Here is a 115,343-nt window from a genome sequence, read left to right on the forward strand (position 1 = left end):
CGAAGTCACGATCGTCGACCGAAACGGACTGCCGGCGCAGGAAACCAGTTTCGCCAATGGCGGTCAGCTCAGCTATTCCTACGTCGCGCCGCTTGCCGCACCCTCCATCTTTCCAAGCCTTTCGAAATATCTTCTGGACCGGCAGTCGCCGCTCGGCTTCCGGCTTCGCGCCGATCCGGCCCAATGGCGTTGGCTCCTGAATTTCCTTCTGGCCTGCAGCCCCGGCACCTTCCAGAAGCATACGGCCGAACTAGCCATGCTTGCAGGTTTCAGCCGCACGGCCATGCACGATCTCATGCAGGCCGAAGCGCTGGACTTCGATTTCAACCGCTTCGGGAAACTGGTCATCCATCGGGATCGGCAAAGTTTCGAAAATGCGGTTGCCCTCGCGGCCTATCAGAAGGAACTCGGGGCGGAGCAGGATGTCCTCGACGACGAAGCCTGCATCGCCCTCGAGCCGTCGCTTACGGGGCTCAAGGGGCAATTCAGCGGCGGGGTCTTTACCCCCTCCGAGGAAGCAGGAGACTGCCGTAAGTTCTGCGAAGCGCTGGATACCTTGCTACAGGAGAAGTATGGGGTAACGAGGCTTTACCACCACAAGATCGGTGCTCTTCGTGCCGAGCAGGGGAGGGTGCGCGCCGTCTCCACCGATCGAGGCAATGTAGAGGCCGACCATTTCGTCATGACGGCTGGACTGGCGAGCCGGGAACTGTTGCGCCCGCTCGGCATATCGCTGCCACTCTGCGCGCTCAAGGGCTACAGTCTGACGGTCTCGGTTCCGGACGGCGCGGAAACGGCCGCACCGAAGATCAGCGTCACCGACAGCCAGAACAAGATCGTCTATGCAAGACTGGGCGGCACTGTCCGCATTGCCGCCATGGTCGACATCGGCGCGTCTGACGCCGCCGTCAATCCGCGCCGGCTTGACACACTGAAAAAGCAGGTTCGCTCAACGTTTCCGAGGCTGGCAGACCTTGACCACGCCCAATCCTGGGCAGGCCTTCGCCCTGCCACGGCGCAGGGAAAGCCGATCATCGGCAAGACGCCCTATCGCAACCTGTCTCTCAATGTCGGCCATGGCGCACTTGGTTTCACGCTGGCCTGCGGCAGCGCCAGACTGATCCGCGATTTCATCGATGAAAGGCCGGCCGCGCTGGATGCGACGCCTTTCGCTCTCGGGACTGTTCACTGAAGACATTTCGGGACATCTCTCCCGACGTGCAATCATTTGACAAAGGTCAACGACGACCCCAACTTTTGAGATAGAGTGCTTCACAGGATGTCGTAGGCGACCCATGGAACTGATGCGCTACATCATGCTGGTCATTCGGACCTTTCTTGCCACGGCAGTCATTGCCGGGGTAATGGGTTCGTCTGCGGCTATGGCGACGGAGCATCCCTGCCAGTCGCAGCAAGTGCAGACTTCCGTGCACACTGACACCGGCTCCCACAGCCACCCCGGCAAGGCCCCCACAAGCGACAAGATGCTCTGCTGCAGTTCCGTCTGCATGCTTTGCAGCGTCGTGGGAGCCTCAGACAAGTTCGAAACGATGCTGGCAAGCTTCGTCGATATCCGTTTTATTGACATAACCACCTTTCCCACGGGACGCAGCACGCCTCCCGTTCTCGGTCCTCCCCGCAACGCTGCCTGATGCTACTGCGCCGCCAGTCCGGCTGCGCCTCAATACACATCATTTGCAGCAGCCGTCGGCATTGCCGACCTATGGATCGAGAGAAAGATCATGAATCGCCGTCAATTCCTCCAGAATCTCGCGCTTAGCGCAGCAGCCATCGGATCGGGCGCAAGCCTGCCATGGAGCGTCAGGGCCGCAACGACATCCTCTCCGCTCAACCTTACCGTCACCAGCAGGACCATCGAAGTGAACGGCAGGGCGGCCAAAGTCTTCGGTCTTGTTGGGCCTGATGGAAAGCCGGGACTGACACTGGACGCCGGAACGCAATTCGATGTCCAACTCACCAACCGGGCCGGGGAAAGCACACTCATTCACTGGCATGGCCTGACACCACCATGGAACATGGATGGCGTACCGGACAATCCGGCCGCCCTTTTGCAGCCGGGTGAAGAGCGCCGCTACAATTTTCCGGTCGGCGCCGGCGGGACCCATTGGATGCACGCCCACACCCTGCAGGAACAGAACCTGTTGGCCGCACCACTCATCGTCCGCACGGCGGAGGAACGGAACAGTGACACGCAGGAAGTGGTCGTGCTGCTCCACGACTTTTCCTTCAGGACGCCGGAAGAACTCCTTGCCGAGCTCAAGGGTGCCGGCGGTCACGGAATGTCGATGGGCATGAACCACGGCAGCATGACGCATGACAGGTCCGGCAAGATGGGCGGAAACGGCATGGCCATGCCGGGGATGAACATGCCCGGTATGGCGGGGATGCCGGCCATGGACCTGAACGACATCGAATACGATGCCTATCTGGCAAACGACCGCGCCCTTGATGATCCGGAAACCTTTACCGTCGAGAAGGGTGGCCGTGTCAGACTCAGGATCATCAACGGCGCCACGGCGACCGCTTTCACCATCGACACCGGCGCGCTGAAAGGCAGCCTCGTCGCGGTCGATGGCATTCCCGTCCAGCCGCTTGCCGTTCAACGCGTTCCCGTCTCGATGGGTCAGCGCGTCGATATACTGCTCGAAATACCCGGCGAGGGCGGAGCCTTCCCTGTATTCGCGCTGCGCGAGGGTTCCCCACATCGCACCGGGATCGTTCTTGCGACGGCCGGGGCAAGCATTCGGAAGTTCGCCACCGAAGGGACCGAACCCGGCCCGGTTCTCGACCTCGAACTGGAACAGCGCCTTCGTGCGCTCAAGCCACTCACCGCTGCCGAACCCACCAAAACATTCGAAATGGTCCTGAGCGGCAACATGTCCGGCTACACCTGGCAGATCGAGGGCGGCGAACATCTCGACGTCAGGACCGGCGACCGGATCCGGTTCGTCATCCGCAACATGTCGATGATGGCGCATCCCATGCATCTGCATGGTCATCATTTCCAGATCGCCGGGCTGAACCGCCGGAATTTCGCCGGCGCGGTCCGGGACACCGTTCTCTTGCCGCCGATGGCAGAGGCCGTGATAGAGTTCGATGCCAGCAATCCCGGTCGCTGGCCGTTCCATTGCCACCACCTGTATCACATGGCCAGCGGCATGATGTCCTTCGTATCTTACGACAAGGCCGGCTGAGCAAAGGTCATATTGCAGCAATTTTCGCGTTCAGGGAGACCCCAATGACGCATGAACATCATACTGAAAACAACGACCATGTCGGCCATAAGCACGGTCAAGGGAAAGGTCAGGGGCAGGAGCACCACGATCACTCCCATCACGATCATGCGCATCACCACGACCACCATGCCGACCAGAAACCGAAGGCCGCAACTCCTGCACTGGAAGGGACTATCTACACCTGCCCGATGCATCCCCAGATCCGGCAGCCACAGCCCGGCAATTGCCCCATATGCGGCATGACACTCGAACCGGAAGTGACGACTGCCGATACCGGTCCCAGTCTCGAACTTATCGACATGACACGTCGCTTCTGGATCGGCCTCGTACTGGCCATACCGGTCGTGATCCTCGAAATGGGCGGACACCTCATTGATTTGCACATGCTGATCGGTGCTCAGGCGTCCAACTGGATCCAGTTGATCCTCGCCACGCCTGTCGTGCTCTGGGCCGGATGGCCCTTCTTCGAGCGCGGCTGGAAGTCCATCGTCACCCGACACCTGAACATGTTCACGCTGATCGCCATCGGCACCGGGGCATCATGGCTCTACAGCATCGTCGCCACGATCGCGCCGGGCCTTTTCCCGCCAAGCCTGCGCGAGGCCGAAGGAACGGTCGCCGTCTATTTCGAGGCGGCAGCGGTAATCACGGTTCTGGTCCTGCTCGGTCAGGTTCTCGAACTGCGCGCGAGGGAACAGACCGGAGGCGCTATCCGTGCGCTTCTAGATCTCGCCCCGAAGATGGCGCGACGCGTCCGCGAAGACGGTACGGACGAGGACATCGCGCTGGAAGCGGTCGTTGTCGGAGACAAGCTTCGGGTCCGTCCCGGCGAGAAGGTGCCGGTCGATGGCATTCTCGTCGAAGGCCGAAGCTCGGTCGATGAATCGATGATCACTGGCGAATCCATGCCCGTCACCAAGGAGACGGGTTCCAAGCTCATCGGCGGCACCATGAACCAGACTGGCGGCTTCGTCATGGCGGCCGCCAAGGTCGGCCGCGATACCATGCTGTCGCGCATCGTCCATATGGTGGCGGAGGCGCAGCGCTCCCGCGCGCCGATCCAGCGCCTTGCCGACGAAGTGTCGGGATGGTTCGTGCCCATCGTCCTTGCGGTCGCGGCCATTGCCTTCGCCATCTGGATGACGGTCGGGCCTGAACCGCGTTTCGCGCACGGACTGGTCGCAGCCGTCGCCGTGCTGATTATCGCCTGCCCTTGCGCACTCGGCCTTGCCACCCCGATGTCGATCATGGTGGGGGTAGGGCGAGGTGCCCATCTCGGCGTCCTCATCAAGAACGCCGAAGCGCTTGAACGGTTCGAAAAGGTCGATACGCTGGTGGTCGACAAGACCGGTACGCTGACGGAGGGCAAGCCCAAGGTCACGGCTATCGTTCCCGTACAAGGCCTGGATGAACAGGAATTGCTACGCCTCGCCGCTACGCTTGAACGCTCCAGCGAACATCCGCTCGCCATCGCCATCGTGGCGGCGGCAGAGGAACGCGGACTGACGCTCGCGGACGCAACCGAATTCGACAGCCCTGTCGGCAAGGGAGTGACAGGCGTGGTCGACGGAAAGCGCCTCGTCATCGGCAGCCATCGCATCATGGAGGAAACGGGCATCGACCTCTCCGTCACGACAGCGCAAGCCGAGGAGTTGCGCAACGACGGCGCTACCGTCATATTCCTGGCCGCTGACGGTATAGTGGCCGGCCTCTTCGCCATCGCCGATCCGATCAAGGTGACGACACCGGCGGCATTGAAGAGCCTTGTCGATGCCGGGGTCCGAGTAGTCATGCTGACCGGCGACAACCGCACGACCGCGGAGTCCGTCGGCAGGCGGCTCGGCATCTCCGAAGTCGAAGCGGAGGTTCTGCCCGAGGACAAGAGCGAGATCGTCAACCGACTGCGAGGCGAAGGCCGTATCGTCGGCATGGCCGGCGACGGCGTCAACGATGCACCGGCGCTTGCGGCAGCGGATGTGGGCATCGCCATGGGAACGGGAACCGATGTCGCCATCGAAAGCGCCGGGGTCACACTGCTCAAGGGTGACCTGCAGGGCATCGTGCGGGCGAGGCAACTCAGCCACGCGACAATGCAGAACGTTCGCCAGAACCTGTTCTTCGCCTTCATCTACAATGCGGCGGGTGTACCGGTGGCAGCTGGCCTGCTCTATCCGAGCTTCGGCATCCTGCTTTCGCCGATCATCGCGGCAGCGGCGATGGCGCTTTCATCCGTCAGCGTAATCGGTAATTCGCTACGCTTGAGGCAAGTCAGGATCTGACCGCGGCAAGTTCGACCGTCTTCGCCCTGCCGGTGCGGGCGGCCGGATCGCGTGTGATCCCCTGAAGTTGCTTTGCCAGCCAGTCCACGAATACGCGCACCCTGTTGCTCAGGTGCCGCGTCTGGGGATAGACCACGTAGAGGGGAATGGGATCACGGTTCCATTCCGGAAGCACCGGCACCAGTTCACCCTTCTCCACCGCTTCCTGGACGACGAAAAACGGAGACATGACGATCCCGAGACCGGAAACAGCAGCCCGAAGATAGGACCGGCTGTCATTCACCGACAATATGAAGCGTGGCTACACTTCAATGAACTCGTCGCCTCTTCGGAACTCCATCGGCAGCACTCGACCGGCCTGAGCCTTCATGTAACCCACGCAGAAATGGTCGCCTTCCAGATCTGAAGGATGCTCTGGCATACCGAAGTTCTCGATATAGATCGGCGCCGCATAGGTCTGCATGTGCAGTTCGCCGATCTTGCGCGCGACGAGTGACTGGTCAGACAATGTTCCGGCTCTGAGCGCACAGTCGACGTTTTCAGCGATATAATCGACCAGCCGGTCGCCAACGCCGATATCAAGCTGAATCTGCGGATAGCGCATGTAGAAATCGCAAAGCGCCGGGATCACGACGGAATCGGCAAAAATGCTCGCCATTTCAACGCGCAGGCGGCCGGAGGGCAGCGCCTGGGAATTTGAAAAGCTCCCGTCAAGCTCATCCAGTTCCGAGAGAATTTCCGTCGCCCGCTCGTAATAGAGAGCACCGTCGGTGGTAACCATGACCCGGCGGGTGGTGCGATTGAGAAGCGTCGTGCTAAGATGGGCCTCCAATGCCTGCACCAGATTGGTGACCGATGTCTTCGGCATGTTGAGGCTCTTGGCGGCGCGGGTGAAGTTCCCGGTCTCCACCACCCGCACGAAAACGCGCATTGCGGAAATCTGATCCATACATCAGCCTTTGTTGCGTTGCGCCATTATCCCGAAATTTGGAATAGTGTAGTCGAATTCAGCAAGCTTGCGCAATTCGGCAAGAACAATAATATCTACTGCGTGTCCGGCAGCGGATATAGATCCCTGAATTGGGATCGATCGAGGATTTTTCAATGACAGCGCAGTGGGGAAATATACCTTTCGACAGGTCGGCCAAGCCACCGGTTCCCATGCGTCTCTACGAAGGGAAGGGCAAGTGCAAGACGCCGCCCCTGGTGCTTTATCTTCGCGGTGGAGCCTTTCTGGCCGATGACCGCGAAGAAGGGGAGCGACCGGTTGCACGAGCGCTTGCGGATGCAGGCGCCGTGGTTCTGGAAGCAGACTACAGCAGCGTTTCGAAGAACCTGTTTCCACAGGCGATGGAATGCGCATTCGCTGCCTTGCAGTGTCTGAACAGTCGCCGGAAACAATTCGGCACTGCGAAGTCGCTGCTGCTGGTGGCCGGAGATGAAGCCGGCGGCAACGTTGCCGCGGGGGTGGCATTGAAGGCTCGCGACCAGATGCAGGGTGAACTGGATGGACAGATTTTGCTGTCGCCCATGATCGATCCGATGATGGCATCGGCGTCCTTCCGGGAGGCTGACAAGATTGGCATGAGGGAACGCTGGTCGGATGGCTGGAGCCACTATCTCGGCTCGCAATGCGGCTCGCAGCATCCCTACGCAGCACCTTGTCTATGCTCGCGGCTAAACGGTCTCGCACCGGCGCTGATTGTTACGGCGGAAGACGACCCGCTGCGTGACGAGGTTCGTGGCTACGGTGATAGATTGCGAAGTTCAGGCGTGAGTGTGCGCCAACATGTTTTCCCGGCTGGCAGCGGCTGGACCGGGATCTACAGGGACGATGGCGGTGAATGGATGAAGGCGCTCGGTGCCGAATTCACCGGTTTTGTTCAGGAATTAAGTGCTTAGCAGGACAGTATTTCAGAACTGAAAGCGGCCGGTTTCGGGCCGCAAGGAGACTATCATGACAGCGAAAGACAAGCGCTGGGCCCTGTGGGGCGCCGGCATAGGAACTGCTGCGTCCATCGCAGGCGCAGCCATGTATCTGGACCTGCCCAGGGGAGCCAACGCAGCCTCTGAAACCGCTGCCGCCGCACCCGCCCCGGCGATCCCTGTGACTGTCGCGACCGTCGAGCCGCGCAGCGTCAGCACATGGCAGGAATTTTCCGGCCGGCTGGAAGCAGTCGACCGGGTGCAGGTTCGTCCACGCGTCGCAGGCATGGTCCAGTCGGTCCATTTCCGCGAAGGCGGCCTGGTAAAGGCCGGCGACCTGCTGGTCACGATCGATCCCGAACCCTATCAGGCGGCCGTCGCCCAGGCCGAAGGCCAAGTCGCCTCGGCGCAGGCGCGTGTCGAACTGGCTTCGACGGAGTTCGAACGCGGCAAGAACCTTGCTTCGAAGAACACCATCTCCCAGAGCGATCTCACCCAGCGTCAGAGCGCCCGTAACGAGGCCCTGGCGAACCTCCAGTCCGCCAAGGCGGCCCTGAAATCGGCACAGCTCGATCTGGATTACACCCAAATCCGCGCGCCGATCGCCGGCCGGGTCGGCAGGATCGAGGTCACCGTCGGTAACCTCGTTGCCGCCGGCTCCTCCTCGACGCCGCTGACGACGCTGGTTTCCACCGATCCGATCTATGCAAGTTTCGACGCCAGCGAAGAGCTGGTGGCCCGCACGCTTGCCGAACTGCCCGCCGCAAACGGTCTTCCGGCAATCGAGCAGGTCCCCGTCGAGGTCGGTACGCTCTCCGATAACGGCACCCCGATCCGCGGAAAGCTTCAGCTCATCGATAACGAGGTGAACGCATCGAGCGGCACCATCCGCGTCCGGGCAATCTTCGACAATCCGGAAGGACGGCTGATCCCCGGCCAGTTCGTGCGGGTCCGCATGGGCCAGCCCAAGGCCGAAGAGCATCTTCTCGTCAGCGAACGGGCCATCGGTACGGATCAGGACAAGAAGTTCGTCTTCGTGGTGGATGCCTCCAACACGGTCGCCACCCGCCAGGTCCGTCTTGGCACGAGCGTCGATGGTCAGCGGATCGTGGAAGAAGGCCTGAATGCCGGCGACAGGATCGTCGTCAATGGCCTGCAGCGTATCCGGCCCGGCGCCGTGGTCGATCCGCAGGCGGAAGCCAAGGTCGCCCAGCAGTAACACGGCCGGCGGTATTCGCCGACCACCCATTCCAACCCGCTTTGAGGCTTGTGATCACCCGATCGCAGGCAGCGGGGTCGTTTTGCCTATGTTCAACCCGGAGAGGGCTTTGACATGAACATCTCCAGATTTTTCGTCGACAGGCCCGTCTTTGCGGCCGTGCTGTCGATCCTCATCGTGGTGGCGGGCCTGATCGGCATGCGCTCGCTGCCGATTTCCGAATATCCCGAAGTGGTGCCGCCGTCGGTCGTCGTGCGCGCCAGCTATCCGGGTGCAAACCCGACCGTTATCGCCGAGACGGTGGCGACACCGCTCGAAGAACAAATCAACGGTGTCGAGGACATGCTCTACATGTCCAGCCAGGCGACCTCCGACGGCGTTCTGACCCTGACCGTGACCTTCAAGCTCGGCACAGATCCCGACAAGGCGCAGCAGCTGGTGCAGAATCGCGTTTCACAGGCCGAGCCCCGGCTTCCGTCCGAGGTGCGCGCGCTCGGCATCACCACGGTCAAGAGCTCGCCCGACTTCATCATGGTGGTTAATCTGGTTTCGACGGTCGATGACTACGACATCACCTATCTGCGCAACTATGCGACGCTCAACATCAAGGATCGCCTGGCCCGTATCGAGGGCGTCGGGCAGGTTCAGGTCTTCGGCGCCGGTGACTATTCCATGCGCATCTGGATCGACCCGCAGAAAGCCGCCGAGCATTCGCTGGCGGCAAGCGATGTCACCAATGCCATCCGCTCGCAGAACGTTCAGGCCGCGGCCGGCATCATTGGTGCATCGCCCAGCCTGCCGGGCGTCAACCTGCAGCTCAACGTCAACGCCCAGGGCCGTCTCCAGACTCCGGAAGAATTCGGAAACATCATCGTCAAGACCGGCGAAGACGGCGCGATCACGCGACTGCGTGATGTCGCCCGCATCGAGCTCGGCGCGTCCGATTATACGCTTCGGTCGCTGCTTGACGGCAAGCCGGCCGTCGCCGTTGCCGTCCTTCAGGCTCCGGGTTCTAACGCCATCGAGATTTCCGACAATGTCCGCGCGACCATGGCCGAGCTACAGCTCGCCATGCCGACCGGCGTGAAGTTCGAAATCGCTTACGACACCACCAAGTTCGTGCGTTCGTCGATCGAGAAGGTCGTCGATACCCTGCTCGAAGCCATCGCGCTCGTCGTGCTCGTCGTCATCCTGTTCCTGCAGACATGGCGCGCCTCGATCATCCCGCTGATCGCGGTTCCTGTATCGATCATCGGCACGTTTGCGGTGATGTATGCGTTCGGCTTCTCTATCAACGCGCTGACGCTATTCGGGCTCGTGCTCGCCATCGGCATCGTGGTCGATGACGCGATCGTCGTGGTGGAAAACGTCGAGCGCAATATCGAGAACGGCCTAAGTCCCCGCGACGCGACCTACCGCGCCATGCGGGAAGTGTCGGGCCCGATCATCGCCATCGCGCTTGTTCTGGTCGCGGTTTTCGTGCCGCTTGCCTTCATAACCGGCCTTTCCGGCCAGTTCTATCGTCAGTTCGCGCTGACGATTGCTATCTCGACCGTCATTTCGGCGATCAACTCACTGACGCTTTCACCAGCGCTTGCAGCCCTCCTGCTGAAGGATCACCATGCGCCGAAGGACTGGCTAACGCGCTTCATGGATGCCATCTTCGGCTGGTTCTTCCGCGGCTTCAACCGCGTCTTCGGGGCCGCCTCCAACGGCTATGGCCGCACGGTCGGCGGTCTCCTGTCGCGCAAGAGCCTCGTAATGGTCATCTACCTCGCGCTGGTCGGGGCCACCTACAGCATGTTCAGCACCGTGCCGGGCGGTTTCGTGCCGGCGCAGGACAAGCAATACCTGATCGGCTTTGCCCAGCTTCCTGACGGCGCGACCCTCGACCGCACGGAAAGCGTCATCAAGCAGATGAGCGACATAGCCATGGCGCAGCCGGGCGTCAGCCATGCCATCGCCTTCCCGGGCCTGTCGATCAACGGCTTTACCATCGGCTCCAACGCTGGCATCGTCTTCGCCGTGCTCGACGACTTCGAGAACCGCAAGTCGCCAGAGCTTTCCGGCGGGGCCATCGCAATGGCATTGAACCAGAAATATGCCGGCATTCAGGATGCCTTCATCGCCATGTTCCCGCCGCCACCGGTCAACGGTCTCGGCTCGACCGGCGGCTTCAAGCTGCAGATCGAGGACCGCGCCGGCCTGGGCAATCAGGCTCTTGACGAGGCCACCAAGGCGGTGATCGCCAAGGCCTATCAGACCCCGGAACTTGCCGGCATCTTCTCGAGCTTCCAGATCAACGTGCCGCAGCTTTATGCCGATCTCGACCGCGCCAAGGCCGAACAGCTCGGCGTCTCGCTCACGGACGTCTTCGAAACGCTGCAGATCTATCTCGGCTCGCTCTATGTAAACGACTTCAACGCCTTCGGCCGCACCTACAGCGTCCGGGTTCAGGCCGACGCGCAGTTCCGCGCCAAGTCGGAAGACATCGGCCAGCTGAAGGTTCGCTCGCAATCCGGCCAGATGATTCCGCTTTCTGCTTTGCTCAAGGTGGACGGCACAACAGGACCGGAACGCACCACGCGTTACAACGGCTTCCTTGCGGCGGACATCAACGGCGGACCAGCCCCGGGCTTCTCTTCCGGTCAGGCACAGGCGGCAATCGAGAAGATCCTGAACGAGACACTGCCGGCCGGCATCGACTTCGAGTGGACGGACCTGACCTACCAGCAGATCCTCGCCGGCAATTCCAGCATCGTCGTCTTCCCGCTGGCCCTGCTGCTCGTCTATCTCGTACTGGCCGCGCAGTATGAAAGCCTTACGCTGCCGATCGCGATCATCATGATCGTGCCGATGGGCGTGTTGGCCGCCTTGACCGGGGTTTGGCTCACCGGTGGAGACAACAACATCTTCACCCAGATCGGTTTGGTGGTTCTCGTGGGACTATCGGCGAAGAACGCGATCCTGATCGTCGAATTCGCGCGGGAGCTAGAATTCGAAGGGCGAACGCCGGTACAGGCCGCAATCGAGGCAAGCCGCCTTCGCCTGCGCCCGATCCTGATGACCTCCATGGCCTTCATCATGGGTGTCGTGCCGCTGGTCGTCTCCACCGGCGCCGGTGCGGAAATGCGCGCCGCCATGGGTGTCGCGGTGTTCTCCGGCATGATCGGGGTAACATTCTTCGGCATCTTCATGACACCGGTCTTCTACGTGTTGGTGCGCCTGCTGACGGGCAACAGGCCGCTCATTCACCACGAACGGCAGGAGGCCGCAAACAGCCAGGCCACCGGCGGCGATACCCACCAGATCGCAGCCGAATAATCCGAAAGCAAAAAGGGCGGGATACAAACATTCCGCCCTTTCTCCTTGAATTTCAGGCTATCAGGAACGCCCTGAGATCATTCACATTGGTCCCGGTCGGGCCGGGAACGAACAGGTCTCCGGCAAGATCGAAGGCAGACCAGGCGTCGTGACCGGCAAGATAGGATCGCGCATCCCCGCCGCCGGCCCTGATCCTCGCAACCGTCTCCCCGTCGCAGAACGCACCCGCATTGTCTTCCGAACCATCGATCCCGTCGGTATCGGCCGCAATCGCCGTAATTCCATCGGCGCCCTGAAGATCGATGGCAGCCGACAGCAGCAGCTCCGAATTGCGCCCACCCTTGCCGTACCTTCCGCCGATAATCGTCACCGTCGTCTCGCCGCCGGAGAGAAGAACCAAGGGCTTCGACAGACCTTGCCCATTGGCCGAAAATTCCCGCGCCAGCGCGGCATGCATGCGTCCGATGTCCTTCGCCTCACCTTCAATGCTGTCTGACAGGATCAACGGCTGAACACCGAGCTTGCGAGCGTGAGCGGCGGCAGCCTCCAGCGAAACACGCGCGGAAGCGATGACATGCACATCATTGCCAGCGAATACTTCATCGTATGGCAAGGGCGCGCGCTCCCTGCCGATGAACTCGATGACGGATGCGGGAAGATCGATGCGGTAATCGCGGATGATGCGAAGCGCCTCTTCGGCATTGCCCGCTCCGGCAACTGTCGGACCCGATGCGACCAACGCTGGGCTGTCTCCGGGAACGTCGGAAACGACCAGACTGACCACCCTTGCCGGATAGGCCCTTGCTGCAAGCCGGCCGCCTTTGATGCGCGAAAAATGTTTCCTGACGACATTCATCGCCGAGATCGGCGCTCCCGAGGCGAGAAGCGCTTCATTCAGCGCCTTTTCATCTGCCAGAGCAAAGCCCTGTGGCGGCGCGGGGAGAAGCGCCGAACCGCCTCCCGAAATCAGCGCAACGACCAGATCGTCGGAGGTCAGCCCCTCGACATGCCGCAGCAGAGCCTCGGCCCCGGCAATCCCGGCTTCGTCGGGCACGGGATGGGCCGCCATCAGCACGCGCGTGTGGCGGCAGGTCTCGACAGGTCCATGACGGGCAACCACCAGTCCCTCGACCGGCTCTCCCCAGGCGCGCTCGAAGGCTGCCGCCATCTGGCTGGCGGCCTTTCCGGCACCCACAACGATGGTGCGGCCCTTCGGCCTTGCGGGCAGGTGCCGGACGATCGCCTCATAAGGGTCGGCGGCAGCAACCGCTGCATGAAAAAGGTCGGCTAGGAAAGCACGCGGTTCGAACGTCAACTCAGTCTCCGGCAATCTCGATATCATAAACAAAAATACCGTCGATGCCGCCAATGGCAGCCGCCACGATCTTTCCGCCGGTCTGGCGATGCTCGGGATCCTCAAGGTAAAGATCGCGGGCAGCAGCATCCCTGAAGTCGACTATAAAGCCTTCCGAGTATCCTTTGTCCATGCCGTGTTCGGGACTCACGTTGTCTCCGACATGAACCGCTAGCAACCCATCGAGCCGCGGCATCAGACTGCGGATTTCCGAATAGATCTCAAGCTTTGTCTCGGTCAAAACCTCCGGCAGGAAGCGGATGAAGACACAATGGCGGATCATCTCAGCAGACCTCCGCCCGGGCCCGGGGCCGCGTGTCGTTCCGCTCGTTGGCAAAAATCGCCGGGGGAAGGGGAGGGAGCTCCCGGATGATATCCGCACCCTTTTCGCCCACCATGATCGTCGGGGCATTGGTATTGCAGGAAGGAACCCGCGGCATCACCGAGCTGTCGCAGACCCGCAGTCCATCGAGGCCATGAACCCTGAGATCCAACCCCACGACAGCGTCCGGACCAGTGCCCATACGGCAGGTCCCGACCGGATGATGATCCGTCTTGGCGTTGGCGCAGCCGTAGTCGAACAATTCCTCGTCGGTCATGACCTTCGGCCCCGGCAGACGCTCGGCCTGCACGAAGGGCTTCAGTGCCGCCTGCTGCATGATCTCGCGTGCAAGCTTGAGGCCCTCGATGGACATCTTCCTGTCATGCGGATCTTCCCAGTAGTTCGGATCGATCAGCGGAGCCGCCGCCGGATCGGAGGAAGAGAGACGCACAGTTCCACGCGAGCGCGGGTGCAGATAGGCCGAATTCAACGTGACGCCGGCATTCCTGAGCTTCTCCACGCCCGCTTCGATGCCGGAACCCAAGCCAAGGTGGAACTGGATATCCGGCGAGCGGGCATCCGGGTCGGCATACCAGAAGCCGCCCGTTTCGAAGAGTGAGGAGGCAACCGGTCCCGTCTGGAACAGGACATACTGAATGCCAGCCCATAGTGTGCGATGGAGTTTGGCCACCCCGTCATAGGTGTGATCGCCGGTGCATTCGGAAATCACGAACAGGTCGAGATGGTCCTGCATGTTGCCGCCGACGCCGGGCAAGTCATGCTTCACCTCGACGCCGACCGAGCGAAGATGATCGGCAGGCCCGATGCCGGATTGCAGGAGAAGCTTCGGCGAGCCGATTGCCCCCGAAGACACCAGCACTTCGCGCTCTCCCCGGATAATCTCGCGGCCATTGTCGCCGGCGATCTCGACGCCGACGGCGCGCCTGCCCTCGACCACGATCCTCGCCACCCGGGCATTCATCTTTACCGTCAGGTTTTTTCGGTCCCTGATCGGAGAAAGATAGGCAAGCGACGCCGAGGAGCGACGGCGATTGCGCTGGGTGAGCTGGTAGAAGCCGACACCGGCCTGCTGCCTGCCATTGAAATCGTGATTGTAGGGAATGCCGAGTTCCTGGCCGGCGCGGATATAGGCATCGCAGATCGGCAGCGGCGAGACCGGCATGGAGACACCGAGCGGGCCGCCATATGAATGATAGTCGTCGGCGAAGCGCTGGTTGTCCTCGGCACGCTTGAAATAGGGCAGGACCGAGCGATAGTCCCAGCCCTCGCAGCCTTCCTCCCGCGCCCAGAGATCGTAATCCCGTGCGTTACCCCGGGTATAGAGTTGGGCATTGATCGAGGAGCCGCCGCCGATCACCTTGGCCTGGGTATAGCGCAGTACACGACCTTTCATGTGCTTCTGCGGCACGGTTTCCCAGCCCCAGCTCGCAACGCCTTTGGTCATCTTGGCAAAACCAGCCGGCATATGAAACAGCGGGTTCCAGTCGCCGCCACCAGCCTCGATCAGCAGCACGCGGACATCAGGATCTTCGCTCAGCCGGTTGGCGAGCACGCATCCGGCTGGTCCGGCACCGGTGATGATGTAATCATAGGTCATAACGTCTTCCTCAAGTCGTTCGTCCACTCTTCCCTCAAGGAGGAGGAGAAATCACAATCGTCCGATCGACAGCCCGCCATCGAGGTCGATCACCGAGCCGGTCGCGAAGGCAAATCGCCCGGAGGCGAGCGCGGAAACCACGCCGCCTATGTCATCCGGCTCGCCCCAGCGCCGCATCGGGACCAGTCCGCCTGCGATCAGGGCGTCGTATTTCCCGGTCACACCGGCCGTCATGTCGGTTCGGATAATGCCCGGACGAATCTCGAAAACGGCGATGTCCTTCTCCGCCAGATAGAGCGCCAGCCCCTTGCTGAAGGAGGAAAGCCCTGCCTTGCTCATGCAGTAATCAAGTCTTTCAGGTGAGCTCAGCTCCGCCGAAACGGAGGTAATGTTAACGATGCTCCGCTTGCCCACCGATGACGGCAATGCCAGCATCGCCCGCAGTACGGCCTGCGTGAAAAACACCGTGCCGCGCAGGTTGGTGGCGATGATCCGGTCGAAATTTTCCGGCGTCAGGCCAAGGAAATCGCCCCGCACCACCGAGCCCATACCGGCATTGTTGACGAGACAATCGATCCGCCCGAAGCGGGTCATGATCTTTCCGATGGTCGCATCATGATTGCTGACATCGGCAAGATCGGCTTCGAAATAGGCGGCAGTCACGCCCCGTGCTTCAAGATCGGCCAGCGCGCTTTCTTCTTTGCCATAAGGCCCGAGGCCGGTGAGGGCAATGTCAAAGCCATCGGCGGCGAGCGCCCGGGCAATGCCAAGGCCTATGCCGCGCCGGCCGCCGGTGACGATTGCAAGCGGACGGGAACCGGTCATGATCTCAGATCCTCCGATGCGATGTGATCGGCAACGCGTAGTGCCTGGGCCGCCACCGTCAGCGCCGGATTGACCGCCGCCGAGGTGGGCAGGAAACCGGCATCGACCACGAACAGGTTCGGATGGTCATGGGCGCGGCAATAGACATCGAGCGGCGATGTCGCCGGGTCATGCCCGATCCTGATGGTGCCGCATTGATGCGATGGCGTGCGTTTGTCAAACGGGCGCGACAGCACGATCGGGAAACCCGCCTTCTTCAGCACGCCCTTCAGCCTTCGCACCAGATCCAGATGGGCATCCCAGTTGGTGCGGTGCCATTTGAGAACGATCCGGCCGCCATCCACCATGATGCGGCTTTCGGGATGCGGGATATCCTCGCTCATCGCGTAGAAATCGATGGCATGGGCAGAAATCTGGCCCAGCAGCCATTCCGGCACCTTCGGCATGTTCGCCTTCAGGATTGCCGCCGAAACTCGACCCAGAAGCTGAACATTGCCGAGCGGCGGGCCACCCTCGCCATCCGATAGATAGAAATCGTTGAAGCCGAAAGTCTTCTGGTAGACGCTATCATTGCGATAGGTAGGCGAGATCGCCAGCACAGCGCTCGAATTGTGGTTCATGAAATTGCGGCCGACCTGATCGGACCTGTTGGCCAGTCCTCCGGGATGGCGTTCATCGGCCGAACGCAGCAGCAACACCGCCGACTGGACCGCTCCGGCGGACAGGATCACCAGTTTCGGCGACACTTTGCGATGTTCACCGTCCTTCACGTAATGAACGCTTTCGATCCGCTTGCCATCCGGCCCAACTTCGAGACGGGTAACACGCGATCCCGTCTGCAGCGTGATCTGTTCATGCTTCAGGGCGTAGGCAAGTGCCGCCGTTTCCGCGTCCATTTTCCCGTCATTGGCATTCGGATGGGCGTCCCATGGTGTCTTCGCTTTCGCAAGCCAGCGTTCGATATCGATGCCGAGCGGCAGCGAATACGGATGCATGCCGATGGATCTCAGCTGCTTGCGAACCCTGGCGATTGCCGGTTCGTCCGGGACTGGCGGAAAGGGGTAGGGAAGGGAGTGTTGCGGCTCCGTCGGATCCTCGCCGAGAGTTCCTCGCACCATGAAAAGCTGCTCGGCCCGGGAATACCAGGGTTCTAGCTGCTCATAGCGAAATGGCCATGCAGGCGAGACACCCTCGCGATGGGCCATCTCTTCGAAATCCTCGCGACGGTAACGCACCAGCACCGCGCCGTAGAGTTTCGAATTGCCCCCGACATAATAGTAATTGCCGGGATTGAAGGCTTGCCCGCCGTGTTCGTACCACATCTCCTTCGGCCGGAAGTATCCGCGCTGGAAGATGGCTCGCTGGTCCCGGTTTTCCGGCCGGTCGGCGATATGATCGCCCGCTTCGAGGATCAGGATCGAGGCGCCGGTCGCCGCCAGTCCGGCAGCGGTGGTTGATCCACCGATGCCGGAGCCGATGATGACGATATCCGGATTGCTGGTCATCTTGTTGTCTCCCGCATCCGTATCAGGCAATCCGCGCCTGCGTCTGCGGGTCGAAATAGACGGCCTTGTCGAGATTGAAGGCGAGGCGAGCCGTCTGGCCGGCATGAATGTGGGCGTCCGCTCTCAGGCGTGCGACGATCTCCTTGCCGCCGAGATGGGTGACCGCGAAGGTATCGGCGCCGGCAGGTTCCACCACTTCGATCAGGCAATCGCCCTCGGCGAGCAGCTTGGCGTTGCGATCGGCTCCGTCCGGATCGGTCAGCGCCTCTGGCCGGATGCCGAACATCACTTGCCGCCCGGCATGAGCGGCAAGTGCCTGCTTATCAGCCGACACGGGAAGTCGAAGCGGCTCCCCACCGCCTCGTGAGAGAAGTACCGACAACCCGGCATCATTCTTCTCGACGGTCGCCTCCAACAGGTTCATTGCCGGAGAACCCATGAAATCAGCTACGAACATGTTGGCCGGATTGTTGTAAATCTCCGCCGGAGAGCCGAACTGCTGCAGAACGCCGTCCTTCAGCACCGCGATCTTGGTGGCAAGCGTCATCGCCTCGATCTGGTCGTGGGTAACGTAGACGATCGTGGTCTTCATCCGGTGATGAAGGCGCTTGATTTCGGTGCGCATGTCGACGCGCAGCTTGGCATCGAGGTTCGACAGCGGCTCGTCGAACAGGAAGACCTGCGGATTGCGCACCAGCGCACGGCCCATCGCGACACGCTGGCGCTGTCCACCGGAAAGCTGGCTCGGCTTTCGATCGAGCAGGTGACCGATCTGCAGCATGTCGGCAACCTGATGGATGGCCTTTTCACGCTCTTCCTTCGGCACACCACGGATTTCCATGCCGAAGGCAATGTTCCCCGCAACCGTCATGTTCGGATAGAGCGCATACGACTGGAACACCATGGCGATATCCCGCTTGGAAGGGTGAAGGCCCGACACCGAGCGTCCGTTGATCTCGATGTCACCCGATGTGATCGGCTCCAACCCGGCAATGGTGTTGAGAAGCGTGGACTTGCCGCAGCCCGAAGGGCCGACGAGCACGAGGAAGCCGCCTTCCTCGATCTCGATATTGATGTCCTTCAGGATTTCCAGAGCGCCATAGGACTTGCGCAGATGGCTGATCTTGAGAAACGACATGGGTCTTATCCTTTCACGGCGCCGGACATCAGGCCGCGTACGAAGTAGCGGCCGGAGACGATGTAGACGATAAGGGTTGGCAGGGCGGCGAGGATCGCGCCGGCAAAGTGGACGTTGTATTCCTTCACGCCCGTCGAGGAGGACACGAGGTTGTTGAGCGCGACCGTCATCGGGGTCGTTGCAGCGCCCGAGAACGATGCGCCGAACAGGAAGTCGTTCCAGATATTGGTGAACTGCCAGATGACGGAAACGACGATGATCGGGCCGGAGGAGGGCAGCAGGATGCGCCAGAAGATCTGGAAGAAGCTTGCGCCGTCGATCTGTGCGGCCCGGACGAGCTCGGTCGGGAACGCCTCATAGTAGTTGCGGAAATAGAGCGTGGTGAAGCCCAGGCCATAGACCACATGCACGAGGATCAGGCCCCAGATCGATCCGGCGAGGCCGATCAGGCCCAGCACCCGGGCCATCGGGATCAGCACGATCTGGAACGGGATGAAACACGAGAGCAGCAGCATTCCGAAGAAGATGTTGGAGCCGCGGAACTGCCACTTGGTCAGCACATAACCGTTGAGCGCGCCGACAAAGGTGGAGATGACGACAGCCGGCACCACCATCAGGATCGAGTTGATGAAGAAGGGCTTGAGGCCGGTCGGCTGAACCCCGATTTGGGCCGTAGACCAGGCAGAGATCCAGGGCTCAAACGTCCATGTCTGCGGAAGGTTCAGCATGCCGCCCTGCCGGATTTCGTCCAGGGGTTTCAGCGAATTCACCACCATGACGTAGAGCGGCAGCAGATAGTAGACCGCAAAGAGGATCAACGCGGCATAGATCAGGGCACGTGTCAGATGTCCGTGCGAGATGGCATTCTGGGGATTGGCGGCGCCGCTCATCAGCGTTTTCCTCCGCGAACTTCCGAGTAGAGATAGGGGATGATGATCGAGAAGATCATGATCAGCATGATGATCGCCGACGATGCGCCGATGCCCATCTGGTTGCGGGTAAAGGTGTAGGAATACATGAAGGTCGCCGGCAGCTGCGTCGCCTGGCCGGGGCCGCCGCCCGTCAGTGCGATGATCAGGTCGTAGGCCTTGATCGCAAGATGGGCGAGCACCACGAAGGCGGACAGGAAGACGGGGCGCATCAGCGGAATGATAATGCGGCGGTAGATGGTGATGTTGGACGCGCCGTCGACCTGCGCGGCCTTGATCATCTCGTTGTCGACCCCGCGAAGGCCCGCAAGGAACATCGCCATGACGAAGCCCGAGGACTGCCACACGGCGGCGATGACGACGCAGTAGATGGCGAGCTTGTTGTCCTTGATCCAGGTGAAGGTGAAACTCTCCCAGCCCCAGAGGTGCATGGTGTTTTCAAGCCCGATGCCCGGATCGAGGAACCATTTCCAGGCCGTTCCGGTCACGATGAAGGAAAGCGCCATCGGATAGAGATAGATCGGCCGCAGGAAGCCTTCGCCGCGGATCTTCTGGTCGAGCAGGATCGCGAGAAACAGTCCGAGCACGGAGCAGATCAGGATATAGAGCGAGGCGAAGATCGCGAGGTTCGAAATCGAGCGCCACCAATGGGGCAGGGCCCAGAGCTTGGAGTAGTTCTCCAGCCCAACGAAATTGTATGACGGCAGCATCTTGCTGTCTGTCAGCGACAGATAGCCGGTATAGGCGATGAAGCCATAGACGAAGAGAAGAATGACGACGAAGCTGGGCGCCAGCACAAGCTTGGGCAATAGCTCCTGAAGTCGGCTGCGGCTATCCATGATCGCGACACCGTTCGATAGTGGGTTCTAGTTTCTCTCGAGGCCCAGCCCCTAGGGGCTCTCGTACCTCTCAGGCGAGGAGCGGGGCAGGGCCGGAGCCCTTGGCAAACTCTCTCCCCGGAGACCGGGGAGAGAGGCCGGGAGATATCCCGGCTTACTTTGCGCCTTCGACGGCGGAGACGAGTTCCTTCACGGCATCTTCTGAAGAAAGCTCACCGTTGAACTGCCGCGTCACCACGTCATAGATCGCGTTCTTGACGGCGGCCGGGTTGGCATGGCCATGGGCCATGGAACCATAGAGGCGACCGTTCTTGTCTGCGTCGGCAAGGTCGGCGATCGCCTTCTTGCCGCAAGCGTCGAATGCCGTATCCGGAACATCCGTACGGGCCGGGGCTGAGCCTTTGACCACGTTGAAGGCCGACTGGAAGGTCGGGCTCTCGATTGCCGAGGCCATAGCGAGCTGGGCCGGAACCTTGTCGGCGGCAACCTTGAACATGGCGAACTGGTCGGAGTTGAAGGTCACGGCGCCCTGGGTTCCCGGGAAGCGCATGCAGACGAAATCTTCGCCGGGCTTCTTGCCGGCCTTGATGAATTCGCCCTTCGCCCAGTCGCCCATGAACTGAACGCCGGCCTTGCCTTCGATGACCATGGAGGACGCAAGGTTCCAGTCACGGCCGGAGAAGTTGTCGTCCACATAGGAGCGCAGCTTCGTCATGCGGTCGAATGCTTCCTTCATCTTGTCGGAACCCAGCGTTTCCGGGTCGAGATCGATGAAGGCCTTCTTGTAGAAGTCGTCGCCGAGAGACAGCACCACGCCATCGAAGATGGTCGCATCCTGCCAGGGCTGGCCGCCATGCGCGACGGGCGTGATGCCCTGTTCCTTGAACTTGCCGAGCAGCGCGATCAGTTCGTCCCAGTTTGCCGGTTCCTTGCCGCCAGCCTTGTCGAGAGCGGCCTTGTTGATCCACAGCCAGTTGGTCGAATGAACGTTGACCGGCGCAGCGATCCAGTGACCGTCATACTTCGAGAACTTCTGCAGCGCAGCCGGGATCACCTTGTCCCAGCCTTCCTTGGAAGCGGTCTCGTCAAGATTGCCGAGCGCGCCTTCCTTGGCCCAGTCGAGAATGTCGAAGCCGAGCATCTGCACGGCGGTCGGCGCATTGCCGGCCGTAACACGGGCACGCAGCACGGTCATCGCCTCGGTGCCGCCACCGCCGGCAACCGGCATGTCGGTCCAGGTGATGCCCTTGGATTCCAGATCCTTCTTGAGAACGTCGAGGGCGGCAGCCTCGCCGCCCGAAGTCCACCAATGCAGCACTTCAACGTTTTCGGCGGCCTGGGCAATCCCGGCCATCATCGTCAATGCCACTGCAGTCGTCGTCAGAAACTTGCGCATCGTAATCCTCCCGTTTGCAAGTTCAAATGCGGATGTTCCGCCGGTACCCGCCTTGCTCCTCGCCTGCGGGCTATCCCATGGACGTCCTTCTCGCCCACCAATTTGAAACGTTATAAATTCTTGTGAGTCAATAGTCCTTTCAGCAACTCCACCACTCCCGATGATTATTTGCGCGATGCAACAAAACAAGGGAAATCAAGGCCAACATGCCGCACACGACTTTTCGCCATCGGAAATTTGTAACGTTTCACTTTCCGATTGAACGGAACAGCTCCGCGGAGTAGGCTCCAACCTCCGAATATAGAGATACCAGCGCCAAGATCGTGCCGAAGACCGATACCCAGACGAGCCAGGAAGGGCGAAGACGCAAGTCCGCAAAGCCGACGCTGCGAACCATTGCAGAGCTGACCGGACTCGCCGTAACCACCGTCTCCCGAGCGCTCGCCGATGACCCTCTGATCAACATTGATACGCGCCGCCGCATCCATCAGGCCGCTGCGGATGTCGGCTATATGCCTGACCGTGCGGCCCAGAGGCTGAAGACCGGCCGGACGAATGTCGTAGGCGTCCTGCTCGATCCCCATGAGGAGATCCTCGGCTTCGGCACCTCGCTGATGCTGGGCCTGACGCAGGCCCTTGCCGGCACACCCTATCATCTGATCGTCATGCCGAGCTTCGTGAAGTCGTCGAATGTTGAAGCCGTCGACTACATCATCCGTAACAATCTGGCGGACGGGCTGATCTTCACCCGCACAGAGCCGCTCGACCCTCGCGTCCGGCTGTTGATCGAAAAGGACTTCCCCTTCGTCACCCATGGGCGCAGCGAATTCTCGACACCCCATCCCTATGTTGATTTCGATAGTTTCGCCTTTGCCTACGAAGCCGCCCGTCGGCTTCTGGCCAAGGGAAGGTCGCGGCTTACCATCATCCTGCCGCCGCGCAACCTGACCTTCAGCCAGCACATGCGCCACGGCTTCATGACCGCCATTCGCGAGGCCGGCGCATCCTTCGAGATCTCCGAGGATCTCGACCTCGATTCTCCGGCCGGAGCGATCCGCAACCACTTCCGCGAAAGGGCGGGGCTCAACGATCCGCCGGACGGGCTGATCTGTCCCGGCGAAGTCTCCGCCCTTGCAGCCCTTGCCGGTCTCGGCGAGGCCGGCCTGACGCTCGGCCGGGAGTTCGACATGGTGGCGAAGCAGACCTCCCGCCTGCTCAGCGACATCCAGCCCGGCATAGAGACCATCTACGAAGACCTGACCGCAGCCGGTGAACAACTCGGCAAGCTGCTGTTGCGACGCATCGGAGGCGAGGCGGCCAACACGCTGCAAATCCTGCAGCCGCCGCAGCCGAGCTTCGGAACCACCGCAGACTGAGCTGCCGCCATCCCGTCGCATTCTCCGATGTTGGGGCCAGGGCTTCATCATCACGGCCTCAGCGCGGCATCCACCAGCCGGTGCGAGCACCGACATGCATGTTGAGCGTCTTGCTTTCGGTATAATCTTCCACCGCATGACGGCCGAGCTCGCGGCCAAGCCCGGACTGCTTGTAGCCTCCGAAGGGCAGCTCCGACGCTCCGTCCATGAAGGTATTCATCCAGATGGTGCCCGCCCGCACTTTGCGGCCGATCGTCAGGCAGGTGTCGAAATCGCGGCTCCAGACGCCGGCTGACAGGCCGTAGTCGACAGCATTGGCAATCTCGATCGCCTCCTCGACGGTTTCGAATGTCAGAACGGAAAGGACCGGCCCGAAGACTTCCTCGCGAGCGACGGCCATGGACGGCGTTACCTCGGAGAGGATGGTCGGCGACATGAACTGGCCAACGCCAAAGTCAAGCGCTTCGCCACCATGAGCGACCTTCGCACCACCGCTTTTCGCGCCCGAAACATATCCGGCGATTTTTTCCATGTGCTGCGGCGTGATGATCGCGCCGACCTGTGTCGTCGGATCGAGTGGGTCGCCCACACGCACTTTCTTCGCCAGTTCGGCGATACGGTCAATCGCATCGCTGGCTATGCTCTTATGCAGAATGAGGCGCGAGCCGGCATTGCAGCATTCGCCGGCGTTGAAATAGGCGCCGAACACAGCGGCATCGATAAAGGCGTCGAGATCGGCGTCCGGGAAGACGATCTGCGGGTTCTTGCCACCGAGTTCCAGCGATACTTTCTTCAGGGTCTGGGCGGCATTGGCCATGGTCAGCTTGCCGACACCGGTGGAGCCGGTGAAAGACACCATGTCCACTTCGGGATGGGTCGTCAGGACCGCGCCGACTTCAGGGCCTGTTCCCGTGATGATGTTGACCACACCGGCCGGAACACCGGCTTCAGCCAGAATTTCACCCAGCACCAGCGTCGAGCCCGAAGTCAGTTCCGACGGCTTGACCACCGTCGTGCAGCCGGCAGCCAGTGCGAAGGGGAGCTTCTGGCCGACGATCAGGAAGGGGAAATTCCACGGCGTGATAATGGAGACGACGCCGATGGCTTCCCGCAGCACGACGCCAAGCGTCCCGTCGCCAAGCGTGTTGTAACTTTCGCCATGCAGATCGCGCGCAAGCGCTGCGGCATAGCGCCAGATATCGACGGCGCCGGCGATTTCACCACGCACCTGCGTGATCGGCTTGCCGGCCTCAATGGCATCCAGATAGGCGATCTCTTCCAGCCGGGCGGCGATCAGACCGGCAGCCTTCAGAAGAATGGCGGAACGCTCGGATGCCGTCATGCGCGGCCAGGGACCCTTGTCGAAGGCACGACGGGCGGCGGCAATGGCCTTCTCCGCATCGGCCTTGGTGCCAGACTGAAAACGGCTGACGACAACGCCATGGCTCGGCGCGGTGCGTTCGATTGTGCCGCCATCGGCGGAAGACACCCACGCACCATCGACCAGCATCCTGAAATCACGGACATTGAGGTCGGGAAGCGCCTTCGGGCTCACCAGAATTGTCATCACCACTCTCCCTTGAATACGGCGGGGCGCTTTTCGCCGAATGCGGCGACGCCCTCTTTCAGATCTGCAGTCTTGGCAATGAGGATCGAGCCAAGAGCCTCCACGGCAGAACCGTCGTCTTCTCCATTGGCGACGGCGATCATCAACTTCGCCACCTCCAGCGCGGCCGGCCCGCGCTGCGCGACACGCTCGGCATAGCTCTTCGCAGCATCGAGCACGGTGCCCGTGTCCACCACGGCATCGACAACGCCGAGCGACTGCGCCTCTTCCGCGCTGAACATCTCGCCGCCCAGCACCATTCGCCTGACGACCTGAGCGCCAAACCGATGCACCAGCCGCTGCGTGCCGGACCATCCCGGCACCATGCCAAGGCTCGTTTCCGGCAGGCCGATCTTCACCTGCCGTTCGGCAATCCTGATATCTGCAACGCCGGCAAGCTCGAGCCCGCCACCCAGCGCATGACCGTTGATGGCAGCAATCAGCGGCACTCTAAGTGTTGCCAGACGCTCGAAAACACGGTGGCCGAAGCGAACCCAGGCATGGCCGAATTCATTGGCCGTCATGCCGCTCCATGCCTTGATGTCTCCGCCGGCGGAAAAGGCCTTGCCGTCGCCGGTGAGGATAGCCACCCGGATGCGGGCATCCGCCTCCACCGTGTCGCAAACCGCCGACAACGCTTTCAGCATGTCGATATCCAGCGCGTTTAGCTTTTCGGGGCGGGAAACGGTGAGGATCGCGACAGCACCTTCAACGTCGATACGAACCTCAGCCATGAAAAACGCCCTCCAGAACCCGCTCCGGCTTTGTTGGCAGTGAGAGGCCGATCGGCGCTTCGGCGAAGAGAGCCGCGTCCATCACCTTCAGATCATCCGCAACGATCAACGGGAATTCCGACTGGTCGAGAATGTGGGCCTGAAGATCGACACCCGGCGCAATCTCCGTCACCACGATACCGGCGAGCGTCAATTTCATCACGCAACGCTCGGTGACATAGGTGATGTCTTGCCCCTGCTCGATGGCTCGCTTGCCGGAGAAGGTCACATGCTCCACCTCATTGACGAGCTTGCGGAGCTTGCCTTCCTTCTCAATAATCAGCCGGCCGCCTTCCATGCCAAGCCTGGCGCCGGCATTGAACATGCCGGAGAAGACGATCTTCCGCGCCCGAGCCGTGATATCGACAAAACCGCCGGCCCCCGCCGTCACATGCGGCCGGAACGCGAGCTTCGACACATTGACCGAACCGTCGCGACCGATTTCCAGGAAGGACAGCAACGAAGCATCGAAGCCAGCCCCCTGAAAATAGGTGAACTGATAGGGAGACGGCATGAAGGCGTCGGCATTCGAGGCGCAGCCGAAAGCAAAGTCGAGAAGCGGTACGCCACCGACGGCACCCTGTTCTATAGCCCAGGTAACGGAGCCGTGCAGACCTTCTTCCAGCAGGACGCGCGGCACGTTTGCCGAGATACCAAAGCCGAGATTGACCACGCTGCCCGCCTGTAGTTCCTGCGCCACACGGCGGGCAATCACCTTCTGGATATTGAATTCCGGCACCCGGAAACTGTCCAGCGGGCGGAAGATCTCGCCCGAGATCGCAGGATCGTAAAGCGTCTGGGTCGTCTGCTTCTGGTCGGGATCGACCACGACATAATCGACCAGCATGCCCGGCACCCGGACATCATGGGGCTTCAGGGAACCTTCCTTGGTGATCCGCTTGACCTGCGCGATGACGATGCCGCCATTGTTGCGAGCGGCGAGCGCCTGATCGAGACCACCGAGATAGGCGCCCTCGTGTTCATAGGTAAGATTGCCGCGCTCGTCGGCGGTCGTTGCCCTGATGATTGCGACCTTCGGCACGATGGCCGGAAAATAAAGCCATTCCTCGCCTTCGAACGGCAGCTTTTTCACCACCGGCTCGCGGCTTGCGGCCTCGTTCATGGCGCAGCCCTGACGCGCGGGATCGACGAAGGTTTCGAGGCCCACCTTGGTCAGGACGCCGGGCCGTTTCGCAGCGGCTTCGCGATGCATGTCGAACAAAATGCCCGAGGGAATGTTGTAGGCCGGAATTTCGTTGTTGGTGATCATTTGCCAGATCAACGGCGGCTCTGCCGTCGACGGACCGGAGGGATAGGATCCACCGATGATCCGGGCGAGCAGGCCCTTGCGGGCAATATGATCGACACCCTTGATGCCGCTCATGTCGCCCGCCGCTATCGGATGCAAAGTGGTGACCTCACGCGGGTGGCCGGTCGCCTCGAAACGCTCGCCGATGGCCTTCAGCATGAGATCAGGACACCCGAGACCGCTCGACGAGGAAACGGTGACGATGGCGCCATCGGGGATCAGGGCAGCGGCTTCCGCCGGAGTAATATGCTTGCTCATGGACGTGAACTCAAAATCCCGTTTCGACCTTGACCGCGTGGCCGGCCTTCGCCGCCTCGACGACAGCGAGCCCCGTAGCCAGCGACCAGATGCCATCCTCGGCCGTCGCCGACGGCTTGCCTCCACCGGCTACTGCGGCATGGAAAGCCTCGAGCGCCGTCTCATAGAGATTGCGCTGATCGAGAGGCAGCTCGTGCTCTCCGGCCGCGTCGCGCAAAACGACGGTACCCACCGGCTTCTGGGTCATCACATTGCGGGCGATCAGCGAGCCCTCGGTGCCATGCACCTCGAAACCGGTTTCCGCGAACTTCGTAGTGAACCCGTCATGGAACTGGGCAATGAGCCCGGACTCGAAACGCATGACGCCCATCACGGCGTCCTCCAGACCTGCCTTGCCCATGCCGCCGGCCTGCGAAAAGGCGATCACCTCGACCGGATTTTCACCGAGCACGAAACGAAGTGTATCGGCATCGTGCACGGTGATATCGAGGATCACCCCGCCGCCGGCTTGCGGCTTGTCCAGTCGCCAACCCTGCAGGTGCGGCGGCAGATAGACCGCATGAAAAACGCGTGCGGAAAGCGGCTTGCCGATCCGGCCATCGGCAATCGCCTGATGCATGGCCTTGTGGCTGGCTGCATTGCGCAGATGATGATTGGTAGCGAGGATCACGCCTGCATCGTCTGCGGCCTTTGCCATGGCGTGCGCATCCTCCAGCGAAAGAGCCAGCGGCTTTTCGCAGAGAACATGCTTGCCGGCTCTGGCGGCCGCGATCGCCTGTGGCGCATGAAGCTCGTTGGTGGTGGAGATATAGACGGCATCGACCGAGGCATCGACCAGAAGTTCATCGACGCTGGTAACGGCCTTGGGAATACCGTTTTCCGCCGCGTAAGCCTGCCCACGCTCGGTATTCGTACTCATGACCGAGACGACTTCACCTCCGGCCGCGCGGACCGCCCCGATCACCCACTCACGGGCGATCGTGCTTGCGCCGATCAATCCCCATCGCACTGTCATGCCATCTTCCTCCCGAATATTCCCTGTCCGGCACCGCAGCTCTCCCTGACCACCAGGCGCACGGCGCCCGTGATCGCTTCGGCATCCGCCTTGTCCGCATTGATCTGCTTCAGCAAAAGCTGGGCGGCGCGCCGGCCCATGCCCTGCGGATCGACCGCAATCGTCGTCAGCGCCGGCACTGCCGTCTGCGCCTCGATCACATCGTCGAAACCGACGACGGCGAAGTCGCGGCCGGGCTCCAGCCCCCGCGCCCGAAGGCCGTCGCAGACACCGAAGGCAGCCGCATCATTGAAGCAGACCGCACCCGTCGGCTTTTCCGCAAGCAGCATCGCCCGGCCGATCGCCTCCACGCCGCCGGCCCGCGACGGCGCGGAAGGCACGACCAGATCCTCGCTGAATTCCAGACCAGCAGCAGCCATGGCCGCACGATAGCCTTCAAGGCGTTCGGCAAAGACGACGGTATCGGCAAAGCCCCCGATAAAGGCGATGCGACGGTGTCCGAGCGAAACCAGATGCTCGACCGCGGCCACCGTTCCCGCCCGGTTGTCGGACACGAGAGACGACACCTTGGCGCCCGGCACATTGCGCACCACGAGCACAACCGGAATGCCGGCGGACACCAGCGGCTTGAGATCCTTCGCCGTCGTTCCGCGCGCCGGCGAGACGATCAGACCCGACACCCCATGCTCGCGCATCGAGGCAATCACCTCGCTCTGCCGGTCGATGCTTTCTCCGGTATTGGCAAGAAACTGCACGAAGCCGGCCGACTGCACGACCATGTCGACCCCCACCGCAAGCTCGGCAAAGAAGCTGTTGGTCAGATCATTGACGACAACGCCGATGATCTTCGACTTGGCGTTCGACTGGCGCAGGTTGGCCGCACCGCGGTTATAGACGTATCCAAGGTCCCGCATTGCGGCGTTGACCCTGGCTCGGGTCGCCTCACCGACAAGGGGAGAGCCCTGCAGGACAAGCGATACCGTCGACTTCGACACGCCGGCCGCTTCCGCGATATCGACGACGGTGACCCGTCCTTTGCTCATCCGATTTCCTCCCGGGACTTTCGTCCGCTGTTGCTGCCAGATAATTGGAACGTTCCAAATTTGTCAAGCACCGGCCAACAGAATCTCCACAGACGGTCCTTTCACCTCTGAAAACAAAGAAATCTTTCTAATTTTCCCGTGAAACACGCGCCTCAGAGCCATTCAAACAATAGCAAGTGCCCGAAAAATCTTCTTGAATTTTGGAACGTTCCAAACTATTCAGCAAAAACTTCAGAGGAGGATGGAGATGACTGAGAGCCTGAAACTGCCCGATGAAGGCGGAACCGTTCGCGAGTATCAGCTGGTCGGGACACCGATTACCCGCCCTTCCTCGCCGCCGGTTTTCAATCGCATTGCCTATGCGGCGGCTCATGTCGTATCCGATCCGTTCCGTGACGCAGATCCCTGGAACCGGCCTCAGGTCGACTGGGAAACCACAATGGCTTTCCGCCACCACCTGTGGAGCCTCGGCTTCAGGATAGCGGAGGCGATGGATACCTCGCAGCGCGGCATGGGCCTCGACTGGGTCGGAGCGCAGGAACTCATCCGCCGCTCGCTCGCCGAGGCACGGTCGGTGAAGGGTGCCGATCTCGCTTGCGGCGCTGGCACTGACCAGCTCACAGCCGCCGACACCCGCTCACTCGACGATGTCATCGCCGCCTATGAGGAACAGATCGGCTTCATCGAAAAGCACGGTGGCCACGCCATCATGATGGCGAGCCGCGCATTGGCACGCGTTACCAGATCGCCGGAAGATTATGCTCACGTCTACGGACGTATCCTGTCCCAGACCAGGGACAAGGTCGTTCTCCACTGGCTGGGCGAGATGTTCGATCCGCAGCTTGCCGGCTACTGGGGCTCACAGAGCTTCGAGGCCGCACTCGATTGCGTAATCGATATCATCGAGGCCAACAGGGACAAGGTCGAGGGCATCAAGATCTCGCTGCTGGACAACGCCAAGGAAATAGAGTTGCGCCGCCGCCTGCCGGAAGGCGTGCTGTGCTTCACCGGCGACGACTTCAACTATGCCGAACTGATCGAGGGAGACGGCACGCGCTACAGCCATGCGCTGCTCGGCATCTTCGACGCCGTCGCACCCTCCGCCTCAAAGGCGCTTGCGGCTCTCGCAGGCGGCGATACGGCAACCTTCCGTGCGGTGATCGAGCCAACCGTTCCCCTCTCCCGCAAGATCTTCGAAAGCCCGACCCAATATTACAAGGCAGGCGTGGTTTTCCTTGCCTGGCTGAACGGCCACCAATCGCATTTCAGCTTGCCGGCCGGCATGCAGTCGGCACGCGGCATCCTGCACTATGCCGATATCTTCCGGCTGGCCGACCGCGCGAATGTGCTCGACAAGCCGGAGCTTGCGGCAAGACGCATGAAGAGCCTGCTCGGCGTTTACGGCATCGAGTGAGGCCCGACGGGCCTCTCTCACCGTTTTCGATCATGCCTGAACGGAAAAAAGCTCAGTCGTATTCCGGAAAGCGCGGCGTGCTGGCCAGCAGTTTCCGCGTATAGGCGTTCTGCGGATTCGCGAGGATTTCCCGCATCGGGCCGCTTTCCACGATCCGGCCCCGCTCGAGAATGACCAGTTCCTCGCAGAGCAGTGCGACGAGGCTGATATCGTGAGACACCAGCACCAGCGTCACGGTATTCGACAGCTCCTTCAGGAGCTCGACAATCCGCACGCGGGTTGAAAGATCGAGTGCGCTGACGACCTCGTCCGCAAGGATGATTTCCGGCCGGGAAACGATCGCCCGGGCGATCGCGATGCGCTGGCGCTGTCCGCCGGAAAATTCATGCGGATAACGAGATGCCGCATCGGCGGGCAATCCGACGGAGGCCAGCGCCTCGGCAACCGCCTGCTTCGGATCGAGACCCGTTTTCAGCGACCAGATCGGCTCGGCGATGATATCGAAAACCGACTGACGCGGATCGAGCGAGGAGTAAGGGTCCTGAAAAACCGCCTGCATCGAACGCCGGAAATCCCGCATGAACCCGCGGTTTGCAAGATCGACCGCCCTGCCCTTCAGTGCGATCTCGCCGGCGACAGGGCTCGCCAGCCCCAGCAGCAGGCGCAGCATGGTCGTCTTGCCGGAACCGGATTCACCGACAATGCCGAGATTGCGGCCAGCCTCGAGCTTGAGGCTCACATCGTCAAGCACGCGCTGTCCGCGCCCATAGCCGAAAGTGACGTTCTTCATTTCAAGCAAGGTCATAGCGCATTCCTGAGAGCCTGGTCGAAGGAGCGCGCGGCAGCGAGAAGGCCTTGCGTATAGGCATGCCGCGGACGACGGAAGACTTCCCCAACCGGTCCCTGCTCGACGAGCCTGCCCTGCTGCAGCACCACGACACGCTCGGCCGCCATTGCGACGACCGGCAGGTCATGGCTGATGAAAAGCAGCGCCATGCCGCTTTCCTGGACAAGGCCTTCCAGCAGCTTCAGGATTTCCGCCTGTGTCGTCACGTCGAGCGCGGTCGTCGGCTCGTCGGCGATCAGGAGCGCCGGCCGGCAGGCAAGCGCCATGGCGATGGCCGCGCGCTGGCGCTGACCGCCGGAAATCTCATGCGGCCAGGAGTTTGCGATGCGCGCCGGATCCGGCAGAAGCACACGTTCCAAGAGCCCGATCACCTCGCCGTCGATAAAAGAGCGGTCCAAGCTCAAACCATCGCGGCGACGGCGGCGGCGCACCACTTCCGTCACCTGCCGCCCGATTTTCATCAGAGGATCGAGCGCGGTTAACGGCTCCTGAAAGACAGTTGCGGCGACATTTCCCCGAAGCGGAACGAGTTCGCGGTCAGACGCGCCGACAATCTGTCTGTCACCGAGGCGAACCGAACCGTCAGCAGACATGCCGTCCGCGAGAAGACCAATGGAGGCGAGCGCCGTCAGCGACTTGCCCGAACCGGATTCGCCAATCAGACCAACGCGCTCGCCCGCCGCAACGGAGAACGACACATCCGAGACCAGCACGCGCCCACCTGCCCTGATCGTCAGGTTTTCGACCTTGAGGATATCGCTCATCGGCGTCTCCTGCGGGTTGGATCGCCGAAATCGCGCAGACCATCCGCGAGCAAGTTGAGGCCGATGACCAGCGAGACCAGCGCAATGCCCGGAGCGACCGCGCCGAAGGGCGCCGTGTAAACCGTCCCCTGTGCTTCCTGCAAAAGACGCCCCCAGGACGAATTCGGCGGCGGCGCGCCAAGGCCGAGATAGGAAAGCGAGGCTTCCGCGATGACGGCGAGACCGAATTGCAGCGCCAGATTGACGATCAGCGTTGGCCAGATGTTCGGCAGAACATGAATGAAGACGATGGCCAGCCACGAGGTCCCCGAAACGCGCGAAGCGGTAATGTAGTCCATGGCCAGCACGCGCTTGGCAAGGATACGGGTCAGCCGGGCAATGATGGCAGAGCTGGCGATACCGATAGCGAGGATCGCGGTCCAGAGGCTCGCCCCGTCGCTCGAAGCGACGATCAGCATGGCAACGAGCAGGGTTGGGAATGCGATCAGGATATCGAAGGTGGCGGCAAAGACATCATCGAGGGTTCTCGTCGCAAAGGCGGAAATCACCCCGATCGTCACACCGATCAGCGCGCCGATGGCAACGGCGCCCGCACCGACCACCAGCGCGATGCGCGAACCGATCATGATCTGGGTCATCAGATCACGGCCGAGCCGGTCCGTTCCCGCCCAGTGCAGAAGTGACGGCGCTTCGAGGCGCCCGCCGACCATGCCTGTCGGATCGTAGGGCGTCCAGAACAGGCTGACGAGCCCGAGAAGGACGTGAAGCCCGACAACGAAGCCGCCAAGCATGAAGCTCGGCGAAGACCTGAACCGTTCCTGAGGGGGAGAGACCGGCAATTCCGGATTGTCGACCGTCATGCCTTTGCCCCCGTCGCGCGGCTGCGCAGCCGCGGATCGATCAGACGCTGCGCGATATCGGCAGCGAAGCCGACAAGGAGCACGAGAAGCGTGGAGATGAACAATACGCCCTGCACATTCGGATAATCCCGCTGCTCGATACCAAGCAGCAGCATCGAGCCGAGCCCCGGCAGCGAAAAGACGCGCTCGACCACGACCGCGCCGAGAAGGGTAGAGGCGAGTTCTATGCCAAGGATCGAGATTACCGGCACCGCGCCGTTGCGGATACCGTGACGGATCAGCGCCTCAGAGAAACCGGAACCGAGCGCCCGCGCCGTCCTGAGATAGTCGCTGCCCAGCACATCCTGCGTGGCCGAGCGCACGTAGCGGATCAGCGACGAAGACATCACCAGGGCGATGGTAATCACCGGCAGCACAAGCGCATGAAACGCCGCCGGCGCATTCGTCCAGCCGCGCGACGGAAAGCCGCCGGAGGGAAAGAGCCTCAGATTGACCGCAAAGACGGCAACGAGAAGTATCCCGATCCAGAACACTGGCACGGCAATGCCGAGCTGCGACACGACCGAGAGCAGGATGCCATACCAGCGATCCTGCTTGACCGCAGCGATAATGCCCAGCGGCAGGGCGATCACGATGGCCAGAATGAAGGCAAGCAGCGTGAGCGGGACAGTGACCGTGAGCCGCTTGCCGATCTCCGCCAGCACGGGTGCACCGCTGATAAACGAGTTGCCGAAATCGAAGCGCGCAAGGCTCGATACGAACCGGACGAACTGTTCCGAAACGGGCAGGTCGGAACCGACCTGCTGGCGCGCAGCCTCGATCTGCTCGGGATCCGCACCAACGGAAACCAGCGCATTCGCGGGATCGCCAGGAAGCAGGCGCAGCAGCAGGAACAGAACGGCCGCGGCGATCAGGACCGACAGGACGAGGATCACTGACCGGCGTATGAGATAGACAAGAATGGTCGCCACCTTTCCTAGAGCATTTCCGGCGAAAACGGTTGCGCCCTCAATGCTCTATCTCTCTGTTTTCACTCAACTCCGGACACAAAACCGGTTCCCGCTTTTGCTGGAATTGCTCTAGACGCAAAATGCCGCCCGAAAATAGTTCGGGCGGCGCTGACTGTCGAGCACGCCGCAGGGCGATGCCCGCGGCTTGAACAGTTTGCTATTCGGCGGCCTTCTGGATGCCGTAAGCGAAGAACTGCGAGTTGAGGCCGTTCACCGGATAGCCGGTTACTGTCTTCTTCGAAACCACGATCTGCGGATAGAGATAGAGCCAGTTGCTGGCGGCATCCTCGGCGATCACCGTGTTGACTTCCTTGAGCTTCGCGGTCTGCTCGTCGGTGGTGGCGCTCGCTTCGGCTTGCTTGATCAGGTCGACGACCTTCGGGTTATTGTAGCCCCAGTAGAAGTCCGGATTGCCGTAGAAGACGATATCGCGGTGGTTCACATGCTCCTGCAAGGTCGCCTGGAAATCGTGAGCCTTGTAGACCTTGGTGTACCATTCGTTGGCCGTGATGACGTTGATGTTCACCTTCACGCCGACCTTGGCAAGTTCGGTTTGCAGGAACTGCGCGACGATGGGATGCGGATCGTAGTTCGGCGTGTCGAGCGTGAAGGTGAAGCCATCAGGATAACCGGCTTCCGCCAGCAGCGCCTTGGCGCTGCCCACGTCATAGGCGTCGACATTGGTGAGGTCGACATACCAAGGGTCGGTCGGCGGCACGAAGGAGCCGATGACCATGCCATAATCACCCCAGATGGCGTTGAGGAGCTTCTTCTTGTCGACGGCGCGGGCCAGAGCCTTGCGCACCTTGACGTTGTCGAAGGGCTTCACCCGATCGTTATAGGCAAGCAGCAGCTTGGTGGTGGACTGGCCTTCGGCCACGGTGAACTCCGGATTGTCCTTGAACTGGGCAAGCGAATCCGGGCTCTGGACGGAGGTGACGATATCGACCGAACCGGTCAGCAGCGCATTGTTGAGCGCAGTCGCCTCGGTGAAATACTGGTAGACGACTTCGCCATTGCTCGGCTTCGTACCCCAATAGCCGTCGAAACGCTGGAGCGAGATGGAGGAACCGCGACGCCATTCCTCGAGCTTGTAGGGACCCGTGCCGTCTTCAGAAGACTGCAGGTCCTTGGCGGCGTCGTTGACCACCCAGACATAGCTCAGATTGTAGGGCAGCGAGATGGAGCGAGCAGAGAGCTTCACGACGACCGTCTGGTCGTCGGGCGTCTCGACAGCGCTGATGGTCTTGAGGCTGTTCTTGCGCGAGCTCTTGGATTCGGCCGCCGTGACGCGCTCGATCGAGAACTTGACGTCTTTTGCTGTGAGCGGTTCGCCGGAATGGAAGGTGACGCCGGGTTGGAGGGTGAAGGTATAGGTCAGACCGTCATCGCTGACCTTGAAGTCCTTAGCCAGAACCGGCTCAACCGCGCCGGCATCGCTCAGGCGGAAAAGCGCTTCGTAGACGTTGCCGTTGAAGGCTTCGTTGATGCCCTGCCCCGCGCCGGCGGTGTTGTCGAGGTTCTGCGGCTCGTAGAGAGAACCGATGTTGACGGTCGCATCGGCATCGAAGTCCGCAGCCACAAGCGGCGTTGCGAACGAAAGGGCGACGAGTGCGGCCGCAGCCGTCGTCGCGCGCCATTCGGACAGGAACCCCTGCCTGTTTTTATTGGCAAAACCGCTCATGGATGTGCTCCTCGTATCGTCAGTGTTTTTGGTCGTTGATCTCGATTGGAGTTATACCCTACCAGACTTGTGGGGTATTGGATCCTTCGCCTGATTTGTCGTTGCGGAGGAAAATGCTCACAGGCAATTCCACCGCATGAAGAGAATTATTTTCCACGCCGATGAAAAGCTATCGCGGCGCCCGCAAAGTTCAAGTACGCCAACGGCAACGGATCCTACCCAAGAAGCATCGGAAAACTGAAAGGCGGAGGACATGAGCGACCTGGACCGAGTTCGCGCGCAACGTTTGATGGGGGCAGCCGGCATCGACGCTCTCGTCTTTTTCCAGCCGGAAGCCTTCCGCTATGCGATCGGGGCCTATGCCGGCGTGGCCACGATGTGGGGGCGGGCAGGCTCGGCAATCGCAGTCGTTCCGTCTGATACCGCCGCCTCGCTGGCCGCCGTCATCAGCGATCATGCCTCAGCCGGCGTGGCGAGCCTGCGCCAATCCGTGGATATCCGCACGCACCGCATATGGATCGACGGCGTCGCCCTGACCGGACAGGAAACCATTGCCGATATCGACGCAGCCTATCGCCGGATGGAAAACACTGGACCACGACCGGAGACCTTCGATCAGGAGGCATGCTTCCGCCTGCTTGCCGATATTCTCGTCGAGCGCGGACTGGACAAAGCCGTGCTGGGGGCCGATTTTTCCTTCCTCCCTGCCGCAGACTTCGAAAGGCTGAAGAAGGCCCTCCCCCATGTCACATGGAAAGACGCCTCGGATATTCTGCTGAGGTTGAGGGCGATCAAGAATCCGCAGGAAATCGAGCGCCTGCGCCGGGCTGCACGCGCGGCCGAAGCCGGCCTGCGATCCCTGGCATCGGGGGTAAAGCCTGATGCTTCCCTACGCGAACTATCCGCCGCATGGCTCCAAGGCGCTCGCGAAGAGGCTGCAGCCGGAGGCTTCGGGCTCTCGGGACATTGGGATTACATTTCGGTCGGTCCCGACCTCACGGACGGCAGCGCCACGGTAAAACCCGGTTCGCTGATCAAGGCGGATGTCGGAACGTTGGTCGAGGGCTATTCTTCCGACGGCGCGCGGACCTTCGTGCTCGGGCAACCGGCCAGCCTTGCCACGGAACTTCATGCCATCCTGCATGAAGCCTTTCTTGTGGGCCTCGAACAAATCCGGCCCGGCCGCCGTTTCGGGGATGTCCACGCCGCGATGCTCGCCCGGTTCAGGAAGAACGGGCTCAACGAATATTATCGCGGACACTTCGGCCATTCGGTCGGCGGCAATGCCGGCATCGAGGAATGGCCCTTTTTTTCAAACGGCAATGGCGAGGTGATCGAACAGAACATGGTCGTCGCCCTTGAAACGCCGTTCTATGCGCAGGGCTTCGGCGCGCTGATGATCGAGGATCAGTTTCTCGTGACGGAAACCGGCACCGAATGCATGAACAGCCTGCCACGCGATATCATCCGCATTGACTGACCCCGCCCCCCGGGCAACGGACATGACAAAGGCCGGCGCGTTATCGCGCCGGCCTTTGCTTTTTTCCGAAGAACCGATCAGACGCGTTCAAGCGCGACCGCGATACCCTGGCCGACGCCGATGCACATGGTGGACAGCGAGTAGCGACCGCCATTGAGCGACAGTTCCAGCGCCGCGGTGCCGGTGATGCGGGCACCCGACATGCCGAGCGGATGGCCGAGCGCGATCGCACCGCCGTTCCGGTTCACCCGCGGATCGTCGTCGGCGATGCCCAGCAGACGCAACGTCGCGAGACCCTGGCTGGCGAAGGCTTCGTTCAGTTCGATCACGTCGAACTGGTCCTGCGTCATGCCGAGCCGCGTCATAAGCTTTTGCGAGGCAGGAGCGGGACCGATACCCATGACACGCGGGGGAACGCCGGCCGCGGCGCCACCGAGGACCCGGGCAATCGGGGTAAGTCCATACTTCTTCACAGCAGCCTCTGAAGCGATGATCAGCGCCGCCGCACCATCGTTGACGCCCGAGGCGTTGCCGGCCGTCACGGTTCCGCCTTCCTTACGGAAGGGCGTTCCGAGCTTCGCCAGCGTCTCGATGGTCGTTGCGCGGGGATGCTCGTCCTTCTCGACGACAATCGGATCGCCTTTACGCTGCGGAATGGTGACCGGCACGATTTCCTTCGCCAGACGCCCGTTGGCCTGAGCTTCAGCGGCCTTGGCCTGAGAGCGAACGGCAAATGCGTCCTGATCCTCACGGCTCACCTTGAAGTCCTCGGCAACATTCTCGCCGGTCTCCGGCATGCTGTCGACGCCGTACTGTTTCTTCATCAGCGGGTTGACGAAGCGCCAGCCGATGGTGGTGTCGTGGATTTCTGCATGACGGGAGAAGGCCGTCTCGGCCTTCGGCATGACGAAGGGAGCGCGGCTCATGCTTTCGACGCCGCCTGCGATCATCAGTTCCGCCTCGCCCGACCGGATGGCACGCGCCGCGGTGATGACGGCATCCATGCCGGAGCCGCAAAGACGATTGATCGTCGTGCCAGAAACGCTGACCGGCAGGCCGGCGAGCAGCAGCGACATGCGGGCAACGTTGCGGTTGTCTTCGCCCGCCTGGTTCGCGCAGCCGAAGATCACGTCATCGACAGCTTCGAAGTCGAGCCCCGGATGGCGCTCCAGAAGCGCCTTCAGGGGAACCGCGCCAAGATCATCGGCGCGGACGGAGGAGAGCGAACCGCCGAAGCGGCCGATCGGGGTGCGGATATAGTCGCAGATATAGGCTTCGGTCATGTCACAGCTCCGGTACGATCAGATCGCCGACAGGTCCCGGCACCACAAGTTCAGCGCCGGTCAGGGCCTGCAGCTCTTCGAGAGAGATCGACGGCAGCTTCTCGCGCAGGACGAAACGGCCGCCTTCGATATCGATCACGGCAAGGCTGGTATAGACGCGGGTCACGCAGCCGACGCCGGTCAGCGGCAGGGTGCAGCGGTCGAGCAGCTTGGGCTCGCCCTTCTTCGTAACATGCTCGGTGATAACAGCCACGCGCTTGGCGCCGTGTACGAGGTCCATCGCGCCGCCGACGGCCGGCACGCCGCCTGCGCCTATGCTCCAGTTTGCAAGGTCACCATTCTGGGCAACCTGATAGGCGCCGAGGATGGCAACGTCGAGATGCCCGCCGCGCACCATGGCGAAGCTGTCGGCATGATGGAAGAAGGCGGCACCCGGCTTCAGCGTCACGGCCTTCTTGCCGGCGTTGATAAGGTCCCAGTCTTCCTCGCCCTTGGCGGGGGATTCGCCGAAATCGAGGATGCCGTTTTCGGTGTGGAACACGGCCTGACGTCCCGGCGGCTGGTACTGGGCGACCATTTCCGGAAAGCCGATGCCGAGGTTCACATAGGAGCCGTCTTCGATATCCTGTGCTGCGCGCCAGGCGATCTGGGCGTTGGAAAGCTTGTCAGTCATGGGTAGCTCGCTCCCTCACGGTTCAGGACTTCTTCCTGCTGGGGATCGGACACTTCGACGACCGCCTGCACGAAGATACCGGGTGTGATGACGACTTCCGGATCGATCTCGCCGGGCTCCACGATCTTCGACACCTGCACGATGGTGGTGGCCGCGGCCATGCACATCAGCGGGTTAAAGTTGCGAGCCGCCTTGTTGTAGATCAGGTTGCCATGGGTATCGCCCACATGCGCCTTGACGATCGCAAAATCGGCCTTCAGCCAGCGCTCCTGCACGTAGGGACGACCGTCGAATTCCTCGATCTTCTTGCCATTGGCAAGTTCGGTGCCATAGGAGGTCGGCGTAAAGAAGGCCGGGATGCCCGCACCACCGGCGCGGATGCGCTCGGCCAGCGTGCCCTGCGGCACGAGTTCCAGCTCGATTTCACCGGCCTGATACTTTTCCGTGAACACGCGCGGATCGGCGGATCGGGGGAAGGAGCAGATCAGCTTGCTGACCATGCCCTGCTCGATCAGCGCCGCAAGGCCGACATGGCCGTTGCCGGCGTTGTTGTTCACAACGGTCAGGTTTTTCGGGTGTCCGGTCTGCACGAAACGGTCGATGAGCGCGTGGATCAGTTCGATCGGAGCGCCGGAACCACCGAAGCCGCCGATCATTACCGTCGCGCCATCGCCGATCTCGGCCACAGCCTCGGCCGGACTTGGGACTGTCTTGTCCATCGGGATCTCCTCTATCGCCGCAACGGACTGACGCCGCACGGCCAGCATCATGGATAGAAAATAGAGCCCTTCCCGGCAATGGATTTGTGCGATATGCTGCATTTGTTGACATATCGCACGGAACGATAATGCCCATTACCCAACGCGACACCATGGGCGGCCTTGCCAAGGGCCTCGCCGTCATCGAGACCTTCACCGCGGAGCATCCGCGCCAGAGCATTTCGGATGTCGCTGCCGCAAGTGGTCTCGACCGGGCGACCGCGCGGCGCTGCCTGCTCACGCTCGCCCACTTCGGCTACGCGGATTACGATGGAAAGTTCTTCACGCTGACGCCCAGAGTATTACGGCTCGGGACCGCCTGCCTCGCCACCATGCCGCTTCCGCAGATGGTTCAACCGCTCCTCGATACGCTTTCCGACGAACTTGGGGAAAGCTCCTCCGTATCCATCCTAGATGGTGACGAAATCGTCTATGTGGCGCGCGCCGCACAACGAAAGGTCATGTCGATCGCGCTTATGCCGGGATCGCGCCTTCCCGCCTTCTGCACCTCGATGGGCAGGATCCTGTTTTCCGCACTTCCTGAGGAAGAAATCCGCAAACGCCTAGCCCTTCATCCTCTTACAGCGCGCACGCCCATGACCGTGACTGATCCGGATATGCTCATGGAACGCATCCGCGCGGTGCGCGCCCAAGGTTATGCCCTTATCGATCAAGAAGTGGAACTCGGCCTGCGCTCGATCGCCGTGCCGGTGCTGACCGCACGCGGTATTACGGTCGCGGCACTCAACATCGGGCTTCCGGCAAGAGGCGAGGATGTTTCAGACCTTGCCGCGAGGTACCTGCCCAAGCTGCTTACAGTACAGGCGGAGTTGAAGAAAATGCTTAGATAGGCCCCGCTCGGCCTTGGTATGAGGGAGCTGGCCAACTGCACCACAACCTGCAATCATGCATTCAGCAATGCCGATTCAGAAAGCTGTGGGGAATAGATCGTGGGACGCCTGCACACAGAGAATCACCTTGTCGCACGTATCGGATGGCTCAGGGCCGCCGTCCTCGGAGCCAATGACGGGATCGTCTCGACCGCCAGCCTGATTGTTGGCGTCGCATCGGCTTCGACGGCCAGTTCGGAGATCCTGGTCGCCGGCATTGCCGGGCTCGTCGCCGGTGCGATGTCGATGGCTGCGGGAGAATATGTGTCCGTAAGCTCGCAATCGGACACGGAACAGGCTGACCTTGAACGGGAACGGCGGGAACTGGCGACCAGCCCTGAATCCGAACACGAGGAACTCGCCCAGATCTATGTTGCCCGGGGTGTCGAACTCGGGCTTGCGAGAACCGTAGCAAGTCAAATGATGGCGCACGACGCGCTGGCGGCTCACGCCAAGGATGAGCTCGGCATTTCGGAAATTACCAGCGCCCGTCCCATTCAGGCAGCGCTCACGTCGGCGGCAACATTCGCCACCGGCGCAGCACTGCCTATGCTCGTGACGTTGCTGTCGCCGGTCACGATGATCCCGATCTCGGTCTCGCTTGCCTCTCTGGTATTTCTCGCGCTGCTGGGAGCGATCGGCGCACGCGCGGGCGGCGCCAACATAGCCAAGGCAACAGCAAGGGTCACGTTCTGGGGCGCATTTGCCATGGCTCTGACCGCCGGCATCGGCGCCCTGGTGGGCACCGCCGTTTGACGGGCCTCCGCTACAACGGATAATTCCGCAGCATAAGATAACTGCATCCGCCCTGGTTCATTTCCTGAAGACTGGACACCTCAAGCGCCGTTGCGCGATGTCCAGCGATGCCATTCGTCTTCGCTGCCGTGGAAAGCGTTGAGGTCGATCTTGCCGGATACGCCCTGAGACAGGCCTGAACCCGAGTATTGCCAGAACATCCACTTGCGGCCGGGATAGCGCTTGGAAGGATGCGCCGCCACCGAACGCAGCCAGAAGGGATATTCCAGAAACTGGCCGTCCAGATGATCGTCGTAGAAATCGGGCGCGGTGTAGATGACCGGGCGCTTGCCATAGTGGCGTTCCAGCATGTCCATGAAGACCTGCATCTTCTCGCGCACCTTGGTCGACGAGAGACGACGTTTGCAACTCGATTCCGCATTGTATTCCACATCGATCACCGGCGGCAGCGCATCGGGATCGCGCGGCACGTTGCGGATGAACCACTCGGCCTGCTCGCCGGCGGTGCGACACCAGTAGAAGAAGTGATAGGCGCCGCGCTTCAGCCCGGCATCCTTTGCGCGCTTCCAGTTGGTGCGGAACATCGGGTCGAGATGATCGCCGCCGTCCGTCGCCTTGATGTAGGCAAAGTTCGCGCCCTGCGTACGCAGCTTGACCCAGTCGATATCGCCCTGCCAGCGGGAGACATCGACGCCGTGCACCGCATGCCTTCTCGGCGAGGCCTTGCCGAAGTTGATCGGCTTGGCATCGCGGAACTGATGGCTGTAGATCCGCGAACGTCCGCGCGGCGAGGGATCGAGTTGGGGAGCGGAGGGAACCAGCATGGCAACCGGTTTTTCGTTCGGCACGGGCATGCCGGCCGAAAGGGTTGCCGGTTGAAGCGCCTGCGGCTCCGGCACCTTACCAGCCCAGGCCAACATCGGCGACGACTGCGGCTCGATGACAGAGACCTGTTGCGGCGGCACGACCTGGACACTCGCCTGTCCAACCGGTGCGGCAGGAATAGGAGCTGAAGCCATGCTGACTGCGCTCGTGGTCTCCCGGGAGGGGGCGATGTTCAGCGCTTCCTCCGGACTGGACGTCGATCTGCATCCGGCAACAACGAGGCACCAGAATACGATCGAAGACAGGGTAGAAAGACGCATGGCACCAATACTCTACACAAACGGCGGGCGACTTCATTCCGCTCCGGCCGGGACCACTGACAGCATTTGCTAACAGAGTTTTACCGGCAAATGTTAAATGCAATCTTTACCGATTGCGGAGATGCACACGTTCCCGCCTCACGCCGAAACACTAAACCGTGAGAGTTTCGATGACGAAGGCCTGGGGATACGGTAACGCCGAACCGATGACACTTGGCGAATAGGAAGCAGGCGTCGCCGCGGCCTTTGCAGCAGACGGTCCAATTGATATTCACGTTCGCGAAATTGCGGATTTCCTCGACTGAGAGCACGATGACGAAAACGACAACGGAAATGCCCGAGGCGACGCTGGAGAACTGGCGGCGCCGTCCCTATAACGCCTGGGCCTTCAGCCACGTCGACCGGCTGGTCGCCACCCAGCCGATCCGGAACGGACAGAACAAGCACACCCTGCCACGCGCAGAACCACTGGACCTGTCCAAGATCTCGACGGACGGCAACAGAACCATCGACGCCGCTCTGGCAGACAGCTTTACCGACGGCTTCATGGTCCTGCATCGCGGCCAGATCATTGCCGAGCATTATGGCCCCACCTCCGACGCAGGAACCCGCCACATCGTCTTTTCCGTCAGCAAATCGCTGACCGGCAGCCTTGCAGGGGTATTGGTCGAGCGCGGCGAACTCGATGTCGACCAGCCGGCGACCCGCTACGTTCCAGAACTGGCCTCATCCGCTTATGGCGACTGCACGGTCCGCCATATCCTGGACATGACTGTATCAGTTCGTTTCATCGAGGATTATCTCGACCCGAAAGGCGATGTCGCCCGCTACCGCGTGGCCATGGACTGGGATCCGCCGAGGGCATTTGAATATGAGGGCGGCCTGCACAACTTCGTTGCAACCCTTCCCCATGATTCCGGTCCACATGGGGAGAAGTTCCACTACGTTTCGCCCAACTCAGACGTTCTCGGCTGGATCCTCGAGCGCGCCGGCGGCATGCCGATGGCGGAACTCCTGTCGCACCACATCTGGCAACCGATGGGGGCGGAGAACGACGCCTACATCACCGTTGACAGGCAGGGCGGCGCTAGAACCGCAGGCGGCATCTGCACCACGGTTGCGGATTTCGCGCGTTTCGGCGAATTGATGCGACTGAAAGGCCGCACTGATGGCCGGCAGGTCATTCCGGAAAGCTGGATAGACGACATCCTCAACGGCGGCGACCGGCAGGCTTGGGCTCGCGGCGATCTGACCGAACTCTTCGCCTCTGGCCGTTATCGCTCGAAATGGTACATTCCGGACGACGTGCCCGGCGAGTTCTGCGCCATCGGCATTCACGGTCAATGGATCTATGTCGATCAGGCCGCTGAAATGACCGCCGTCAAGCTTTCGTCTCAGCCGATTCCCGCCGACGACGATCTAGACCAGCAGACGCTGCAGATATTCCGCGCGCTGGGCAAGTATCTAAAGCGCTGATCATCGGAGATCCAGAATGCAGGAAGGCGCGCCGGATTGGCGCGCCTCCTTGTTTTATTGTCGACTTCCACAGTCACCGGCCATTGCCCGGCCGGTAGTAACTCCGTATTCAGCCTTCCGGCGTCAGCGTCACGGACGTTCCGGTTGCGGCAAGGTTCAAGCCCAACTGGCCCGTCACGCTGATCGTCTGCAGATGGATCGATCCCGAAGTGCCTCCGACGAGAACGTTGGCGCCGACGCCGGCAACGAGTGTCGCTTCCGCAGTCGCGCCCTGGTAGAGGCCGCCCAGCGAACCATGGTGATAGCCGGCGGTGGGGGCAAATACGGCCCATATGAGACGGCTGCGGGTCGTGAAGCCCACATCGACACCCATCTTGCGGACGACACCAGTGTAGCGGTCAAGCGGCTCGCCGCCGATAGCAGAGGTAAATACGCAATCGGCTTCCTTTGCGGATCCGAGAACATAACCGACACCACCACCAATTGAGCAATCGAGATAGCCGATCCGGACGCCGCCGCGACTATCCTGTTCCCTAAAATCCGGAACCGGTTCCTGACGGGAGATGGCATCGGCCGAAAAGGCAGCTTCGGCACCTACCAGAACTGGCAGTGCGGCAAGCGCCACGGCAAGAAACTTTTTCATCCCTGTACTCCTTTAAAGCTGTTGCGACCGCTGATGGGGATCAAGCGATCGACGGGACACAGTTACTTTTGGTCAACGCATATGGCGAAAGAATGGTCCGCTTCCGGCAAAGCGATCCGAACCATTCCCTTGACCTAAGCAAAACCCCCGCCGTTACAGCGCCTGCATCTCGCGAGATGAGGTGCAGGGCTCTTCCGAAATTCCGTGTTCTGCGTCAGCATGTAATTTCGAAGTGCCTGTGCAGGACCGAGCCCGCTCTCCCAATGGGAAAGAGTAATGCCGGGCGCCGGAACCATGTCACCAACATGAATCAGGCCGCCACCCGGAGGTCGACGGCCCGAATGAAAGCGACAGGTCTCAGCGGCCTGTCACATGATGAGGTCCTTAAAGCTCAGGCGGCCTGCATGGTCGTCTCGAGCGGGATTTCGACATCGATCTCCAGGATCGAATAATGCTCGTCGCGATCCATCTTCACCTGCACGCGATCGCTGTCGAGTTCCACATGCTTTGCGATGACCGCGAGGATTTCCTCGCGCAGCGTTGCCACGAGATCCGAGCCCGACGAGGCACGTTCATGGGCCAGGAGGACCTGCAGGCGCTCCCGCGCCATCGGAGCAGATCTCTGCCGGGTGAAAAGCCGAAAGATGCTCATGCTGCCCTCCGGGCGAAGATCTTGCCGAGTATTCCTCGCTTTTCTCCTGGAATGGTGATTGGCAGGGTTTCGCCGGCAAGGCGCCGTGCCGCGTCGAAATAGGCCATGGCCGGTGCGCTTCGGACATCGGCAAGCGTGACCGGCGCACCGATGTTGGAGGCACGCAGCACATCCATGCTTTCCGGGATGATGCCGAGCAGCGGAATGGACAGGATTTCCAGTACGTCATCCACCTTCAGCATGTCGCCACGTTCGGCGCGAGCGGGGTCGTAGCGGGTCAGCAGCAGGTGCTTTTCCATCCGTTCGCCGCGTTCGGCCTTGAGAGTCTTGGCGTCCAGAAGACCGATGATGCGGTCGCTGTCGCGGACGGAGGAGACTTCCGGGTTGGTGACCACGACGGCCACGTCGGCGTGCCGCATGGCAAGCGTCGCACCGCGCTCGATCCCGGCCGGGCTGTCACAGATGATCCAGTCGAAATAGCGCCGCAGTTCGTTGATGACCCACTCGACACCCTCGGGCGTCAGATTGTCCTTGTCCCGCGTCTGGGAGGCAGGCAGCAGGAACAATGTCTCAAGCCGCTTGTCGCGGATCAGAGCCTGTTGCAGCTTGGCGTCACCCTGGATGACGTTCACCAGATCGTAAACGACCCGGCGTTCTGCGCCCATGACGAGGTCGAGGTTGCGCAGTCCGACATCGAAGTCCACGACCACAACCTTTTCATTCCGCTGCGCGAGGGCGGCACCAAGCGCAGCAGTCGTGGTCGTTTTGCCGACCCCGCCCTTGCCTGAAGTGACGACGATTACCTTCCCCATCTTGCTCTCCTGTTTTCGGCCGGCATCGGCTCAGATAATTTTCGCTGCCATGATCGAATCGTCTTCGAGCCATAGCTGTACGGGTTGACCGCGAAGCGCGGCGGGCAGGTCCTCGGCCATCTTGTAGATGCCGTCGATAGCGACCAGTTCCGCTTCCAGCTTGCGGCAGAAAATGCGTGCTTCGGCGTTTCCAAGCGATCCCGCCATCGCGCGACCGCGCAACGCGCCGTAGATGTGAACCGACCCGCCGGCGATGACCTCGGCGCCCGAGGCGAGCGATCCGATGATGGTAACGTCACCTTCAGGGAAGATTACTGATTGGCCCGAGCGCACCGGCTCGCGGATCACCAGCGACTGCAGCACCGGGCGTACTTCCGGAACCAGCGTCGGCGCGGGTTTAGAGGCGTTCGCTTCCTGCTTCTCCTCCGGTTCGGCTGACGGTTCCGAGGGGGTGATTTCGAAATCGGAGGCCGGGCGGCCGCCCTTCAACGCCGGCGGCATTCCCGGCCCGATGGCAGAGGGACGAGCACCTTCGATACCCATGATGCTGACGTTGCGCGTGGCAAGCTCGGCGAGAAGGTCCTTGATCTGCGCCTTGTCGAGCGCCAGTTCGCTGACGTCGAGAACGACGGGTCGCGACAGGAAGAACCCTGCCGAACGCGCGGCAAGATCGTCGAGCCTTTCCAACCACTCATCCAGCGGCAGGTCCGGCGACAATACGACCGCCAGGAAAGAGCGACCTTTGATTCGGATCGAGCGGGCGTCTGTTAGCACTTTGGTCATCTACGTAAACAAATCGTTGACCTTAAGTACCTCTGGTATGGTTAACAAATGGTTAATATGGGAACTCGCCTGTCAACCTTTTCACACCGCACGCGGCGGTAAAGTCAGCTGGAAACCACTGAAATCAATGACCGTTTTGCAATATGCCGGCAGAACTGCGAGAGCGTGCTCCGGCAAGATCGGCATCGATCGCCTGCAATATGCTGGTTTCTGCCTCAACGACATTGCCGGCCTCCACGGCCTGTACGAGATTGCGTCGCCTGGTAATCGCAGTCTCGTAAAAAGAGCTGTTGTCGCGACTGTCGCCGGCGGGCATGGCGGCTGCAAGCGTGAACTCGGTGACACCCAGCGCCGCCCGCAGCATGGGGTTCTGCGAAGTATCAGCAAGGATGCGATGAAGCTCCAGGGTGGCCAAAGCGAAAGAATCGGCCATGCCGCGCGACACGCTCATCTGCTGGAGCCAGTAGTAGAGCATACGGATGTGATCGGCGGTACGCAGCTTTGCGGCAAGACGCACCGTTTCCAGCTCCAGCAGACGGCGGATATCGAAGAGATAACCGACGAATTGCGGATCGAGCCCCGCCTCGAAATGCCATAGCAGCACCTGCTGGTCGAAGAGCTGCCAGCGGCTTTTCGGCGAGACCCGCGTTCCAACCTTCGGCCGTGCCTCGACCAGCCCCTTCGCCTCAAGCGTCTTCAACGCCTCACGCAGCACGGTTCGGGAAACGCCGTAGGTGTCCATGAGCTCGGCGTCCCTGGGCAGGATGGTGCCCACGGGAAAGCGGCCGGCAACAATGCCGGCCCCGATCTCGTTGATGATGAACGAATGAAAGTTGGGTGCAGCCGACCGCCCGGAACGCGCGCGGATCAGGCTACCGGGTTCACTCATGTTTCAATTTCCAAAAGCCCTTTGCCCGTACCGAAGAAGCCGAGAACACCAGCCGCTGCAATACGATGAAGACGAACAGCAGTCCGCCGATGACGATCTTCGTCCACCAGCTAGAAAGCGTACCGTCGAAGATGATGTAGGTCTGCACCAGCCCCTGAAGCATGACGCCGATGAAGGTTCCGAAGACGAAGCCGTAACCGCCAGTCAACAGGGTTCCCCCGATGACCACGGCGCCGATCGCATCGAGTTCGACACCCACCGCCGCCAACGGATAGCCGGCGGAGGTATACAGCGAAAACACAATGCCCGCGAGACCTGATAAAGTCGCAGAGAGCGTGTAGACGAGGATCGTGGTCCGCGCCACCGGAACACCCATCAGCTGCGCCGAAGTGGTGTTGCCGCCGAGCGCGTAAACGTACGAGCCGAAGCGTGTACGATGCGCAAGCAGAGCCCCCACGATGAAGACCAGGATCATCAGCCCGCCGATCATGCTGATCCGCCCACCTCCCGGAAGAAGGAAGTAAGTGGAGGAAACGCTCGAATAGAACGCATGGGTGACCGGAATGGAATCCTGCGTGATGACCGAGGCCACGCCTCGAGCAAGAAACATCCCGGCAAGCGTCACGATAAAGGACGGCACCTGAAGATAGTGAATGGCAGCGCCCATCGCCGCGCCGAAAGCCGCGGAAAGCCCCAGCGCCACGGCGAAGGCGACGAGCGGGTGATAGCCATACCACGACACCAGAACCGCGATCATCACCCCGGTGAAGCCGATCACTGCACCGACGGAAAGATCGATGCCGCCGGAGAGGATCACGAAGGTCATGCCGACTGCCGCGATGCCGAGAAATGCATTGTCGGTCAGGAAGTTGCCGAGAACACGCGTCGAGAACATTCCGGGATATTGCAGGACGCTAGCCGCATAGGCGAGCGCGAAGATCAGGGCGGTTGCCGCCAGAGGACGAAGGCTGCGGTTCATGAGGATTTTCCGGAAAGAAGGCGACGGTTGCGCCGGGCTTCGACGAGCCGCCCTGCGAGCGGGGACTGCATCAACAGGATCAGGATGATGACGCCGGCCTTGACCACGAGGTTGAACTCGGGCGGGAAGCCCGACACGAGAATGCCTGTGTTCATCGCCTGGATGATGATCGCGCCGATCACCGACATGGCGATCGAGAAGCGGCCGCCGAGCAACGACGTGCCCCCGATCACCACGGCGAGGATTGCATCCAGCTCAAGCCAGAGGCCGGCATTGTTGGCATCCGCGCCCCGGATGTCGCCGGCAACGATGATACCGGAGATAGCGGCGCAAAAACCGGAGAAGGTATAGATCGAGAGCAGCAGCAGCCGGCTGTGAATACCGGCCAGGCTGGCGGCTGTCCGGTTGACGCCGACTGCCTCGATGAAGAGCCCGATGGCAGTGGAACGCACCGCCACCACGCTGATGACCAGCAGGCACGCGGCGATCAGCACGGGCATGGGCAGGCCGAAGAGGGAACCCGTGCCAAGGAAGATCAGGATCGGATCCGAGAAGGTCACGATGGAACCTTCAGTGATGAGCTGCGCGATGCCGCGACCCGCTACCATCAGCACCAGCGTCGCGACGATCGGCTGGATCTCGAGGAAGGTAACAAGGATGCCGTTCCACAGTCCGCAGACAAGGCCGGCGGCAAGTGCTGCGGATACGGCCACATAGCCCGGATAACCCGCCGTCACCATGGTCGCCGCCACCGCGCCTGAAATAGCCATCACCGCGCCGACCGAAAGGTCGACGCCCTTCGTCGCGATGACCGCAGTCATGCCGATGGCGAGGATAGCCACGGGGACGCCACGATTGAGCACGTCGATCATACTGCCGAACAGCCGACCATCCTGCCAGGTAATGTCGAAGAAGCCCGGAAACAGTAGCCAGTTGATGAACAGCACACCGAGCAGGGCAATGGTTTGCGGATTGATAGCCCGCGTCAGCCGGCCTGCGATCATGCGATATCTCCTTCGGGCTGGGCGGCGATTGCCTGGACGATGACTGCTGGCGTTATCTGGTCGCCATGCAGTTCGGCCACCATCTCACGGTCGCGCATGACGACGACGCGGGACGAATAGGCGACGATTTCATCGAGTTCAGAGGAAATCACCATCAATGCCAGACCGTCCTCGCGCAGGCGATTAATGGTGCGGACAATTTCAGCATGGGCGCCGACGTCGATGCCGCGCGTCGGCTCATCGAGAATGAGGAAGTTCGGATCCGTCGCCAGCCAGCGGGCGAGGATGACTTTCTGCTGGTTGCCGCCGGACAGAAGCTTCACCGGCATGTCATGGGAAGCCGCGCGAATATCAAGTTCCTCGGCAAACCTGCCAGCAATCTCCATCTGCTCGTCGCGATTGAGCGCACGGAACCAGCCAAGCTTGCCCTGCAGCGCGATCACGATGTTTTCCCGCACCGAAAGATCCCCGAGAATGCCCTCCGCCTTGCGATCCTCCGGGCAAAAGCCGAAGCCGTGAGCAATTGCCTGCACCGGGTTCTTCAGGTCGATACGCTTCTTCCCCATACGGATCTCGCCGCTGTCGGAAGGATCGACGCCGAACATGACACGCGCCATTTCCGTGCGGCCCGATCCGAGAAGCCCGGCAACGCCGACCACCTCGCCCTTGTGGATGCGCACCGAGAACGGCTTCACCTTGCCGGTCTTGCCGCAACCATCGAACTCGACCATGGCAGGGCCGGCCTCGCGCTCCTCTATGCCGGTTACGGCGGGAACGAAGCTGACATCCTTGCCGAGCATCATGCGGACGACATCGGTGCGTGTCAGGCCCGCAAGCGGACGCGTGCCGATGAGGCGGCCGTTGCGCAGGATCGTCACGCGGTCGGAGATCGCAAAGACCTGATCGAGGAAATGAGTGATGAAGACGATCGCGAGCCCCTCGGCCTTCAGCGCGGCGATCACCTCGAACAGCCTGTCCACCTCGTGACGGTCGAGGCTTGCCGTGGGTTCGTCCAGCACCAGCACCTTGCCGGAAAGCTCGACAGCCCGGCAGATGGCGACGATTTGCTGCACGGCGACAGAATAGCTGCCAAGCTCGGCTTCGACATCGATGTCGAGGCCGTAACGCGCAAGAAGCGCGCGAGCATTGCGCGCGATCAGGGACTTGCGCACAAAACCGAAGCGCGTCGGCTGATGGCCGAGATAGAGGTTTTCAGCAACGGAACGGTTCGGAAGCAGGTTGACTTCCTGGTAGACGGTTCCGATGCCATGGGACTGGGCGTCCAGCGGATCGCGAAACTGTACAGCCTTGCCATCGAGCACGACGTCGCCGGCATCCGGCTGATAGGCTCCGGTCAGGATCTTGATCAGCGTCGATTTGCCGGCGCCGTTTTCACCCAGAAGGGCATGCACCTCTCCCGCCCGCAAACCCAGCGTCACATCGTTCAACGCACGGTTCTGGCCGAATATCTTGCCGACACCCCGCGCCTCCAGCACGAAATCCGTGCCCGGATCCACCGTCTCCATAGTCTTCCCCCTCGCTCCACAACGATATTTCGCCGACCTAATTTGCAATGCAAGGGGCACCGGCATGCCGGTGCCCCTCTCTTGGTGAGGAAGATCAGTACCCGAGACCCTTGCGGGCCTCGTATTCACCCTTGGGGTTGTCGGCAGGCGTATAGAGCTTCGACTCTGTGATGATGAACTTCGCCGGCTCCTTTCCATCCTTCAGATAGGCTTCCAGCGCATCGAACGCAGGGCCGGCCATATTCGGTGTCAGTTCGACGGTTGCATTGGCCTCACCTGCGGCCATGGCGGCAAAGATATCCGGAACGGCATCGATCGAGACAACGAGAATGTCGGAACCTGGCTTCAGGCCGGCATCCTTGATGGCCTGGATCGCGCCAACGGCCATGTCGTCGTTATGGGCATAAACTGCGCAGATGCCCTTGCCGCCATTCTCGGCCTTGATGAAGCCTTCCATGACTTCCTTGCCCTTCGAGCGGGTGAAGTCGCCGGTCTGGCTCCGGGCAATCGTGACATTCTTGTGATCGGCGATGGCTTCCTCGAAGCCCTTCTTGCGGTTGATCGCAGGCGTGGAGCCGACGGTGCCCTGCAGTTCGACGACCTTGCAGTCCTTGTCCTTCACGGTTTCGGTCAGCCAACGCCCGGCGACGCGACCTTCCTCGACCTGATCCGAAGCAATCGACGTCAGGTAGAGATCCTGCGATGCGTCGACACCACGGTCGAGCAGGATGACCGGGATCTTGGCGTCCTTGGCTTCGCCGAGCACCGCTTCCCAGCCGGTAGCGACAACCGGCGCGACGAGGATAGCGTCGACGCCCTGGGCGATGAAGCCACGGATCGCCTTGATCTGGTTTTCCTGTTTCTGCTGGGCATCGGCGAATTTGAGATCGATGCCGCGTTTTTCAGCCTCGGCCTTGGTGACTGACGTTTCAGCGGCACGCCAACCGGATTCCGAACCAATCTGCGAGAACCCGACCGTCAGATTGGCCGCCATCGCAGTCGTGGACAAAAGAATAGACACACCCGCGCTCAGCGCGAGTCTGGACAATACAGACATGATTTCCTCCCCAAAATTGCCTGACCTGCCCTCCGCAGGTCGGCATGCAGTGACGCTAGCAATAGTACTATTATATGTAAATATATGCTCGCAAAAAGTGTATACGCAATGCACACACGCCAAAACATGACCGTTCGCCTGTGCCGGTATCTTCTGTGCTCAGCCTGTTGAAAGGCATTTGTTGAGGATTCCCATCCAAACCTGCGAGAACCGAACCAGGAAATATGTATTCGGGAGACATACAAGTTACGCGTCCCGCTATTACGCTTGGTAGATCGCGATAGTGGTTTGCAATCTTCAACTTCGCCGCCGCACCTGCTATTCAGGCGGTCTCTGGGGTGGAGAGGACAAAGCGCGTCGCGTCCAAGAAACCGAACAAAATCGTTGCGCTGCAAACCTCGATAAGGTCAACTGGAACCAAAATGCCCAAGAACACGCATGAAGGTGAAAACGCCGTGAAAACGCGCAGTCAGTCCTACAATGACCACGAAGATCGGGCATTCCTCGTGGGTCCGCGATCGGCGGCCCGCTGGCTTCTGGTCTTCGTGTTGCTTGCCGGGGTCTACTTCTTTCATGGCTTCGTCGTGCCTGTGCTGGCGGCACTCGTAATCGGTTTTGCAAGCTGGCCACTTTTTCGCCGGCTGCAGGAATATGTCGGTGGAAATCGGACGCTCGCGGCGACGATCGCCATCGTTTTCGTCATATCCTTCATTGTGGTTCCGATCTCGCTTGCAGCTTTTTATGCCGTGCAGGAGATAAAGATCTGGGCGGCATGGGCGGTTCAGGCCAATGCTACCGGCGCCCCAGCACCCCAATGGCTGGGCAGCCTTCCGATCATAGGAGCATCCCTTCTGGAACAATGGGAACGCCAACTTGGTCATCCAGGTGGCCTAGGCGAATTGGTCCAGCTTACAAGTGGAGCGAATATCGGCAGTATCTACAGAGGGTTGCTGGTATTCGGCACCTCGGCCTTCCAATGGTTCCTGACACTGCTGTTCATGCTGATCACCCTGTTCTTCGTCTATCGCGACGGCAGCTACCTTGCCGCCCAGCTCGACAAGCTTGGCGAGCGCATATTGCCTAACCGCTGGGAACGCGTGTCGCGCATCGTACCGATGACGATCAGCTCGACGGTCACCGGGATGACCATCATCGCGATCGGTGAAGGCGTCGTACTCGGTGTCGCCTACTGGCTGGCAGGCGTACCATCCGCAGTCACGCTCGGGCTCATCACCGGCGTCATGGCCCTGATCCCCGGCGGTGCTCCCCTGAGCTTCACGCTAGTTTCCATCTACCTCCTTGCCAGCGGCTCAGTCGGTCCTGGTATCGCTCTTTTCGTCTGGGGCACGACGGAACTTTTCATCGTCGACAAGACGCTACGTCCTCATCTCGTCGGAGGGCCGATCAAGCTCCCGTTCCTGCCGACGTTTTTCGGCCTGATCGGCGGCGTCAAGACGATGGGTTTCCTCGGCCTCTTCGTCGGTCCCGTGCTGATGGCGCTGCTTGTCGCCATTCTCCGCGAATGGATCCGCGAGGTCGCCGACGAACCCGGATCGACTGGACCCAAGGTCGTTACGTCATCCGACGACATCGATCGCACCAAGGTAATCTCGAAGGCCTCATCGTCGTAATCGACCTTTTTACCGCGCCAGTGGCTGCCTGTTGCGGGAGGTTTTGGCGCGGGTGGCGAGAACATCCCGGATCGAAAAGCTCGAATGGATTCGCAGGACACCCGGCATGGTCGAGAGGATTTCCTTGTGGATCCGCTCGAACTCGCCGGCATTGGCGACCTCCACCTTTAGCAGGTAATCCGAGCCACCGGTCATCAGGAAGCACTCTTGAATTTCAGGGTGCCTGCGCACAGCCGCCTCGAAGCGATTGAGATAATCCTCGGTCTGCCGTTCCAGCGTGATGTTGACAATCACGGCGATGGAATTCTCCATCTGACCGCTGTCGACCAGCGCTGTATAGCCTCTGATGACACCGGATTTTTCCAGAAGCTTGATCCGCCTCAAACAGGCTGAAGGAGACAGACCGACTTCGGCCGCGAGTGCCGCATTGCTCATGCGGGCATCGAGCCGCAGAAGGCGCAGGAGGTTGCGATCGACGGCGTCCAGAGCGCTCATGCAGATTATTCCATAAATTCGAAGATTATTTCACAACGAATTATATCATCGAATAATCAAGCGTAAATCAACGGAAAATTCTCCGATCGTTTCAATATCCTTGTCCGATAAAAATGAGGGAACGACGTGGATAACGCCATCTGGAACAACAACATTCGAGAACGGACGAGCAATGAAGGCGCGTCTGGATATCTCACCATCGATCTCAGCGCCATCAGCCGCAATTACGAGAAGCTTTCAGCTACATTATCACCGGCCAAGGCCGCAGCCGTGGTCAAGGCCGACGCCTACGGACTGGGCGCCACAAAAATCGCCACTACGCTTTTTGCCGCTGGTTGCCGCCATTTCTTCGTCGCCCATTTCTGCGAGGCCACCGAGCTCAAGCCGCATCTTTCCGACGAAGCCCGCATCTTCGTCTTGAACGGTCTTCAGCCGGGCAACGAGACACCGGCTGCCGAAGCTGGCATCATCCCGGTGCTGAACTCCATGGAACAGTTGCAGCTCTGGTCTGCAACCGCGCGCGCTCTCGACCGTCGCCTGCCCGCCGTGCTGCAGTTCGACACCGGCATGTCCCGGCTGGGCTTCCCGCCGGAAGAACGCGCCCTCCTGGCTGATGAACTGCGTGGCAAAAATGACATCGAAATTCTCTTCATCATGAGCCATCTGGCTTCCGCCGATGATGAAAACAGCCAGCAGAATGGCGACCAGCTCGCGGAAATGCGCCGGATCGCGGAAGAATTTCCTGCATTCAGCGTCTGCTTTGCCAATTCCGGCGGCGTCTTCCTCGGCAGCGAATATCACGGCGTGCTCGCCCGCCCCGGTATCGCTCTTTATGGCGGCGCACCGAACAATGGCGAAACCAACCCGATGGAGCCGGTCGTACGCCTCGATGTGGCGGTAATCCAGACACGAACGGTTCCCGCTGGCACCCACGTCGGCTATGGCGCGACCCATGTCACCAAGAACGAGACGCGGCTTGCAACCATTGCCGCCGGCTATGCCGACGGGCTACCGCGCAGCCTGAGCGACCGCGGTGCCGTCTATGTCAATGGCGTGCGCCTGCCGATCGTCGGCCGCGTGTCCATGGACAGCATCACGATCGACATCTCCGCCTTGCCCGCAGGCACGCTGTCACTGGGCAGTCTGGTCGAAGTCATAGGCCCGAACCAGACGCTGGAAATGCTCAGCGCAGATGCCGGAACGATTTCCTATGAGATGCTGACCAGTCTCGGCCATCGCTACCGTCGCCAATACCGCTAACATTTCTCTTCTGTCATTGAGGCAATCATGAAAGTCATCGTTCTCGGCGCCGGCGTAGTCGGCGTGACGTCCGCCTATCAGCTCGCCAAGGCTGGACATGAGGTCATCGTCGTAGACCGCCAGCCCGGCCCCGCACTCGAAACCAGCTTCGGCAATGCCGGCGAGGTATCGTTCGGCTATTGCTCTCCCTGGGCCGCGCCCGGCATTCCGCTGAAAGCCATGAAGTGGCTGTTCATGGAACATGCTCCGCTGATCCTGCGCCCCAAATTGGACATGGCCATGCTGTCGTGGATGTTCAAGATGCTGGCGAACTGCACCACAGATCGCTATGCGCTCAACAAGAGCCGCATGCTCCGTCTCGCCGATTACAGCCGAACTTCGCTTGCCGCCGTGCGCGAGGAAACCGGCCTTGCCTATGACGAGCGCATGCAGGGAACGTTGCAGCTCTTCCGCACACAGGATCAGCTCGACGCCTCGGCAAAAGACGTGAAGGCGCTTGCCGCGGACGGCATTCCTTACGAGGTTCTGGATCCGGAAGGTTGCATCCGGGTCGAACCGGCTCTCCGGCATGTCCGCGAAAAGATCGTCGGCGGTCTTCTGACGCCGAAGGACGAGACCGGTGACTGCTTCAAGTTCACCAATGCGCTCGCCGAAAAGGCCGCAGCGCTAGGCGTCCAGTTCCAGTACGGCACCACCATCAAGGGCTTTGACATCGAAGGCGGACGCGTACGCGGCATCGTGACGGACGGCGCACCGGTGCGCGGCGATGCCGTGGTTGTGGCGCTCGGAAGCTATTCGCCATTGCTGCTCAAGCAGGTCGGCATCAGCCTGCCGGTCTATCCGGTCAAGGGTTACTCCCTGACGATCCCGATCACGGATGCGAGCCGCGCTCCGGAATCGACCGTGATGGACGAAACCTACAAGATCGCCATCACCCGCCTCGGCGACCGCATCCGCGTCGGCGGCATGGCGGAAATCTCTGGCTATACCAACGACCTCGGCCTTGCCCGCCGCCGCACGCTCGAGCATTCCGTCACTGACCTCTTCCCGGGCGGCGACGTATCGCAGGCTCTCTTCTGGTCGGGCCTTCGCCCGATGACGCCGGATGGCACCCCGGTCATCGGGCCGACCAAGGTCCAGGGTCTTTTCCTCAACACCGGTCACGGCACGCTCGGCTGGACCATGAGCTGCGGCTCCGCCCGCGTAATCAGCGACATCGTCAGCGGTCGCAAGGCCGAGATCGACGCCACCGACCTTGCGATCAGCCGTTACGCCTGACGGCCAAAACAACACCGACTAGAGATCCGGCGGACATAATTCGCGATAGATGTCCGCCGGCGATATAGCCGTGCGAACAGCCTGAGCAACCTTTTCCTCCCGCATTTTGCGGGCGATGCCGGAAAGGATGTTCAGGTGGTTCGGCTGGTTGTCGGGATTGAGCAGCATGAAAACAAGGTCGACCGGCAATTCGTCCATCGCCTCGAAATCCACTGCCTTGGCTAGACGGACAAACAGGCAAAAGTGCCTGTCCAGTCCCTTCACTCGCGCATGAGGCACGGCAATACCGTCGCCGATGCCAGTTGATCCCAGCCTTTCGCGTCCGAGAAGGGCCTTTGAGATCTCATCGGCACCTACCGGCAACCTTTCCGCCGCCAGTTCGGAAAGCTGTCTGATCAGACCGGCCTTTGTGGTTGCCTGCAAGCCAACCACCACGTTCTCCGCCGGAAGACAATCTCGGAGCTTCATGATGCTATCCATGTTTGAGGAGGAGCCTTACTGGCCTTCCTGCAGCCGATAACCGACACCGGTTTCGGTCAGTATGTAACGCGGCTGGTCCGGCGTCTGTTCGATTTTCTGGCGAAGCTGGCGGACATAGACCCGCAGATACTGGACATCCGTCAGGCTATCCCACACCTGTTCCAGCAGGAAACGGTGGGTGAGCACCTTGCCTGCATGCTGCACCAAGATGCGCAGGATGTCGTATTCCTTCGGCGAAAGCTTCACTTCCTTGCCCGCCACCTTGACGACGCGCTTGACGAGATCGACAGAAAGGTCGCCGGTCTGGAAGACCGGTTTTTCCCCCTGGCTCTGCAACCGGTGACGAAGGGCGACGCTAATGCGGGCCACGAGTTCGTTCATGCCGAAGGGTTTGGTAACGTAGTCGTCGGCACCCAGTTCCAGCGCCTTGACGATACCGGCCTCATCGGTGCGGCTCGACAGGATGACGATGGGGAGGTCCAGCCCCTCGCCCCGCCACTTCGCCAGAAGATCGAGGCCGGGCATATCCGGCAGGCCGAGGTCGAGGATGATGAGGTTAGGCCTTTCCGCCTTCACCGCCTCAATGGCCACCTTGGCATTCATCGCCTCGCTGATCGCGTAGTCCTGTGTGGACAGGCCGACACGCAACAGCTTGCGGATCGGCGGTTCGTCATCGACGATGAGTATTCTGACGGCTGAATTGGTCATTCGCTTTCTCCCATAACGGGCAGTTCGTCCGGCACCGGCATACGGATCGTGAAAATCGCGCCTGACCGGTCGGAGCGATTGCTGGCCCGGATGGTGCCGCCCATGGCTTCCACGAAGCCGCGGCAGATAGCAAGGCCGAGCCCCGTACCGGCGCGCACATGATCGCCCTTGCTGACACGGTAGAAATTATCAAAGATCCGCTCGGTATCCTCAGCCGGGATTCCCGACCCTTCGTCGATCACCGAAAGCAGCACCGAGCCATTTTCCCGCGAGCCACGTATCTCGATCGCCGTTTCATCCGGGGCATATTTGGCGGCATTGTCGATGAGGTTGAAAAGCACCTGTTCGAAAAGAACCGCATCAACCTTCAGCATCGGCAGATCGGCCGGAATGCTAACGGCGACCTTATGCCGGGAGCTGATCTTCGCGGCCCTTTTCAAAGCCGTGCCGACGATATCGCCGACGAAGTGAAAGGCGTAATTCGGCTCCATCGCGCCGGAACCGATGCGCGTCATGTCGAGCAGGTTGGCAATGAAGCGGTTCAACCGCTCGGATTCGTCGATGACGGTCGAAAGCAGTTCACCCCGCGCCTCTTCCGACAGACTGCCGCCGAAGTCCTTGAGCGTACCTGCCGAGCCCATGATCGCGGCAAGCGGCGTCTTGAGGTCGTGCGAGATGGAGGTGAGGAGAGCGGTGCGCAGCCGGTCCGTCTCGGCCGCAAGCTTCGCCTTGTCGACATCGGAAACAAGCTGGATGCGCTCGATGGCAAGTGCCGCCTGATCGGCCAGCGCATCGAACAGCCGCTGCTGTTCGGGCGTCAGCAGAGGACCTTGCTTGTCGTTGTCGAGTCCCACGACGCCGATGGCCTCGCGTCCCGTTCGCAGCGGCAGATAGAGCCGCTTTGCGCCCGGAAGCGTGTCGGCGGCGCGGCCGGCTGGGCGGTTGTGCTCCCAGGCCCATTTGGCGGCAGCAATATCGGCATCGACAAGCGTATCGTCAGGGGGATAGCCAGCCTTCACGGCAATCGTCCCCTTTTCCGGCAGGAGGATGACCACCCGAACCTTCAGCATGGAGGCGATCTGGAATGCTGTCGCCCACAGGACATCGTCCAGCGTGCCGGTCCCTGCGAGCTTCTTCGAGAAAAGATATAGATCCTCCGTCGTCCGCGCCCGCTGGCGCGCGGCGACAGCCTGCCGCTGGACGGCCGCGGTCAGGTTCGATGCCACCAGCGCCACGCCGAGGAAGAAGAAGAGGGCGACAAGGCTTTCTGGGTCTCGGACAGTGAAGGTGTATCGGGGTTCCAGGAAGAAGAAATTGAAGGACATCGCACCGAGCAGCGAAGCATAGAGACCGGCTCCGAGCCCCCCGCGGATCGCAGCCGCCAGCACCGCCATCAGGAAGACGAGCGCAAGGTTCTGCACCGCGAGCGTCTGATCCAGCAAGATACCGGCAGCAATCGCGAGCGCGACGAAGATCGTGCTCTTGACATAGGGCTTTATGCGGAACGGTTTCGGCTGCGATGCGGGCTTCATGCCGCGTCGCTGGTCGTTTTCCTTCGCATCGTTGGAAATCACGTGGACGCTGATATCGCCCGCATGGCGGATCAGGTCATGGGTGACCGAACCCTGCCAGAGCTGGCGCCAACGCGGCTTGCCCGGCCGCCCGACGACGATATGGGTGAAATTGTTGGCATGGGCATAATCAATGATCTCCCGCGAGACGCGAAGCCCCGGCAGGGTCACCGTCTCCGCTCCAAGCTGTTCGGCAAGTCGCATGTTGGCGGCGAGCCGGTCCTTGTCCTCTTCGGGAAGATTGATCGATTGCGGTGTTTCGAAATGCAATGCGGCCCAGGGCGCGCGGAGGCGGTCGGCCTGACGGCGGGCGTAGCGCACGAGGCTCGCGCCGTTCCGGCTGTGATCGAGGCTAACCAGTATTCGCTCGCCCGCCGCCCATGGGCCGGAGATCGCATGCGCCTGCATGTGGTTTAGGAGTTGCTCGTCCACCCGCTGCGCGGTTCGCCGCAGCGCAAGCTCGCGAAGCGCCGTGAGATTGCCCGGCGAGAAGTAGTTCTCGATTGCCCGGCGCGCGGTCGTCGGTACGTAAACCTTGCCGTCCTTCAGGCGCTTGATTAGGTCGTCGGGCGTGAGGTCGATGATCTCCACGTCATCGGCGCGATCAATGATCGAGTCCGGTACCGTCTCGCGCACCCGGATGCGGGTGATCTGGGCAACGACGTCGTTCAGGCTCTCGACATGCTGGATGTTGAGAGTCGAATAGACGTCGATGCCTTGTGCCAAGATCTCCTGCACATCCATGTAGCGCTTGGGATGACGGCTGCCGGCAGCGTTCGTATGCGCAAGCTCGTCGACGAGGACCAGCGCCGGACGCCGGGCGAGAATGGCGTCGATATCCATTTCCTCGAGATATTGCCCGCGATAGTCGATCCGCTTGCGCGGGATGATTTCAAATCCGTCGAGAAGCGCCTCGGTTTCCCTGCGACCATGGGTTTCCACGACACCGACAACCACATCGAGACCATCCGCCTTCTGGGCGCGGCCGGACATCAGCATCTCATAGGTTTTACCCACGCCGGGAGCGGCGCCGAGAAAGATCTTCAGCTTGCCTCGCGTCTCCCGCTCGGCATGCTCCAGCAATGCATCCGGCGATGGCCTGTTCAGCATTTCGCGAGTGTCGTCCGGCATAGGTTGAAATCTCTTGATCGTATCGGACGGCTATCGATTGATGGCCGTCCGATACGATATTGCATCTATTTCAATTTATGGATGCGTCTGGTCAAGCGCCAGATTGAGCGCCAGCACGTTCACGACCGGCTCACCGAGGAGACCGAATTCCCGGTCCTCCACGTGACTGTCGACCACCGCCCGAACCGCCGCCTCGTCCATGCCACGCGCCTTGGCGACACGCGGCACCTGAAAATAGGCAGCTTGCGGCGAGACATGCGGGTCGAGCCCGCTGCCGGATGCCGTTACGAGATCGATCGGCACTTCCGCATCCGGATTGGTCGCTTTGGCCGCCTCATAGTCGGCCTTGACGCGGTCGATCAGCTTGCTGCTGGTCGGACCGAGGTTCGACCCGGAGGAGCCGGCGGCATTGTATCCGTCACCGGCTGCGGAGGGGCGACCGTGAAAGTACTTCTCACTGGTGAATGCCTGACCGATCAGCGTCGAGCCGATGACCTGACCATTCTTGTCGACCAGACTGCCATTGGCCTGATGAGGGAAGATCGCCTGTGCGACCCCTGTCATGGCAAAGGGATAGGCGAGGCCCGTGATAGCCGTGGTGGCGACGAGCAGCACTATGGCCGGACGAAGTTGCTTGAGCATTGTTCTTACTCCTTAGGCGAGACCGATCGCCGTGATGACGACGTCGATCACCTTGATACCGATGAACGGGACGATGATGCCGCCGACGCCGTAGATGAGCAGGTTGCGGGAGAGCAGCGCGCCGGCGCCGACCGCCCGGTACTTCACGCCTTTCAGCGACAGCGGGATCAGCGCAATGATGATCAGCGCGTTGAAGATGATTGCCGACAGGATGGCGCTCTGCGGCGATGCAAGACCCATGATGTTGAGCACGCCGAGTTGCGGATAGAAGGCCAGGAACATCGCCGGGATGATGGCGAAATACTTGGCGATGTCGTTGGCGATCGAAAACGTCGTCAGCGCGCCGCGGGTCATGAGAAGCTGCTTGCCAATCTCGACGATCTCGATGAGTTTCGTCGGGTCGCTGTCGAGGTCCACCATGTTGCCGGCCTCGCGCGCGGCAACCGTACCGGTGTTCATGGCAACGCCGACATCCGCCTGGGCCAGCGCCGGAGCGTCGTTCGTACCGTCGCCGCACATCGCGACCAGCTTGCCCTTGCCCTGTTCCTCGCGAATGAGCTGCAGCTTGTTTTCCGGAGTCGCCTGGGCGAGAAAATCGTCCACGCCGGCTTCTGCGGCAATCGCAGCGGCAGTCATCGGGTTGTCACCGGTAATCATGACCGTGCGGATACCCATGCGGCGCAGTTCTGCAAAACGCTCCCGTATGCCGCCCTTGACGATATCCTTGAGCTGCACGACGCCAAGCAGCTTTCCGTCGCGAACAACGGCAAGCGGGGTGCCTCCTGTCTTGGCGATCTCATCGGCAATCGACTGCAGTTCATTTAGGATCGAGATATCCGTGCGGACGGCGGTCACGCCGCCTGTTCCCGCACCAAGCGCAACCGAATTGACATAGGAGAGAACGGCGTCGACCGCGCCTTTACGGATGCTGGAACCGTCGAGATCGACGCCGCTCATGCGCGTCTGGGCGGTGAACGGGACAAAAGTCGCCTTCAGGTTCGCCATGTCGCGGGCGCGGATACCGTATTTTTCCTTGGCGAGAACGACGATGGAACGTCCCTCCGGCGTTTCGTCCGCAAGAGAAGCAAGCTGGGCGGCATCGGCGAGATCCCGCTCGGATACGCCGCGAACCGGATGGAACGCCGTCGCCTGGCGATTGCCGAGCGTGATAGTCCCGGTTTTGTCGAGAAGCAGCGTATCGACGTCACCGGCAGCTTCGACAGCGCGGCCCGACATGGCAAGCACGTTGAAGCGCACGAGGCGGTCCATGCCGGCAATGCCGATGGCCGAAAGAAGAGCGCCGATGGTGGTCGGAATCAGCGTGACGAAGAGGGCGACGAGCACGATGATCGGGATCGAGCCGCCGGCATAGGCTGCAAAGCTCGGAATGGTCGCGGTAGCGAGAACGAAGATCAGCGTCATGCCGGCAAGCAGGATGTTGAGCGCGATTTCGTTCGGCGTCTTCTGGCGTTCGGCGCCTTCGACGAGCGAGATCATCCGATCGAGGAAGGTGGAGCCTGCAGCAGCCGTGATGCGGACGCGGATCCAGTCTGAAAGAACCTGCGTACCGCCGGTGACGGCCGAACGGTCGCCGCCGGATTCACGGATGACCGGAGCGGATTCGCCGGTTATCGCAGCTTCATTGACCGAAGCGACACCCTCGATCACCTCACCGTCGGACGGAATGATATCGCCGGCCTCGACCAGAACGATATCGCCCACCTTGAGGCTCGTGCCCGGTACCATGCTATAGCTGGCGCGGTCACTGCCCGTCAGCAGCTTGGCCTGGGTTTCCGTGCGTGCCTTGCGCAGCGAGTCCGCCTGGGCCTTGCCGCGGCCCTCGGCGACAGCCTCGGCGAAATTGGCAAAGAGTACGGTGAACCAGAGCCAGAGGTTGATCTGGAAGGAGAAGCCGAGATTGCCGCCGCCGGTGGCGAGATCGCGGACGAAGAGAACCGTGGTCAGTACCGAAACCACGGCCACGACGAACATGACCGGGTTACGGGCAAGCGTCCTCGGGTTGAGCTTCTTGAAAGCGGCCCCGATGGCCGGAATAAGGATGCGAGAATCCATGATGCTCGCGGATTTTGCCTGGCTCATAAGAGACTCCAGCGTTGAAACGAGGAAGGCGGACCGGATGGCCGGTCAGCCGTGCAGAATTCGTATTGCGGCCATAAGGGCCAGAAGCCCGACCGTCATCAGCACGATGACAGTGGAGGCCCGCCACCGTGGGACCTCCATGCCCCGGCTCACCGGGGCATGGGCGGATGCCTTCGAGGGTCTTATGCGCGTGGTCATCACCGCACCTCAGAACATCTGTCCGGCGATCATGGACAGGTGCTCGACCACAGGTCCGAGCGCCAGCGCCGGGAGGAAGGTCAGGCCGCCAACGATCAGGATGGTACCGACGAGCAGGCCGACGAAGAGCGGACCATCGGTCGGAAAAGTGCCTGCGGAAGCCGGAACCGTCTTCTTGGTGACCAGCGATCCCGCGATTGCAAGCGCCGGAATGATGACCAGGAAGCGGCCGGCCAGCATGCCGATGCCGAGCGTCACGTTGTACCAAGGGGTATTGCCGGTCAGGCCACCGAAGGCCGAGCCGTTATTGGCGGCAGCCGAGGTATAGGCATAGAGGATTTCGGAGAAACCATGCGGACCGGCCGTGCCGATCGAGGCGACCGCCGAAGGCAGTACCGAAGCGATCGCGGTGAAGACAAGCATCGCCAGCGGCAGGCAGAGAATGGCGAGAACGGCCATCTTCATTTCCTTCGCCTCGATCTTCTTGCCGAGATATTCCGGTGTGCGACCGACCATAAGGCCCGCCACGAAGACCGCGACGACGATGAACAGCACGATGCCATAGAAGCCCGCACCCACGCCGCCGACGATGATCTCGCCGAGTTGCATGTTGATGAGCGGGATCAGGCCACCAAGCGCAGTGAAACTGCCATGCATGGCATTGACCGCACCGCAGGATGCCGCAGTGGTGATGACAGCAAACAGCGAAGACAGGACGATGCCGAAGCGTACTTCCTTGCCTTCCATGTTGCCGCCCGCAAGGCCGAGCGACTGCATTAGCGGATTGCCGGCAGCTTCCGCCCAGTAGGTAACGAAAACACCAGCGATGAACAACACGCCCATGGCGGCGAGAATGGCCCAGCCTTGACGCTGGTTGCCGACCATGCGGCCGAACACATTGGTGAGCGCCGCACCGATCAAGAAGATCGAGACCATCTGGATCAGGTTCGAGATCGCGTCCGGGTTCTCGAAGGGATGTGCCGAATTGGCGTTGAAGAAGCCACCACCATTGGTGCCGAGCATCTTGATGGCGAGCTGGGAGGCAACGGGACCAACCGCAATGGTCTGCTGCGCACCCTCAAGCGTCGTGGCGGTCACGTAAGGACCGAAGGTCTGGGGCACGCCGAGCCAGACGTAAACCAAGGTCAGCACGATGCAGATCGGAAGCAGAACATAGAGGACGGCGCGGGTCATATCGACCCAGAAGTTACCGATCGCCTTGCCGGAAGCTCGCGAGAACGCCCGGATGAGCGCAATGGCAATCGCAATGCCGGTAGCTGCGGAGAGAAAATTCTGGACTGCCAGTCCCGCCATCTGGGTCAGGTAGGACATGGTGCTTTCGCCGCCATAGTTCTGCCAGTTGGTGTTGGTCACGAAACTGACCGCCGTATTGAAGGCGAGCTCCTCCGGCACAACACCCATGCCGGCCGGATTGTAGGGCAATCCTGCCTGCAGGCGCATCAACGCGTAGAGAAACAGAACACCGAGCAGATTGAACATCAGCATGGCGAAGGCATAGGCGCTCCAATGCTGTTCCTCGCGCTCGCCGGTACCTGCAATGGCGTAAAGTCCCCGTTCGATGGGAACGAGGACCGGTGAAAGGAACGTGCGCTCGCCAGAAAAGACGCGTGTCATGTAACCGCCAAGCGGTTTGACCAGCGCGAAAACGATCCCGCAAAAAAGCAGGATCTGAAACCATCCGTTGAGGGTCATGGGTGGAAAACTTTCGATAGCCCGGCTGCTTGGTCAGAAGCGCTCGGGACGGATGAGAGCATAGGTGAGATAGACGGTGAGAAGCACGGTCACAGCACCGCTCAAGACGTAATCGAGAACCATCGTTGAAATTCCTCAGAGTTCGTTACATGTGCGAACGTATGCGAAGCACAGCCCGAAGAAGATCAGCGCCGTTGCGAGTAGAATTACATCCATCATTGATCTTCACTCCTTTTCAATGACTGGAAGCAGACAAGACAAAGGGTGCCTTCCGATGATGACGCCTCCATGCTTCCTGATCTGGAGAGGATCATCCCGATCCCTCGGGTATGAATATGCGGCGCGGGCGCATATAGATTCGAGAGCGGACGTTCGGGAAAGAAATAGGAATCCTATAGGAATTCCGGCCTTGCCTGGATGCAGGCGGCGAGCGCCAGGCCGTATGTCGCAAGCAGAGCAAGTAACATGACGGCGAGTGCACCGGGAACAATGTTCAAGGCGTGCAGGCGCTCCCCGCGCCCGCCGCCTGCGCGTGCCAATACTGTCTTGAACCGGCGATTGAAGGCGCGAGACATGTCTTACGCCCTCGCGCTGGTTCCGGCCGGTCTGGCGGGACGTCTGTCGAAAAGCCGCCCCACCTTCAGGCTGACGTGATCGGGAACGCACCAGACGGCGCCCGGCTGATGGTCACTTTCAAACATGGCAAAATGCACCGCAGAGGCGCGATCGGTGAAGAGACCTCCAACCAGACCATCGCGGTCAGCGACAACCCAGCGTCCCCGCGCATCACGCCCGACGGTGAACCGCACGCCCGCAGCCGAGGGAGCGGCATTCATCTCTGCCTTACCCATGGGAGAACTCCTCAGTAAAGCGCTGCAATGATGACCAGAACACAACATGCCACGCCGGCAAGCGCGAACCATGTCAGCAGCACCCCGGCATCCCGATTGGCAAGCCCACGGTCAGTTCGACGCTCGGGCCAACGTCTGTCGCCGTTTCGCGCATCGCTTTCCGCAAGATATTGCGCCAGAAAGAAACTTCCCAAACGACCGTACATGCCACAATCCTTCTTGATTTCCGGCTGCACGACGGGATGTCGATGAGACCGGGTATCGAGGAAGGTAACCACGAGCGCATAGCCTTTCGATTGGGATCGACGGGCTATGAAATAGGCATGGCATATAGACGGAGGGAAAGGCGACAGGAGGACTGCGGTGTCAGCAATCAGCAGCCGACCACGGCACCCGAACGGTCGATGGACATTCACAAGGCCGTGCCCGGTTCCAAGCTTCACGTCTTCCGCGATTGCGGTCACCTGCCATCGATCGAAAAACCGGATGAGACGATTGCCCTTCTCAGGAGCTGGCTTGGCCGCTCATGAAGCGGATGCACCGAAAAATTCCATCCAGATGCGCCTGCCCTGATCGTCGAACCGCTTCACCGCCTCGATGAAATCGTGGCGGGCGGCTTCGTCCGCCAATGGCGCGGGCAGCATGGGATCGAAGACGATCTGGCGGATGGCATCGTCGCCCAGCAGAAAGCTTTCACGCGCAGCGATTTCGGGCTGCAAGCCCGCCATACCCTCCAGCCACGCCTCCAGACGCTGCACGCTTTCTCTATAAGCCACGACCGGCGTATCGCTTTTCCAAAGACCGAGAGCCTGCTTCTGCCGGTCCGGATCGAAATCCGCGGCCCTGAATACGGCGGCATCCTCTCCCAGACCCAGTGCGATCAGGCGTTGACGCGCCATTCCCGCGCCGCCCGCCAGATTATCGGGGCGAATAAAGAGACCGTTGCCAAGCTCCCGCATGCCCAGCATGGAGAGCGCCCGCTCTCGCGCCCTCAGCACCTTGCGGTCGCTGCGGGAAAGCCCTCCGGTCGATGCCGCAATCCAGTCGCCGTTCCAGCGGACAAGACGCTCCTCGACCGTCCGCCAGCCGGCGACATCGTCACGGATCCTTCGCCTCTCCGACCCCAGCCGATAGACGCCGCGCTCGACAAGCTCGACCAGACCCGACTGGACAAGACGCGCGAGCGTCACTCGCACGCTGTTTTCGGAAATGTCGAAGAGTGCACAGGCTCTCAGGGCATCGGCAACGCTCAATACACCACCCTCAGCCACACCCAGCAGATTGAGGATCAGACGCCGTGCATTCGGCACCTCAAAGTTACCATGTTTGACACTATTCGACATCAAGCGTAATTTTCTTTCATGCGTGCTGGAGCGCACGAGGAGGAAAACATGTCACTTACCAGCCAATTCCAGACGCACGAAGTACAAAATCAGCCGGAAGAGCTGAAGGAATACAATGTCTGGGAGACAGACATTGCGCTCCGAGAAGCTGTCGAACACAACGGCGGGGGCTGGGCACATGGACACCTGAGCGAATACGGCTCGCTCGTCGGCGGTGAGCTTGTCCGGGCGGGTTACGAAGCGAATGAAAACCGCCCACGGCTGCGGTCTTTCGACAGATATGGCCGCCGCATCGACGAGGTGGAATTCCACCCCGCCTATCATCGGCTGATGGCGGAGGCGATGAGGCACGGCATGAACGGCTTTGCCTGGCGCAACGCCAACCGGACCGGCGCGCATGTGGCGCGCGCCGCGGTGATGTATATCGGCTCGCAGGCAGATGCCGGCGTCGGCTGCCCGATGTCGATGACCCACGCGGCCATCCCGGCCCTCAGGCGCGCACCCGCGCTTGCCGAGAAATGGATCCCGAAGCTTATCTCCACGGAATACGACCCTCGCAGCCTCCCGATGGAACAGAAAACCGGCTGCACCATCGGCATGGGCATGACGGAAAAGCAGGGCGGCTCCGACGTCCGCTCCAACACGACACGGGCGATCCGCCAACCTGACGGCACCTACGAGCTGGTCGGGCACAAATGGTTTTTCTCCGCGCCCATGTGCGACGCTCATCTGGTGCTCGCGCAGGCGGAGGGTGGTCTGAGCTGTTTCCTCGTGCCGCGCTTTCGCCCGGACGGCAGCCGCAATGCGACCGAGATCCAGCGTTTGAAGGACAAGCTTGGCGACTGGTCAAATGCCTCGTCGGAAGTTGAGTTTCGGGGGGCTTTCGGAGAACTCGTCGGCGGGGAAGGCCGGGGCATCGTGACAATCCTCGACATGGTGGCACTCACCCGCCTCGACTGCATGATCGGTTCGGCCAGCCAGATGCGACAGGCGACGGTGCAGGCCCTGCACCATACCCGGCAACGCAAGGCCTTCGGCGCCTATCTCCTCAATCAGCCGCTGATGCGCAACGTGCTGGCCGACCTCACGCTCGAGAGCGAGGCGGCGCTCGCCCTGACGATACGTGTCGCTCGAGCGATAGATGCTGCCGGGCACGACCAGAGCGAGGCCGCCTTTGCCCGCATCGCCACGGCGATTGGCAAATACTGGGTCTGCAAGCGCGCGCCCCCGCACATCAATGAAGCGCAGGAATGCCTTGGCGGCATCGGCTATGTGGAAGAGACGATGATGCCGCGTCTTTACCGTCAGGCGCCGCTCAACTCGATCTGGGAAGGCAGCGGCAACGTCCAGTGCCTTGATGTGCTGAGAGCCCTGCGCAAGGAGCCCGCCTCACGTGACACGCTGTTCGACGAACTCGCCGCCGCCAGAGGTCTCGATCCCGCCTATGATGCAGAGCTGGCAGCGTTTACCAGCTCCCTCGACGATGTGGAGAACCTCGAATATCGCAGCCGCTTCATCGTCGAGCGCGCCGCGCTCCTGCTGCAGGCCTCCATTCTGTTGAAGTCCGCCAACCCTGCCGTCGCGGCATCCTTCTCCCGCTCCCGCCTCGGGAAGGAACACGGCCTGGCCTTCGGAACACTGGGCCCCGATGCGCCGACCACACTGCTAATAGAAAGAGCCACAGTCATGGTCTGATAGGCAACTTGGGGCCCATGACTATCGTCGATAAGGGCGCAATTTTAAACGTCCATCACTTGCCGATTATAGTATTTCATTTCCAGACTGATGGCAGTGAAGGGATTTTATGACAGAATCCGGTTGTCGTCGTTCGCTGGAAGCTCTAGGACCGCGACATGGTGACGGCCTCGCGCCGCGCCCTGACCACTTTGGGCATCAAAGTAGCGACGCGGAACGAAGGCAGACCATGCGTTATCTGATTACCGGGACGGCGGGCTTCATTGGCTTCCATCTGGCCCGAAGGCTTCTCGAAGCTGGCCACCGCGTCACAGGCTTCGACGGCATGACGCCCTATTACGACGTGTCATTGAAGCGCAAGCGCCACGCTCTCTTGGAAACCTACCAAAACTTCGATCCCGTCTTAGGAGCACTGGAGGACAGTGCCGCTCTGGAGCGCGCCGCCGCAGTAGAACACCCAGACGTCATCATCCATCTCGCGGCACAGGCGGGCGTACGCTACAGCCTCGAAAATCCGCAGGCCTATGTCACCTCCAACCTCACGGGTTCATGGACGGTGCTGGAACTCGCCAAGCGCGTCCAGCCACAGCATCTCCTGCTGGCATCGAGCTCCTCGATCTACGGCGCAAACGAAAAAGTCCCGTTTGCCGAAACCGATCACGCCGACGAACCTCTTACGCTCTATGCTGCCACCAAGAAGGCGATGGAGGCCATGGGCCATTCGTACGCCCACCTCTACAAGATTCCGACGACGGCCTTCCGGTTTTTCACCGTCTACGGTCCCTGGGGCCGTCCAGACATGGCGCTTTTCAAGTTCACCGATGCCATCCTGCATGGGCGCCCGCTTGAGATCTATGGCGAAGGCAGAATGAGCCGCGACTTCACCTATATCGATGACCTCGTAGAATCGATCGTTCGGCTGATCAATATCGTTCCCGCCGAGGAAAACCGCGTGACGGTGCCCGGCGTGAAGGATACTTTGTCGAGGCACGCGCCGTTCCGTATCGTCAATATCGGAGGTGGCCAACCCATTGAGCTAATCCGTTTCGTCGAGACTGTGGAGGATGCCGTCGGAGAGCCGGCCATCCGCCATATGCTGCCGATGCAGAAAGGTGACGTGCCCCGTACGTTCGCCCTTCCCGACCTTCTTCATGCACTCACCGGCTACATGCCAGACACTCCCGTCGACAAAGGCGTCCTTGAGTTCGTCAAGTGGTACAGGGAATGGAAGCGCGAGACAACCGAGGTCGAACACACCCCCGAAACGGTCTCCTGAAAACTGCCGGACGAAGTTCGGGCACTTGGCTTGCGGGGGCTTTTGACAATACATAAGTACGGGATTAAAAATCCCGATTTGCGCTCGTTTAGGCCCGCCTCGCCCCTATGGAAAAAAGTCTTTCCCGATACATCTGGAAGCACACTTGGCGTCAGCAAGTCGTTATTCTTCTGATCGTCGCGCTGTCGATGATCCCCTATTTCATTTCGCTGGACCTGCCTAAGCAGATCATCAACGGTCCTATTCAGGGCGAAGGTTTTTCGACACCGGATGCAATCCAGCCCTTCTTCGAACTTGGCTTCGACATGCCGTTCGTGGGCTATGTGCAACTTTACGCCGGCTATCCGCTCGACCGCCTGTCCATGCTGATGGCACTCAGCATCGAGTTCCTCGTACTCGTCGTCATAAATAACGCCTTCAAATACGTCATTAACACTTACAAGGGCCGCCTCGGGGAACGCCTCCTACGCCGTATCCGCTTTCAGCTCATCGATCGCCTTCTTCGCTTCCCGCCGATCTATTTCAAACGCACCAAGAGTGCGGAAGTCGCCAGCATGATCAAGGACGAGGTGGAACCGCTCGGCGGTTTCGCCGGAGATGCCTTCGTTCAACCGGCGCTGCTTGGCGGCCAGGCGATCGCTGCTCTCACCTTCATTCTCGCGCAGAATCTGTGGCTTGGGCTCATCGCTGCTTTCATGGCGCTCCTGCAGATCGGGATCATTCCGCGCATGCGGCGGCGACTGATCCGTCTCGGTCGCGAACGCCAGATAACCGCCCGCCGCCTTGCAGGCCGTGTCGGTGAGATGGTGGACGGCATGCCGACGATCCATGCCTACGATACCTCGAACTATGAGCGTGCCGACATGGCGCGGCGCCTCGGAGAGATCTTCGCGATCCGCTACGATCTCTACCAGTGGAAGTTCATGGTGAAATTCATCAACAACTTCCTAGCCCAAATCACGCCATTTCTTTTTTACAGTATCGGCGGTTATCTAACACTGCGCGGCCACCTCGACGTCGGCCAGCTCGTCGCGGTCATCAACGCCTATAAGGAACTCCCCGGCCCGCTGAAGGACCTGATCGACTGGGATCAGGCAAGGCAGGACGTTCAGGTCAAATTCGAGCAGGTGGTAGAGCAGTTTCAGTCCGATTCGATCCTTGAGCCGGAGATCCAGCAGATCTTTACTGGGGTTCCGTCGCCCCTTCCCGGACCGCTCGCAGCGGTCAATCTGGCTATCGATGACGACAGCGGCGGTCGCGTGGTCGACCACGTTTCCCTGCATATTGAGTCCGGCCAGAGTATCGCCTTTCTCGATGCCAGCGGCAGCGCGGGGAGCATGATTGCGGACGCAATAGGGCGGGCCGTCTGGCCGGCAGCCGGCAAGGTCGCCGTAGGGGACATCGACATTCGCGAGCTGCCGGAATCCGTGACCGGACGCCGTATCAGCTATGTCTCGGCGGAAAGTTACTTCTTCCATGGAAGCCTGAAGGACAATCTGCTTTACGGGCTCAAACACGCTCCCCTGCAACCGCTGGAGCGGGAAGGCAAGGCCGCAACACGACGGCGCTGGGAGGTGAACGAAGCACGGCTTGCCGGAAACGTTGATTTCGATATCGAGGGGAAGTGGATCAGCGCCGCAGCCACACCGGAGAGCGCAGTGGACAGGGATACGCTCAACACCTGGATGCTGGGCGTACTAGACACCGTGCTGCTGACGGACGATGTGCTCGATCTCGCTTTGCGCAGCTCAATCGATCCGCAAACCAACGCCGAAATCGCCCGGTTCGCTGTCTCGGCCCGCCAGACGCTCCGCGACGAACTGGCGAGCCTCGACATGCCTGAGCTGGTGATTCCCTTTGACTTCACCACATACAATACGGAAGCGACCGTATCGGAAAACCTGTTGTTCGGCTCCCTGATCGGCGGAGAGACAGCCGCCCAACAGATCATCGCCAGCAACTATTTTCGCTCTGTTGTCAGGGATGGCGGCCTCACGACCCTACTGTTCGAAATGGGCCGCTCCATCGCGGCTACAATCGTCGAACTCTTCGGAGACATGCAGCAGAACAACCCCTTGCTGCCGGAACTTCCCTTCATGGAAGGCCGTGAACTGCCAGATTATGCCCGCATTCTGAAAGAGATCGAAGGCCGCGGCCCCGAAGAGGCAACAGAAGAACAACGCCGTGCGATATTCCTGACGGCATTCTCCTACGTCGAGAGCCGTTACCGCTTCGGCCTCATGACCGAAGAAATCATGCGCAAGATTGTCGATGCGCGCCAGCAGTTCCACGCCAATCTACCGAAGGAACTGAGCGGCCTCATTGCGCGTTATGAAGCGGATGGATTCCAGTCATCGGCATCGTTGATGGAGAATATCCTGTTCGGAAAGATCAGCCGCGGCCACGCGGATGCACAAAACCGGATAGCTTCCCTCATCGGCCAAGTGGCTGAAAAAGAAGGAATATATTCAGAAATACTCGCAATTGGCCTCGATTATGATCTTGGGCCCGGCGGCAAGCGATTGACATTGTTGCAACGACAGAAGCTCAATGTCGCCCGCGCGCTGATCCGACAGACGGAATACTGCGTTCTCAATCAGCCTCTACCAGGGCTTAACCCGCGACTGCAGGCACAGTTGGTGAATAATGTGATCTCCTTCTTGCGTGAAAAGTCTGAAAAGTGCACTATTATATGGGTTCTATCAAATCCGCGGCTTTGCAAGCTTTTCGAACGGATAGTGGTATTCGATAAAGGTGGCCTCGTCGCTGATGGAACTTACGAGACTCTTGTGGAAGAAAACGGTATGGTGAAAGAACTGGTGACGAGGTAGCTTCAGTAGAAACCCGCCCCAGGTTCAGTTTGGAGGTATGCGATGGTCCTTATGGATGAGGTTCAATGCTTGCGCGCCTTGCCGTTTTTCGCGTCTGCGGATCCGGCTAAACTGAAGCTTTTGGCTTTCACTTCCGACCGCATGAAATTTGCCCCCGGTCAGGAACTGTTCCACGAAGGTGATCCAGGCGATTCCGCTTTCGTTATACTCGGCGGCACTGCTGAGGTCGCTGTCGATACCCCAACCGGTGAAATCAAGGTCGCCGAAGCGGGAAAGAACTCCATCGTCGGCGAGATCGCCATTCTTTGTGACGGCTATCGCACCGCAACCGTGAGGGCGATAACACCGATGGATACCTTGCGTATCAACAAGGAAACATTCCGCAAGATGATGGCGGATTGTCCGTCGATGATGTTCGGCGTCATGCGCGTGCTGGCTACCCGTCTTCAGACGACCACCTCCGAACTGGCTGCCCAGAAAAGCCATGAAGAAGAATATGCTTGAGCGATTGGGACAGGCCCGTCGACTAACCAAGCATATTTGAGGCTTTTGACCGGTGGATATCGGAACGGGGAGAGGTATATGTATCAGGCACTCTCTTCTCCCGATATGGTGGTAATGTCACCTGCATCGAATTCCGCTGAGGTGAGATAACCCTGATTTTTGACTGCGGGACAGGCATAATGCGGCTCAGGACCGAGCGCATTGCCAAACTCAATGTGTTTTTCAGCCACTGCCACTATGAGTACATCATAGGCTTTCCATTCTTCGGTCCATTTCACTGTCCAGGTGTACAGGCCGCCATCTGGTGGGGTCATCTTGAGGGAACGATGACTATGCAACAAATCGTCGAAGGACTCCTACGTCCCCCGTATTTCCCTGTCGGCCTTGAGATTATGAAGGCATGCCCGACATTCAGGGATTTCCTACCGAGACATCATCGCCCCTTCTCAGGCCTTCTCAGGCATCACGATAGGAACGGCCGGGCTTAACCATCCTGGTGGGCCGTTGTCTGACGCATCGAATGGCAGGGTAAGGTATTCGCTTTGATAACCGATACGGAACATGTCCCTGGAGAGCCGGATTCGAGTGCCCTGCACTCATCGACCACGCCAACCTTTTTCTCTACGACAGCACATTCAGCGACGAGGAAATGAAGCATGTAAGGGGTATCGGACATTCCTCCTGGCAGCAGTCCATCAGACTCGCCCAAGCGGCGAATGACGCCTGCGTCGGCTTCATCCACCATGCCTTTACCGAAACGGATAACGGTATCGGCGATATCCCGGCACAGGCGCGACAACTATTTCCATCAGTGTACGTCTTCGGCGACAGCCAGAGCATGCAAATTTAACCCGGACGGGGGAGGATGCCAAAGCCTCTTTTTAGCCGCTTTCATCCCCCAGACGCACCGTGCCGCGCTCCATTTCCACAAGGTCGCCTTTCATGTTGCAGCCAGCTCGTCCGTTCCTGCCAGACAAGGCTGCACATCAACTCGGTATCGCATCGGGTATCGTTCTCTTCGCGTTCATATCGACCCATCTTCTCAATCACAGCCTGACGCTCATATCGATTGATTTCGCCGATGAGGCTCTGAAGACCTTCAAGCTTATCTGGCGCAATCCGCTGGGAACGCTCCTGCTCTATGGATCTTTCCTCGTTCATTACCTGCTCGCGCTACGCACGCTTTACCTGCGCCGCCATATGCGCTTGCCGGCACGCATGCTGATTCAGGTCCTCTTTGGTCTCTCCATTCCCGTCCTGATTGCCCAACATGCGGTCTCCGCCCGCGTTCCCGCCCTTTTCGGCGGGTTTGATAGCACCTATTGGGGAGTCATCAGGGGCATGTGGACAGGTAACGGGCTGTTTGGCCTGAAGATGGTTCTAGCCGTGATCGTCGTGTGGGTGCATGGCTGCATCGGCCTCTACGCCGCCATACGCTTCAGGGACTGGTTTCCGCGCATGGCGCCATGGCTGTTCGCACTGGCGATCCTGCTGCCGACACTCGCCCTCGTCGGTGTGCTGGTTAATGGGCGTCAGATGGAAGCGGCAGCAAAGGCCGGAGGACAGGTCCTCACAACAGCTCCCGACGGCAACGTAGTCCGTCAGTATGCGAACCGCCCACCATTGGATCTGGCCGCGATAGAGCGCCGCGTCTACCTCTTCTTTGGCCTTGGTCTGGGACTTGTCGTCGTATTGCGCGCTGCACGTTCCATGAGGCGCAACGCGCCGGAGATCCGCATTATCTATGCCCATGGTCCCCAGATCCGGGTCCCTCGGGGTACCTCGATCCTTGAGGCGAGCCGGATCGGCCGCGTCGATCATTATTCGGTATGCGGCGGCAAGGGACGCTGCTCCACCTGCCGCGTGCGCATCATCGACAGCGATGGGCCGCTGCCACCTCCGAGTGCCATGGAGCAAGCAACCCTGTCACGTATCAGGGCAGCACCAGATACGAGGCTGAGTTGCCAAACCCGACCGGATTATGATGTCACAGTTGCCCTGTTACTGGAGCCGCCGGTGGGTGGCGATCTTTATTCCGGCAGGCAGATCAAGCAGGCCGGTCGTGAGAAGGAAATCGTCGTCCTCTTCTGCGATATTCGCAATTTCACGACGATATCCGAAAGCCGGCTGCCCTATGACATCGTCTTCCTGCTCAACCGCTATTTTTCCGTCGTCGGTCGGGCGGTGGAGGAAGCCAAGGGACAGGTGGATAAATTCATCGGCGATGGGGTGATGGCTCTCTTCGGCATCGATGCGACCGAACCCAGTGAGGCCTGCCGGCAAGCTCTGAGAGCAGCCGCCACGATCGTGGCGGAAACCGAAAAGCTCAATCAGGAAATGATGCAGGAATTCGGTGTCGATCTCAGGATCGCCATCGGCATCCATTTTGGACCTGCGATCGTCGGGATGATCGGTTATGGGAAAGTGGCAGGACTTACCGCGATCGGCGACACGGTTAATGTCGGCAGCCGTCTGGAGGCGGTCGCCAAGCAATTTAATGTTGCTATCGCCGCGTCCGAGCCCATCATGTTGCTTGCCCATGTTCCTTATGACGGGCTGTCCAGCCGTTCCGTCTCACTGAAGGGGCGCAAGACGAACATGCGGGTTTATCTGCTGTCTGTGGATGATGCGAAACGCTACGCTTGAGGCAAGAACCATCCACAACGAATTCCCGGCCCGCCTTCCATTCGTATTCACTTGCGAAGATTGGCGAACGTAAAAGGAGTTGCGGAGGAAACGCCGTATATCATGCGCGGGGCAGCATACTGACAAGAGGAGGATATCTTTGAGACTCTATCGTTTTCTGGGCATCGCGTTGCTGGCTGGCGGCGTCGCAACGGCACTCCCGCTCAGCAGTAAGCCGACCACCCAGAAACTTTTCGACGGTTTCGACGGAGAGGATTTCTCCACCGAGGGTGGCCTCTATTATCGAATGAATGATGAGCAGAAGGCGGGTACCTACGTATTCCAGAACGAGGTGAAACGCGCTGGCGATGGTGCGCTGAAACTGAGTGTTCGCTCCCAGTGTGCCAAAGAAGATAACCTCTGCAGCGAACGCGCAGAGATCTGGGAGAAAACCCCACTTCGCGTCCCCTATAATGAACCCGTCTGGTTCGGTTTTGCTATGAAGCTGGCCGATCCCGTCCCCCAGAATGATCACCGTTATCTGATGGCGCAATGGAAGCGTGAGGTCGGACCGGAAGCTGAAGGCGATTTCAGCCCCTTCCTCGCGCTCCGCCTTGATCGCGGCAAGATGTTCTTCTCGGTGGAGACCAATTATGTCGAGGGCGGCCCTCGGCCGATCAACGACGTTGCGGGCCATTGCCCTGAGGGAAGCACGCCCGTCTGGTTTCGTCCCGAGACCAACCAGATGCGAGCCCTTGCCGCGTCCGGCTCCGACTGGAGCACCGAGGATGGAGCGACCTTCCCCTCCTGCACGGACAAGATTTCTGTCGTGCAACACAATCCGCTGCCCAAGGCCTCCACGGACTGGATCGATTTCGCAGTTTTCTCCCATCCTGATCCCAACGGAGACGGCCGGATTGAAATCTTCGCCAACAGCGTCTGGGTTGCAACAGTAAAGGGGCATATTGGCCATGGCGATGCCGGTCTCGGAAAGAACCAGTATTTCAAGTTCGGTCCCTACCGCGCCGGAAGCTCGGATACCTGGACTGTCTATTACGACGATTTCCGCCGTTCACCAGATTGCATAGACGTGCTGAAAGACGCAAAGGCTTGTTCCATCGTCGAGTAAACGGCCGGAGCTTCAGTCCCGAGCTTCAAGTTTCTCCGCAATCACCCGAGCGGTTCCGACGGCACCGTCAAGCGAGACCGGAAGCTCCGACGGCAAAGTGAGTGCGCGTGCAGCAGTGATTGCCTCTGCCATAACCATCCCGCTCAGACTATCCTCGGTGACCACCTTCGCCAATCCTAGCGCGGCCAACTTCTCGGCCCTCACCGACTGCTCGGTCTCACCGCCTGCAGCAAAGGGTACGAGCAGGGAACGGCAGCGGGCCTGCAGGAGATCGCAGACCGTGTTGTAGCCCGCCTGCGAAATCGACAGACCGGCCTGCGGCAGCAGGCTTGGAAAATCCGGCCGAAACCGGAAGAGTGACACCCCGCCGGAAACACGGCCAGCAATGCGATCATAATCCGCCTGCGACAAGTTGGGACCGGTGATCACACACCATTTCTCACGATCATTGAGAATATCGCGGGCATCGAGCGCGGCCTCGATCAACGCGGCACCCACGGCGCCGCCGCCAGCAGAAATCACCACACCGAAACGATCCTCGGATGGGGGCGCTTCGGCCGCAGCGACAAGGCCGGTGTAGTGGATCTTTTCCGCAAACTCACCGATCAGCGGAAAGGTCTCCTCAAGCCGCACGAAATGCGGATCGCCATGGACTAGAACGCCGTCGAAGTAACGGGCAACAAGATCGGCCGTCTCGCGATCTCGGCCGGGCTTACGGTTCTCCTGCAGGATATCCCTGACCGAACTGAACAGCAGCGGCCGAGGCTCTGCATGCTCGATAGCGGTCAGCAATGGCAGAAGCTCGAAACGCATCTGACGCCGGCCGAAGGGGAAAGCCTCTATGATGACGACATGCGGCTCGACTTTTGCAAAAGTCTCCAGAAGAAGGGCCGCGCGTCTTTGCTCGAAGTCGGCGTCAACAGGATTGCCCTCGATATCCGCGAGACTGGAGAAGCCGCTTTTGCAAGCTACAACCGCCGGAAGCTGGACATGCTCGACGCCTCTTCCCGGGAAACCGCTCACGGGTGCCCCGCCCGTTACCAGCGTCACCGAGAACCCGCTCTCGACCAGAGCCGCGGCGATCCGGCTGGCACGCGCCACATGGCCGATGCCGAGCAAATGCTGGACATAGAAGAGAACCCGCCTCTTCGAAGCGTTTGTCTGCTGCGCGCTCATATCCCTCTCCGCACCCATGCTCCCTTAAAGAGCCGGTCGAGATCATGAATGCTGTTGTGATGATCGAAGTCCTTCCGCACCCGCGCCTCTGCCGCCGCTCCAAGCGTCTCCCGCAGGTCGGGATCAGTCATCACGCGCTGCAGAGCGTCCGCGAGAGCCTCTGGGTCTTCCGACTCGACCAGCAAAGCGTTCTCGCCATCAACGAACAGTTCGGAAATGCCTGAAACGGTCGTGGAAACAGCCACAAGCCGCTGGCTTGCCGCTTCGACCAGAACGTTCGGCAGGCCATCGCGGTCACCATCTGCCGTGATCCGGCAAGCGAGCGCGAAAAGATCACTGTCGTGGTAATGGGCAAGTACGTCGCGCTGATCCATCGAGCCTTTCCAGGTGATCCGGTCGGAGATGCCGAGTTCGCCTGCAAGCGCCTTCAGGCCACCCAGTTCGTCACCGCCGCCGATATGGGTGAACTGCCAGTGAATGTTCGCCGGCAGCCGGGCAAACGCCTTGAGCAGCACGTCATAGCCCTTCTTCTTGACGGCGCGACCGACGCTCAGCACACGGACAGGATCAGCCGGATCGGAACCGTCGCGGCGTGGGCGTTGTCCATCGAAGTGCGGGAAGCGATCGAGATCCAGGCCATGATAGCTCAGGTGCATGACATCGCGCCCGCCGGCAAGCGATGACAGCTTGTCATAACCAACCTTTGTACAAGTCACGCCCCAGTCGGCACTCTGCAGCTTTTCGGCGAGATCCCAATCCTCGGAGGTCCAGATGTCTTTGGCGTGAGCTGAAATCGACCATGGGATACCGCTGATCTCACTGGCATAGCGCGCGACTGACGCTGGCGTATGAATGAAGTGCGCATGGAGCCATTTTCCACCCTGCGGCCATTCCGCCACGAGCACGGCAGCCTGACCGAAGCGGCGAAACCTGTTACGCGAGAAGTCCCGCCGAAGATCCTTCAGGAAGGAGAAGAGCGCCTTGCCAAACCCCGGCAAACGGCACGTCGTCCAAAGCGCTTTCAGGACACGAAGCGGTTCCTCGTGCAGGTATTCCGGCAGATAGCTGACGCGCGCACGGATCTCCTCGTGCACCGGGTGGCGCTTCTTATCCGTCGGACGGCGCATAGCGACGATTTCAAGCTCGAGGCCCGCACGTTCCAGGCCAAGCAATTCCTGCGCGATGAAAGTCTCCGAAAGGCGCGGATAGCCCTTCAGGAGGACGACAATCTTTCTGGTCCTGTTCATCAATTATCCCTGGGCGGCAAAACGCGGCGATCTGGCATCTTCGCTCAGGTAACCGCCAACGATCTGCGAGATGGTTTGCAACCCCTCAAGATGAAGGCCGGCAGCGCCGGCCGAGGGAGGGTCGCGTTTCAGCACATCTTTGATCGCCTGTGCAAAACGCAGGCTGTCGGAGGCTTCCTGGCTGGAAAGCATACTGACAAGGCCGAGCTCGGAGGCGCGGCGGGCGCGGATCAGTTGTTCGAGCCGCGGCTGCGTACGCGGAACGATGAGGGCCGGTTTGTCGAAAGACAGGATTTCGCAATAGGTATTATATCCACCCATGGCGACAACCGCTTTTGCACCCGCGATCCGGTCTTCCATCCGGTTGTCGAACTCGATCATCTCCAGATGCGGGTTAGTGCCCGCCTGCTCGACGAAATTCTGGCGCTGTTCGGCAGGCATATAGGGCCCAAGCACGATAACCGCCTTGTGAGTAAGCGTTGGATCAGCCTGATAGGCAGCGATCACGTCTCGCACCAGATCGGCGCCATCCCCGCCACCACCGGTCGTGACGAGCAGGTAGTCTTCAAGCGGCTGCGGTCGTTCGACCGAGGCCTTACGCTGAAGAAAACCAACGAAGTTCATCTTCTCGCGCACGCTGTCCGGCACGTCGAGGCCCGTCAGCGGATCATAGAAATCCGGCGGTCCGTAAACCCAGATGTTATCATAGAGCGAGCCGATCTTGTGCAGCACGTCGTTGCGCTTCCATTCAGCATCCAGAAAATGCGGAGCATCCATGACCTCGCGCAGACCGAGGATCAGGGTGGTGCCCTTCGCCTTCAGGAACCGCAGCGTTTCCTCCACCTCACCGCGGAGCCCCAACGGCTCCTTATCGATGATGAAGATGTCCGGCTGGAATGTCTCTGCTGTATGCAGGATAATCGACTGCCGCATCCTTATCGTCGCCTTGACGTCGATATGCTGGTCTATGGAAGTGTATTCGCCGTTGCGTAACTTGATCACACTCGGGATCTTCACGAAATCCACGCGCGCCCGATAATCGAAAGCGCCCGCGATCGTTGCGCCGGAAATGATTAGCACCTGCAGGCCGCGATAATCTTCCACCAGCGAATGGGCGATGGTGCGGCAGCGCCGCAAGTGTCCAAGACCGAACGTATCATGACTATACATGAGGATTCGTGCGTTGCGCGACGGTCCAGTCATGCAGCTATTCTCCTATAGGTCCGAAGCATCGATGCCACGGGTAGTCGTATATTTTTCATTTCGAGAGGATCAGTTGTAGGGGTCGGCGGCATCTCTAAGACCATCACCGAGGAAATTGAAGGCAAGAATGATAACAATAACCGGAACCACGGGGAAAAGAAGCCAAGGGTAAAGGGCGATCACGTTGACAGTCCGTGCTTCTGTCAGCAACACCCCCCAACTCGTGATCGGCGGACGAAGCCCGAGTCCAAGGAAGCTCAGCGTCGTTTCGCCCAGAATCATGCCGGGGATGGTCAACGTGGCGCTGGCGATCAGATGCGACATGAAGCCGGGGATGAGATGGCGCCCGATAATCCTGGAACTGCCCGCGCCCATCATCTGCGCGGCAAGGACATAATCCTCCTCACGAAGTGCAAGAAGCTTGGAGCGCACCGCACGCGCGAGCCCGGTCCAGTCCAGGAGTCCGAGAATGAAGGTAATCCCGAGATAGACAAAAAGCGGTGACCAGTCCGCCGGCATGATGGCCGCCATGGCCAGCCACAACGGTATGCTGGGGATCGAGTGCAGGACTTCCGTGACACGCTGAACCGCAAGATCGAACCAGCCGCCCCAATACCCCGCGAGACCGCCGATGACGATACCGAGCACGAAACTCGTCATCACGCCGAGGAGACCGATGGTAAGCGACACCCGTGCGCCGTAGAGAATTCGCGACAACACATCGCGACCTAGACGGTCCGTCCCGAGCAGGAACATGTCACCGCCCTCGGCTGGGCAGGCCAAATGGACATTGCCGTCGATGAAGCCCCAGAAACGATAGCCGTCACCCCGGCAGAAAAAGCGCAGCTTCTGCACTTCGTCAGTGTTTTCGCTATAAACCCGGCGCAGGGTTTCCATGTCCAGTTCCATGGTCCGGCCATAGACGAAGGGACCGACGAACGAACCGTCATGGAAGAAATGTACCTGCTGCGGCGGCGCATAAATGCGATCCACGTTCCGCGTATGCACATTGTAAGGTGCAAGGAACTCGACGACGGCAATCGTGCAATAGGCGATCAGCAACAGGACACCGGAAATCAGCGCAAGGCGGTGGCGGCGGAAGCGCCACCATGTGAGTTTCAACTGCGACGCATGACCGAAGGCAGAATCCGCATCGGCTTCCACAGCATAGGGATCGAATGGTGCTTTTGAGACATAATGTGCCGGCGCCGGCAGGCTTGCCAAATCTTCACTCATTTCGTGCGCCCTCCCTGCAGCCGGATACGCGGGTCAAGGATGGCGAGTGCGATGTCGGACACCAGCACGCCGATTACCGTCAGGATGGCCAGAAACATCAGGAAGGAACCGGCCAGATACATATCCTGATTCTGCAGGGCGCGGATCAGCATCGGGCCGGTCGTTTCCAACGACAGAACGACAGCGGTGATTTCTGCGCCGGAAATGATCGTCGGCAGGATGGAGCCGATGTCGGAAATGAAGAAGTTCAATGACATGCGCAGCGGATATTTGATGAGTAGCCGGAAGGGATGCAGCCCCTTTGCCCGCGCAGTCATCACATATTGCTTGTGCAGTTCGTCCAGCAAGTTCGCCCGCACACGCCGCACCATGCCAGCCGTTCCCGCGGTGCCGATGATGATGACCGGGATCCACAGATGCTCGAGAATGGATTTAGCCTTGGCCCAGCTCATGGGCTGCCCAAGGAAATCCTGATCCATCAGGTGACCGATCGAAATACCGAACCAGATATTGGCGAAATACATCATGATCAGCGCGAGAATGAAATTCGGCACCGCGATGCCGATCAGCCCGAGAAGGGTCAACCCGTAATCGCCCCAGCTATATTTGTGGGTGGCGGAATAGATCCCGATCGGAAAGGCGATCAGCCACGTCACCGCGATGGTGACAGTCGATACCAGAACAGTCAGCCAGACACGGTCGCCGACGACATCGGCCACAGGCATGCGATACTCGAAGGAATAGCCGAAATCGCCCTGCGCAAAACCGACGATCCAGTCGAAATACCGCAAGGGAGCGGGCTTGTCGAAACCGTAACGTGCCTTGAGATCCTCGATCTCCTGCATATCAGCCTTTTCACCCATGGCGCGCAGTTCCTCGACATAACTCTCGAAGAAGTCGCCGGGTGGCAGCTCGATGATGGTAAAGACCAGCATGGAGATCATGATCAGGGTCGGGATCATCATCGCGACACGCCAGATGATGTAGCGGATCATCTCATACGCCTCCCTCTAGCCAGAAGGTATCGGGCATATAGACCCCGAGATAGGAGGTCGGATCGAAGCCATAGAGGCCTTCGTTCGGCAGGTTGCGCAGCCGGTTCGAACGAACGATCGGCTGGGGCACGGCATTGACAATACCTATGGTGAATACCTGCTGTGTAAAGATCGACAGCATCCGGTGCCAGATTTCCACACGCTCGTCATGCGCATCGGCCTCGCGCCATTCGTGGAAGAGATCGAGAAGTGCTTGCGCTTCGGGGATATCTGGCGGACGTCCGTCGCCTCCACCCGAGAGATGATGTAGCCCCCAGAGCGGCCACTGGATCTGGTCGTCATTGGTCGGAGCCAGCTCGCGCGGTGACATGTCAGCCGTCGGCACGCCATTGTCAAGGCCCGGTGACAGCGCCAGGATCGTCTCGCCGCTGGTGATGCGTTGACGGAAAAGCTCGCGGTGCGACACATGGGTGAAGATCCGGAAGCCGATACGCCACAAGTGATCCGTCACGAGTTCCAGAACATCGGTATCGAATGTGGTTTCCGCAGTCGTTTCAATGATGAGCTTGCAGGGCCGACCGTCGGGTAGATAACGGATACCGTACTCGCCATCCCGCACGAGACCCGCCTCGTCAAGCAGGGCATTGGCCTGGTCAGGATCGAACGTGGCCCAGGCGTCACGGTATTCGGGCCGGAAAAGCGGGCTCTCCGGCAGGATGCTGTTCGCACTGGGACTGCCCAGACCAAAGAAAACCGCTTTGTTGACCTCGTCGCGATTGATCGCCAGCGAGAGCGCGCGGCGAACACGCACGTCCCGCATCGTCTGGCGCCAGATCAGGTCCGAGCAATTGAGATTGGGAATGAGAGCGGCCCGAGAACCCTGTATGCGCTTCCAAAGGCTGACTTTGATCGCACCGCGTTTTTCCGCGCTTTTCAGGAAGGTGTAGTCCGCGAAATCGATATTGGTGAGCTGCAGATCGCTTTCACCCGCAGCCGCTTTGGCCGCCACGAGATCACCGGAGCTGACATTGAGCACCACACGATCGATATAGGGCAATTGCAGCCCGTTGCCATCTACCCGGTGAAAATAGGCATTGCGTTCAAATACGAACTGGCCTGCCGGCGGAGCTGTGATGCCACGCCAGGGATCGAGTGTCGGCAGGTCCGGATTTTCCGGTCGGGCCGTCCGCGACATCTTCTGGTGCAGGGAGACCCATCCATCGACACGCTGTTGCTTGATCAGCTCGGCGATTCGCTCCGCAGTCTGGTACTTGGGATGAAACTGCTTGAGGTAAGCCGCCGGCAGCATGAGGCGAGTAGCAACCGGTGATGCCAGTTCCGCCAGGAAATCGGGGTTTGGATCCTCCCAGCTATAGCGCACCGTGAACTCGTCGAGCACTTCGAAGAGAGGTTCCTTGCCCTGCACCCTCAAAACGTTCGGAATGCCACCCTTATGGAGTTCCTTGTTATGGAACATATCTTCCCACACATACCGGAAATCCTCCGTCGTGAAGGGACTGCCATCCGACCAGCGATGGCCGGGTCGGAGGTAGAAGGTGAATACTCGCTCTCCCTCGACCTCGTAACGTTCCAGCAGATCAGGGCCGAAATTGAAATGCCGGTCGAAACCGACAAGGCGGCTGTAGCTATTGATCGGCATGTAACGGATATCACGTTGGCTGGCGATCAGCATCTTGATCGTGCCGCCATGGCGTCCCGTGACGGTGCCGTCTACACCGTCAAGGGGCACCACACGCGGAACTTTCGGCAGGCGATCGGCCAAAGGCGGCAGGGTGCCTTCGGCAACCTCGGTCTTGAGCGGATCCGGATCGACAACCTCAGTCGCCGCCGAAATCCGCGGCAACATGGTGGAACCCATCAAAGCCAGAAGCGTACGCCGGGTGATCATGACTTCAGATCCCCCGCGTCAACGCCGCGTCGTGCCAGCACCCAGTGGCCATTGCCGAGATCGACATGCGCGAGATTATCCGGATCGCCCTCATCGAGAAAATGCTTCTTCCATGACCGCCGGGCAACAAGAGAAGATTCGCCGGCAAGACCGAGATCGATGCGGCAGTCGAGATCTGGTGAGGGAACCGCAGCAATCAGCTTGCGCGTATAGGGATGAACCGGCTGGTTCATGATGATCTCGCACGGGGCGATTTCCACGATCCGGCCAGCATACATCACCGCCACGCGATCGGCCATGTAATTCACCACCGCGAGATTGTGGGAAATGAAGAGATAGGTGAGACAAAGCTCTGTCTTCAGGTCCTTCATCAGGTTCAGAACCTGTGCCTGAACCGAGACATCGAGAGCGGATACAGGTTCGTCGCAAATGATCAGACCGGGACCGAGCGCCAGCGCGCGCGCAATGCCGATTCGCTGACGCTGCCCACCTGAAAAACTGTGCGGATACCGTCCGCCGGCAGACGCCGGCAGCCCGACGGCGTGAAGGAGACGCTTTACCAACTCGATCCGACTTGCGGCATCGCCCTTGTCATGAATTTCCAAAGGTTCGCTGATAATGCCGCGCACCGTCATACGTGGGGAAAGAGACGATACCGGATCCTGGAAAACCATCTGGATCGAGGATCTCAGACGCTGGAGTTCCTCGCCCTCTGCCGAAAGAACATCGACCGGCCCGCTCGCGCCATTGTAGACGACAGCGCCGGCATCCGCCCGCAGACCGCGCATCAGGATCTTGCTGAGCGTGGTCTTGCCGCAGCCGCTTTCGCCCACCAGTCCCAGCGTTTCTCCGCGCTTTATGTCGAAGGAAACATCGGTCACCGCGCGTATAGGAGGTTCGGGTTTGGCAAAGAAGCCGGAAGAGCGCTTCGCGCGAAAAGTCTTGCTGACATTCCGTACGGAAAGAAGAACGTCGTCCGCGTCCGCGACAGACGGCGTACAACTACCCAGAAGCCCTGCGGTATCAACCTGGATCTCTCGCAACGGCTTAAGCCGTTCGTCCCGCGCCATCTCGAAGGTCGGCACCGCCGCCATCAGGCCCTTGGTATAGGGATGCTGCGTATTGAGGAAGATGTCCTCGACGCTTCCAGCCTCCATCACCTCGCCGCGATACATTACCACCACCTCGTCCGCCATGCTCGCAACGACACCGAGATCGTGGGTAATCAGCAGAACCGCCATGCCGAGCCGGACCTGCATGTCCTTCAGCAACTTGAGGATCTGGGCCTGGATCGTGACATCGAGTGCCGTCGTCGGTTCATCGGCAATGAGAAGCGACGGACGCCCAATCAGCGCCATGGCAATCATCGCACGCTGACGCATGCCTCCCGACAACTCGAAGGGATACATGTCGAAAACGTGATCCGGCTTGTCGAATCCCACGAGACCGAGCATTTCTTCCGAGCGCTCGCGCCGTTCCTTCGACGAAAGCGCAGTATGAATGCGCAGCACTTCCTCGATCTGATTACCAATCGTGTGCACGGCGGAAAAGGAGGTCATCGGCTCCTGGAAGATCATGCCGATGCGATTGCCGCGAATGTTACGGATCTGGCGACCGTCGCGCGGCAGCCCGATCAGATCCACTGGCCCGTCACCCTCGGGATCGTCAAAGACGACACGACCCGAGATCCGCGCGTTGGATGCCTCAATGCCCATGATGGCCCGACCAAGCGCAGACTTTCCCGAACCCGACTCGCCGACGAGCGCCGTCACCCGGCCGGGCCGGATGGCCATGGAAAACGACCGAACAGCCTCGATACTGCCGTTCAGCAGCGGAAAGGACACACTAAGCTTTTCCACCGAAAGCAGATCAGCGCCACCCACCATGCGATTTATAGAGCCCCCGGATACGCTACCCATCACAAGCTGACGCGGATTGATATTATTGGATTTACCGTAACCTAGGCGCCGGCTCCCTGTCCATCACGAAGATGCGGCGTGGCGACCGGCGCAAAAGCTTGCAGCACGATCCGTTTTGCCGATAGACCTGCGGCGGGAAAGATCGTCCGGAGACAATCAGTGAACAGCAAACGCGACGCCAGAAGCCTTGCCCGCGAGACCATCGCCCAAAGCCTGGAGCTGGCTCGCAGCGGCCGGTTGGAAAGTGCCCGCCGCACACTCGATCGTCTCGCAGCCAATCATGCCCTGCTGGAGGTGGCCGAACTCGGCCCGGTTACCATGCTCGGTCTGCCGCGCAAGCTGCATTCGGCCTATCTGAAGCTTGCCAAGATCATGAATGACCCTGTGCGGGTCGCCGGTCTGCAATCAACACTCGCACCGCCGCTGGACCTGCTCGCCGGTCTCTTCGCCTTCGACGGCGAACAGCGTCGACAAATGACTAGGCTTGGCGGGGAGCGAGCACCATCTGTTCTGCATCAGATATGGCTCGGCACCTTGCCCGTGCCGCCCGCAACGGAGGCGTGGCGACAACACTGCAAAAGCCATGGCCTGGAATATCGTCTTTGGCGCGAGATCGATCTTGCTGCAGCGGGCTACGACAACCACCCGAGCTTTCACGACATGTTGGCGCGGGGCGACTATCCCGGCGCCGTCGATGTCGCGCGCTACATGATCCTTGAGAGATTCGGTGGAATCTATCTTGACTGCGACTGGTATCCTGCCCGCGACGATCTGAGCTTTGCCGATTACTTGCCGCTTACCGGCATCTCCGTTCTGGCTGAAGACATACCGCGCAAGACGAAGACGGGTAGCCTGCTGCTGGCCAATTCTTTCATTGCAGCACCAGCTCGGCACCCGGTTTTCTCGCGGATCGTGGAAGCCATGCCGCGCGTCATGGAACTGCTCCCGAGAGCGCCTGCCTGGTGGTCTACAGGGCCTCTGATCTTTACTCTGGCCTGCCGCGGCACCAGCGTTTGCGTCGCCGAAGCCGGTTTCGTAAGTGCCGATCTGCCACGACAAGCCCCCTTCGAAACGCTCGAGACGGCACGTCGAAGCGCAGTCAAGCGGGATGGTGGCCTGCTGATAGGCTGGAAGTCCTGGTAGAGAATTACGAAACCACCACCGGATCTATCCAGACGCTCGCAGAATGCCCGCTGGTCACCTCGAAAAGCTCGTTGAGAAACGACCACACCAGTTCGTCATGCACGAGATGATGGGTAAGAACCCCGATGACAGGAGGTCGATCTTCTCGAACAATCCAGTCGGCGATCTCACCGAACAGAATTTCGGCCGGTCGTCCGCCCCGCGTCCCGTGCCAGTCCATGACATCGACATGGGTGTTGACCAGATGGATCGGAGAAGCCGAACGCTCCTTGCCGAATATCGACAACGACGTGAAACCGAGCGACGTCAGGGAGGACAGAAGGTCTTCGTCGATACGGTTCCACGGCGGTACAAGCATCGGCCTGAAGCGCGATCCATGCAACTTAGCCAGCTTGGAGAAGCCGGCCTCTAGCTCGCCAAGCACCGTCTCTCTTGGACGATGTCGCCCGAGTTCCTGCTTCTTCTCACCCGCAGGGGCGTAGTTGTGATGAGACCAGCCATGAACTGCAACCAGAGCATGCGGCTCGTCCGCAAGCCTTTCGGACAGTGGCTCACCGGCATTTTCCGGAATGACCGCAACGATCGCGGGCACGGAATACGCTTTCGTCAAGGCCATCAGGCGGTCAAGCGCGGGCGACGGCTCGACGGCGTCGTCGTCACGCAGCCAGAGTTGCACCCGGTCTCCCGCGGTCGAGACCTCGTCCAACGCCTTAAGCAAGCGGGCTTTCGTCATAACGGATACTCCAGCGCTGGAACGAGTACTTCCGAAAGGCGGCGGGCCATGACCGGCAACGAACGCTCCTCAGACACGAAACGGCGGGCGGCATTAGACAGGAGCAGGCGTCGGGATTCATCGGCTAGCAGGGAGGCGACTGCATCGGCGAAAGCGCGCGGATCGCGCGGCGACACAAGCAAACCGGTCCGGCCATGCTCCACGACCTCCGGCACGCCGGCGACGTGTTCCGCGACCACCGGGAGACCGGCTGCCTGCGCTTCGAGATAGGCAAGCCCATAGGCTTCGCCGTGACCAGGCCAGACAAACACCGAACCCGCAGACAGGACCTCGGCCACTTCTGCACTCGAAAGCTCGCCAAGCCATTCGATCCGCCCCGGTGCGAACCTTGAAAATAGGGCTTCCACCGAGACTCGTTCGGGACCGCCGCCAACGATAGAGAGCCTCCAGTCGCGGTCCGCAACCAGTGACATCGCTTCGGCGAGCGCCGTGTAACTGCTCATCTTGTCGCCGGGACGCATCATCGCGACCGTTACCAGACGGCCAGCCCTTGGAATCGAAGGTCGCGCGATGAAGGGTGAAGGATCGATAAAGGGAGCGATACGCGCCAGCCTTGCATCCGGCACCGCCTCTGCCAGACCGACCCGATCACGTTCGGTGAAGCAAAGGTTGACCCCGGCCAAACCAACCATCTCCCTCAACATTTCCTGATGCCGAGCCCAACAACCAAGGTTCCGACGATGGGAATAGGAGGCCTCTGCGGTGGCATAGGGCAGGCCGAAGCGTCGGCAGAGATCGGGTCCAATGAGATCCGGCGCCTTGTAATAGGGATGGTAGCAGAACCACATATCGGGCGGCCCGTTCTGTTCCCATAGCCTTGAAAGCCGCTCCCTTTCCTCCTGCGCTGCATTCTCCAGTCCCGGTATCATAGTTTCTGGCGTTGCATGGAATGTCCGCAATTGCGAGGCGAGCGTGACCTCGTTTCCCCCCTCCTCCAACGCGCGAAGCAGTTGGCGCGCCATCAGCCGGTCACCCGAGGGAACGGGATGGTCTGGGGATTTCAGGGGGGCATAGAAGGCAATCCTCATGTCCGCCATAGAGCCTGACCGAACGCCCGATGCAAGAGGCAGCAGCAAGAACCCGCACGCTTTCCGGCGTCAGACCGTCGCATCACGCGATTGCGAATGCCAGTGAGAAAAGCGCGCCCTTGACAGGTGGGCAGCGGGAACGCAAGTGACTGACTGACATTCCTCCCACGGAGTTCTTCCCACCGATGTCCACCTCTCCCGTTGCGACCGAACTTCTGCAGGCAATCCAGTCGAGACGCGCCAAAGCCGCCGTCATCGGTCTCGGCTATGTCGGTCTGCCACTCGCCATGAGCATGGCGAGAGCGGGATTTTCGGTCACCGGCTTCGACATCGATCCAGGCAAGATGACGGCGATCCAAGCCGGGCAGAGCTATATCGAGGCCGTCCCTGATCACATTCTGCAGAAAGAATGCGCAGAAGGCCGATTTTCCGCGACCTGTGAATTTGCACGTCTTGCCGAATGTGACGTAATCGCCATCTGCGTACCGACGCCTCTGACACGCCATCGCGACCCTGACCTGTCTTTCATCGAGAATACCTGTCGGCAGATCGCCGCGACGCTCCGGCCAGGCCAGTTGATTTCTCTGGAATCGACCACCTATCCTGGCACCACCGAAGAGGTCGTAAAACCCATTCTCGCGGCCACCGGCCTCAAGGCCGGCACGGATTTCTTCCTCGGTTTTTCACCCGAACGGGAAGATCCGGGCAATCGCGACTTCGACACATCGACCATCCCCAAGGTGGTAGCAGGCGACGGCGAGGATGCACGCGAGTTGATGACGGCATTTTACGGCGCGGTGGTCAAGACGATCGTCCCAGTCTCGACAACGGCCACCGCCGAGGCGGTCAAGCTAACCGAAAACATCTTCCGCGCAGTCAACATCGCCCTCGTCAATGAGCTGAAGCTGGTTTACGACGCCATGGGCATCGACATTTGGGAAGTCATCGACGCAGCCAAGACCAAGCCATTCGGCTACATGCCCTTCTATCCGGGACCAGGCCTTGGCGGTCATTGCATTCCGATCGACCCATTCTACCTGACATGGAAATCGCGGGAATATGACACGCCCACCCGCTTCATCGAACTCGCTGGCGAGGTCAATACGGCCATGCCCCATCATATCGTGGAAAAGGTCGCCGAAACGCTTGACCGCAAAGCCGGCAAAGCGCTCAGCCGCTCCCGTGTTCTTGTCATCGGTCTCGCCTACAAGAAGAACGTGCCCGATATTCGCGAAAGCCCCTCGCTTCGCCTTATGGAACTGCTAATCGAACGCGGCGCCGAAGTGGCCTATCATGACCCCTTCGTTCCCGAAGTACCTAAAACGCGCGAGTATGCCGATCTGATGGGCCGTCGCAGCGTCACATGGAACCGGGAAACAGTTGAGGGCTTCGACGTGGCCCTGATTTCAACCGATCACGATTCCATTGACTATCAAGCACTGGCCGACTGGTGCCCCCTGATCGTCGACACCCGTAACGCACTTGCCCGCCGCAAGGTCGAGGGCAGCATCATCGTAAAGGCCTGACCATGAGCCGTCTTGACATGTTCATAAAGCGGATGAGCGCCCAGCGCGATCTGCTTAACCTGATCCGCGACCAGAACCTTCTTCCGGAAGGCCCGATCATGGAGGTCGGTCTCGGTAACGGACGCACTTACAGCCACTTGACCGAATCCTTTCCGGATCGCCGGATCATCGTGTTCGATCGGCACGTTGCCGCGCACAAATCGTCCATTCCGCAGGAAGAAAACCTCGTCGTCGGCGAGATCCGCGAAACGGCACGGGACTTTATCGGCAGCGAGGCTGCGCTGGTGCATGCCGATATCGGCACTGGATATCCCGAAAAGGATGCGATTGTTATGTCATGGCTACCTGAACTGGTGGCAGGTATGCTGCGCTCCGGAGGCTATGCCGTCAGCGGGCTCGCGCTCGATCACCCGCAGCTCGAGACGTTGCCGATACCAGTTCATATCGAGCCGGGACGCTATTACTTTTACCGGAAGATCTAAAAGCCCGGAATGCTTTGCCCGAGTTCAGCTGCGGAAGCAACGTGTTCTGGAGGCTACTGTTCCCGCCGCCATATGCTCGGCGTTTTGCCCGTGTTTCGTCGGAAAATCCGGAAGAGATGTGCCTGATCGCCCAACCCGCGGTCCAGCGCGATTTCACAAGGCGGCGCATCGCTGCTCAGCCGTACCTTGGCATGATCGACGCCGGCGTTTCCAGAATGGTCAGCGCCTTCTTTAACGAGCTCAGTGGCGCTCACGACACCCATTTTGAGATAGAGGGGCGCCATTCGAAATTCTACTGTCGGTCCGCGACAATACACGTCGGCCTTACCGGGGGCATGCCTCGGTACGATTGCCGTCGCCGGACGGATCCGCTTAGCCTGCGATTCTCCGCAGACCCTGCATTGCGCTTCCATCACAGTCGTGTCTGAAATTTTCGTCACACTGAACCGAACTGAAAAGGAAATCATGTCCGAGGGTCACGTCGTACTCGCTCGGGAAGGGAACTTCGAAGCCGCTACAACGCACTTTCCGCGCGCGAGAAAGAAATCATGGCGATGGCAACCACGGGCCTCATGAACAAGCAGATCGCGGGGCAAGTCGGTTTGAGCTAAATCACCGTTAAGATCCAACGCGGCAAAATCACCCCTAAGATGATGGCACGACCTTTGCCAAACTGGTGAAAATGGCTGAAAGTCTTGCCATTTCCTTGCCAGACGGTAAGAAATCCGGGGATCCTCGACGGTCGCCGTCTGCAGCGCCATGGGTTTGAGTTTTGACAATTTTCTCCCGGTGTGAGCGTAATATGCGTCGTAACGCATAAATATCGCTGTCCTCCTTTGAAAGACAAAACCATGGCTCTCGGATCACACGGTACTGGTTTGCCTGGGCCCGGAAAGGTGGACGCATTCGGCTGCCAATTGGGCAAGCTTGAGGATGATCGGCAGATCATTAGCGACAATCTCGCTTATTATCGCAAATCATCGACGAGCGCCGCACCCGGTCAGGTGGCGACCCCTGCCAGCGATCGCGGCTATCTCATTGGAGTTTCATTGAAGGCCGGGCACCGCCGGCGCATCTTCAGCGAGCATCATTCGAGACTTTACGAATTCGAGCAGCATTCGATCTACCTGCGTAGTTTCGCCGATTCATACAAGGCTGACCTTTCCGGCGCATTCGGTTTCATCCTGATGGAGCTTTCGTCCGGCGATCTGGAGAAGCTGGCAGATGGGGCCGACGCCAGCGGAGTATCGGAGCTCTCGCAGGTGGTCGCCGAACACGATCCTGTTCTCGGCGGCATGGCGCAGGCGCTGTTTTCCTTCGCCGATGTAGAGCCGCATCCGAGCTCCCTTTTTGTGGAGCAGATCTCTTCCGCCATCGGCCTGCACCTGATCGCACGCTACGGCAATGGTCGTATACGCCGGACGAACAAACGCGAAGCGCTTTCGCAAGACGCCGCGACACGGGCGAAGGACATGATGCTGAGCCGGCTCGATGGCGGTATCTCGCTTGATGATGTAGCGACCCGTTGCAATCTCTCGCGTATAGCCTTCATCCGCGCCTTCCGCGAAACGACCGGAAAAACGCCCGGTGAGTGGCTGGCCGAACAGCGCCTCCGTCAGGCCTGCGATCTGCTCTGCTCGTCGCCCCTGTCGCTGATGGAGATTTCAGCCGCGTGCGGATTTGCGGATCTCACGCACTTCATGCGCGCGTTCGCCGCGGCAAAAGGAACCTCTCCTGCCGTCTGGCGTCGCGCTATCCGCTCTTGAGTGCGATGCGCGGTCCACAAGTCGCGCGCCAGCTCCGTCAGGTTCCGGGAGTTACCACGTCATCTCTGTATCTCCTGCCGTGCGCCGACGGGCTTGCCGCGAGCAGGTGCCGAACCTCCGGCTTGCCGGGCCCGACATGATAACGCACCACATTGCTCTGCAAGTCGGCATCGCTGTGCGATACCCGCTTGTGCTGCCGCAGATGCTCCGCCCAGGATTCCACGAAGAACCACTCGATGATCGCCGCAGGGTCGGCCACATCTTCCGTGATGCCCCAGTTATAGGCACCGTCCCGACGACGCTGATGGGAGAAACGATTTAACGCGTGCAGAAACGGCTCGCGCTCGGCGGGATCGATGCGATATTCGATGAGGATCAGGACAGGCCCGCGATCCTGCTCGACGGGAGCGGCGATCAATGGTTCGGGCCAGTGGTTGGATGGCACGAGATCGGCTTCGCCGCGCGGTAGCTTGAACCGGTGCATGACGATGCCGGCGATAACCAGCGCGGCCGCCGCCACAAGCAGGGTCTGCGGCACACCGATTGCTTCGGCGACCAAACCCCAGATCAGGCTGCCGGCAGCCATGGCTCCGTTGAACACCGTCAGATAAATGGCGAGGGCGCGGCCCCGCACCCAGTTCGGCAGTATGGACTGCGCAACGCCGTTCAATGTCGTCAGCGCGACGATCCAGGCGCTACCGAGCAACAGCAGGAGAAGAATAGCAAGCCATTTGGGAGGAGCGAAAAAGAGCGCCGTCATGACGGCTGCCGTCACCAGCACCGAAAGAAGGAGGAGCCCGTCAGAATCGAGACGCTGCCGCAAACGAGGTAGCAGGAAAGCACCGCATATTGCGCCGGCCCCCACGGCTCCGAGCATTACGCCATAAAAGCCGGCGGTGCCGTTAAGAAGGTTCCTCGCCACGAGCGGCAGTAGCGCCCAGACGGCACTTGCAAAGGCAAAGAAGATTACGGCACGTAAAAGAACGACATGCAGTTCGCGGCTCGCCCGGGCATAGCGCAACCCGGCGCGGAAGGCGCCTGCAAAATGCTCCGACAGCTCGTCACGGTCCTGCGCCGGGCGTTTCCACCAGACGAGCGCTGCGATGACGAAGACATAGCTGAGGACATCCGCTCCATAGGTGAAGGCCGCACCGACTGCGGCCAGCAGAAGACCACCGGCAGCGGGACCGATGGCGCGCGCGATATTGATACCAAGCGAGTTGAGCGCGATCGCGCTCTTTAGATCCTTGCGATCCACCAGCTCGGGCACCACCGCCTGCCAGACGGGGGCGACAAGAGCCGCGCCTATACCGCCGATGAAAGTCAGGCCAACCAGCGCCTCGATGGTCAGAAGCTGGAAGTGGGAGAGCACCATCAATGTCGTGCTGACTGCAGCGAGGAGAAGCTGAACCGAAATCAACAGCTTTCGCCGGTCGAGGATATCGGACAGCACGCCTGCCGGAATGGCCAGCAGGAAGATCGGCAGCGTTCCAGCAGCCTGGATCATGGCCACGGCAGCAGGTGCAGCTGAAAGATCAGTCACCAGCCAGCCGCTTGCTACATCGCGCATGAAGCTGCCGGTGTTGCCGAGAACCGTGGCTCCCCAGAGGACGGCAAATACGGTTTGCCGCAGTGGCGCAAAACTGCCGCCCTGTTCAGCGGGAGGCGTGGAGTGCCCGGTCATGATTTATCTCCTACGAAGTCTGAACGTAATCAGGGCCCGAACGTGATCGAACCCGCTTGCATTGTTGGCTCACGAGCGACGGGCGAGATCATGCCAGGCCACAAGCACGAAGGCACCGGCAAGGCCAAGATGTTCGAAGAAGCCGTTCATCGCCATCGAACTCTCCATGCCCGGCGGCAACTCCCAGAAACGGAGAGCCAGAAACGTGGCCATCACGGTGAAGATCGCAAGCGCCAGCCCGCCCGCCCAGCGAAAGAAGCCGGAAAGGATGAGCGCGGACATCGAAAGCTCGAAGACGATCACGGCGACTGCAAAGAAGGGCGCGGGCATAAGCCCGAAATGCTCCATCTCGGCCAAGGCGCCCGGAAAATCGAAGATCTTCACCAGCGCCCCCTGAATATAGGCCGAGCAGAGCGCCAGCAGAGCCAGAAATTCGACCGGTGCCGTGGCGATGATGGATCGCACCTTGCTGGCGATCCCCGTTTCGGAATGCGAAAAATCCATGGTCCACCCTCCCGTCATACGGCCCAGCAGGCGCAACCGAGCGCACCGAAGAAACCGCGAAGATCGGAGGCTGGCGAGTTCGATGCCCAGGCACGTGCATGGTCGTGACCATGGACATTGCAATTGTTGGCGCAGCCGCAGGTCGAGATCGCCATGCGCCGCAGGGAGTTCTTTCCGGCACCTTCCGGCTCACCCCAAGCGGCATAGCCCTTGAAGCTGCGAACCGGCGACCAGTCGGGCATCGCCGGCGGCACATCGTTCTCGTCGAGATCGGCGAAATCACCGGCACCGTAGACGATCCTGCCGCCAACCATAGTGAGTTCCGAGGTGAGGAAGGAAATCTCGTCTTCCGCGCAGGAGAAGAAGTCCTTGTCCGGCACCACAAGATCGGCGAACTGGCCCTTCTCGATGCGGCCCTTCTTGCCTTCCTCGTTGGAGAACCATGTGACGTTTTCGGTCCACATGCGCAGCGCCGTTTCACGATCGAGGCAGTTGGCGCGCGGATAGAGTTGCAAGCCCCCGACCGTCTTGCCGGTCACCATCCACGAGAGCGAGACCCAGGGATTGTAGGAGGCGACCCGGGTGGCATCCGTTCCGGCGGAAACCTTCAGCCCCTTCTCCAGCATGCGGGCGACCGGCGGCGTTGCCTCCGCCGCGCGGTTGCCATAGCGCTCCACGAAATATTCGCCCTGATAGGCCATGCGATGCTGGACGGCGACACCGCCGCCAAGCGCCGCAATACGATCGATCGAACGCTCGGAGATCGTCTCGGCGTGGTCGAAGAACCAGTTGAGACCCTCGAGCGGAACGTCCTCGTTGACTTTTTCGAAAACATCCAGCGCGCGGGAGATCGTCTCGTCATAGGTGGCATGCAGGCGCCAGGGCCAGCGGTTCTGGGCCAGAATGCGCACGACCCCTTCAAGTTCACCTTCCATTTCCGGCGGCATGTCAGGACGAGGCTCGCGGAAATCCTCGAAATCGGCAGCAGAGAAAACCAGCATTTCGCCGGCGCCGTTGTGCCGGAAGTAGTCGTCGCCCTGCTTGTATTTCACGGATGACGTCCATTTCAGAAAGTCGTCCTTTTCCTGCTTCGGCTTCTGCGTGAAGAGGTTGTAGGCAAGACGGACGGTCATGTGGCCTTCGGTGGAAAGCTTCTGGATGACCTCGTAGTCGTCGGGATAATTCTGGAAGCCACCACCCGCATCGATCACGCCGGTGATGCCGAGGCGGTTCAGTTCCCGCATGAAATGGCGCGTCGAATTGACCTGATAGTCGAAGGGCAGCTTCGGCCCCTTGGCGAGCGTCGCGTAAAGAATGCCGGCGTTCGGCTTGGCGAGCAGCAGTCCGGTCGGATTGCCGTTGGCATCCCGGAAGATCTCCCCGCCCGGCGGGTTCGGCGTGTCCCTAGTATAACCGACAGCGCGGAGTGCGGCGCCATTCAGGAGCGCGCGATCATAGAGGTGCAGCAGGAAGACCGGGGTATCCGGGGCAATGGCATTGATCTCGTCCAGCGTCGGCAGACGCTTTTCGGCAAACTGGTGTTCGGTGAAACCGCCGACGACGCGCACCCATTGCGGCGCAGGCGTGATAGCTACCTGCCGTTTCAGCATGTCCATCGCGTCGGCGAGCGAACGTACGCCGTCCCACCGCAGTTCCATATTGAAATTCAAACCACCTCGAACGACGTGCGTGTGATTGTCGATAAGGCCAGGCAATACGCGGCGGCCTTTGAGATCGACGATCCGGGTATCCGGACCGGCAAGCGCCATGATCTCGGCATCCGTGCCGACCTCTTGGAAGGCACCATCCTGAATGGCGACGGCGGTCGCCGAGGGATTGTTGCGGTCGAGCGTTGTGAAACGCCCGTTGTGAAGGATGAGATCGGCAGTCATCGGACGAGGCTCCGTATTGTGTTGAGATTGTGCAGCGGTTCCGCCTGCCAGCGCGAGGGCAGCGGCCGTTCCGCCAAGAAACTTGCGGCGCGTCGGCATTACACCGACGTCCGGTCGCTGGGCTTTTCACCCTTCGGCAGGTGACCGAACACATGCGGCTTAACCTGATGAAGCCATGAATGCGCAGCCGTTTCGTGCGTCCATAGCATTTTAGCGAGCGGAACAATCTGCTCACCCACGAGAATGCCGAGAAGACCAACCAGAGCCACCACCGGAGGTGCCGGCGAAGGCACATTGAGAAGGCTGTAGACGAACCCGACAAGAAGGCCCGCACCGAGTGAGAGAAGATAGACTTTCATCAAGGCTTCCTTTGGTCATGGATACCCGATCATTCCGCAGTGAGCAGAAAGGTCGGAGCGGTCATGGGCTCAAAGCCCCTCGGATGCGCCGAAGCCCTTGGACGCGTTGGCGACGAGCGTTGCATTATTGCGCCGGAAGACGGCGTCCACGGACTTCGTCGCAAATGACATCTGCGACTGGAAATCGATCATGATCAGCGTGTGATCCTTCGGTTAAACCATAAGGCTACCGGGAGGCGGCGTGGCGATCATGGTCGTTCTCCTTGAAAAGGGATATGGCCGACTGGGACTTGTGACGGCAGGATGGCCGAACCCTCCGCATCTTTCTTGTTTCAAACGGCGGAAATTTGGATATTCCGACTGCGCTGCGCCGCTAAGGTTCACCGCTTCGATAAAGACCCACTCGGAAAGCGCGAAACTGCTACCTGCACTTCAATCCTGCAACGATGTCGCATCATAAGAATAGAAATAGAGAGAGGATCTATGCAGCGAAGCACGTCTGGAAAAAGCACGGCAAGCAACCAGTACATGGACTATCTGCGAGTGGAGTCCGCAAAGGCGGTGAAGACTTCGACACTGTCCAAAAGCGTGATCACCGCGACGCACCTTTCGAAACATGCGCCCAACCATGGCTATGTCGATCAGCACGTTACGGAAGACGCATTCCTGCTTTCCGTCCAGTTGAAGGATTATCACGGAGACTTGTGGGTCGATGGGCGAAACGTGGTGTTTCCCATGTCCCGCCGGGGCAACTTCACCTTCTACGATTACAACCGTATCTGGCAAGCCGACATGAAATCGGCCTTTGACTGCCTCAATTTTCACATTCCACGTGCCGCCATCACAGCGCTTGAAGCCGATATCGGAACGAAGCGGATCGAGACGCTCAATATCGCACCGGGAGCAGACATCGACGATGCAACGGTGCGCGGCATCGCGGCAGCCTTATTGCCTGCGGTCGCCTCTCCCTCCTGCGCCAGCAGCATCTTCGTGGACCATATCTGCCTGGCACTATCGCTGCATCTTGCCGTAACCTACGGGGGCGCAATGGCTCTAAGGCCGGTTCATAGCGGCGGCCTTGCACCATGGCAATTGAACAGGGCGATGGAGATGATGGATGCACATTTGAACGGCGAACTGCCTGTCGCAACTATCGCGCAGGCGTGCGGACTTTCTCCGGCCTATTTCACCCGCGCCTTCAAACAATCGACCGGCTTTCCTCCGTACCGATGGATGACCCGTCGACGTATCGAAAAGGCCATGGACCTTATGCGCAACACGGTGTTCTCACTGAGTCAAGTGGCTTATGCCTGTGGCTTTTCTGATCAGAGCCACTTCACCCGGGTGTTTTCCGGAGCCACAGGTATGGCACCCGGACAATGGAAGCGCCAAGCGCTTCGATAGGTTGAAATCAGACGCGCGGCGTCGACTCTTGTCCGGGACAATTGTGACGACGCCAGGAGCCGGGCGGATTGCCGGTCGTTTCAGAAAACACCCGGGTGAAGTGGCTCTGATCAGAAAAACCACAGGCGACTGCGATATCGGCGATCGACGCCTCCGAACACAACATCTCCTTGGCCTTCGCCAGGCGATAATCTATCAACCAACGATACGGGGTCTTGCCGAACGTTTCCTTGAAGGCCTTGATAAAATAGCTGCGCGACAGATTGCAGCTCTCGGCCAGATCCGCAATCGAAAAGGGAGCGCTGACATGGGCGGAAAGGAACTCCGTCGCAATCCTCTCCTGCCATGGCGCAAGCGTTCCCTTCCTGCGAACGGGAAAATGCAGTCCCCCGTAAGTCTGTGTCAGGTGGGCCAGCATCGCCAGACCGATCTGATCGAGAAAGAGTTGGCTTGCCCGCTTCGGGCCATCGAGAGCCGGAAGTAGCGCCTGCGCAAGTCCCAGGACGACGTCGTCCGTTGTGGCCTCCCCGCAGGAAAGCCGCGTGAATTCCGGTCGACCAGCCTTTTCCACGAAAAGGCGGAGACGAGCGAAAGGGATCTGGAAACAGACATGGTCAAAATCCGAACCGTGCTGACTGCACCACTCCTCGCGCATGTCGAAAATGCCAAGATGCCCCCGCGACAAGGCCCCGTCAAAAACGATTTCGCCGTTTTTTCGAAGAATTGATCGGTCGATATCCTGTCTCTGTACGACGACACAGAAACAATCCTCGCGCTTACCAAGAGCTAACGGAGACAGGTGTCCCCCGAGCCCGCAGAAGCGCGTCACTTTCATGTCCGCGATCCTGACCGTTGCGCTGCAAACGGCGGAAGCGGCAGGTTTGCCTATTTCTTCGTCCGATCGCCCTTGCAAACCCCGTCTCCAGAAGCGTTCCACTTTGGAGGATCATATCATTGCGGTGGTAAAAAACATCTGCTTTTTTAACAAAAGTCCTCACCAGCTCCTCAGTGATAGATAGCCTTTCGCCAGACAGCCGGCGTCATTCCGGTCGAGCGGGAGAATACCTTGGTAAAGTGGCTCTGATCGGTGAAGCCGCAAAGACCGGCAACATCCCTAAGGGAATAAACTTCGTTGCGGAGCAGGTGCTTGGCCTGTTCTATTCTCTGAAGTGTAAGCCATTGGTGCGGCGTCGAGCCAGTCGCCTTCTTGAATTCCTGCGCGAAATGTCCCGTCGACAGACCTGTCGCTTCCGCGATCGCGGAAAGAGGAAGATCCTCGGCAAGATTTTCGAGCATCAAATCCTTCGCAGCCTTCTCTTGCCAAGAGGAAAGGGCACTTTCCGATATTCCGTTTCGCAGCGCCGCATCGCTATAGTCTTGCAGAAGATGGGCGCAAATTGCCGTGGCCAGATACTGCAAAAGGGCAGGCGGCGAGACCGTCTCCCCTTCGAACATCGCGAGAAGGGCAACACCCAGGTTACTGATGACCGAATCCAGCTCACCACGTCGGCAACGCAACCGCCGGCGCCGCGTAGTTGAGGAATAGTCGGCGATCTCGTCGAACAAGGCTTGGGGCAACATGAAAGCCAGCGCATGAAGCTCGCTATGCAGTTCGATCGATGCTCCACCACACAGATCCACCAGACAAAGAGAACCACGCTCATAGTGACGAATGGCGGTGCAAGAACCATCTGGCATGACATCGCAATGCAACGCGTCTTCCAGATAGAGCATGAGGAAATAAGCAGTGGCGGCCGGTAGCCTGATCCGTCCCTCATCACCCCGCATGAAATCACGGTCAATCCTGGTGACGGAGAAAGGCGCGCTCTTAACGGGCACAGTGGCAAGGCACGGCGCATCGGGAATACCGAAGCATATACCGACACTTGCAATGTCCTGGCCGTTCAAATCCAAGGCCTTTCCCCGGCTGTCCCGTCGCATCAACCGCTTCGACCACTTTTCCGCCGGTCCGGGCGAAGACGGTAGCCTAGCCAGACAGTCGGTGCAACGATCTCCCTTCCCTCGGACACGGAAAACCGCGCCCTTGGAACAAGGTTGACCGAAATAGTACTAGCAGTTGTCCCTACAGCCTTATTGTACAATCCGATCCTCATTCCCGCCGAGAGACAGTCCGATCATTCAACCGTCAGGAATGTGCAAAAAACGAGACCAACTTTCTATAACCGGCGGAATAACTCCGTCACTATGCACCTGAACGCTGCACGGATTCACATACCTACGACGTCGGCGAAGGAGTGACGGGTGAAAATCGAGTTGGCGAGGCGGACGAAAGGCGCGGAAGCGAGTGCCTTCCCCGAAAGGACATCGGGCCTGTGCCGATGGGCTGGCGCTATCTTTCTCGCCTGCGGCATATTCCTGATTGACACGTTCACCACAATCGGCAGTGCCATCGCCGTCCTCTACGTGTTGGTCCAGACGCTTACCGGAGAAAGCGGCGACAGGCAGACGATCTGGAAGACATCGATCCTTTGTGCCGCCCTCACGCTGACCAGCTTTTTTTACGTTCATGGCTTTTCGGCGGAGTTACAGACGGCCTTCCGGCTCCTTTTTTCCCTGGCTGCAAACTTCGTAACATGTGCGCTCCTGCTCCGCCGCAGCAATGACCGACAGATCCACGAGGCGCAGGCCCGGCTTCTGGAACTGACCAGTGACGCCATCCTGCTGCGTGATAGGGACGGTCGCATCACCTATTGGAACAAAGGGGCGGAAGATCTTTACGGCTGGACGAGCGACCAGGCGTGTGGCCGCTCGGTCCAGGAACTTCTCGGCTGCGACCTGCAACATCCCCGCGTCATCGCGGAACAACGGCTCGCCGATACCGGCTACTGGAGCGGCGAGATGACCGCGAGAACCAGAGACGGGCGTGAAATCACGGTATTCAGCCAATGGCGTTTCGAGAGAGACCGTCAGGGCTTGGTGCGCACCGTCATGGAGACGGGGACCGATATCTCACAAAAAAAGCAGGCGGAAGCTGCTCTCCGCAACAGCGAGCATCGCTATCGAACCATCTTCGAAACCCTGGCGGTAGCAATCTGGGAACATGATTTCCGCGATGTGAAAAGAGAACTCGACGCGTTACGTGCGCGAGGCGTGACGGACATCCGGCGCCACATCGCCGAACATCCCGATTTGGTGATCAGGATGCGCGGGCTCGTACGCATTACCGATGTCAATCAGACAGCGCTTCACCTGATGGAAGTCCCGACGAAGGAAGAGTTTTTCAGCCATCTGGATGACTTCCTTCCGGAAAACGAAGCGAGCTTTGCCCATTGCCTGATCGCGATTGCCGAGGGACATCCGGTCTTCCAGGAGGAGACGGTGGTTCGTAGTCGTACCGGCCGCCTTATCCCGATCATTGTGGTCCTCAGGTTCCCACCGAATGGCGAGGGACTGGACCGCATCCAGGCCAGTATCGTCGACATGACGGAAAGGCTCGCCTTTCAAGAGGCACTGGAGAAATCGCGCCGCGAACTGGAGCATGCAGCCCACGCAGCCATGATCGGCGAAATCTCCGCCTCTATCGCCCATGAAGTGAACCAGCCCCTTTCGGCAATCATGGCCTTCGTCCAGGCGGCTCAGAGATGGCTGGATCGACCAGAACCAGACCTTGAAGAGGCACGTATTGCCCTCAATGACGCGGTTACCTCTACAGAACAGGCCGCCGCCGTCGTAAAGCGCGTGCGCCTGCTGCTCGGCAAGGCAAAATTCGATAGCGGCGACGTAACCATCGATGCACTTATCTCAGATGCTATCCGGCTGAAGCAAAAGGACCTTTCCGGGCAGGACATACGCGTGTCGCTCAGTCTGCAGACAGATTCCCGAACCATTCACGGAGACCGCATCCTGTTACAACAAGCCTTCGTCAACATCATCGTGAACGCCATACAGGCGATGGAAGAGACGCAGTTCGGTGAACGGATGCTCGCAATCGAAACAAGGAGCGATGGCGGTGATCTCACCGTCCGCTTCACCGATACGGGCCACGGCCTGAAACAGACGGAAGAAGCCTTGTTCAAAGCCTTTGCCACTACCAAGCCCGATGGCATGGGACTTGGTCTCGCCATGTGCAAATCGATCGTCACAGCGCATAATGGCACCATCTCGATCAGCGACCGCGACGACACGCGCGGCGCGCGAGTTGAAATCAGTCTTCCCGAAGCCGTAACGCAATCCATCCGAGAAACGGTCGAAGCTTAGGCCTTGCCGCCGCATCGGGCATGTGTGCGAGAAGTCGTACCGGCTCCGAGCCCATATCCGGTCATGGATCGCTTTTCGCAGCGAAGAGTGCATCGCGCCCTGTTTTGCGGCCACCGGGGTCGTCAAGAACCTTTGAGGCATACCACCCGCGCTGAAGCGGATGAGAACGCCTGGCCTTTTCTCAACATATAAAATCATCACAAAATTTGTTTGCCAACTCGAAATACATCATTCAGAATAAGGCATTATATTGGAGAATAAGTTTACGACATGCCTTCCTTCAAGTCAGCGAGAGCGCCGAAGCTCTGCATCATCGCCGACGACCTGACCGGTGCTCTCGACAGCGCGGCTCCCTTTGCCGGCCGGGGGATGTCGACGACTGTAGCTTTCGAGCCGGAGGCGGTTGACGAGGCGCTCGCGACGGGTGCGGAAATCATTGCCGTCAGCACTCGCTCACGCGAGATCGAGCCTGAAAGGGCCGCGGCGGCTGTCCGTATGGTGCTGAAGCAACTGCCCCATGGAACGCCCCTCTTCAAGAAGATCGATTCTCGGCTGAAGGGGCATATCGCCGAGGAACTCTCTGCCCTGAACCCGTCGGTGATGCTGGTCGCGCCGGCCATTCCCGAATTCCGCCGCAACGTGCGGGCGGGCGCGGTGACCGGCTTCGGCGTGACGGAACCGATCCCAGTCCGGTCCCGTCTTGGGGCGCTAGCAGATCGAGCCGTCGTTCCCGATACGGACAGTCTTGACGATCTTCGGCAAGCGCTCAAGACAGCGCCGGACGCCCTGCCCGTCGGGGCGCGCGGACTGGCCGAGGCCATGGCCGAAATGATGACGGGACGCGCGGAAGCCGATGCCCCGAAGCCACCCGCCGGCCGCGCACTCTTTGTCGTAGGCTCTCGCGATCCGATCACGCTGGCGCAGGTCGACGCATTGAAGCGCACGAGGGACGCTCTGTGGTACGGCGCACCGAACGGCATTCTCTCCGAGACCGGCACGAGCGCCGGACTGACGCTGGTGCAGGCGCTGCCGGGAGAAACAGAGATTTCCGGCGCGGACGTGTCGGCAAATCTTGCCCGCAGCATTCATCCAGCCCTGACCGCCGGCTGTGACCTGCTGTTCATGACCGGCGGCGCGACGGCTGAAGCCATTTTGAGGCAAATGGGCATCCGTTCAGCAATGCTTTTGGGGGAATGTCTGCCCGGCCTGCCACTCGCGCGAGCAGGGCACTTGACGATCATCGCCAAATCGGGCGGATTTGGTAATGGCAATACGCTTGCGGTCCTGGCGGGACTCGGCGAGAAAAAGGCAAGTTGAGGAAAGCGGATGGCGGGAGAAACGGGACGTAAAAGCCTTGCCGATGTTGTCTTCGAGCGAATGCAGAAGGCGATCAAATCCGGCGCTTATCGGTCCGACGAGCGCCTGCCGACGGAACATGATCTGGCCGCCGAATTTGAAGTGTCACGTCCCGTGGTGCGCGAAGCGCTGAAGCGTCTGCGTGACCAGGGGCTGATCTATTCGCGTCAGGGCGCTGGCAGTTTCGTTCGTTCCATCGGTCTGAAGGAACCGCTTGGCTTCGGCCAGTTGCAGAACGTGTCGGACTTGCTCAACTGCTACGAATTCCGACTGACGATGGAACCCGAGGCCGCCGCCTGCGCTGCCGAGCGTCACGGACCGGAAACACTTGCATCGATTGCCAATGCGCTAGAACTGATGCGGGACGCCACCAATCGCCTATCACATCGGGAAGACGCAGACTTCCAATTTCACCTCGCGATCGCCAAGGCTTCCGAGAACCCGTATTTTTCCACCGCCATGGAAGCACTCAAGGATCACATCGCAGCAGGCATGCGCTTCCACGGTGTTTCGGTGAAGCGGGAGGCCTCCGGCCTCACCCGTGTCTTTGGCGAGCATGCCGACATCTTCGAGGCGATCCGAAATCGCAACACCGAGAAGGCGCGTGATCTGATGCGCCACCATCTTCTCGGCTCCCGCGAGCGCCTGTTCGAACGCCGCCGCCCCGATCAGGAAAGCGTGGCCTGACCATCCTTCTTCGAAATGAAAAAACCGGCGTCCTGTTCAGAACGCCGGAGTCTGGGGTGGAGGAGAAGTTCTGAGCGCCGCTTCAGAAAGCGGCACGGTAAATCCCGAGCACGTCTTCAACGCTCATGTCGCGTGGATTGTTGTCCATCAGGCGACGGATGGCGTGAGCCTCTTCGGCAAAGCGCTGCAGGTCCTCTTCATGGGCACCGTGGCGGGAAAGCTGCATCTCCAGGCCGAGGCCGGCACAGAAGCCGTGCGCCGCAGCCAGAAGCCCTTCTCCCCTCGCCTGTTCGGCAATACCGAGCGCCGCCACGACTTCGGCCGTCTTTTCCGGGGCCACCTGCTCGTTATAGGCCAGCACATGCGGGAAGATGATGGCGTTGGCGAGCCCGTGCGGCAGATGCAGCAGCGTGCCGAGCGGATAGGCAAGCGCATGGCCAGCCGCTGTGTTCACCGGCCCGAGGCAGATGCCTCCGTAGAAAGAAGCGATCATCATGCCTTCCCGCGCTTCGGTATCCGAGCCGTCCTTGACGGCGCGGGCCAGATAGCGACCGATGAGATCGATACCGATCCTTGCGTAATAGTCGATCACCGGATGAGCCTTGCGGTTGGTGAAGGCCTCGACGCAATGGGCCATGGCATCGACACCGGTCGCAGCCGTAACCGCTGCTGGCACGCTATAGGTCAGTTCCGGATCGAGAACAGCGAGATCGGCGATCAGGTGCGGGCTTTCGACCGCGATCTTGTTGCCCTTGCCCGGATCGGTGATCAATGCGCGGATGCCCGCCTCCGAGCCGGTTCCGGCGGTTGTGGCGATCTGCACGAGGCGGGTACGCCGCCCCACGACCTTGTCCGGCCCGGCAACATCGGCAAGCGTCTGGCTTCCATCCCAAAGCGCAGCCACCAGCTTGGCCACATCCATGACCGAGCCGCCACCAAGACCGATAACCAGATCGGGGCTGGCGCGGCGAGCCGCTTCCAGCGCCGCATCGAAGGTCGCGGTGTCGGGCTCGCCGGGAATGGCGTCGAAAACGGTGATCGTGCCATTGAGGCCGAGACGATTGACGAAACCCGCCGTGTGCGGCGTCGCAAGCACGAAGATGCGGGCGGCATCGCTCGCCCAGATGCCGACGCGGGCAGCAGATCCTGCGCCGATTTCCAGCCGGCGCGGCTGATGGAGTGTAATGATCCGGTTTGCCGTCATGGCGAACTCCTCTTTCAGAGTGCTTCGAGACGAGCCATTTCGGCCCAGACCTTCTGCTGCTCGTCTTCGGAGAGCGGCGAGAAGGGCGGATGGACATTCAGCCAGCCGAGATCGTTGCGCCGGCGGGCGATCATGGTCTTCACCGTGGGAAGCTGGACATAGGCATTGGTGAGCGTGCGCCAGGCGACGATGATGTCCTGCGCGGCCTTCACCTCATCAGCCTTTGCCGGATCGTTCCAGTGGTCGTAGACGATACGCAGTTCTCTAGCGACAAGGTTGGAGGATGCCGTGATGCAGCCGGCTCCACCGCCCTCAAGAACCGGCAGCAGCAACGGGTCCGCACCCGCCAGCACGCCGAAACCGGGGAATTTCTCCGAGATCGCATGCATGTTCTCGATCTTGCCGTCGCTGTCCTTGATACCGACGACGGTATCGGGGAACGCGTCGCGCAGCATGGCGATCAGCGTGTGGGAGATCGGAACGCCCGTCAGCATGGGAATGTGGTAGAGGATGACCTTTAGCCGGTCGTCCGCCACCCGCTCGATGATGCTGGCATAGAAGCGGAACAGGCTCTCGTCGGAAAACGCCGTGTAATAGAACGGCGGCAGCAGGACGACGCCGCGCACGCCGGCCTGAACCGCATGGCGTGTCATTTCCACGGCATCCGTCACCGCGCAGGAGGACGTGCCGGGAAGCAGGCCATCGGCAGGCACGCCTGCCTTCAGGGCAGCCTCGACCAGATCCATGCGCTCGCGCGCACCGAAGCTGTTTGCCTCGCCCGTCGAACCGAGCATGGCCACGCCATGGCAACCTTCGTCGAGCAGAGCGCGGGCATGGGCGCCGAACAGTTCTAGATTGGGCGTTCCGTCGGATTTCAGCGGGGTCGCCGCAGCACAATAGACACCCTCGATAGCGAAACTCATTTGCGTCCTCCCGCGACCAGCTTGCGCGCATAGGCGATGGCCGCATTCATGTTGCCGTGATTGGCGATACCCTTGCCGGCGATGTCGAAAGCCGTTCCGTGGTCGACCGACGTGCGGTCGATCGGCAATTCGACGGAAACGTTGACCGCCGTGTCGAAGGCAACCAGCTTGATCGGGATGTGGCCCTGGTCATGATACTGGGCGACTACCAGATCGAACGCGCCGCTATAGGCCCGGTAGAACACCGTATCGGCCGGGATCGGGCCGTAGGCATCGATGCCCTCGGCACGGGCGGCAGCGACTGCCGGTGCGATCTGCTCGTCATCCTCGGTGCCGAACAGGCCGTTTTCACCGCAATGGGGGTTAAGGCCAGCCACGGCAATGCGCGGCTTCTCGATGCCGATGCGTTTCAGATGGGCGTCGCCGGCGCGAATGGTTGCAAGAACGCGTTCCGTGGTGGAGCGGCGGATTGCTTCCTGCAGCGCGACATGGGTCGATACATGGATGACTTTGAGCCGCTCGGAAGCAAGCAACATGTAGGCAGCCTTGGAGCCGGTGAGATGACGCAGCATGCCGGTATGGCCGTCATAATGGTGACCGGCGGCATTCAGGGCTTCCTTGTTGATCGGCGCGGTGACGATGCAGCCGATCTTGCCGGCTTCGGCATCACGGACGGCCTTTTCGATGAAGCGAAAGGCTGCGTCCCCGGCAACCGCCGACAGCTTGCCGAAGGGAAGCGGAGCGCCTTCGATCGGAAGGTCGACCACGCGGTCCGTAAGGTCGACGTCGATACCGATAGCGGCCTTTGCCGCCTCCAGCGTCGCAAGGTTGCCGTAGATTAGCGTGCGGCTACGGTCGGCCTCACTCATCTCCGCCAGCGCCTTGAGGCTGATTTCCGGACCAACGCCTGCCGGGTCGCCCATGGTAATGCCGATGATGTCGCTCATCCTCAATTCTCCGCTTCGAGTTTCGCCAGCGCCTCGGGGGCAAGCCGAACATATTTGATCGCCCGGCGATGATAGGTGTAGGCGATATGCAGGGTTCCGTCCGGGTCCTGAAGGATCCACGGATAGGACATTTCCTTGTTGCGACCGTCGGTGGAATCGTTCGACGTGCAGGTGCCGGGGCCATCCTCGATGACGATCCGCTTCGGGAAGGTCAAGCCGCCATCCTCGGAGAAGCAGACGGCGACAGGCGCCCGCGGGACGCCCCAGACAGGCACGCAACCACCGGATGGGTCGGCATCGGGACGGGCATCGTCCTCGCCGAGTTCGTCATAAAGGGATGCGCGCCGGTCGCTGGACATGGCGGCATTCACCGGATTGCCGATCACTGCCAACCGACCATCGACAAGGCGGAGAGCCGCAATCGAGGAGTTGTTGTTGGGAACATCCGTCGCCTGCGGCGCCGACCATGAGCGTCCGCCATCCGTGCTTTCCGAACGATGGACGAAATCGGCCTGGCGACGACGATAGAAGGCCGCGAAACGGTTGTCGCCCAGCGCGACCGGGCTCATATGCACCGATCCGATCGAACCCGGCACCTCTTCAAGTCGCCATGTCGCGCCGGCATCCGACGAGACACCGATTGCCGCGACGTCATGGCTGCCGTTCCATTTTTGACCCGGCCGCTGCACACAGCGAAAAATCGGCAGAACCCAGGCACCATCGTCACGAACGACAAGGGGTGCGCGGATGAAACAACCGCGCGGCAGATCGAGAAACTGCCCCTCGGCGCTCGATATCATCGTCGGATCGGCCGCATCCCGGAAGAGCGGCGCCATGCGGATCCGGCACTCGTCCTGATTGCCGGATGGCTGCGCCGTGTGAAACAGCCAGAGCTGGCCATCCGGCGCGGTAAAGATCACCGGGTTCTGCTCTGAATGGGCAGGATCGCCGCTCAGGGCTCGCGCAGGTCCCCATACGGAAGCACCCGGCAGTAGGATCGAGGCGTGAATGGAAATGTCAGACTTACCTTCCAGCGTGCCGCCGAACCACGCGCAGATCAACGCGCCATCGGGCAGCCGTGACAGAAAGGCGGCATGGTTCTGGATTTTCGGCGATGGCAGAAACGCCTCCGCCCGACCAGGCGCTGACTGTGACAGCACGCCCGTCATGGCGGCGGCAATAGTTTCCGGATGCATGATCTCCTCCCGGATCGAAACTGCCGTGAAAATTGACCCTGAATCATCTGTTGTCAAGTTGATCGTAATTTGATCGCCTACAAAATCGAAGCATATATAAACATTTATATCAATAAAATCATATGGATATGAAATCTTAAAAAAATTCTTCCAGAGAGTTTTTCGAGAAATGTTGACAAAAAAGACATCGCCCATCATGGTTTAGGCATGACATGGAGGATGTCTGTAACGGAGGAAAGAATGACCGGCCCCGTCGCCAGAAAACGGTCCACAGGTCTCGCTGTGGCCCTTGCCGCAACAGGCGCATGCCTGTCGGCTGCGGACGCCGTGCTGGTGCGCAGCCTCAATGGCGAGGTTCACCCTTTTGTCATCGGGTTCTTCCGTGCGACGTTCGGCGCACTCGCCATCCTGCCGATCGTCGTCAGAGATCCCCGGATCCTGGCTTCGGTCTATCCGTTGCGCCAGCACGCAGTGCGGGCGGGCCTAAAGCTCCTGGCGCTGGTGGCTTTTTTCGCAGCCTTCGCAAAAGGTCCGCTGACGGACGTCACGGCCGTTGCCTTCACCTCGCCGATCTTTGTGTTGATAGGTGCGGCACTGGCATTCGGCGAGAAGCTCGGCCCGATGCGGATCGCAGCACTGCTGTTCGGCTTTGCCGGCGCCATGCTGGTGGTCAGCCCAGTTGGTTCCGGCCTGACGCTTGCGATCGGCTTCGCCTTTGCCGGCGCACTGCTGCAGGCGCTGATCCAGCTCATGCTGAAATCGATGTCATCAGGCGACCGCACCGATACGCTGGTCTGCCTCAACCTGCTCTTGACCGTGCCGATGGCCGCCGTGCTCGCGGTACTCGTCTGGACCACACCGACCTGGCACCAGTTCGGCCTTCTGGCACTTCAGGGCGTGCTTGGCGCCATCTGCATGTCGGCCATGACCCACGCCTTCAGCCTTGCTGACGCCTCGGTCGTGGCTCCTGTCGATTTCGCCCGGCTGCCGATGGTCGCCGTGTTCGCCTATGCGCTGTTCGGAGAAGTGGCCGGTGCCGCCACCTGGATCGGCGGCGTAACGATCTGTTTCGCGGTGCTACTCGCCGCACGCCCGCTCCGGCGGACAACTAAGCTGCCATGAATGGTTCGTGGCCGTATTCTGGGAGGAAGAAAATGATCAGAAAGACATTGCTTGCCGGCGGGCTTCTGCTTGCCGCCAGCGTCGCACCGGTCCTCGCTGCCGATACCGGCGTGAAGATCGTGCTCAACGAGGAAGCCGACCTGCTCGAGCCCTGCATGGCGACGCGCTCCAACATCGGCCGCATCATTCTCGGAAACATCAGCGAAACGCTGACGGAACTGGACGTTCGCGGCGGCAAGGGCCTGCAGCCGCGTCTCGCCGAAAGCTGGGCACAGCAGCCTGACGGCAGCTGGCGCTTCACACTTCGCAAGGGCGTGAAGTTCTCCGACGGTTCGGATTTCGATGCCAAGGATGTGAAATTCTCCTTCGACCGCGCCATGGACAAGTCGATCACCTGCGAAACGCCGCGCTATTTCGGCGGCATGACGGTGACGGCAAAGGTGGTCGACGACCAGACCATCGACTTCTCCGCCGATCCGGTCCAGCCGATCCTGCCGCTTCTGCTCTCTCTGGTAACCATCGTGCCGGAAGGCACGCCAATCTCCTTTATCCGCGAACCGATCGGCACCGGCCCTTACAAGCTCACGGAATGGACCCCCGGCCAGCAGATCGTTCTGGAAGAGCGCAACGACTACTGGGGTAACAAGCCGGCAGTTACCAAGGCAACCTATCTCTTCCGCTCGGATCCGGCCGTGCGCGCCGCCATGGTGCAGACGGGTGAAGCCGATATCGCTCCATCGATCTCGCAGCTCGACGCCACCAATCCGGCGACCGATTTCTCCTATCTCGACTCCGAGACGGTCTATATCCGCCTCGACCACTCCATGGCTCCGATCAACGATCTACGCGTCCGCAAGGCGCTGAACATGGCGATCGACCGCGAAGCCTTCGTCGGCACGCTGGTTCCGAAGGGCACGCTGCTCGCCACCTCCGTCTTCCCGCCGCCGACGCTCGGCTGGAACAAGGACGTGAAGGTCCCTGCTTATGACCCGGAAGGCGCAAAGAAGCTCCTCGAAGAAGCCAAGGCCGATGGCGTTCCGGTCGACACCAAGCTCACGCTCGTCGCCCGTACGGCAAACTTCCCGAATGTTACCGAAATCATGGAAGCAATCCAGCAGCAGCTGCAGGAAGTCGGCTTCAACGTCGATCTGAAGTTCTATGAAGTCGCGGAATTCGAAAAGCTCTATTCGAAGCCCTATCCGACGGATCGCGGCCCGATGCTGGTTACGGCCATGCATGACAACTCGAAGGGCGATCCGGTCTTCTCTATGTTCTTCAAATATGCCAGCGACGGCCGCCAGTCAGGCATCAGCGATCCCAAGGTGGATGACCTGATCAAGCGCGCATCGGCGGCAACGGGCGACGACCGCGCAAAGCTTTGGTCAGAACTCGTCGCCTATCTGCATGACGATCTGGCTGCAGACGTCCTGCTGTTCCATATGGTTGGCTACAGCCGCGTTTCCGAGCGGATTGACTTCAAGCCGACCATGGCGACGAATTCGCAGCTCCAGCTCTCTGAAATCGGCTTCAAGTGAAACCGGGCGGGCGGGGTGATACCCCGCCCTTACCCCCTCGCAATGAAAGCGAACTGCCATGCTAACCTTTGTCCGCAAACGCGCGCTTGCCTCCCTGATATCTCTGGTCGGCCTCGTCGTGCTGGTCTTCTTCCTGTCGCGTCTGACCGGTGACCCGGCGGCTCTTTTCCTGCCGGAAGATGCGACCGAGGCGATGCGGGTGCAGTTCCGTGAACTTCACGGCCTGAACGATCCCGTGCTCGTGCAGTTCGGTCGCTATGTCTGGGACCTTTTCCACCTCGATTTCGGCGACTCGATCCGCAAGGCCCGTCCCGCAATCGATGTCGTGCTCGAAGCCTTCACCTGGACGCTGCAGCTTGCCCTCATCACCATGGTGCTGGTCACCGCCGCAGCGATCGTCGTCGGCTCGCTCGCCGCATTCCGCGCCGGCGGTTTCTTCGACCGCATTGCCTCGCTCGTGTCGCTGATCGGCGCTTCCGCGCCCGACTTCTGGATCGCCATCGTCGCGATCGTCGTCTTCTCGATCAGCCTCGGCTGGGTGCCGACATCCGGCACGGGCACCATCCTGCACTGGATCCTGCCAATCGGCGTTCTCTTCATCCGCCCCTTCGGTCTGATCGTTCAGGTGGTGCGCGGCTCGATGATCTCTGCGCTCTCTTCCGCTTATGTGAAGACGGCGCGCGCCAAGGGCGTCCGCGCCCGCCCAATCATCTTCGTGCACGCGCTTCGCAACGCCATGCTGCCCGTGATTACCGTCATCGGCGATCAGGCCGCGTCCCTGCTGAACGGTGCGGTCGTGATCGAGACCATCTTCGGCTTCCCCGGCGTGGGTAAGCTGATGATCGACTCGATCCTGCAGCGCGACTTCAACGTGGTGCTGGCCGCGATCCTTGTGACCGCGCTCGCAATCTTCCTCATGAACCTGCTGATCGATCTCGCCTATGCCGTACTCGACCCCCGCATCCGCTACTGAGGGCATCATGACACACAACGAAGCCATGCCCGAAACGCCCGGACCAATCACCCGCTTCGCCCGCATGCTGTGGGCGGACAAGTTCGCGCTTGCCGCTGCGATCTTCCTTCTCATCGTGCTGGTGATGTCGCTGATTGGCCCCGCCTGGCTCGACGCCGCCGCGCAGAAGCAGAACCTGCGCGGACGCAATGCGCCGCCCTTCCATCTCGATCTCGGCTGGCTGTGGTTCCTCGGCGCCGACGCGCTCGGCCGGCCGCTTCTCGCCCGCATCATCGTCGCGACGCAGAACACCATGATGGTCGCCGCCGGCGCCGTGTTGGTCTCGGCCATCGCCGGCTCCATGCTCGGCCTGATCGCGGGCTATGCCGGCAACAAGGTGAGCCAGGTCATCATGCGCATCGCCGACGTCATCATGTCCTTCCCCTCGCTGCTGATCGCCGTCATCGTGCTCTACGTGTTCGGCCCGTCGGTCACCAACCTGATCATAATTCTCTCCATCACGCGAATTCCCGTCTATCTTCGCACGACGCGGGCCGAAGTGCTGGAAATCCGCGAGCGCATGTTCGTTTCGGCAGCGCGGGTGATGGGCGCATCGCAGAAGCGGATCATCTTCCGCCACATCCTGCCGGTTGTCCTGCCGACGCTGACCACCATCGCGACGCTCGACTTCGCCTATGTCATGCTGGCGGAAAGCTCGCTTTCCTTCCTCGGCATCGGCATCCAGCCGCCGGAAATCACCTGGGGGCTGATGATCGCACA

The 115,343-nt window shown here is 60.4% G+C and carries 100 protein-coding genes and 2 pseudogenes (1 of these 102 running past the window's edge); 36 read left to right on the forward strand and 66 right to left on the reverse strand.

Annotated features, from left to right (window positions below):
* The 4 genes from H4I99_RS19850 to H4I99_RS19865 all read left to right on the forward strand — a co-directional run.
* Positions 1-1,192: D-amino acid dehydrogenase (locus tag H4I99_RS19850; protein WP_186663372.1), on the forward strand; the 1,192-nt coding region annotated here is incomplete at its 5' end.
* Positions 1,193-1,295: 103 nt separating this feature from the next.
* Entirely contained in the window at positions 1,296-1,652 is a 357-nt protein-coding gene (locus H4I99_RS19855; protein ID WP_163898560.1) for a hypothetical protein, read from the forward strand.
* A 90-nt stretch (positions 1,653-1,742) separates the two neighbouring features.
* Positions 1,743-3,215, forward strand: a complete 1,473-nt coding sequence (locus H4I99_RS19860) for a multicopper oxidase family protein (RefSeq protein WP_163898563.1) — start codon at positions 1,743-1,745, stop codon at positions 3,213-3,215.
* Between the two features lie 44 nt (positions 3,216-3,259).
* On the forward strand, positions 3,260-5,536 hold the full coding sequence (locus tag H4I99_RS19865; protein WP_163898566.1) for a copper-transporting P-type ATPase: 2,277 nt from the start codon (positions 3,260-3,262) through the stop codon (positions 5,534-5,536).
* Here H4I99_RS19865 and H4I99_RS19870 read toward each other — a convergent pair.
* A pseudogene (locus H4I99_RS19870) lies at positions 5,526-6,485 on the reverse strand (LysR family transcriptional regulator). The gene H4I99_RS19865 and the pseudogene H4I99_RS19870 sit on opposite strands and share 11 nt — an antisense overlap.
* 155 nt (positions 6,486-6,640) lie before the next feature.
* On the opposite strand from H4I99_RS19870, the gene H4I99_RS19875 reads away from it, so the two are divergent.
* The 3 genes from H4I99_RS19875 (at position 6,641) to H4I99_RS19885 (ending at position 12,005) form a co-directional block, all read left to right on the forward strand.
* A complete protein-coding gene (locus H4I99_RS19875; protein ID WP_163898569.1) occupies positions 6,641-7,438 on the forward strand; it encodes an alpha/beta hydrolase in 798 nt (265 codons plus the stop codon).
* Positions 7,439-7,493: 55 nt separating this feature from the next.
* Entirely contained in the window at positions 7,494-8,681 is a 1,188-nt protein-coding gene (locus H4I99_RS19880) for an efflux RND transporter periplasmic adaptor subunit (RefSeq protein ID WP_163898571.1), read from the forward strand.
* Between the two features lie 114 nt (positions 8,682-8,795).
* Entirely contained in the window at positions 8,796-12,005 is a 3,210-nt protein-coding gene (locus H4I99_RS19885) for an efflux RND transporter permease subunit (protein ID WP_163898574.1), read from the forward strand.
* Between the two features lie 52 nt (positions 12,006-12,057).
* Here the strand turns inward: H4I99_RS19885 and H4I99_RS19890 are convergent, their stop codons facing one another.
* From H4I99_RS19890 to H4I99_RS19930, 9 genes are all read right to left on the reverse strand, one after another.
* Positions 12,058-13,320, reverse strand: a complete 1,263-nt coding sequence (locus tag H4I99_RS19890; RefSeq protein WP_163898577.1) for a glycerate kinase type-2 family protein — start codon at positions 13,318-13,320, stop codon at positions 12,058-12,060.
* A 1-nt stretch (position 13,321) separates the two neighbouring features.
* Positions 13,322-13,642, reverse strand: a complete 321-nt coding sequence (locus H4I99_RS19895) for a Dabb family protein (protein ID WP_163898580.1) — start codon at positions 13,640-13,642, stop codon at positions 13,322-13,324.
* 1 nt (position 13,643) lies between these two features.
* Positions 13,644-15,299: a GMC family oxidoreductase gene (locus tag H4I99_RS19900; protein WP_163898583.1), complete on the reverse strand. Its 1,656-nt coding sequence runs from the start codon at positions 15,297-15,299 to the stop codon at positions 13,644-13,646.
* Positions 15,300-15,350: 51 nt separating this feature from the next.
* Positions 15,351-16,124, reverse strand: a complete 774-nt coding sequence (locus H4I99_RS19905; protein WP_163898586.1) for a 3-ketoacyl-ACP reductase — start codon at positions 16,122-16,124, stop codon at positions 15,351-15,353.
* Complete coding sequence (locus tag H4I99_RS19910) at positions 16,121-17,629, reverse strand: FAD-dependent oxidoreductase (RefSeq protein ID WP_163898589.1); 1,509 nt, start codon at positions 17,627-17,629, stop codon at positions 16,121-16,123. The genes H4I99_RS19905 and H4I99_RS19910 overlap by 4 nt, the downstream gene beginning before the upstream one ends.
* Before the next feature lie 22 nt (positions 17,630-17,651).
* A complete protein-coding gene (locus tag H4I99_RS19915) occupies positions 17,652-18,767 on the reverse strand; it encodes an ABC transporter ATP-binding protein (protein ID WP_163898591.1) in 1,116 nt (371 codons plus the stop codon).
* 5 nt (positions 18,768-18,772) lie between these two features.
* A complete protein-coding gene (locus H4I99_RS19920; protein WP_163898594.1) occupies positions 18,773-19,657 on the reverse strand; it encodes a carbohydrate ABC transporter permease in 885 nt (294 codons plus the stop codon).
* Entirely contained in the window at positions 19,657-20,535 is an 879-nt protein-coding gene (locus H4I99_RS19925; protein ID WP_099061306.1) for a carbohydrate ABC transporter permease, read from the reverse strand. Before H4I99_RS19925 ends, H4I99_RS19920 begins: the two co-directional genes overlap by 1 nt.
* A gap of 154 nt (positions 20,536-20,689) precedes the next feature.
* Positions 20,690-21,931 carry an ABC transporter substrate-binding protein gene (locus H4I99_RS19930; RefSeq protein ID WP_163898597.1) on the reverse strand — a complete coding sequence of 414 codons (1,242 nt, stop codon included), beginning with the start codon at positions 21,929-21,931 and terminating at the stop codon, positions 20,690-20,692.
* Between the two features lie 323 nt (positions 21,932-22,254).
* Between H4I99_RS19930 and H4I99_RS19935 the strand changes: the two genes are divergently transcribed.
* A complete protein-coding gene (locus H4I99_RS19935; RefSeq protein WP_246225542.1) occupies positions 22,255-23,307 on the forward strand; it encodes a LacI family transcriptional regulator in 1,053 nt (350 codons plus the stop codon).
* A 58-nt stretch (positions 23,308-23,365) separates the two neighbouring features.
* On the opposite strand, the gene H4I99_RS19940 is transcribed toward H4I99_RS19935, so the two are convergent.
* From H4I99_RS19940 to H4I99_RS19960, 5 genes are read right to left on the reverse strand one after another with little or no spacing between them, the layout of a single operon-like run.
* Positions 23,366-24,874, reverse strand: coding sequence for an aldehyde dehydrogenase family protein (locus tag H4I99_RS19940; protein ID WP_163898600.1), 1,509 nt, complete (start codon positions 24,872-24,874; stop codon positions 23,366-23,368).
* Complete coding sequence (locus tag H4I99_RS19945) at positions 24,874-25,647, reverse strand: enoyl-CoA hydratase/isomerase family protein (RefSeq protein ID WP_163898602.1); 774 nt, start codon at positions 25,645-25,647, stop codon at positions 24,874-24,876. The genes H4I99_RS19940 and H4I99_RS19945 overlap by 1 nt, the downstream gene beginning before the upstream one ends.
* Positions 25,640-27,253, reverse strand: coding sequence for an acyl CoA:acetate/3-ketoacid CoA transferase (locus H4I99_RS19950; protein ID WP_163898605.1), 1,614 nt, complete (start codon positions 27,251-27,253; stop codon positions 25,640-25,642). The genes H4I99_RS19945 and H4I99_RS19950 overlap by 8 nt, the downstream gene beginning before the upstream one ends.
* 10 nt (positions 27,254-27,263) lie before the next feature.
* Positions 27,264-28,268 carry a Gfo/Idh/MocA family protein gene (locus tag H4I99_RS19955; protein WP_163898608.1) on the reverse strand — a complete coding sequence of 335 codons (1,005 nt, stop codon included), beginning with the start codon at positions 28,266-28,268 and terminating at the stop codon, positions 27,264-27,266.
* A complete protein-coding gene (locus H4I99_RS19960) occupies positions 28,265-29,311 on the reverse strand; it encodes a LacI family DNA-binding transcriptional regulator (RefSeq protein WP_163898611.1) in 1,047 nt (348 codons plus the stop codon). The genes H4I99_RS19955 and H4I99_RS19960 overlap by 4 nt, the downstream gene beginning before the upstream one ends.
* 247 nt (positions 29,312-29,558) lie before the next feature.
* Between H4I99_RS19960 and H4I99_RS19965 the strand changes: the two genes are divergently transcribed.
* Positions 29,559-30,725, forward strand: a complete 1,167-nt coding sequence (locus tag H4I99_RS19965; protein ID WP_163898614.1) for a dihydrodipicolinate synthase family protein — start codon at positions 29,559-29,561, stop codon at positions 30,723-30,725.
* 52 nt (positions 30,726-30,777) lie between these two features.
* On the opposite strand, the gene H4I99_RS19970 is transcribed toward H4I99_RS19965, so the two are convergent.
* The 5 genes from H4I99_RS19970 to H4I99_RS19990 all read right to left on the reverse strand — a co-directional run bounded on the left by H4I99_RS19970 (position 30,778) and on the right by H4I99_RS19990 (position 35,890).
* Positions 30,778-31,530, reverse strand: coding sequence for an ABC transporter ATP-binding protein (locus H4I99_RS19970; protein ID WP_163898616.1), 753 nt, complete (start codon positions 31,528-31,530; stop codon positions 30,778-30,780).
* Entirely contained in the window at positions 31,527-32,336 is an 810-nt protein-coding gene (locus tag H4I99_RS19975; RefSeq protein ID WP_163898619.1) for an ATP-binding cassette domain-containing protein, read from the reverse strand. Before H4I99_RS19975 ends, H4I99_RS19970 begins: the two co-directional genes overlap by 4 nt.
* Positions 32,333-33,127, reverse strand: coding sequence for an ABC transporter permease (locus H4I99_RS19980; protein WP_244625206.1), 795 nt, complete (start codon positions 33,125-33,127; stop codon positions 32,333-32,335). The genes H4I99_RS19975 and H4I99_RS19980 overlap by 4 nt, the downstream gene beginning before the upstream one ends.
* A gap of 65 nt (positions 33,128-33,192) precedes the next feature.
* Positions 33,193-34,167: an ABC transporter permease gene (locus H4I99_RS19985; RefSeq protein ID WP_342345171.1), complete on the reverse strand. Its 975-nt coding sequence runs from the start codon at positions 34,165-34,167 to the stop codon at positions 33,193-33,195.
* Between the two features lie 196 nt (positions 34,168-34,363).
* The gene (locus tag H4I99_RS19990) at positions 34,364-35,890 is read right to left on the reverse strand and encodes an ABC transporter substrate-binding protein (protein ID WP_163898626.1); all 1,527 of its coding nucleotides are present in this window, start codon (positions 35,888-35,890) and stop codon (positions 34,364-34,366) included.
* 253 nt (positions 35,891-36,143) lie between these two features.
* Between H4I99_RS19990 and H4I99_RS19995 the strand changes: the two genes are divergently transcribed.
* Positions 36,144-37,370 (forward strand): M24 family metallopeptidase, encoded by a 1,227-nt coding sequence (locus H4I99_RS19995; RefSeq protein ID WP_163898629.1) that lies wholly within the window; start codon positions 36,144-36,146, stop codon positions 37,368-37,370.
* 77 nt (positions 37,371-37,447) lie between these two features.
* Here H4I99_RS19995 and pcaF read toward each other — a convergent pair whose 3' ends face one another.
* Genes pcaF through H4I99_RS20010 form a run of 3 tightly spaced genes read right to left on the reverse strand, consistent with a single transcriptional unit; the run spans position 37,448 to position 40,045 of the window.
* Positions 37,448-38,653 (reverse strand): 3-oxoadipyl-CoA thiolase, encoded by a 1,206-nt coding sequence (gene pcaF / locus H4I99_RS20000; RefSeq protein ID WP_163898631.1) that lies wholly within the window; start codon positions 38,651-38,653, stop codon positions 37,448-37,450.
* A 1-nt stretch (position 38,654) separates the two neighbouring features.
* Entirely contained in the window at positions 38,655-39,326 is a 672-nt protein-coding gene (locus tag H4I99_RS20005; RefSeq protein ID WP_163898634.1) for a 3-oxoacid CoA-transferase subunit B, read from the reverse strand.
* Positions 39,323-40,045 carry a 3-oxoacid CoA-transferase subunit A gene (locus H4I99_RS20010; RefSeq protein ID WP_163898637.1) on the reverse strand — a complete coding sequence of 241 codons (723 nt, stop codon included), beginning with the start codon at positions 40,043-40,045 and terminating at the stop codon, positions 39,323-39,325. Before H4I99_RS20010 ends, H4I99_RS20005 begins: the two co-directional genes overlap by 4 nt.
* Positions 40,046-40,179: 134 nt before the next feature.
* Here H4I99_RS20010 and H4I99_RS20015 point away from each other — a divergent pair, with 134 nt between their 5' ends.
* Together H4I99_RS20015 and H4I99_RS20020 are read left to right on the forward strand one after the other, a co-directional pair.
* Positions 40,180-40,935 (forward strand): IclR family transcriptional regulator, encoded by a 756-nt coding sequence (locus H4I99_RS20015; RefSeq protein WP_342345172.1) that lies wholly within the window; start codon positions 40,180-40,182, stop codon positions 40,933-40,935.
* A gap of 99 nt (positions 40,936-41,034) precedes the next feature.
* Positions 41,035-41,730: a VIT1/CCC1 transporter family protein gene (locus tag H4I99_RS20020; RefSeq protein ID WP_163898643.1), complete on the forward strand. Its 696-nt coding sequence runs from the start codon at positions 41,035-41,037 to the stop codon at positions 41,728-41,730.
* Positions 41,731-41,810: 80 nt separating this feature from the next.
* Here the strand turns inward: H4I99_RS20020 and H4I99_RS20025 are convergent, their stop codons facing one another.
* A complete protein-coding gene (locus H4I99_RS20025; protein ID WP_163898646.1) occupies positions 41,811-42,875 on the reverse strand; it encodes a glycoside hydrolase family 25 protein in 1,065 nt (354 codons plus the stop codon).
* Positions 42,876-43,187: 312 nt separating this feature from the next.
* Here H4I99_RS20025 and H4I99_RS20030 point away from each other — a divergent pair, with 312 nt between their 5' ends.
* Positions 43,188-44,351: a serine hydrolase domain-containing protein gene (locus H4I99_RS20030; RefSeq protein ID WP_163898649.1), complete on the forward strand. Its 1,164-nt coding sequence runs from the start codon at positions 43,188-43,190 to the stop codon at positions 44,349-44,351.
* A gap of 109 nt (positions 44,352-44,460) precedes the next feature.
* Here H4I99_RS20030 and H4I99_RS20035 read toward each other — a convergent pair whose 3' ends face one another.
* The 9 genes from H4I99_RS20035 to ytfQ form a co-directional block, all read right to left on the reverse strand.
* The gene (locus tag H4I99_RS20035; RefSeq protein WP_163898652.1) at positions 44,461-44,994 is read right to left on the reverse strand and encodes a DUF992 domain-containing protein; all 534 of its coding nucleotides are present in this window, start codon (positions 44,992-44,994) and stop codon (positions 44,461-44,463) included.
* A gap of 391 nt (positions 44,995-45,385) precedes the next feature.
* A complete protein-coding gene (gene minE, locus H4I99_RS20040; RefSeq protein ID WP_099061278.1) occupies positions 45,386-45,646 on the reverse strand; it encodes a cell division topological specificity factor MinE in 261 nt (86 codons plus the stop codon).
* The gene (minD, locus tag H4I99_RS20045; protein ID WP_163898655.1) at positions 45,643-46,458 is read right to left on the reverse strand and encodes a septum site-determining protein MinD; all 816 of its coding nucleotides are present in this window, start codon (positions 46,456-46,458) and stop codon (positions 45,643-45,645) included. Before minD ends, minE begins: the two co-directional genes overlap by 4 nt.
* Before the next feature lie 30 nt (positions 46,459-46,488).
* Positions 46,489-47,241: a septum site-determining protein MinC gene (gene minC, locus H4I99_RS20050; RefSeq protein WP_163898657.1), complete on the reverse strand. Its 753-nt coding sequence runs from the start codon at positions 47,239-47,241 to the stop codon at positions 46,489-46,491.
* Positions 47,242-47,365: 124 nt separating this feature from the next.
* Entirely contained in the window at positions 47,366-48,130 is a 765-nt protein-coding gene (locus tag H4I99_RS20055) for a FadR/GntR family transcriptional regulator (RefSeq protein WP_163898659.1), read from the reverse strand.
* The gene (yjfF, locus tag H4I99_RS20060) at positions 48,123-49,109 is read right to left on the reverse strand and encodes a galactofuranose ABC transporter, permease protein YjfF (protein ID WP_163898662.1); all 987 of its coding nucleotides are present in this window, start codon (positions 49,107-49,109) and stop codon (positions 48,123-48,125) included. Before yjfF ends, H4I99_RS20055 begins: the two co-directional genes overlap by 8 nt.
* Positions 49,106-50,113 (reverse strand): ABC transporter permease, encoded by a 1,008-nt coding sequence (locus H4I99_RS20065; protein WP_163898664.1) that lies wholly within the window; start codon positions 50,111-50,113, stop codon positions 49,106-49,108. Before H4I99_RS20065 ends, yjfF begins: the two co-directional genes overlap by 4 nt.
* Entirely contained in the window at positions 50,110-51,639 is a 1,530-nt protein-coding gene (locus H4I99_RS20070) for a sugar ABC transporter ATP-binding protein (protein WP_163898667.1), read from the reverse strand. The genes H4I99_RS20065 and H4I99_RS20070 overlap by 4 nt, the downstream gene beginning before the upstream one ends.
* Positions 51,640-51,733: 94 nt before the next feature.
* Positions 51,734-52,696 (reverse strand): galactofuranose ABC transporter, galactofuranose-binding protein YtfQ, encoded by a 963-nt coding sequence (ytfQ, locus tag H4I99_RS20075; RefSeq protein ID WP_163898670.1) that lies wholly within the window; start codon positions 52,694-52,696, stop codon positions 51,734-51,736.
* 422 nt (positions 52,697-53,118) lie between these two features.
* Here ytfQ and H4I99_RS20080 point away from each other — a divergent pair, with 422 nt between their 5' ends.
* A complete protein-coding gene (locus tag H4I99_RS20080; RefSeq protein WP_163898673.1) occupies positions 53,119-54,327 on the forward strand; it encodes an AI-2E family transporter in 1,209 nt (402 codons plus the stop codon).
* A 9-nt stretch (positions 54,328-54,336) separates the two neighbouring features.
* Here H4I99_RS20080 and H4I99_RS20085 read toward each other — a convergent pair whose 3' ends face one another.
* Complete coding sequence (locus tag H4I99_RS20085) at positions 54,337-54,822, reverse strand: Lrp/AsnC family transcriptional regulator (protein ID WP_163898676.1); 486 nt, start codon at positions 54,820-54,822, stop codon at positions 54,337-54,339.
* 126 nt (positions 54,823-54,948) lie between these two features.
* Between H4I99_RS20085 and alr the strand changes: the two genes are divergently transcribed.
* Positions 54,949-56,082 carry an alanine racemase gene (gene alr, locus H4I99_RS20090; RefSeq protein WP_163898679.1) on the forward strand — a complete coding sequence of 378 codons (1,134 nt, stop codon included), beginning with the start codon at positions 54,949-54,951 and terminating at the stop codon, positions 56,080-56,082.
* A gap of 27 nt (positions 56,083-56,109) precedes the next feature.
* Positions 56,110-57,360 (forward strand): D-amino acid dehydrogenase, encoded by a 1,251-nt coding sequence (locus tag H4I99_RS20095; RefSeq protein ID WP_163898682.1) that lies wholly within the window; start codon positions 56,110-56,112, stop codon positions 57,358-57,360.
* A gap of 18 nt (positions 57,361-57,378) precedes the next feature.
* On the opposite strand, the gene H4I99_RS20100 is transcribed toward H4I99_RS20095, so the two are convergent.
* The 10 genes from H4I99_RS20100 to H4I99_RS20145 form a co-directional block, all read right to left on the reverse strand.
* Positions 57,379-57,828, reverse strand: coding sequence for a PTS sugar transporter subunit IIA (locus H4I99_RS20100; RefSeq protein ID WP_163898685.1), 450 nt, complete (start codon positions 57,826-57,828; stop codon positions 57,379-57,381).
* A 27-nt stretch (positions 57,829-57,855) separates the two neighbouring features.
* A complete protein-coding gene (locus tag H4I99_RS20105) occupies positions 57,856-58,548 on the reverse strand; it encodes a response regulator transcription factor (protein ID WP_163898688.1) in 693 nt (230 codons plus the stop codon).
* Positions 58,545-61,250 (reverse strand): DUF4118 domain-containing protein, encoded by a 2,706-nt coding sequence (locus H4I99_RS20110; protein ID WP_163898690.1) that lies wholly within the window; start codon positions 61,248-61,250, stop codon positions 58,545-58,547. Before H4I99_RS20110 ends, H4I99_RS20105 begins: the two co-directional genes overlap by 4 nt.
* Positions 61,251-61,325: 75 nt before the next feature.
* A complete protein-coding gene (gene kdpC, locus H4I99_RS20115) occupies positions 61,326-61,892 on the reverse strand; it encodes a potassium-transporting ATPase subunit KdpC (RefSeq protein WP_163898693.1) in 567 nt (188 codons plus the stop codon).
* 12 nt (positions 61,893-61,904) lie between these two features.
* Positions 61,905-63,992, reverse strand: a complete 2,088-nt coding sequence (gene kdpB, locus H4I99_RS20120; protein WP_163898696.1) for a potassium-transporting ATPase subunit KdpB — start codon at positions 63,990-63,992, stop codon at positions 61,905-61,907.
* A 207-nt stretch (positions 63,993-64,199) separates the two neighbouring features.
* Positions 64,200-65,903 carry a potassium-transporting ATPase subunit KdpA gene (gene kdpA / locus H4I99_RS20125; protein WP_163898701.1) on the reverse strand — a complete coding sequence of 568 codons (1,704 nt, stop codon included), beginning with the start codon at positions 65,901-65,903 and terminating at the stop codon, positions 64,200-64,202.
* 33 nt (positions 65,904-65,936) lie between these two features.
* A complete protein-coding gene (gene kdpF / locus H4I99_RS20130) occupies positions 65,937-66,026 on the reverse strand; it encodes a K(+)-transporting ATPase subunit F (protein WP_163898704.1) in 90 nt (29 codons plus the stop codon).
* 269 nt (positions 66,027-66,295) lie between these two features.
* Entirely contained in the window at positions 66,296-66,478 is a 183-nt protein-coding gene (locus H4I99_RS20135) for a hypothetical protein (RefSeq protein ID WP_186663374.1), read from the reverse strand.
* A gap of 3 nt (positions 66,479-66,481) precedes the next feature.
* The gene (locus H4I99_RS20140) at positions 66,482-66,754 is read right to left on the reverse strand and encodes a hypothetical protein (RefSeq protein ID WP_163898706.1); all 273 of its coding nucleotides are present in this window, start codon (positions 66,752-66,754) and stop codon (positions 66,482-66,484) included.
* 11 nt (positions 66,755-66,765) lie between these two features.
* Positions 66,766-66,960, reverse strand: a complete 195-nt coding sequence (locus H4I99_RS20145; RefSeq protein ID WP_163898709.1) for a hypothetical protein — start codon at positions 66,958-66,960, stop codon at positions 66,766-66,768.
* Between the two features lie 117 nt (positions 66,961-67,077).
* Between H4I99_RS20145 and H4I99_RS20150 the strand changes: the two genes are divergently transcribed.
* The gene (locus H4I99_RS20150; protein ID WP_163898711.1) at positions 67,078-67,284 is read left to right on the forward strand and encodes an alpha/beta fold hydrolase; all 207 of its coding nucleotides are present in this window, start codon (positions 67,078-67,080) and stop codon (positions 67,282-67,284) included.
* Here H4I99_RS20150 and H4I99_RS20155 read toward each other — a convergent pair.
* Positions 67,279-68,097, reverse strand: coding sequence for a PaaX family transcriptional regulator C-terminal domain-containing protein (locus H4I99_RS20155; RefSeq protein ID WP_163898714.1), 819 nt, complete (start codon positions 68,095-68,097; stop codon positions 67,279-67,281). The genes H4I99_RS20150 and H4I99_RS20155 overlap by 6 nt on opposite strands.
* Before the next feature lie 48 nt (positions 68,098-68,145).
* On the opposite strand from H4I99_RS20155, the gene H4I99_RS20160 reads away from it, so the two are divergent.
* From H4I99_RS20160 to H4I99_RS20175, 4 genes are all read left to right on the forward strand, one after another.
* Positions 68,146-69,792 (forward strand): isovaleryl-CoA dehydrogenase, encoded by a 1,647-nt coding sequence (locus H4I99_RS20160; RefSeq protein ID WP_163898717.1) that lies wholly within the window; start codon positions 68,146-68,148, stop codon positions 69,790-69,792.
* 229 nt (positions 69,793-70,021) lie between these two features.
* The gene (locus tag H4I99_RS20165) at positions 70,022-71,068 is read left to right on the forward strand and encodes an NAD-dependent epimerase/dehydratase family protein (protein ID WP_163898720.1); all 1,047 of its coding nucleotides are present in this window, start codon (positions 70,022-70,024) and stop codon (positions 71,066-71,068) included.
* Positions 71,069-71,175: 107 nt separating this feature from the next.
* On the forward strand, positions 71,176-73,899 hold the full coding sequence (locus tag H4I99_RS20170; protein WP_163898723.1) for an ABC transporter transmembrane domain-containing protein: 2,724 nt from the start codon (positions 71,176-71,178) through the stop codon (positions 73,897-73,899).
* A gap of 42 nt (positions 73,900-73,941) precedes the next feature.
* Positions 73,942-74,403: a cyclic nucleotide-binding domain-containing protein gene (locus tag H4I99_RS20175; RefSeq protein WP_163898726.1), complete on the forward strand. Its 462-nt coding sequence runs from the start codon at positions 73,942-73,944 to the stop codon at positions 74,401-74,403.
* Positions 74,404-74,486: 83 nt separating this feature from the next.
* On the opposite strand, the gene H4I99_RS20180 is transcribed toward H4I99_RS20175, so the two are convergent.
* Positions 74,487-74,717, reverse strand: a complete 231-nt coding sequence (locus tag H4I99_RS20180; protein ID WP_163898728.1) for a hypothetical protein — start codon at positions 74,715-74,717, stop codon at positions 74,487-74,489.
* Between the two features lie 628 nt (positions 74,718-75,345).
* On the opposite strand from H4I99_RS20180, the gene H4I99_RS20185 reads away from it, so the two are divergent.
* Both H4I99_RS20185 and H4I99_RS20190 read left to right on the forward strand, forming a co-directional pair.
* The gene (locus tag H4I99_RS20185; RefSeq protein ID WP_163898730.1) at positions 75,346-77,049 is read left to right on the forward strand and encodes an adenylate/guanylate cyclase domain-containing protein; all 1,704 of its coding nucleotides are present in this window, start codon (positions 75,346-75,348) and stop codon (positions 77,047-77,049) included.
* A gap of 139 nt (positions 77,050-77,188) precedes the next feature.
* Entirely contained in the window at positions 77,189-78,157 is a 969-nt protein-coding gene (locus H4I99_RS20190) for a polysaccharide lyase family 20 protein (RefSeq protein WP_425314396.1), read from the forward strand.
* A gap of 12 nt (positions 78,158-78,169) precedes the next feature.
* Here the strand turns inward: H4I99_RS20190 and H4I99_RS20195 are convergent, their stop codons facing one another.
* The 7 genes from H4I99_RS20195 to H4I99_RS20225 form a co-directional block, all read right to left on the reverse strand.
* Positions 78,170-79,333, reverse strand: coding sequence for a glycosyltransferase family protein (locus H4I99_RS20195; protein WP_163898732.1), 1,164 nt, complete (start codon positions 79,331-79,333; stop codon positions 78,170-78,172).
* Positions 79,330-80,580: a glycosyltransferase family 4 protein gene (locus H4I99_RS20200; protein ID WP_163898735.1), complete on the reverse strand. Its 1,251-nt coding sequence runs from the start codon at positions 80,578-80,580 to the stop codon at positions 79,330-79,332. The genes H4I99_RS20195 and H4I99_RS20200 overlap by 4 nt, the downstream gene beginning before the upstream one ends.
* A 3-nt stretch (positions 80,581-80,583) precedes the next feature.
* Positions 80,584-81,783, reverse strand: coding sequence for a glycosyltransferase family protein (locus H4I99_RS20205; protein ID WP_163898737.1), 1,200 nt, complete (start codon positions 81,781-81,783; stop codon positions 80,584-80,586).
* Positions 81,784-81,852: 69 nt separating this feature from the next.
* Positions 81,853-83,019, reverse strand: coding sequence for an ABC transporter permease (locus H4I99_RS20210; protein WP_186663376.1), 1,167 nt, complete (start codon positions 83,017-83,019; stop codon positions 81,853-81,855).
* The gene (locus H4I99_RS20215; RefSeq protein WP_163898739.1) at positions 83,016-84,014 is read right to left on the reverse strand and encodes an ABC transporter permease; all 999 of its coding nucleotides are present in this window, start codon (positions 84,012-84,014) and stop codon (positions 83,016-83,018) included. Before H4I99_RS20215 ends, H4I99_RS20210 begins: the two co-directional genes overlap by 4 nt.
* Position 84,015: 1 nt before the next feature.
* Entirely contained in the window at positions 84,016-85,923 is a 1,908-nt protein-coding gene (locus tag H4I99_RS20220) for an ABC transporter substrate-binding protein (protein WP_163898741.1), read from the reverse strand.
* Entirely contained in the window at positions 85,920-87,809 is a 1,890-nt protein-coding gene (locus H4I99_RS20225) for an ABC transporter ATP-binding protein (protein WP_163898743.1), read from the reverse strand. The genes H4I99_RS20220 and H4I99_RS20225 overlap by 4 nt, the downstream gene beginning before the upstream one ends.
* A 192-nt stretch (positions 87,810-88,001) precedes the next feature.
* On the opposite strand from H4I99_RS20225, the gene H4I99_RS20230 reads away from it, so the two are divergent.
* Positions 88,002-88,985 carry a glycosyltransferase family 32 protein gene (locus tag H4I99_RS20230; RefSeq protein WP_246225544.1) on the forward strand — a complete coding sequence of 328 codons (984 nt, stop codon included), beginning with the start codon at positions 88,002-88,004 and terminating at the stop codon, positions 88,983-88,985.
* A 4-nt stretch (positions 88,986-88,989) separates the two neighbouring features.
* On the opposite strand, the gene H4I99_RS20235 is transcribed toward H4I99_RS20230, so the two are convergent.
* Entirely contained in the window at positions 88,990-89,718 is a 729-nt protein-coding gene (locus H4I99_RS20235) for a polysaccharide deacetylase family protein (protein ID WP_163898744.1), read from the reverse strand.
* A complete protein-coding gene (locus H4I99_RS20240) occupies positions 89,715-90,806 on the reverse strand; it encodes a glycosyltransferase family 4 protein (protein ID WP_163898872.1) in 1,092 nt (363 codons plus the stop codon). Before H4I99_RS20240 ends, H4I99_RS20235 begins: the two co-directional genes overlap by 4 nt.
* 185 nt (positions 90,807-90,991) lie before the next feature.
* On the opposite strand from H4I99_RS20240, the gene H4I99_RS20245 reads away from it, so the two are divergent.
* The 4 genes from H4I99_RS20245 (at position 90,992) to H4I99_RS20260 (ending at position 94,580) form a co-directional block, all read left to right on the forward strand.
* Complete coding sequence (locus tag H4I99_RS20245; RefSeq protein WP_163898747.1) at positions 90,992-92,332, forward strand: nucleotide sugar dehydrogenase; 1,341 nt, start codon at positions 90,992-90,994, stop codon at positions 92,330-92,332.
* 2 nt (positions 92,333-92,334) lie between these two features.
* On the forward strand, positions 92,335-92,814 hold the full coding sequence (locus H4I99_RS20250) for a class I SAM-dependent methyltransferase (protein WP_163898749.1): 480 nt from the start codon (positions 92,335-92,337) through the stop codon (positions 92,812-92,814).
* 554 nt (positions 92,815-93,368) lie between these two features.
* Positions 93,369-93,425: a hypothetical protein gene (locus H4I99_RS24830; protein ID WP_343055469.1), complete on the forward strand. Its 57-nt coding sequence runs from the start codon at positions 93,369-93,371 to the stop codon at positions 93,423-93,425.
* Positions 93,426-93,665: 240 nt separating this feature from the next.
* Entirely contained in the window at positions 93,666-94,580 is a 915-nt protein-coding gene (locus H4I99_RS20260; protein WP_163898751.1) for a helix-turn-helix domain-containing protein, read from the forward strand.
* Positions 94,581-94,617: 37 nt separating this feature from the next.
* Here H4I99_RS20260 and H4I99_RS20265 read toward each other — a convergent pair whose 3' ends face one another.
* The 5 genes and pseudogenes from H4I99_RS20265 to H4I99_RS20285 all read right to left on the reverse strand — a co-directional run.
* Positions 94,618-96,264 carry an MFS transporter gene (locus tag H4I99_RS20265; protein ID WP_163898753.1) on the reverse strand — a complete coding sequence of 549 codons (1,647 nt, stop codon included), beginning with the start codon at positions 96,262-96,264 and terminating at the stop codon, positions 94,618-94,620.
* A 69-nt stretch (positions 96,265-96,333) separates the two neighbouring features.
* Complete coding sequence (locus H4I99_RS20270; RefSeq protein WP_163898756.1) at positions 96,334-96,768, reverse strand: DoxX family protein; 435 nt, start codon at positions 96,766-96,768, stop codon at positions 96,334-96,336.
* A gap of 14 nt (positions 96,769-96,782) precedes the next feature.
* Positions 96,783-98,759, reverse strand: a complete 1,977-nt coding sequence (locus tag H4I99_RS20275; protein WP_163898759.1) for an amidohydrolase — start codon at positions 98,757-98,759, stop codon at positions 96,783-96,785.
* The gene (locus tag H4I99_RS20280; protein WP_163898762.1) at positions 98,759-99,019 is read right to left on the reverse strand and encodes a XapX domain-containing protein; all 261 of its coding nucleotides are present in this window, start codon (positions 99,017-99,019) and stop codon (positions 98,759-98,761) included. Before H4I99_RS20280 ends, H4I99_RS20275 begins: the two co-directional genes overlap by 1 nt.
* Before the next feature lie 87 nt (positions 99,020-99,106).
* Positions 99,107-99,217, reverse strand: a pseudogene (locus H4I99_RS20285) (hydrolase); the annotation flags it as partial.
* Between the two features lie 285 nt (positions 99,218-99,502).
* Here H4I99_RS20285 and H4I99_RS20290 point away from each other — a divergent pair.
* Positions 99,503-100,423, forward strand: a complete 921-nt coding sequence (locus H4I99_RS20290; RefSeq protein WP_163898768.1) for a helix-turn-helix domain-containing protein — start codon at positions 99,503-99,505, stop codon at positions 100,421-100,423.
* A 7-nt stretch (positions 100,424-100,430) separates the two neighbouring features.
* Here the strand turns inward: H4I99_RS20290 and H4I99_RS20295 are convergent, their stop codons facing one another.
* Positions 100,431-101,258, reverse strand: a complete 828-nt coding sequence (locus H4I99_RS20295) for a helix-turn-helix domain-containing protein (RefSeq protein WP_163898770.1) — start codon at positions 101,256-101,258, stop codon at positions 100,431-100,433.
* A gap of 170 nt (positions 101,259-101,428) precedes the next feature.
* The gene (locus H4I99_RS20300; protein WP_244625200.1) at positions 101,429-102,337 is read right to left on the reverse strand and encodes an AraC family transcriptional regulator; all 909 of its coding nucleotides are present in this window, start codon (positions 102,335-102,337) and stop codon (positions 101,429-101,431) included.
* Between the two features lie 348 nt (positions 102,338-102,685).
* On the opposite strand from H4I99_RS20300, the gene H4I99_RS20305 reads away from it, so the two are divergent.
* The 3 genes from H4I99_RS20305 to H4I99_RS20315 all read left to right on the forward strand — a co-directional run bounded on the left by H4I99_RS20305 (position 102,686) and on the right by H4I99_RS20315 (position 106,684).
* On the forward strand, positions 102,686-104,641 hold the full coding sequence (locus H4I99_RS20305; RefSeq protein ID WP_163898776.1) for a PAS domain-containing sensor histidine kinase: 1,956 nt from the start codon (positions 102,686-102,688) through the stop codon (positions 104,639-104,641).
* Positions 104,642-104,911: 270 nt separating this feature from the next.
* Positions 104,912-105,958, forward strand: a complete 1,047-nt coding sequence (locus tag H4I99_RS20310; RefSeq protein WP_163898779.1) for a four-carbon acid sugar kinase family protein — start codon at positions 104,912-104,914, stop codon at positions 105,956-105,958.
* A gap of 9 nt (positions 105,959-105,967) precedes the next feature.
* On the forward strand, positions 105,968-106,684 hold the full coding sequence (locus tag H4I99_RS20315) for a FadR/GntR family transcriptional regulator (protein WP_163898782.1): 717 nt from the start codon (positions 105,968-105,970) through the stop codon (positions 106,682-106,684).
* 82 nt (positions 106,685-106,766) lie between these two features.
* On the opposite strand, the gene H4I99_RS20320 is transcribed toward H4I99_RS20315, so the two are convergent.
* Genes H4I99_RS20320 through H4I99_RS20335 form a run of 4 tightly spaced genes read right to left on the reverse strand, consistent with a single transcriptional unit; the run spans position 106,767 to position 110,954 of the window.
* A complete protein-coding gene (locus H4I99_RS20320; protein WP_163898785.1) occupies positions 106,767-107,888 on the reverse strand; it encodes an iron-containing alcohol dehydrogenase in 1,122 nt (373 codons plus the stop codon).
* 14 nt (positions 107,889-107,902) lie between these two features.
* Entirely contained in the window at positions 107,903-108,811 is a 909-nt protein-coding gene (locus H4I99_RS20325) for a dihydrodipicolinate synthase family protein (protein WP_163898787.1), read from the reverse strand.
* Entirely contained in the window at positions 108,808-109,758 is a 951-nt protein-coding gene (pdxA, locus tag H4I99_RS20330; protein ID WP_163898791.1) for a 4-hydroxythreonine-4-phosphate dehydrogenase PdxA, read from the reverse strand. Before pdxA ends, H4I99_RS20325 begins: the two co-directional genes overlap by 4 nt.
* A 2-nt stretch (positions 109,759-109,760) precedes the next feature.
* Complete coding sequence (locus H4I99_RS20335; protein WP_163898794.1) at positions 109,761-110,954, reverse strand: sialidase family protein; 1,194 nt, start codon at positions 110,952-110,954, stop codon at positions 109,761-109,763.
* A 240-nt stretch (positions 110,955-111,194) separates the two neighbouring features.
* Between H4I99_RS20335 and H4I99_RS20340 the strand changes: the two genes are divergently transcribed.
* The 4 genes in view from H4I99_RS20340 to H4I99_RS20355 are tightly spaced (at most 58 nt apart) and all read left to right on the forward strand, a layout consistent with a single transcriptional unit that may run on beyond the window.
* Positions 111,195-112,076 carry a DMT family transporter gene (locus H4I99_RS20340; RefSeq protein ID WP_163898797.1) on the forward strand — a complete coding sequence of 294 codons (882 nt, stop codon included), beginning with the start codon at positions 111,195-111,197 and terminating at the stop codon, positions 112,074-112,076.
* A gap of 32 nt (positions 112,077-112,108) precedes the next feature.
* Complete coding sequence (locus H4I99_RS20345) at positions 112,109-113,611, forward strand: ABC transporter substrate-binding protein (protein ID WP_194362168.1); 1,503 nt, start codon at positions 112,109-112,111, stop codon at positions 113,609-113,611.
* A gap of 58 nt (positions 113,612-113,669) precedes the next feature.
* A complete protein-coding gene (locus H4I99_RS20350) occupies positions 113,670-114,584 on the forward strand; it encodes an ABC transporter permease (protein ID WP_163898800.1) in 915 nt (304 codons plus the stop codon).
* Positions 114,585-114,591: 7 nt separating this feature from the next.
* On the forward strand, positions 114,592-115,343 hold the 5' portion of the coding sequence (locus H4I99_RS20355) for an ABC transporter permease (protein WP_163898803.1). Its footprint extends 163 nt past the window's final position; the window shows 752 of its 915 coding nt (coding positions 1-752); it begins with the start codon at positions 114,592-114,594; the stop codon falls past the right edge of the window.

The sequence above is a fragment of the Paenirhizobium daejeonense genome (genome assembly GCF_014280875.1).
Lineage (GTDB): Bacteria > Pseudomonadota > Alphaproteobacteria > Rhizobiales > Rhizobiaceae > Allorhizobium > Allorhizobium daejeonense.

Bases quoted from the DNA above. Each gene is read 5' to 3' on its own strand.
- H4I99_RS19855 (WP_163898560.1), top strand. From the start codon at position 1,296: ATGGAACTGATGCGCTACATCATGCTGGTCATTCGGACCTTTCTTGCC.
- H4I99_RS19860 (WP_163898563.1), top strand. From the start codon at position 1,743: ATGAATCGCCGTCAATTCCTCCAGAATCTCGCGCTTAGCGCAGCAGCC.
- H4I99_RS19865 (WP_163898566.1), top strand. From the start codon at position 3,260: ATGACGCATGAACATCATACTGAAAACAACGACCATGTCGGCCATAAG.
- H4I99_RS19875 (WP_163898569.1), top strand. From the start codon at position 6,641: ATGACAGCGCAGTGGGGAAATATACCTTTCGACAGGTCGGCCAAGCCA.
- H4I99_RS19880 (WP_163898571.1), top strand. From the start codon at position 7,494: ATGACAGCGAAAGACAAGCGCTGGGCCCTGTGGGGCGCCGGCATAGGA.
- H4I99_RS19885 (WP_163898574.1), top strand. From the start codon at position 8,796: ATGAACATCTCCAGATTTTTCGTCGACAGGCCCGTCTTTGCGGCCGTG.
- H4I99_RS19895 (WP_163898580.1), bottom strand. From the start codon at position 13,642: ATGATCCGCCATTGTGTCTTCATCCGCTTCCTGCCGGAGGTTTTGACC.
- H4I99_RS19900 (WP_163898583.1), bottom strand. From the start codon at position 15,299: ATGACCTATGATTACATCATCACCGGTGCCGGACCAGCCGGATGCGTG.
- H4I99_RS19905 (WP_163898586.1), bottom strand. From the start codon at position 16,124: ATGACCGGTTCCCGTCCGCTTGCAATCGTCACCGGCGGCCGGCGCGGC.
- H4I99_RS19910 (WP_163898589.1), bottom strand. From the start codon at position 17,629: ATGACCAGCAATCCGGATATCGTCATCATCGGCTCCGGCATCGGTGGA.
- H4I99_RS19915 (WP_163898591.1), bottom strand. From the start codon at position 18,767: ATGTCGTTTCTCAAGATCAGCCATCTGCGCAAGTCCTATGGCGCTCTG.
- H4I99_RS19920 (WP_163898594.1), bottom strand. From the start codon at position 19,657: ATGAGCGGCGCCGCCAATCCCCAGAATGCCATCTCGCACGGACATCTG.
- H4I99_RS19925 (WP_099061306.1), bottom strand. From the start codon at position 20,535: ATGGATAGCCGCAGCCGACTTCAGGAGCTATTGCCCAAGCTTGTGCTG.
- H4I99_RS19930 (WP_163898597.1), bottom strand. From the start codon at position 21,931: ATGCGCAAGTTTCTGACGACGACTGCAGTGGCATTGACGATGATGGCC.
- H4I99_RS19940 (WP_163898600.1), bottom strand. From the start codon at position 24,874: ATGACAATTCTGGTGAGCCCGAAGGCGCTTCCCGACCTCAATGTCCGT.
- H4I99_RS19945 (WP_163898602.1), bottom strand. From the start codon at position 25,647: ATGGCTGAGGTTCGTATCGACGTTGAAGGTGCTGTCGCGATCCTCACC.
- H4I99_RS19950 (WP_163898605.1), bottom strand. From the start codon at position 27,253: ATGAGCAAGCATATTACTCCGGCGGAAGCCGCTGCCCTGATCCCCGAT.
- H4I99_RS19955 (WP_163898608.1), bottom strand. From the start codon at position 28,268: ATGACAGTGCGATGGGGATTGATCGGCGCAAGCACGATCGCCCGTGAG.
- H4I99_RS19960 (WP_163898611.1), bottom strand. From the start codon at position 29,311: ATGAGCAAAGGACGGGTCACCGTCGTCGATATCGCGGAAGCGGCCGGC.
- H4I99_RS19965 (WP_163898614.1), top strand. From the start codon at position 29,559: ATGACTGAGAGCCTGAAACTGCCCGATGAAGGCGGAACCGTTCGCGAG.
- H4I99_RS19970 (WP_163898616.1), bottom strand. From the start codon at position 31,530: ATGACCTTGCTTGAAATGAAGAACGTCACTTTCGGCTATGGGCGCGGA.
- H4I99_RS19975 (WP_163898619.1), bottom strand. From the start codon at position 32,336: ATGAGCGATATCCTCAAGGTCGAAAACCTGACGATCAGGGCAGGTGGG.
- H4I99_RS19980 (WP_244625206.1), bottom strand. From the start codon at position 33,127: ATGCTTGGCGGCTTCGTTGTCGGGCTTCACGTCCTTCTCGGGCTCGTC.
- H4I99_RS19990 (WP_163898626.1), bottom strand. From the start codon at position 35,890: ATGAGCGGTTTTGCCAATAAAAACAGGCAGGGGTTCCTGTCCGAATGG.
- H4I99_RS19995 (WP_163898629.1), top strand. From the start codon at position 36,144: ATGAGCGACCTGGACCGAGTTCGCGCGCAACGTTTGATGGGGGCAGCC.
- pcaF (WP_163898631.1), bottom strand. From the start codon at position 38,653: ATGACCGAAGCCTATATCTGCGACTATATCCGCACCCCGATCGGCCGC.
- H4I99_RS20005 (WP_163898634.1), bottom strand. From the start codon at position 39,326: ATGACTGACAAGCTTTCCAACGCCCAGATCGCCTGGCGCGCAGCACAG.
- H4I99_RS20010 (WP_163898637.1), bottom strand. From the start codon at position 40,045: ATGGACAAGACAGTCCCAAGTCCGGCCGAGGCTGTGGCCGAGATCGGC.
- H4I99_RS20025 (WP_163898646.1), bottom strand. From the start codon at position 42,875: ATGCGTCTTTCTACCCTGTCTTCGATCGTATTCTGGTGCCTCGTTGTT.
- H4I99_RS20030 (WP_163898649.1), top strand. From the start codon at position 43,188: ATGACGAAAACGACAACGGAAATGCCCGAGGCGACGCTGGAGAACTGG.
- H4I99_RS20035 (WP_163898652.1), bottom strand. From the start codon at position 44,994: ATGAAAAAGTTTCTTGCCGTGGCGCTTGCCGCACTGCCAGTTCTGGTA.
- minE (WP_099061278.1), bottom strand. From the start codon at position 45,646: ATGAGCATCTTTCGGCTTTTCACCCGGCAGAGATCTGCTCCGATGGCG.
- minD (WP_163898655.1), bottom strand. From the start codon at position 46,458: ATGGGGAAGGTAATCGTCGTCACTTCAGGCAAGGGCGGGGTCGGCAAA.
- minC (WP_163898657.1), bottom strand. From the start codon at position 47,241: ATGACCAAAGTGCTAACAGACGCCCGCTCGATCCGAATCAAAGGTCGC.
- H4I99_RS20055 (WP_163898659.1), bottom strand. From the start codon at position 48,130: ATGAGTGAACCCGGTAGCCTGATCCGCGCGCGTTCCGGGCGGTCGGCT.
- yjfF (WP_163898662.1), bottom strand. From the start codon at position 49,109: ATGAACCGCAGCCTTCGTCCTCTGGCGGCAACCGCCCTGATCTTCGCG.
- H4I99_RS20065 (WP_163898664.1), bottom strand. From the start codon at position 50,113: ATGATCGCAGGCCGGCTGACGCGGGCTATCAATCCGCAAACCATTGCC.
- H4I99_RS20070 (WP_163898667.1), bottom strand. From the start codon at position 51,639: ATGGAGACGGTGGATCCGGGCACGGATTTCGTGCTGGAGGCGCGGGGT.
- ytfQ (WP_163898670.1), bottom strand. From the start codon at position 52,696: ATGTCTGTATTGTCCAGACTCGCGCTGAGCGCGGGTGTGTCTATTCTT.
- H4I99_RS20080 (WP_163898673.1), top strand. From the start codon at position 53,119: ATGCCCAAGAACACGCATGAAGGTGAAAACGCCGTGAAAACGCGCAGT.
- H4I99_RS20085 (WP_163898676.1), bottom strand. From the start codon at position 54,822: ATGAGCGCTCTGGACGCCGTCGATCGCAACCTCCTGCGCCTTCTGCGG.
- H4I99_RS20095 (WP_163898682.1), top strand. From the start codon at position 56,110: ATGAAAGTCATCGTTCTCGGCGCCGGCGTAGTCGGCGTGACGTCCGCC.
- H4I99_RS20100 (WP_163898685.1), bottom strand. From the start codon at position 57,828: ATGAAGCTCCGAGATTGTCTTCCGGCGGAGAACGTGGTGGTTGGCTTG.
- H4I99_RS20105 (WP_163898688.1), bottom strand. From the start codon at position 58,548: ATGACCAATTCAGCCGTCAGAATACTCATCGTCGATGACGAACCGCCG.
- H4I99_RS20110 (WP_163898690.1), bottom strand. From the start codon at position 61,250: ATGCCGGACGACACTCGCGAAATGCTGAACAGGCCATCGCCGGATGCA.
- kdpC (WP_163898693.1), bottom strand. From the start codon at position 61,892: ATGCTCAAGCAACTTCGTCCGGCCATAGTGCTGCTCGTCGCCACCACG.
- kdpB (WP_163898696.1), bottom strand. From the start codon at position 63,992: ATGAGCCAGGCAAAATCCGCGAGCATCATGGATTCTCGCATCCTTATT.
- kdpA (WP_163898701.1), bottom strand. From the start codon at position 65,903: ATGACCCTCAACGGATGGTTTCAGATCCTGCTTTTTTGCGGGATCGTT.
- kdpF (WP_163898704.1), bottom strand. From the start codon at position 66,026: ATGGTTCTCGATTACGTCTTGAGCGGTGCTGTGACCGTGCTTCTCACC.
- H4I99_RS20135 (WP_186663374.1), bottom strand. From the start codon at position 66,478: ATGTCTCGCGCCTTCAATCGCCGGTTCAAGACAGTATTGGCACGCGCA.
- H4I99_RS20140 (WP_163898706.1), bottom strand. From the start codon at position 66,754: ATGGGTAAGGCAGAGATGAATGCCGCTCCCTCGGCTGCGGGCGTGCGG.
- H4I99_RS20145 (WP_163898709.1), bottom strand. From the start codon at position 66,960: ATGTACGGTCGTTTGGGAAGTTTCTTTCTGGCGCAATATCTTGCGGAA.
- H4I99_RS20150 (WP_163898711.1), top strand. From the start codon at position 67,078: ATGGCATATAGACGGAGGGAAAGGCGACAGGAGGACTGCGGTGTCAGC.
- H4I99_RS20155 (WP_163898714.1), bottom strand. From the start codon at position 68,097: ATGTCGAATAGTGTCAAACATGGTAACTTTGAGGTGCCGAATGCACGG.
- H4I99_RS20160 (WP_163898717.1), top strand. From the start codon at position 68,146: ATGTCACTTACCAGCCAATTCCAGACGCACGAAGTACAAAATCAGCCG.
- H4I99_RS20165 (WP_163898720.1), top strand. From the start codon at position 70,022: ATGCGTTATCTGATTACCGGGACGGCGGGCTTCATTGGCTTCCATCTG.
- H4I99_RS20170 (WP_163898723.1), top strand. From the start codon at position 71,176: ATGGAAAAAAGTCTTTCCCGATACATCTGGAAGCACACTTGGCGTCAG.
- H4I99_RS20175 (WP_163898726.1), top strand. From the start codon at position 73,942: ATGGTCCTTATGGATGAGGTTCAATGCTTGCGCGCCTTGCCGTTTTTC.
- H4I99_RS20180 (WP_163898728.1), bottom strand. From the start codon at position 74,717: ATGACCCCACCAGATGGCGGCCTGTACACCTGGACAGTGAAATGGACC.
- H4I99_RS20185 (WP_163898730.1), top strand. From the start codon at position 75,346: ATGTTGCAGCCAGCTCGTCCGTTCCTGCCAGACAAGGCTGCACATCAA.
- H4I99_RS20195 (WP_163898732.1), bottom strand. From the start codon at position 79,333: ATGAGCGCGCAGCAGACAAACGCTTCGAAGAGGCGGGTTCTCTTCTAT.
- H4I99_RS20200 (WP_163898735.1), bottom strand. From the start codon at position 80,580: ATGAACAGGACCAGAAAGATTGTCGTCCTCCTGAAGGGCTATCCGCGC.
- H4I99_RS20205 (WP_163898737.1), bottom strand. From the start codon at position 81,783: ATGACTGGACCGTCGCGCAACGCACGAATCCTCATGTATAGTCATGAT.
- H4I99_RS20210 (WP_186663376.1), bottom strand. From the start codon at position 83,019: ATGAGTGAAGATTTGGCAAGCCTGCCGGCGCCGGCACATTATGTCTCA.
- H4I99_RS20215 (WP_163898739.1), bottom strand. From the start codon at position 84,014: ATGATCCGCTACATCATCTGGCGTGTCGCGATGATGATCCCGACCCTG.
- H4I99_RS20220 (WP_163898741.1), bottom strand. From the start codon at position 85,923: ATGATCACCCGGCGTACGCTTCTGGCTTTGATGGGTTCCACCATGTTG.
- H4I99_RS20225 (WP_163898743.1), bottom strand. From the start codon at position 87,809: ATGGTGGGTGGCGCTGATCTGCTTTCGGTGGAAAAGCTTAGTGTGTCC.
- H4I99_RS20235 (WP_163898744.1), bottom strand. From the start codon at position 89,718: ATGACGAAAGCCCGCTTGCTTAAGGCGTTGGACGAGGTCTCGACCGCG.
- H4I99_RS20240 (WP_163898872.1), bottom strand. From the start codon at position 90,806: ATGAGGATTGCCTTCTATGCCCCCCTGAAATCCCCAGACCATCCCGTT.
- H4I99_RS20245 (WP_163898747.1), top strand. From the start codon at position 90,992: ATGTCCACCTCTCCCGTTGCGACCGAACTTCTGCAGGCAATCCAGTCG.
- H4I99_RS20250 (WP_163898749.1), top strand. From the start codon at position 92,335: ATGAGCCGTCTTGACATGTTCATAAAGCGGATGAGCGCCCAGCGCGAT.
- H4I99_RS20260 (WP_163898751.1), top strand. From the start codon at position 93,666: ATGGCTCTCGGATCACACGGTACTGGTTTGCCTGGGCCCGGAAAGGTG.
- H4I99_RS20265 (WP_163898753.1), bottom strand. From the start codon at position 96,264: ATGACCGGGCACTCCACGCCTCCCGCTGAACAGGGCGGCAGTTTTGCG.
- H4I99_RS20270 (WP_163898756.1), bottom strand. From the start codon at position 96,768: ATGGATTTTTCGCATTCCGAAACGGGGATCGCCAGCAAGGTGCGATCC.
- H4I99_RS20275 (WP_163898759.1), bottom strand. From the start codon at position 98,759: ATGCCGACGCGCCGCAAGTTTCTTGGCGGAACGGCCGCTGCCCTCGCG.
- H4I99_RS20280 (WP_163898762.1), bottom strand. From the start codon at position 99,019: ATGAAAGTCTATCTTCTCTCACTCGGTGCGGGCCTTCTTGTCGGGTTC.
- H4I99_RS20290 (WP_163898768.1), top strand. From the start codon at position 99,503: ATGCAGCGAAGCACGTCTGGAAAAAGCACGGCAAGCAACCAGTACATG.
- H4I99_RS20295 (WP_163898770.1), bottom strand. From the start codon at position 101,258: ATGAAAGTGACGCGCTTCTGCGGGCTCGGGGGACACCTGTCTCCGTTA.
- H4I99_RS20310 (WP_163898779.1), top strand. From the start codon at position 104,912: ATGCCTTCCTTCAAGTCAGCGAGAGCGCCGAAGCTCTGCATCATCGCC.
- H4I99_RS20315 (WP_163898782.1), top strand. From the start codon at position 105,968: ATGGCGGGAGAAACGGGACGTAAAAGCCTTGCCGATGTTGTCTTCGAG.
- H4I99_RS20320 (WP_163898785.1), bottom strand. From the start codon at position 107,888: ATGACGGCAAACCGGATCATTACACTCCATCAGCCGCGCCGGCTGGAA.
- H4I99_RS20325 (WP_163898787.1), bottom strand. From the start codon at position 108,811: ATGAGTTTCGCTATCGAGGGTGTCTATTGTGCTGCGGCGACCCCGCTG.
- pdxA (WP_163898791.1), bottom strand. From the start codon at position 109,758: ATGAGCGACATCATCGGCATTACCATGGGCGACCCGGCAGGCGTTGGT.
- H4I99_RS20335 (WP_163898794.1), bottom strand. From the start codon at position 110,954: ATGCATCCGGAAACTATTGCCGCCGCCATGACGGGCGTGCTGTCACAG.
- H4I99_RS20340 (WP_163898797.1), top strand. From the start codon at position 111,195: ATGACCGGCCCCGTCGCCAGAAAACGGTCCACAGGTCTCGCTGTGGCC.
- H4I99_RS20345 (WP_194362168.1), top strand. From the start codon at position 112,109: ATGATCAGAAAGACATTGCTTGCCGGCGGGCTTCTGCTTGCCGCCAGC.
- H4I99_RS20350 (WP_163898800.1), top strand. From the start codon at position 113,670: ATGCTAACCTTTGTCCGCAAACGCGCGCTTGCCTCCCTGATATCTCTG.